This window comes from Brevundimonas sp. Soil_N_31 (genome assembly GCF_057655995.1).
Genome location: NZ_JBDGLE010000003.1, coordinates 1 through 110,948 on the forward strand (window position 1 = coordinate 1; position 110,948 = coordinate 110,948).

The window sequence follows — 110,948 nt, forward strand, 5'->3', positions numbered from 1 at the left end:
TTGCCAACCCAACCAATCTCTACCCAGATCAACCTCGGACTCTTGTTATGGCTGGATGAGAAACGGGGGGCACGTCACGTGGCGCGTCGCCGACATCAGCGTGGATAGGCGAGGACATCTGACCATAGGTCGACGAAAAGCCTTCCACTGGGGCAAGAATGACGAACCCTCTCAGGAGGGCTCATCAGTGCGACAGCCCGATGGGAAGATGGCTCTTGTCGTGACGGCCCACCCGCTCCACTAGAGTCTGTTCATCAGCGTTCATGCCAATGACCTCGACTTCGGCCCCCTGCTTCCGATAACGGAAAACGACCTTGTCGACAGCGGCGACGCCTGTCAGGTCCCACAGGTGGGCGTCGGTCATATCGATCTCCACGCGCCTGGGGCTGCCGTGGTGTTCGAAGGCTGCGGCGAAGACATCGGCCGAAGCGAAGAACAACTGCCCAGACACGCGGTAGCGCAGCACGCCGTCTTCCGGCGTTTCGATCTCTTCGACGACCACGGTCTTACCGACCTTGCGCATGAAGAAGACGGCCGAGAGGATCACGCCCAGGACGACGCCCTTGGACAGATCATGGGTGGCCACGACAGTCGCCGTCGTGGCGATCATGACGATGGACGACTGGAACGGCGTTGAGCGCAGCTTCAGGACTGAGCCCCAGTCGAAGGTTCCGATGGACACCATGATCATCACCGCCACCAGAGCCGCCATGGGTATCCGCGCCACCCAATCCTGAAGCACCAGGATCAGGAACAAGAGGAAGAGGCCAGCCCATAGCGTGGACAGGCGGCCTCGCGCGCCGGAGGTCACATTGATGATCGACTGGCCGATCATGGCGCAACCCGCCATGCCGCCGAACAGCGGCGACAGGATGTTGGCGATGCCCTGACCGCGCGTCTCGCGGTCCTTGTCTGAAGGGGTGTCAGTCAGGTCGTCGATCAGGTTCGCCGTTAGCAGGCTTTCCAGCAGGCCGACGAAGGCTAATGTAGCCGAGACTGGCGCGATAATGGCGAAGGTCTCCCAGGCCAGCGGGACGGCCGGCAGATGGAAGATCGGCAGGGACGAAGGCATCTGCCCCATGTCGCCGACCGTGCGGACATCCAGACCGGTCATGATCACGAAGCCGCTGATCAGGACGATGGCGACCAGGGGCGAAGGCACGGCCTTGGTCAGGCGAGGGAAGCCGTAGATGATGGCCAGGGCAGCGCCGACCAGAGCAAAGGTCTGCCAGTTGGCGCCGATCAGTTCCGGCATCTGAGCCAGGAAGATCAGGATGGCCAGAGAGTTGACGAAGCCGGTCATGACGCTGCGGCTGACGAAGCGGATGTAGCGGCCCAGTTTCAGCAGGCCGATGATGATCTGAAAGACGCCGCACAGGATCGATGCGGCGAACAGGTATTCCAGGCCATGATCACGGACGAGCGTAACCATGAGCAGGGCCATGGCGCCGGTCGCGGCCGAGATCATGGCGGGTCGCCCACCGACGAAGGCGATGGTCACGGCGATGACGAAGCTGGCGTAAAGGCCCACGGCGGGATCGACGCCGGCGATGATGGAGAAGGCGATGGCCTCCGGGATCAGGGCCAGCGCCACGACGGTGCCCGCCAGCAAATCGCGGCGAGGGTTGGCGAGCCATTGCTGGCGCGCGGATGCAATAATGGACATTCAGGATTTCATTTGGACGAGCCGCATGCGGCGGCTCAGTTTCCCGACGGATCGGCGGACGGGATAGCCACCCGGCAGCCCAGGGGCGCCGAGTCCAAGGTGAACGACGGCATGCATGCCGCTACGGGGCTTTGAATGCAAGATCCGTCACGTTCACTGCGCAAGAGGTTTGGACGAATCGACGGGGGGCGGCCGCCTGTTTCAGGCGCCCGCGACGGGTGCGGCTAGTGTCAAATCAATGCGACGGCGACCCCGCTTGCGGCGGTCAGGGCAACGACTATCCATGGTGGGCACTTCCACACCGTCAGCAGAACAAAGCCCGCCAGCGCCACGAAGAAGTCGATCGCACTCAGGATCGCGCCGGTTCCTACAGGGGTATAGAGGGCGAAAGCCAGAATGCCGACGACTGCCGCGTTCGCGCCGCGCATCGCCGCCTGGGCCGCCGGTCGGGCGCGCAGCAGACTCCAGAACGGCAGCACCCCTGTCACCAGCAGCAATCCCGGCGCGAAGATCGCCACTAGACAAAGGGCGGCCCCGGCCAATCCATTCGGAGAAGGCTCCATGGCGGCGCCCAGATAGGCGGCGAAGGTGAAAAGCGGCCCCGGTACGGCTTGGGCCGCGCCATAGCCCGCAAGAAAGCCATTGGAATCGATCCAGCCGGGCTGCACCACGCCTTCTTCGAGCAGGGGCAGAACGACGTGACCGCCTCCGAAAACGAAGGCACCGGCTCGATAGAAGACGTCCAGCAAGGCGACGCCGTGGAGTCCTGTCGCCATGGAGGCGAGCGGCAAGCCCGCCAGAAGCAGAAGGAACAGGACCAGAGCCCCTGCGCCAGCGCGCCGTGAAATCGGGAAGTTTGGAGTCGATGCTGATGTGGCGTTCGTCGTCCGGCAGAGGCGCAGCCCCGCCAGGCTGCCGATGACGATGGCGACGATCTGACCTGTCGCTCCGCCGAGCAACATCAGGATTACAACAGCGGCTAGGCCGATAGCCGCTCTTTGCCAGTCGGGGGTCAGGGTGCGGGCCATCCCCCAGACCGCCTGAGCGACCACAGCCACGGCCACCAGCTTCAGTCCATGCAGCAGGCCCATTCCAACCGGACCGTTGAGCGAGGCTGCGCCCATGGCGAACAAGACCAGGAGCGCGGCGGACGGCAGTGTGAAGGCGCACCATGCCGCAATGCCGCCCAATGGGCCGGCGCGCCACAAACCCAAGGCGTAGCCCGCTTGGCTGGAGGCTGGGCCGGGCAGGAATTGGCACATGGCGACCAAGTCGGCGTATCCGGCTTCATCGATCCAACGGCGTCGCGAGACCAACTCGTCCCGGAAATAGCCGAGGTGCGCCACGGGCCCGCCGAACGACGTGAGGCCGAGCTTGAGGAAGACCGCGAAGACCTCTGTCGGCGAACCGGCCAGTGGCGCGCTCGGGCGCCCGTGGACTGAGCTGGATTCGCCGCTGATTTCCGTGGCCATTCTCTAACAATCCAGCCTGAGGCTACGCAGACCTGGTCGCGATCGCGGACAGGTCGTTGGCCGCATCGATCGGCACGCCTGACGCCTTCCGCTCGGAATAGCGATCCACCAACTGGCCGGCATGGGCGCGGGTCAGGACGGTGAAGCGCACCAGTTCCTCCATCACGTCGACGATGCGATCATAGTAGCTGGACGACTTCATGCGGCCGTCGTCGTCGAACTCCATGAAGGCCTTGGCGACGCTGGACTGGTTGGGGATGGTGATCATCCGCATCCAGCGGCCGAGCAGGCGCAGGGTGTTGACGGCGTTGAAACTCTGCGAGCCGCCGGAGACCTGCATGACCGCCAGGGTGCGGCCCTGGGTCGGACGCATGCCGCCCATGCTGAGCGGCAGGTGATCGATCTGCAGCTTCATGATCCCGGAAATCTGGCCGTGGCGCTCCGGGCTGCTCCAGACCATGCCCTCCGACCACAGGGCGTGCTCGCGCAGTTCATGGACGGCGGGATGATCGTCGTAGGCGACCTGATCGGTCAGCGGCAGGTCGGACGGATCGAAGATGCGCGTCTCGCAGCCCATGAAGCGCAGAAGGCGGGCGGCCTCCTCGACGCACAGCCGGGAAAAGGACCGATCCCGCAGCGAGCCGTAGAGCAGCAGGATGCGCGGCGGATGGTCGTTCGGACCGAGGCCCAGCGCGGGGCAGCTGGACAGATAGGCCGGGTCGAGCGCGGGCAGGTGGTCGGGATCGGGCAGGTCGCGAAGGCGGGTCATTGGATACGCAGATCCTTGAACATGAAGGTCGCCGATGCCGGGCACAGGCCGCTGAACTGGCGAGAGGCGGCGATGGCGGGCGGCGCGGCTGACCGAAGGGCGACCGAGTAGCCGCGCCGCTGGAAGAAGGCGGCGGCCGAGGTCGTGAGCAGATAGAGGCTGGCAGCGCCTTGCTGGGCGGCTTCAGTTTCGAGCCAGGACAGGATCGCCCCGCCGTGACCGCCGCCGCGACGGCCGTCAGGGACGACGATGGAGCGGATCAGGACGTCGGGCCCGACCTGCTCCAGCCCGCCGTAGCCGACCAGCCCCTCGCCATTCTCAAAGCGGAAGAAGCGCCGGTCGGGTTCGTGGAGGTCATCCGTCGGCAGTCCGGCAGCCTCCAGCGCGGCGATCAGGTCGGCGGTGGGTTCGGGCAACGCCGAGACGTTGAAGGCCATCAGCAGGCGTCCTTCTTCGGGGCGGTCGCGGGGAAGTAGCGGCGGCCCAGCCACAGGGCGACCGACACCAGCAGGATCAGCACCGGGACCTCGACCAGCGGGCCGATGACCGCCGCGAAGGCGACCGGCGACGCCAGCCCGAAGGCGGCGATGGCGACGGCGATCGCCAGTTCAAAATTGTTGGAGGCGGCGGTGAAGGCCAAGGCCGTGGTGCGCGGATAGTCCGCCTCGATCAACCGTCCCATCAGGAAGCTGACCACGAACATGACGAAGAAGTAGATCGTCAGCGGAATGGCGATGCGCAGCGCATCCAGCGGCAGGGCGACCACCTCGCCGCCCTTGAGGCTGAACATGGCGACGATGGTGAAGAGAAGGGCGATCAGGGTGATCGGCGCGATGCGCGGCAGGAAGCGCGTCTCGTACCAGTCATTTCCCTTCCTCGCGACCAGCGCCCGCCGGGTCAGGAAACCGCCGAGGAAGGGCAGGCCCAGATAGACCAGGACGGCGCCGGCGATGGTCCAGACGGTGACGTCCACCACGCTGCTCTCCAGCCCGAACAGGGGCGGCAACACGGTCAGGAACAGCCAGGCGTAGAGGCTGAAGAAGGCGATCTGGAAGAGCGAATTGAAGGCGACCAGACCCGCCACATACTGGTTGTCGCCGCGCGCCAACTGGTTCCAGACCAGCACCATGGCGATGCAGCGGGCCAGACCGATCAGGATGACGCCGGTCATGTATTCCGGCTGGTCGCGCAGGAAGATGACCGCCAGCGCGAACATCAGCACCGGCCCCAGCACCCAGTTCTGGAACAGGGACAGGGCAAGCACGCGCCTGTCCGCGAAGACGCGCGGCAGTTCCTCGTACTTCACCCGCGCGAGCGGCGGATACATCATCAGGATCAGGCCGATGGCGATGGGGATGTTTGTCGTTCCGACCGACAGGTCGTCGATCCAAGCGGGAAGGCCCGGCACAACCGTGCCCAGCAGCACGCCGAACGCCATTGCCGCGAAAATCCACAATGTCAGCCAGCGGTCGAGGAAGGACAGGCGGCGCTTTGGCTGTTCAGTAATCATGGCGTCGACCATCAGCGAACCCTTCGGCCCTCAGTATCGATGACGACCTCGCCGTCCTCCTTGGTGAAGGGCTTAAGCCCCTCGGCCGGCAGAAGGTTGAGGACCGCCTCCGACGGTCGGCACAATCGCACCCCCAGCGGCGAGACGACGATCGGGCGGTTCAGCAGGATCGGATGGGCCTCGATGGCGTCCAGAAGCTGGTCATCCGTCAGGGCGGGATCGCCGAGGCCCAGTTCGGCGAAGGGCGTGCCCTTCTCGCGCAGAAGGCTGCGCAGCGGAACGCCCATGCGCCTGACCAGCTCCGTGATCATGGCGCGGCTGGGCGGCGTCTTCAGATACTCGATGACGTGGGGCTCGATCCCGGCGTGACGGATCAGGGCGAGGGCGTTGCGCGACGTTCCGCAGGCGGGGTTGTGATAGATGACGACGTCCATGAGGTCCTCAGGCGCGGCACGGCGCGAGTTCGGCCAGAAGCGGCTCGCACAGGTCGGCGCGGCCCTGGCAGCAGTCCTTGAGCAGGAACAGGACCAGCGCCTGAAGACGGCTCAGATCGGCGCGGTAGATGATCGAGCGGCTGCGACGCTCCGAGCTGATCAGGCCCGCGCGGGACAGAACCCCAAGGTGCGCCGACATGGTGTTGGCGGGCACTGCCAGTGCGTCCGCGATCTCTCCGGCAGGCAGGCCAGCGGGTTCATGCCGGACCAGCAGGCGGAAGGTCTCCAGCCGCGTGGGCTGGGCCAGGGCGGCGAGGGCGAGAATGGCGGCTTCTGATTCCATGATTCCAAGATAATGGAATCAATAACGGAGTCAAAGGCCAACTAGTGCTCATGAATGTCGGCTTTGCGCGCGGATAAGAAAGGCCGCTTCTGGCGCTTAGTGGAAGTCCCGCGATCCCGGCAAGATGCGCACGTCGCGCGGATGCCGATGTGACGGGTGTCGCGGGGGTTGCGAGTTAGCGACGATATCGGCGCGGGCCAGTTGGATGTTGGTTTCGTGGTCTTCGGATAGGCGGGACAGTTCGGCGCTGCGCTCGATGACGCGGCGGGCGACGACGTGGACGACGCCCTCGGGGCTTTTCTCGACCAGGCCTTCGATCTGCATCAGGCGGGCGCCCATGATCTCGCGTCGGTACTGGTCCAGCATCCGCGCCCACAGGACCACGTTGGTGATGCCGGTCTCGTCTTCCAGGGTGACGAAGACGGCGTTGCCCTTGCCCGGCCGCTGACGCACCAGCACCACGCCGGCGACCCGCACGATGGAGCCGCCGCGCCTGGCTTCGGTTTCGGCGCAGGTCAGGACCCGGTCAGCGGCGAAGACGGGGCGCAGGATGGCCATGGGGTGGGCCTTCAGCGACAGGCGCGCGGTCTGGTAGTCGGCGGCGACATGCTCTCCCAGCGGCATCAGGGGTAGATGGGCGTCGGGCTCCGCGCCCAGTTCGCGAGCGCCGCGTTCGCGCGCCTCGGCGGCGGCGAACAGGGGCAGGGGATCATCGCCGGGCAGGCGGCGCACCGCCCATAGAGCCTCGCGACGATCCTGTCCCAGGGAGCGGAAGGCGTCGGCGTCGGCCAGCTTGCGCATGCCGGCGGCGGGCAGTTCGGCGCGCCGGGCCAGGGTTTCGATATCGGCGAAAGGCGCCACGGCCCGCGCCGCGGACAGGGCGTTGGCCCAATCCTCCCTGAAGCCGTCGATCTGGCGCAGGCCCAGGCGCAGGGCGGGGGCGTCTGCGGGCCCTTCCAGACTGTTGTCCCAGTCGCTGTGCGAGACGTCGATGGGGCGCACCTCGACCCCGCCGACCTCCTGCGCTTCACGCACGATCTGAGCCGGGGCGTAGAAGCCCATGGGCTGGCTGTTCAGCAGGGCGCAGGCGAAGGCCGCCGGATGGCGGTGCTTGATCCAGGAAGAGACATAGACCAGCCGGGCGAAACTGGCGGCGTGGCTCTCGGGAAAGCCATAGGAGCCGAAGCCCTTGATCTGTTCGAAGCAGCGCCGCGCGAAGTCAGGATCATAGCCGCGCGCGATCATCCGCCCGACCATGCGGTCTTCATAGGTGTGCAGCGTCCCGTCGCCCCGGAACGTGCCCATGGCCTTGCGCAGGCCGTTGGCCTCGGCGTCCGTGAAGCGGGCGGCGACCATGGCGACCTTCATCGCCTGTTCCTGGAACAGGGGGACGCCCAGGGTCCGGTGCAGCACCTGCTTCAGCTCGTCCGGCGGACCGTAGAGGCGGCCGGGCGGGGGATAGTGAACTTCCTCCACGCCGTTGCGGCGGCGTAGGTAGGGGTGGACCATGTCCCCCTGGATCGGGCCGGGGCGCACGATGGCGACCTGGATCACCAGATCATAGAACTCTCGCGGCCTCAGCCGGGGCAGCATGTTGATCTGGGCGCGGCTCTCGACCTGGAAGACGCCGATGGACTGGCCCCGGCACAGCATGTCGTAGACCTCGGCCTCCTCCGGCGGGACGGAGGCGAGGTCGTGCTCGACGCCCGAATGGGCCTTCATCAGGTCGAAGGCCTTACGGATGCAGGTCAGCATGCCCAGAGCCAGGACGTCGACCTTCATCAAACCCAGGGCGTCGATGTCGTCCTTGTCCCATTCGATGAAGGTGCGATCCGGCATGGCGGCGTTGCCGATGGGGACGGTCTCGTCCAGTCGTCCCTGGGTCAGGACGAAGCCGCCGACGTGTTGGGACAGGTGGCGCGGAAAGCCCAGAAGGCGTGAGGCCATGATGACGGCGCGGCCGATCATCGGATTGGCGGGATCCAGACCGGCCTGTTCGATCTGGCGGCCGCTGATCTCCGATCCCCAACTGCCCCACTGGGTCGAGGCCAGACGGGCGGTGACGTCCTCAGTCAGGCCCAGGACCTTGCCGACCTCGCGGATGGCGCTGCGGGGACGATAGCGGATGACGGTGGCGGCGATGCCGGCGCGATGCCGCCCATAGCGGTTATAGACGTACTGGATGATCTCCTCGCGCCGCTCATGCTCGAAGTCGACGTCGATGTCAGGCGGCTCGTCGCGGTTGGAGGACAGGAACCGCTCGAACAACAGGTCGTGACAGGCTGGATCGACGCTGGTGATGCCCAGGACGTAGCAGACCGCCGAGTTGGCGGCTGATCCGCGCCCCTGGCACAGGATGCCCTTGTCCTCGGCCGTGCGGACGATGTCGTGGATGGTCAGGAAATAGGGGGCCAGGCTGCGATCGGCGATGAAGGCCAGCTCCTTCGCAAGCAGGGCCGTGACCTTGGGCGACGCGCCGTCCGGATAACGGAGGAGGGTGCGGCGACGCACCAGCTCTTCCAGCCAGCTCTGGGGCTCCCATCCCGGGGGTACGGGCTCCTCGGGGTATTCATACTTCAGGTCGCTCAGATCGAAGGTCGCGCGCGACAGGAAGGCGGTCGTCTCGGCCACCGCCTCGGGCGCGTCCTTGAACAGGCGGGCCATTTCTTCCACGGGCTTCAGCCAGCGTTCGGCGTTGGCTCCCAGCCGACGGCCGGCGGTTTCGATGGTCGCGCCTTCGCGGATGCAGGTCAGGACGTCCTGCAGGTCGCGGTCGTCGGGGGCGGCGTAGAGGACGTCGTTGAGCGCCAGCAGGGGAACCTCCACCCGCTCCGCCATGGCCTTGAGCCGGGCCAGCCGGCGCCGGTCGTCGCCGCGCCTGTGCATAGCGGCTCCCAGCCAGACCGCGCCCGGCACCGCCGCGTTCATGCGGGCCAGCACCTCTTCCAGCCCCGTCAGCCGGTCCGGCGGGACGAGGATCAGCAGCAGGTCTTCAGGATCGACCAGCAGGTCGCGCAGGCCGATCTCGCACGCGCCCTTCTTCGCCCGGCGATTGCCCAGGGTCAGCAGGCGCGTCAGCCGACCCCAGCCCGCTCGTGTCTCCGGATAGGCGATGACGTCTGGCGTCCCGTCGTTGAAGACCAGCCGCGTCCCGGTCAGCAGGCGAAAGTCCGCTGCGCGACGTTTCACCTCTTCGGACAGGGCCGGATCGTTCAGCGGGTCCTCGATGTAGGCGATCTCGCCGGGACTGCCGCCGTCGCGCATCCTGTCCGGCGGGGCCAGACCCTCGACGCGAATCTCCTTCAGCGCGCTCCAGGCCCGCACCACGCCCGCCACGGTGTTGCGATCGGCCAGCCCCAGTCCGGCATGACCGCGCATGATCGCCGTCAACACCAGGTCCTTGGGATGCGAGGCGCCGCGCAGGAAGGAGAAGTTGCTGGCCGCCGCCAGCTCGGCGTAGGCGCCGCAAGGGTCGAGCCTGCTCATGCGAACAGGCCGTGGATGAACCAGCGCGGCTCGGGCGTCTCGCCATAGAGGCCCTGGCGGAACAGCCAGAAGCGACGGCCGTCCCGGTCCTCGACCCGGTAGTAGTCGCGGGTGCGCTGGTTCGGGGCGCGCCACCATTCGCCGCTGATCCGCTCGGGCCCTTCGGCGCGGGTCACTTCGTGCAGGACGCGCCGCCAGCGGAACTTCAGAGGGTAGCCGTCGGGAACCTCGGCCAATGTTTCGACCGGCTGAGGCGGGTCGAACATCTGCAGCGGCCGCAAAGGGGGATCGTCGGGGTCGAGGTCGGGCCAGGTCTCGTCGCCATGACGGGCGGCGGCGGGGACCAGCCGCGCCGCGCGTTCGGGAATGTGCGAGGCGAAAGGCTCGAAGCGCAGCACCGCCTCCGGCCCCAGACGCGCGGTCAGCCGGTCAACCAGGCGGCTGAAGGCCTCCTCGCCGGGCGTCTCGCGTTCCAGCCCCTGCTGGGTGGGCGCCAAGGTTTGGGTCCAGGGCACGGACATCCGCATCTGGTCGAAGCCGAAACCGGGGTCCAGCGGGTTGGATAAGGCCGCCATCCGCTCGCGGAACAGCCGCAGGGTCGCGGGGGCGTCGCGGGTCGGACGGCCGGTGCGGACGACGATGCGGCGCGTCTCTCCGTCCACGCGATAGAAACCGGCCTCGAAGGCGCGGGCGCCCAGACCGGTCTGATCCAGCCGGTCCATGGTCTCGATCAGCAAATCGGACAGGACCCGCTCCACGTCCTCGGGCGCCGAGATCGGCTCGAAGAAGACGCGGTCGACGACCACGGGCGCGGGCGGACGATGCGGTGTGATGCGCATGTCCTCGTCGCCCAGAACCCGCGCCAGTCGGGTCGGGAAGTCGGGGCCGAAGCGGGCGGCCAGGGGCGCGCGAGGCCGGTCGTCCAGATCGGCGAGCCGCTTCAGGCCCAGGCGACGCAGGGCCTCGTCCTCCTTGTCCGAAAGCTCCAGGGCGGCGACCGGCAGGCGGCGCGCAGCGGCGCGGTCCTGGCCGGGCTCGAACCGACCGCCGGAGCCGAAGCGGGCCAGGGCGCGCGCGACCTGGGGCGTGCCGGCCAGGGCGCACCGGATTTTGAGTCCGGCGCGTTCGGCCCGCGCCTGGACCGTCCGCATCAAACCTGCTTCACCGCCGAACAGGTGGGCGCAGCCGGTCACGTCCAGCATCAGGCCGTGCGGCGGGTCTAGCGCGATCATGGGGGTGAAGCGGCCGAAATCCTCCAGCACCCGCGCCAGCAGAGCGTCGTCGAGGTCGGGACGATGGGCGACGACGCGCAGGGCGGGCGTCCGAGCCCGCGCATCGGCCAGGGCCAGACCTGGCGTCAGCCCAGCCCGCGCCGCCGCCGGATCGGCGGCGGCCAGCCGCAGCGCGCCCTTGACCTTTTCGGCCAGGATGACGGGCGGCGCATCAGGCGGCGTGTCTGGTTCCTGACGGCGCAGCCGGTCGCTGGGCAGCCAGGGGAACCAGACCGCCAGATAGCGGCGCGGGCGGGCGGAAGGTTCGCTGTTCACGATCCCACTCCATGATCCAGGTTCCGGTCGCCCCGCCGCCGCGCCGTCGCAGCAGGGTCGCCGAAAAAGACGGCCGACCCGGCGCCCCGCCTTCCAGAGGTTCCGAAGCGCAGGACGCCACCGACCAGCGGGTCTCGGCCGCGCTGGGGCAGGGCAGGGCGCCCGCCCGCGCCAGAAACAGGGTCGCGCCGCCCGTCTCGGCCGCCAGAGCCAGTCGGCGGCTGGCCGTCAGGCTGAAGGCCTTGGCCTCGCCCCAGGCGCTCAACAGCACGGCGCCCACGGCGGGACTGCGCAGGGCTTCTTCGCCGACGGCCAGCAGGGTCTGCACGTCGCGCGTCCGCACCAGCAACAGGTCGCGCGGCGACAGGCCCATCTCATGCAGGCCCGGACCGTGCGGCCGCCCCGCCTCCTGGGCCATCATCTCATGCAGGCCCCAGACGATGGGACGCCCCGCCGTCGCCCGCAGCGCCATGCCCAGCCCAAAGGCGTTGACCGCCACCGCGTCGGCAGGGGCGACTGCATAAAGATCATGCAAAACGCCTTTGGTCAGTGGCGCAAAGACGTCGTCGCTTCCCGTGCGCACGCCCACTCCAACGCGACGACCGCCGGCCCGATCCAGGGCCTCCAAGCGAGTTTTCAGCGCTGTCAAAGCGTCAGGCTGTGAACAAATGTTCCTCATTTGTTCTATATGCGCGCCAACCCCCTGGGGGAGTCAAGCGAAGCGGGAGGCAAGGCTCAATACGGTTATCGACAACGACCGATTCTGGCGTTTGGTTGGCCTCACTCCCCACTTCGACGTCGTGCAAACGCGGGCGTGTCTGAAGCCTCCAGCCGAACGCCTGCCCCAATCGTGTCGTCAGCGGGCAAAAAAACCACCCCCAAGTTTTGAAGCACTGTGACCAACAGGTTGGCGTTTGCGCGGTTGATCGGCGCGAAGTCGTTCGTCGCTTCGGCGCGCTTGATGGTGTTGACGGCCAGCCCTGTGCGCTCCGACAGGTCCAGGACCGACAGATTCAGAAGGCCTCGGGCGCCGCGCAGCTGGGCGCCTGTCGGATGATTGGGGGAGCGCGCTCGAGGTGTCTTCATAATTAAATTTGACTCTTTAGACTCATTTTGAATTTATGGACTCATTATCAACGTAGAGTCTTATCTGTCCATGAAGAACCAATTCGAATTGAATTGTCCCATTCACGGGGCGCAGTTGAAGCGCGCGAAATGTCGGTGCTGCAACGCCCTTTATATGAGCGCCTATATGCGCCAGCGGCGGCGTCGCGATCCTGTGGCGGCCTTGCTGGAGCGAGCGCGGGAAAGGGCGGCGCGCCTGGATTTGCCGTTCAACCTGCGCCGTCGTGACGTGGTGGTGCCGCCGGTTTGCCCTGTCCTCGGTATGCCGCTGGCGACAGGTTCTGAACGATCGAGCGGATCGCCTTCGCTGGACCGCATCAGGCCTGCCCTGGGCTATGTGCGCGGGAATGTTCGCGTTATCAGCGACCGGGCCAATCGCCTCAAGGGCGCCTGTACACAGGAGCAGGCCAGGGAGCGCGCTCAGTCGGCGCTCCCGCCGCGTCGACCTGACCTGGAAAAGATCGCGGCCTATATCGAACGGGAGGAACTTCTGGCGGAGGTGCGCCGGAAGGCCGCGCAAGGCGGTCGTGCAGGGGCCGAATGGGAGAAGGTGGCTATCTTTTTAGACAGGGCGTTTGTTTCTGCGGAGTGGTTGCAGAAAAAATAGAAGAGGTGCGGTCCAGATCAAGACCAATCAGCAGTGGATTAGCAGAGTGGATCTATATGTTGCCTCACCTGTAACCGTTCACCGACCAGTTAGAAGATCAAGCGGATCAACTTTCAAGACCTCTGCGATTCGCTCTATGACGCCCAGCGTTGGGTTCCTCTGTCCGCGCTCTAGCTGCCCCAGGTAGCTGTAGGCCAGCCCGACCTCATGAGCGAGCGTTTCCAGAGTCATTTCCCGCTCACGCCGGATACGCCTTACATTTTCGCCAAGAACCTGGGCCATTCGCATAGCCCCAAGCGCAAGGAAATCTTCACCTTCATCCAGTCATTATAGTGACCAAATTGGGAGGGCGTGATGGAAGCTGTGGTTGTTATGTGTCTGGCCGCCTTAGTGTGGTTCGGTCGATGGATATATTTGCGGCTTCGTGTGACCGAGGTGCGGGTCGATGAACTCCGCAGAGATTTAGATAGTCTGTCTGAACGACAAACGGCCAAATTCCCGGAATTTGGCCGACGCTTACAACGCCCTGATGTGTAAGAGATCGCGCGCTCGAAAATGGGACGGCTTCAAATATCGCAGCGCGCGTGGAGGCTCTAAGAACGTGATCTGCTGATATGCGCATGTCATTTCTTAACAAAAACAATAAGATAAGCGATTTTTCTTGTTGCGATCGGAACGCCGTTCGGTATATATGGGCGGCGACGACAAATGACGCCCGTCGGGGTGTCTGTCCCGGTATCCCGCCGGTCGCCTCTAGCGATTGTCGTCTTTGACGATCGAGTTCGCTGTTTTGTCCCATGTAGAGCGTTATCTTCACGACCGCAGGTCTGACGCCATCACGTCTTCGACCCCGCTTCGCCTGACTGTGGCGGCGCGTCTCGCCTTTCCTGACGGCTCCGTCTCGGTGCGCACCCTGCGGCTGGAGGCCAGCCGGGGGCGCCTAGTCATCGAGCGGATCGGCAACAAGGATTTCACCACTCTGGCCGCCATCGAAGCGATGAGGGAACTGTGCCGCGTCCCGCCCAACCCCCGCGCCTCTATCTGCGCGAACGAAAGGGCCGAGAGGCCCGCTATGTCATCCTCGACCGTGGACGTGAAATCGGCACGGGCTTTGGCGAGCCGGACCAGCGAGGCGCTGAAGAAGCGTTCGGCCGCTATCTAGCCGACAAGCACCGGCCTGATTTCGGCGATGGCCATCCGTCCAAGGTCGCCGTCGCAGACGCGCTGACCTACTATCTGGAATCTCTGCGGGACGATCATTCCGGTCCGGAGCCCTATCATGTCGACCGTCTGCTGGAGGGGTTGGGAGACCTGACTTGCGACGCGATCAACATCGATGCCTGCCGGAAGTACGTGAAGGCAAGAACCGGCGGCACCCATGGGCGCAGACCGGTGGTGGAGGCCACCGCCCGGCGTGAACTCGAGACCTTGGCGGCCGCGCTGAACCTGCTTCATCGGCATGGAAAACTGGATCGGCCCATCCCGATCACCAAGCCGGACGCGGGACAGCCCAATGAGCGCTGGCTTACGCGGATGGAAGCGGCGCGGCTTCTACGCGGGGCGTTGGGGTATGAGGCTGTCGGCGTTGACGACCAGGGCGGCGTCAAAGGGTGGCGCCGTGTCGCCGAGCCCAACTATCATGTGGCCCGTTTCATCCTGATCGCTCTTTATACGGCGACGCGCCATTCGGCCGTGTTGGCCTTGCGCTGGACGCGGAACCCGACGGCGGGTTCGGTCGATCTGGTCACGGAAACCATCCATCGTCGGGGTACGGCGGAGCGGGAAACGCGGAAGCGTCGGCCGCCCTGTCCGATTCCGCATCGGCTGATGCCGCACCTGCGGCGGTGGCGCAGACTGACGATCCATGGCCCCTGCGAATATGATGGGGAGATCATCCAGCGTCAGCGTAGCGGCTTTGAAAGCGCCAAGGAGCGGGCGGGTCTGGGAGCGGACGTGACGCCGCACACGCTGAAGCACACCTGCATCACCTGGCTGCTTCAGAAGGGGGTTCCTACCTGGCAGGTCGCGGGCTTCACCGGCACCAGCGAGGGGCTGATCACCAGGGTCTATGGGCACCACAGCCCAAACTACATGGAGGAGGCGCGCTCAGCGATTGGTCGGCGATGACCTGGGCGGGGAGCGTTTCATGGGCGTTTCCTGGGCGGCGCACTCTCCCGAAGGGGGAGCAGTTCCAAAAAACCTAGGAAAGAGAATGGTGGACGCGACAGGGATTGAACCTGTGACCCCTACGATGTCAACGTAGTGCTCTCCCGCTGAGCTACGCGTCCGCCTGTTCTGCGGCCCGTCCGACTGATGTGTCGGTGGGCGGGAAGGCGGCGTCTATAACCCGCAGTTTGCGGGGCCTGCAAGGGGCTTTGACGCCTTTCTTCGACTTTTCTTTCGGTTAGGCCGCGATCATGCGTTCGACCTCGTTCACCAGGTCGCGCAGGTGGACGGGCTTGGACAGAACCTTGGCCTGGGGCGAGGCCTGGGCGGCGCTGAGGGCGACGGCGGCGAAGCCGGTGATGAACATGATGCGCAGGCCCGGCTGGCGGGCGGCGGCGACGCGGGCGACCTCGATCCCGTCGGCGCCCGGCATGACGATGTCGGTCAGCAGCAGGTCGTAGGGGCCCTGGTCCAGGGCGTCGATGGCGTCGTCGCCGTTCTCGCAGGCCACGACCTCATGATCGGCCCGCTCCAGGGCGCGGGTCAGGAAGCCGCGAAGAGAGTTGTCGTCTTCGGCCAGAAGAATGCGCGCCATGATCGTATCGAAACCGTTGGGGAATTGGCGGCCAGCCTAGGCCCGGCCCGGTAAACCGGCGATGAAGACGAACGGGGAGAGCGGCATCGGGGCGCGCCTTCCGCTGCGAAGCAGGTTATGGCGAAGGCATGGATGCGCCTCAGCCGCCCTTCTGGATCGTTCCGGCGGACGCCGGGCGGGCGACGCCGCTGGTGTTCGCCTCGCCGCATTCGGGCGAGCTCTATCCCGATGACATGGGGGCGACGGCTTCGGCGCGGGCGGTCCGCAGCGCCGAAGACGCGGCCGTGGATCAACTGATCGACTGCGGGCCGGGGGAGGGGGCGAGCCTGATCGCCGCGCGTATCGGCCGGGCTTATGTCGATCTGAACAGGGCGCCGGACGAGTGGGATCCGGCCCTCATCGTCGATGCAGACGCGCCGCGCGCCAGCGCCAAGGCTCAGGCCGGCTATGGCGTGGTGGCGCGGCTGGCGGGGGACGGGACGCCGCTCTATGGGCGTCGGCTGACGCGAAGCGAGGCCGAGGCGCGGGTGGCGCGGGTGCACGCCCCCTATCATGCGGCCCTGGCGGAGATGATGCAGGCGGCGCGGGCCGAGTTCGGGCGGGCGGTGCTGATCGATTGGCACTCCATGCCCGCACGGGCGACGAACGGGGTCGTGGACGTGGTGCTGGGGGACCGGCATGGGACCAGTTGCGAGGCGCTGCTGACGCGGCGTCTGCGGCGGCTGTTCGAGGCGCAGGGGCTGACGGTCGGGCTGAACCGGCCCTATGCGGGCGGCTATGCGACCCAGATCTGGGGGCGGCCGGAGGACGGGTTTCAGGCGGTGCAGATCGAACTGAGCCGGGGCCTGTACTGGGACGAGGCGGCCTGGGCGCCGTCGCCGGGATGGAAGCGCTGCCGCTCGGCCCTGCGTCGGGTGATCGCCGAGCTTTGCGTCGACTGGCGCGCCTGACGGCTGCGCTCGAGGCAAAAAAAGAGCCGCGCCAAACGGCGCGGCTTTGAAAGTCTATAGGGAGGAAACGCCCAGGAAGGGCAAGACGCTCGAAAGCGTCGAAAACCAAGTTAGTTTGCAGCGCACAAAAATACAAGTCTCGATTCAATCTTATACAATCACGGGATGTTACCGAGTTTGCCGCTCAATCCCATGATCCTGAAATGCGGCGCGTGCCGTTGATTTCGCAGTTGCGAGATCGTCAGCCCCGTTCAAGCAGGCGGCGCGCCTGCCGGATGGCGCCGGCGGCGGGCGATGCGAGCTGACGCCAGGCCAGGAGGGCGAACACCGACACGGCCCCCAGCATCAGCCATAGCGGCCCGAACAGCCAGGCGGCGGCCGCCAGGGCGAAATAATAGCCGCGAACGCCCTGGTTGAAGCTGGTCAGGGCGGGGTTCAGCACGCGCGCCACGGCGCGTCCATAGGCGACGCGGTCGGCCTCCTCATGGATTTCGGGCGCGGCGCCGATCAGGGCGACGGTGTAGTTCAACTGGCGCAGCGCCCAGATGAAGTCGAGGAAGCCGCGCGCCAGGCACAGCAGCACCACGGCCAGCTTGGCTTCCATCAGGCGCGGGGCGACGGGTTCGGCGCCGACGGCGGCGAAACCGCGCATGGCCGCCTCGCCGCCGAACAGAACGCCCGCCACAGCGGCGATCAGCAGCAGATTGGTCGAGGCGAAGAAGGAGGCGGAGTTGATCGAATGACCCATCAGCTGGCTGTCGATCAGCCGCATCTCGCGATGGGTCATGGCGCGCATCCAGGCGTCGCGCACCGACAGCATGTCCATGTTGAGGGAGCCGCTGCGTCGCGCCACCAGGCGAATCAGCGGGCCGTAGCCCAACCAGGCGACGACAAAGACGAACAGGGCGATCCAATCGAACAGACTCATGCCTGATTGACGCCACGTCGGCCGTCGCAAGGCAAGCGTGATCGCCGCGACGCTTGCCGTAAAGCCGCGCAAAGCTTATCACGCGCGTCAATTCTCCCCGTTCGCACCTGCAACAAGAGCGCATCATGAATATCGACGCCATCCCGGTCGGCCCCAACGCGCCGTGGGACATCAACGTCATCATCGAGATCCCGCAGGGCGGCCTGCCGGTGAAGTATGAGATGGACAAGGAATCGGGCGCCCTGTTCGTCGACCGCTTCCTGCACACCGCCATGTACTATCCGGGCAACTACGGCTTTGTGCCGCACACCCTGTCGGACGACGGCGACCCCTGCGACGTCATCGTGCTGAACCCGACGCCGGTGGTGCCGGGCTGCGTCATCCGCTCGCGCCCGATCGGCGTGCTGAAGATGGTCGACGAGGCGGGCGGCGACGAAAAGATCCTGGCCGTGCCGGTCGACAAGCTGAACCCCTACTACACCGAGGTTTCCAGCTACCGTCAGCTGCCCGCCATCCTGATCGAGCAAATCGAGCACTTCTTCACCCGCTACAAGGATCTGGAGAAGGGCAAGTCGGTCACGGTCAACGGTTGGGGCGACGCCGGCGAAGCCGCCGAACTGATCGCCGCCGGCATGGCCGCCCACCAGGCCAAGCTGGCCGCCAAGGGCGAAGCCGCCGCCTGATTGGCGTCTGCATCTGAATATGAAGAGGCCCCGCTGGAAACGGCGGGGTCTTTTTTGTGGGCGAGGCGATCCTGACCTCGGTGCCTGAATGACCCGACCGCCCCCACCCGACTTGGCTGCTCCGCGCCGCCCTTCGGGTCGGCCTGACGGCCTCAGCCACCCTCCCCATGAAGGGGAGGGAGAGCCGTTTCTACTTCTTTCTGAACGCCGCGATCGCCTCGACGGTCTGGCGCACCTTGGCCTCGATGCCGGCCCAGTCTTTCGCCTGAATGGCGGCGTCGGTGATCAGTTTCGAGCCCATGCCGGTCGCCACGATGCCGGCGCCGAACCATTTGGCGATGGAGGCTTCGTCCGGGTCGACGCCCCCGGTCGGCATGATCTTGCTCCAGGGCATCGGCCCCAGCACCGCCTTGACGAAGTCCGGCCCGCCGACCGAGGCGCCGGGGAACAGTTTGACGATCTCGCAGCCCAGTTCCTGCGCTTCGGAGATGTCGCGCACCGAGCCGCAGCCAGGCGAATAGGCCACCTGGCGACGGTTGCAGACCTTGGCGACCTCTGGGACCAGGCAGGGGCTGATGACGAAGCGCGCGCCCGACGCCAGATAGAGGGCAGCCGTCGGCGCATCCAGAATCGAGCCGACGCCCATGATGATGTCGGGGTCGGTGCGCGCGAACTCCTTCGACAGGGCAGTGAAGGTCTCCCAGGCGAAGTCGCCGCGATTGGTGAACTCGATCGCCTTGGCGCCGCCGCGCGCGCAGGCCCGGATCACCTCGGCGCAGACCTCGAAATCGGGGTGATAGAAGACCGGCACTACGCCCTGGGTTTCAAGGGCGGTGAACACGCTGAGGCGGTCGTGGCGCATGGGAACTCCTTCACTCTGAGGGGCGAAGCCTATTCGGCGGTGGCCAGCTCCACCAACCGCTTCACCATGGCGCTGTCGGGATCGGCCAGCGAGTCCAGCACGGTGAAGTGGTCGGCCCCCTCGACGATCTCGACATGGGTGTCGGCGCCCTTGCCGCCCCAGGCGGCGGCCATCTCGCGGCTCTGGCGGACGAACTCATTGCTTTCGTTTCCGCCCACCCAGCAATCGAGCGCGGTGCCGCCGGGCGTCGCCCCGTTCGGCGCGGGCCAGTGGATCGGCGACAGGGCGCGCGCGACCGGCGCGTCCAGTCCAAGCGCCTCGTTCAGCGAGGTGTGGACCAGCGGCTCCAGGTCGAACACGCCCGAGATCGCCAGCGCCGCGCGCGCCCGGCCTTCGGACAGCATCCCCGCCGCCATATGCCCCCCGACCGAATGGCCGAACACCAGCGGCCGCTTGCCGGTGCGGGCGCGGACGAACTCCGTCGCCTCGCGCATCTGGCTGATGATCTTGCCGACCGGGACGCCCGGCGCCAGGTCATAGCCCGGCACGACGACGCTGATCCCATGCTCCAGCAGGGCGGGCGCCACCCAGGCGAACCAGCCGCGGTCCAGCGCCTGCCAGTAGCCGCCGTGCATGAAGACGGCGACGGGCGCGCCCGCGTCGAACCATTCCATCTTCTGCCGTTCGGACGGGCCGTATTCGATCGTCTCTGGCCGCCGGGCGTCGATCACCCGCAGCGATTCCTTGCGCCAGCGATCCAGAATGGCGGGGTGGCCCGGCACGCGGGCGCGGTTGTTATAGGCCGCCTCATAGGCCGCGGCCCGTTCTACTTGCGTCGCCTCGGGCGACAAAGCCTTACCCATGTCGTCTCCATCCGCTAGAGACCTCCGCTTGAACGGGAGGCTTGAAGGCCATGATGACCGCCATTTTCGTCTTCATCAAATGCGAGTTGGGCTACGCCGACGATGTTGCGGCCGATCTGGTCGATAATGTCGAGAATGTGAGCGAGGTCTATTCGACGTCGGGCCAGCATGACCTGCTGGCCAAGTTCCAGCTGCCCAAGGACGCCGACATCGGCACCTTCGTGACCAAGCAGGTGCAGACGCGGCCGCACATCCGCGACACCTTTACCGTCATCACCTTCTCGCCCTTCCTGCCGTCGAAGAAGTAAGACGCACTCTTTCTCCCTCCCCTTCATGGGGAGGGTGGTCGCGCAGCGACCGGGTGGGGTGGGCTTGGTGATCCTGCGCGCACTGTGATTCCCTCCGCCCCTCATCGGCCCCCGCGCCTGAACAGCCTCGCCGCCCCACCCGACTTCGGCCTGACGGCCTCAGCCACCCTCCCCATGAAGGGGAGGGAGAAACCCTGTTCCGTTTTCAAAAAGGACCGGCTAGCGTCTCTCTCAGGCAAGAACGCGAGGGAGGGCGCCCATGGCCGATCTGGAGACGTTCCGCGCTGAGACGCGCGACTGGCTGGAGGCGAACTGTCCGCCCGAATGCCGTGGCGCCGGGGCGGGCGAGGCCGACATGGTCTGGGGCGGGCGCAACGCCGTCTTCCCGACACCTGCGCACAAGCTCTGGCTGGACCGCATGGCTGAGCGTGGCTGGACCGCGCCGGAATGGCCGCGCGAATACGGCGGCGGCGGGCTGAACCGCGAAGAGGCCAAGGTGCTGGCCGCCGAAATGCGCCGCATCAAGGCGCGACCGCCCCTGTTCAGCTTCGGCGTCTGGATGCTGGGCCCGGCCCTGCTGGCCTTCGGCACGGAAGAACAGAAACAGCGCTTCCTGCCGCCCATCGTGCGCGGCGAAATCCGCTGGTGTCAGGGCTATTCCGAGCCGGGCGCCGGGTCCGACCTCGCCTCCGTCCAGACCCGCGCGGTGGATCAGGGGGACCACTGGATCGTCAACGGTCAGAAGATCTGGACCTCCTACGCCGACAAGGCCGACTGGATCTTCTGCCTGGTCCGCACTGACCCCGAGGCGCCCAAGCATCTGGGCATCAGCTTCGTCCTGTTCGACATGGCGACGCCGGGCGTGACGACGCGTCCAATCACGCTCATCAGCGGCAAGTCGCCCTTCTGCGAGACCTTCTTCGACGACGTGCGGGTCGAAAAGGAGAATCTGATCGGCACGCTGAACCGGGGCTGGGACGTGGCCAAGGCCCTGCTGGCGCATGAGCGGACCATGATCGGCGCCATGGGCGATACCGGCGTCGGCCGCCCGCTGGGGCAGGTCGCGGCCGATAATCTGGGGCTGGACGAGGCCGGGCGATTGGACGCGCCGCTGCTGCGCGCCCGCATCGCCGACTACGACATCGACGCCGCCGCCTTCCGTCTGGCGATGGAGCGGGCGGGCGATCAGATGAAGGCGAAACAGGCCCACCCGGCGATCGCCTCCATGTTGAAATACTACGGCTCCGAACTAAACAAGCGCCGCCACGAACTGGCCATGGCGGCGGGCGGATCGGACGCGCTGGAATGGGAAGGCGACCGCTCGAACGACGGTCAGGCCGCCCGCGACTGGCTGCGCACCAAGGCCAACTCCATCGAGGGCGGCACCAGCGAAGTCCAGCTGAACATCATCGCCAAACACCTGCTGCAACTGCCGGGAGCGTGACGCCCAACCCACCTCCATGGCCGCCGTCATCCTCGGGCTTGACCCGAGGATCGAGGGCCGCGCCGGACTGGACGCCGCCCGCTCGCCACCACGCCCGATGCCCGGATCAAGTCCAGGCATGACGAAGAGAAAGTAGGATTGATGCCCCTGATCCTGACCGAAGAGCAGACTATGCTTCGGGACGCCGCCGACGGCTTTCTGAGCGAAAACGCGCCCATCGCCCACCTGCGGAAACTGCGCGACAGCCGCGACCCGGACGGCGTCTCGCGCGACCTGTGGCGGGCGTTCGGCGAGATGGGCTTTTCCGGCGTCGTCATCCCGGAGGAAGACGACGGCTCGGGCCTCGGCGCCGTCGAGGCGGGCGTCATCGCCGAAAGTCTGGGCCGCACCCTGACGCCGTCGCCTTTCATGGGCTCGTCCGTGCTGGCGGCGACGGTGCTGAAGACGGCGGGTTCGGAGGCGCAGAAGGCCTGGCTGGGCAGGATCGCGGCGGGCGAGGCCATCCTCAGCCTCGCCATCGACGAAGGGCCCAAACACGCGCCCGCGAAGATCGCCACGCGCGCCGAACGGTCCGGCAACGGCTTCAAACTGAACGGCGCCAAGGGCTTCGTGCTGGACGGCCATGTCGCCGACGCCCTGATCGTCGCCGCGCAAACGGACGAGGGCCTGACCCTGTTCTTGATCGATCCGGCCACGCCGGGCGTCTCGGTCGAGCGCACCGTCATGGTCGACGCCCACAACGCCGCCCGCGTGACCTTGAACGAGGTTCAGATCGACGCCGACGCTGTCATCGGCGCTGTGGGCGAGGGGCAGGGCCCGCTGGACGCCGCCCTGACGCTGGGCCGCGCCTGCGCCGCTTCGTCGCTGGTCGGGGCGGGCGATCAGGCGTTCAGGACCACCCTCGACTATCTGAAAACCCGCAAGCAATTCGGCAAATTGATCGGCGAGTTTCAGGCTCTTCAGCACCGCGCCGCCCACCTGTTCACTGAGCTGGAACTGGCCAAGGCGGCCACGCTGGCCGCGCTTCAGGCCATCGACGCGGGCCGCCCTGACGCCGAACAGGCCGCCGGCATCGCCAAGGCCAAGGCCGGCCGCGTCGCCGAACTGGCGGTGCAGGAGGCGGTCCAGATGCACGGCGGCGTCGGCATGACCGACGAGTTTGACGTCGGCCTGTTCATGAAGCGCGTCCGCGTCTTGAACGAGCTGCTCGGCGACGCCCACTTCCACGCCGAACGCCTCGCCCGCGCGCAAGGCTTCTGAACCCCTTCTCTCCTTGAGGGAAAAGGATGATGCTGACACTCGTTTGATCCAGGGCAAAGCCGTGCGGCTCGGGGTGACGGTTGGGCGAGGATCGCTTACACCTCCCGGCAAGGGAGAAACGACATGACGCGATCCAACGCGCCCGCCTATCAGACAGGCTTCGCCAACCACTTCGCCACCGAGGCGGTGGACGGCGCCCTGCCGGTCGGCCGCAACTCGCCGCAGCGCCCGGCGCTGGGCCTCTATGCCGAACAGCTGTCGGGCGCGGCCTTCACCGCCCCGCGCGACCACAATCTGCGCAGCTGGCTCTATCGCCTGCGGCCCTCGGCCCAGCACGGGCCGTATCAGCCGCTCGCGCAAGGCCGCGTGCGTTCCGGCCCCTTTACCGAGACGCCGCCCAATCCCAACCGGATGCGCTGGGATCCGCTGACCATGCCGGACCAGCCGACCGACTGGGTCGAAGGGCTGACCACCTATGGCGGCAACGGCGACGCCGATTCCGGGACGGGGGTGGGCGTCCACCTCTATGTCGCCAACCGTTCGATGGTCGATCGCGTCTTCTATTCGGCCGACGGCGAGCTGCTGATCGTGCCGCAGCAGGGGGCGCAGCGCTTCGTCACCGAGATGGGCGTGATCGAGGCGGCGCCGGGCCACGTGGTCGTCATCCCGCGCGGCGTGCGCTTCCGCGTGGAGGTCGACGGTGAGGTGCGCGGCTATGTCTGCGAGAACTACGGCGCGCCCTTCCGCCTGCCGGATCTGGGCCCCATCGGCTCAAACGGCCTGGCCAATCCGCGCGATTTCGAGACGCCGGTCGCCGCCTTCGAGGACGTGGATCGCCCGACTGAGTGCGTTCAGAAATACGGCGGCAAGCTATGGGCCACCACCTTCGATCACAGTCCGCTGGACGTTGTGGCGTGGCACGGCAACTACGCCCCCTGCCGCTATGACACGGCGCGGTTCAATACCATCGGCACGGTCAGCTTCGACCACCCGGATCCGTCGATCTTCACCGTCCTGACCTCGCCCAGCGACACGCCGGGGACGGCCAACTGTGATTTCGTCATCTTCCCGCCGCGCTGGATGGTGGCCGAGAACACCTTCCGTCCGCCGTGGTTCCACCGCAACGTCATGAGCGAGTTCATGGGGCTGATCTTCGGCGAGTATGACGCCAAGGCGGGCGGCTTCGCCCCCGGCGGCGCCAGCCTGCACAACCGCATGAGCGGCCACGGCCCGGATCAGGCCAGCTGGGACGGGGCGACCAAGGCGGACCTCAAACCGCACAAGATCGAGAACACCCTGGCCTTCATGTTCGAGACGCGGATGCCGATCCGCACGACGGCCTGGGCGGAACAGACGCCGTTGATGCAGCTGGACTACGACGACTGCTGGACCGGCTTCGAAAAGGGCAAGGTCTGAAGCCTTCCCCTAATCCGATATGAAAGGGCCCCGCCGCGATCGCGACGGGGCCCTTGTTCGATGCGAGGTCCGCTTAGGACTTCGGCGGCGTGTTCGAGGTGGTCATGCCGCCATCGGCGTTGCCGGCCTCGGCCTTGATGGCGTCGGCTTTTTCATCGGCCTTCTTCTCCACCGCGTCCGCCTGAGCGTTCAGGGCGTCGGCCTGGGCTGCGGTCGGGGCGGCGTCGGCCTGGTTCTCAAGCTGGGTCGCCGTCACATCGGCCTGAGCCTCGACGGCGTCCGCGCGGGCGTCGGCCTCCTTCTCAGCCGGGTTCTGGCAGGCGGCCAAGCCGGTCAGGGCGGCGACGGAGACGGCGGCGAGAACGAGTTTGCGCATGATGGTGCTCCAGATGGTTGAGCCTAGGAAACTCGCTGGATCACATTCGGTTCACGCGCCTGTGATCACATTTTCAGCCCGCCTCGGCGAAGGCCACGCGCGCGGCGCCCAGAAGGGCGGCGTGTTTATGCAGGATCACCTTGGTCGGAATGGCGGCCATATAGTCCTGGAACCGACCCTTTCGCTCGAACCGTCGGCGGAAGGGGCTGGCCTGGATGAAGGGCAGGATGCGCGGTACGATCCCGCCGGCGATATAGACCCCGCCGCGCGCCCCGGTGGTCAGGGCGATGTCCCCGGCGACAGCGCCCAGCATGGCGCAGAAACGGGCCAGGGTGGCGCCGCAGGGGCTGTTCGGATCGTCCAGCGCCTGAGCCGTGATCTGGGCGGGATCGTCGATGTGGGTCTCGCGACCGTCGATCTCGGCCAGGGCGCGGTGCAGGTTCAGCAGGCCGGGCCCGCAGATCAGCCGTTCGATCGAGACGCGGTCGTAGCGGCGGCGCAGGATGCGCAGGACTTCGTCCTCGACTTCGTCGCCGGGGGCGAAACAGGCGTGGCCGCCCTCGCTGGGCAGGGCCATCTCGCGGCCGTGGGCGTCGCGCGCCAGGGCGGAGACGCCGAAACCCGTGCCCGGTCCGACCAGGGCGACGGCGGCGTGGGGATCGCCCTGGGCCGGGCCGCCCAGGGACGCCAGTTCGTCTTCGGGCACGACCGGCGCGCCCCAGGCCAGGGCCTCGAAATCGTTGATCAGCCGGATCGGGTTCAGCCCCAGGGTCTGAAGCTCGCCCTCCGATACGCGCCAGGGCGAGTTGGTCAGGTCGATGGCGCCGTCCGTCACCGGCCCCGCCACGGCGATGACGCCGCCGGTCGGCTTGACCGGACAGCCGTCGAGATAGGCCTTTACGCCGTCCAGAAAGGTCGGGTGGGTCTCGGCGGGGAAGCTCTCGAAACGCTCCAACCGGGGGCGACCGTCGACCCTGCGGGCCAGGGCGAAACGGGCGTTGGTGCCGCCGACGTCGCCGACCAGAAGCAGGGGATCGGTCATGCGGTTCTCCTTCAGGCGTCCACGGCGCGGTCGACCAGGTTGGGATCGGGCGGGCCGTCGTCGTGGCCGTTCGCGCCGATGGGGGCGGCGAAGCAGACGCTGGCGCCTTCCTCCGCCGTCGACACCGCCTGACGGAAGGCGCCGAACAGTTCGCGGCCATAGCCCCAGGACGAGCCCTCGGCATGGGCGCGCGAGCGCGTCGCCGCCGGGCGCGCTGCCATGTCGCCGATCCCCACGGTGGTCAGCACCCCCGCCTCCGGATCCAACCGGATCACGTCGCCGTCGCGCACGCGGGCCAGGGGGCCGCCCGCCAGGGCCTCGGGGCTGACGTGAATGGCGGCGGGCGTCTTGCCGCTGGCGCCCGACATGCGGCCGTCGGTGACGAAGGCGACCTTGAAACCCTTGTCCTGCAGCACGGATAGAGCCGGCGACAGGCTGTGCAGTTCGGGCATCCCATTGGCGCGCGGTCCTTGGAAGCGCAGCACTACCACGACATCGCGGTTCAGCTTGCCGTCCTTGAAGGCTTGAAGCGCATCTTCCTGCGTTTCGAACACGGCGGCGGGAGCCTCGACGATGCGGTTCTCAGGCTTCACCGCCGAGATTTTGATGACCGCCCGGCCCAGATCGCCCTGCACCAGCCGCAGGCCTCCCTCGCGGTCGAACGGATCCGAGGCGGGGCGCAGGATGCTCAGGTCCAGACTCTCCTTCACCGCGTCGCGCCAGACCAGTGCGCCGTCCTCCAGCCGGGGCTCCTTGAAATAAGGCTCGAGCCCTTGGCCCATGATGGTGGTCACGTCGGCGTGCAGGTTGCCTGCCTCGACCAGTTCGCGGGTGACGAAGGCGACCCCGCCCGCCGCCTGAAAGGCGTTCACATCGGCCGACCCGTTCGGATAGACTCGCGCCAGCAGCGGCGTGACCGAGGACAGCTGGTCCATGTCGGTCCAGTCGATCAGCACGCCCGCCGCCCGCGCCATGGCGACCAGATGGATGGCGTGATTGGTCGAGCCGCCGGTAGCCAGTAGGGCGACGATCATGTTGACGATGGTCTTCTCCGACACGACGTCGGCCATGCGCCCGCGCCCTTCGCGCGCCAGTTCGATCGCCCGCTGGGCCGCCGCCGCCGTCAGGGCGTCGCGCAGGCCGGTGTCGGGATGGACGAAGGCGGTCGAGGGCAGGTGCAGCCCGGCGATCTCCATCATCATCTGGTTCGAGTTGGCCGTGCCGTAGAAGGTGCAGGTGCCGGGCGAGTGATAGCTGGCGATCTCGCTTTTCAGCAGTTCGGCGCGGTCGATCAGGCCTTGGGCGTACTCGGCGCGGACGCGGGCCTTCTCGGCGTTGGGAAGACCGCTGGGCATCGGCCCGGCCGGGGCGAAGACGATGGGCAGGTGTCCGAACGCCAGCGCCCCCATGAACAGCCCCGGCACGATCTTGTCGCACACCCCCAGCATCAGGGCGGCGTCGAAGGCGTCGTGGGTCAGGGCCACCCCTGTGGACATGGCTATGACGTCGCGGCTGAACAGGCTCAGCTCCATGCCGGGGCGCCCTTGGGTGACGCCGTCGCACATGGCCGGGGTTCCTCCCGCCACCTGGGCCGTGGCGCCGACCTCGCGCGCGGCCTTGCGGATGATCTCCGGAAAGCGCTCGAACGGCTGATGCGCCGACAGCATGTCGTTATAGGCGGTGACGACGCCGAGGTTCGGCTGGGCGCCGGTCATGGCGGTCAGTTTGTCCGCCACCGTCTGCCCGGCGAAGGCGTGGGCCCAGTTGGCGCACGACAGCTTGGCCCGTCCGGACCCCGATCCCGTCGCTGCGTCCATGCGGCGCAGATAGTCGGCGCGGGTCTTGCGGCTGCGTGCGATTATGCGGGCGGTGACCTCGGCCATCACGGGATTGAGCGCCATCAGTCGGCCTCCGTCCAGATTACTTCAAGGGGGGCGTTCGCCGCGATCAGGGCGGCGATGGGGCTGACGGCCGGATCGCCCGCCGCCTCGCGCTCGAACACAGCGCGCTTCTTGGCCCCGGTCAGGGCCAGCACCACGCACCGCGCCGAGACCAGCCACGGCAGATTGAGCGTCAGCCGCTCCTGCGGCGGCGCCGCGCCGTCGCGCCCGGCGGGCACGCCGTAGACGGCGGGTTTCAGGCTGGGCGTCAGCAGGGTGGTCAGCGTCGGACTACCCGGAAACATGGAGCAGATATGCCCGTCCTCGCCCATGCCCAGCAGGACGGCGTCCAGCGGGCGGCCCTCGGCGTCCAGCGCCTGAGAGGCGAGGGCGGCGGCGCGATCCACCGTCACGGCGGGGCTGTAGAGGGGGATGAACCGCGCGGCGGCGGCCGGGCCGGTCAGCAGGGTGTGTTTCAGCAAGGCCGCGTTCGAGTCCGGCGACGTTTCGGGCACATAACGCTCATCCACCAAGGTCGCGGTGACCCTGGCCCAGTCGAGATCGGCCTGCGCCAACCGCGCATAGCTGGGCGATGGAGTCGACCCGCCCGATCCGGCGAACAGGGCGCGCCCGTCAACGGCCAGCGCATCCGCCAGCGCTCCGGCCAGCCGGTCGGCGGCGGCCTCGGCCCAGGCCTCGTGGGTGGGAAGGGGCTGGATCATGCCGACACGCACCTTCTCCCCTCGGGGGAGAAGGTGGCCTGCGGAGCAGGACGGATGAGGGGGACGCCGGATGCGGACACAACATCAAAGGTTGAGCGGTTAGACACAGCCCCCTCATCCGTCTCGCTCCGCGAGCCACCTTCTCCCCCGAGGGGAGAAGGAAGAGTGTTGGCGTTTCTCATCGCACGTTCCACTTCCGCCCCGTGCGCGACAGCAGCACGTCCGCCGCCTCCGGCCCCCAGCTGCCCGCCGCATAGTCCAGCGGCCGACACTCGCGACACGTCCAGGCGTCCGCCACCTCATCGACCCATTTCCAGGCCTGTTCCGCCTCGTCTCGCCGCACGAACAGGGTGGAGTCGCCGTTGAGGGCGTCCAGCAGTAGCCGCTCATAGGCGACGCGGCGGCGCGGCGGCGCGGCGTCCTTGCCGTCTTGCCCCCACGACAGGCTCATCCGGATCGGTTGAAGCTGCATGCGCTGCTCCAGCCCCGGCCTCTTGTTCATCACCGACAGGGAGATGTCCTCGTCCGGCTGAAGCTCGATCACCAGCCGGTTGTCATAGATGTCGCCGCGCTCTCCGTGGCCGAAGATGGAGTGGGGCACCGGCTTGAACTGGATGACGATCTCGGTGCGCTTTTCGGCCAGCCGCTTGCCGGTGCGCATGAAGAAGGGCACGCCCGCCCAGCGCCAGTTGTCGATGTCGGCGCGGATGGCGACGAAGGTCTCGGTATCCGACGGCTGGCCGCGTTCGGTTTCATAGCTTTCGACCGGGCGGCCCTCGACCTCCCCGGCCGTATACTGGCCGCGCACGGTCACGCGCTCGGCGTCCTCGGCCATGACGGGGCGAAGCGAGCGCAGCACCTTCACCTTCTCATTGCGCACCGAGTCCGGGTCCAGATCGCTGGGCGGCTCCATCGCCACCAGACACAACAGCTGCAGCATATGATTCTGCACCATGTCCCGCAGGGCGCCGTACTCGTCGTAATAGGGCCAGCGGTCGCCGACGCCGACCGTCTCTCCGACCGTGATCTGCACATGGTCGATGGTCAGATTGTTCCACAAAGGCTCGAAGATGGCGTTGCCGAAGCGCAGGGCGATCAGGTTCTGCACCGTCTCCTTGCCGAGGTAGTGGTCGATGCGGAACACCTGCCGCTCGTCAAAGGCGTCGGCCACGGCGTCGTCGATTTCGCGGAAGCTTTCCAGATCGCGCCCGACCGGCTTCTCCAGCACGATGCGGTCGTTCTTCTCGGCCAGGCCTGCCGCCTTCATGGCCGTGACGATGCGGCCGTAGAGGGACGGCGACACCGCCAGGAAGGCCGTGATCGCGCCCTCGCCGCAGCGCGCCTTCAACGGCTTCAGGCTTTCGGCGTCGGTGGCGTCGACGGCCATGTATTCCAGCCGTTCAGTCAGTCGGCGCCAGCCGGCCTCGCTCCAGGCGTCGTCGGCCTCGGCGCGGGGCTGCACCGCCTCGCGCATCCGGTCGAGATAGGCCCCGGTCGTCTCTTCGGTGCGGGCGGCGGCGATGATCTTCAGCCCGTCCGGCAGCAGGCCGTCGTGATCCAGAAAATACAGCGACGGCAACAGCATCCGCATGGCGAGGTCGCCCCCGCCTCCGAACAGTATCAGCGCCGCCATCCAGGTCTCCTTCGTCCGAGGCCGACCCGCACAGCGGGCCGTCAGCCTTGATCTGTAGCCGGTTCCGCCCTCCGGGCCAGAACGTCCAGCACGTCCTGGAACATCATGTCACGCGCGCGCAGAAGCACCAGCAGGTGATAGATCAAATCCGCCGCCTCGCTGGCGAGTTCCGCATTATCTCCCGCCGCCCCGGCCAGGGCCGTCTCGACGCCCTCTTCCCCGACCTTCTGGGCGGCGCGTTTGGGGCCCTGGGCGATCAGGCGGGCGGTCCAGCTGTCATCGGGATCAGCCTGGGCGCGAACGTGAATGGTGCGCTCCAACCGCCCGATGCGGCCCAGCCCCGGCGCGTCCTCCTCGCCGAAACAGCTGATGCGGTTCAGGTGGCAGGCGTTTCCGACCGGGCGCACCTTCACCATCACGGCGTCGCCGTCGCAGTCGGGCGTCACCGAGACGACGTTGAGGAAGTCGCCCGACGTCTCGCCCTTCCTCCACCGCCCGCCGCGCGAGCGCGAGAAGAAGGTGGCCTGCCCGCTATCCAGCGTCTCGCGCAGCGCCGCCTCGTCCATATAGGCCAGCGTCAGCACCTGAAGGGTGTCGGCGTCCTGCACCACGGCCGGGATCAGCCCGCCGCCCTTGGCGAAGTCGATGGAGGTGATGTCGAGGTTCATCTTCCTTCTCCCCTCGTGGGAGAAGGTGGGCGCCGGAGGCGCTCGGATGAGGGGGCGGTGTCCGCAGGCGCGAGGATCAAGGGTGAGGCAGGCCTCCCCCTCATCCGTCTCGCTCCGCGAGCCACCTTCTCCCACGAGGGGAGAAGGAAACCTATGGTCGTCATATCCTCACCTCCACGCCCTGCGCATCCAGATACCGCTTCAGCTCCGGCGCCGCGATCGCGCCCGAGTGAAACACGCTGGCCGCCAGCGCGCCTGAAACATCGGCCTCCACGAACACATCGCGGAAATGCTCCACCGCCCCCGCTCCGCCGGACGCCACCAGCGGAATGGTCAACCGCCGCCGAGCCTTAGCCAGCTGGCGCACGTCATAGCCGCGCCGCACCCCGTCCTGATCGATGCAGTTCAGCACGATCTCGCCGGCGCCCAGCCCTTGCGCCTCGACGATCCACTCCATCGTCAGCCGCCCGGCGCCGCGGCGCGCATTCGGATCGCCGGTGTATTGATGCACCCGCCATTCGCCGTCCTGAAAGGCGCTGTCGACGCCGACGACGACGCACTGGCGTCCCAGCCGCTGCGCCATCTCGCCGATCAGTTCGGGCCGCTCCAGCGCGGGGGAGTTGATCGACACCTTGTCCGCTCCGTGGTCGAGGCACCGCGCCGCCTGCTCCACCGTGCGGATGCCGCCCGCCACGCAGAAGGGAATGTCGAGCAGCCGGGCGATGTCCTGCACCCAGCCATAGTCCAGCGTCCGCCCCTCGGGGCTGGCTGTGATGTCATAGAAGACCAGTTCGTCCGCGCCCTGATCGCGATAGCGCGCGGCCAGTTCGGCGGCGTCGCCCATGTCGACGTGGCCCTCGAACCGCACGCCCTTGACCACGCGGCCGTCCTTCACGTCGAGGCAGGGGATGATGCGTCTAGCGGTCATTGGCCGAGACCGGAGCCATGTTCACGGCCTTGATGGCTTCGGCCACGGTGAAGCGGCCGGCGTAGAGGGCGCGGCCGGTAATGGCCCCGGCGCAGCCGATCGCCTTGGCGGCGATCAGGTCGTCCAGACTGGCCGCCCCGCCTGAGGCTTGAATCTCCAGGTCAGGCCGACGGCGAACGGCCTCGGACAGCAGCTCTTGGTTCAGGCCGGTCAGGGCGCCGTCGCGACCGACGTCGGTGATCAGGATGTGGCGCAGCATCCCGACCGGATAGCGGTCCAGCACGCTCCACAGATCCACGCCCGACGACTGGGTCCAGCCCTTCAGGGCGGGCACGGGCAGGCCGTCCTCGTAGCGGACGTCCAGGGCCAGGGCGATGACGTCGGGGCCGAACTGCTCCAGCCATTTCAGCACCTGATCCGTGTCGGTGACGGCCAGCGAGCCGATGACGACACGACTGATCCCGGCGCCCAGCAGGTGCTCGATATCCCTTGCCGAGCGGACGCCGCCGCCCGACTGGACCTTGATGTGCACGGCCCGGGCCATGTCGCCGATCAGTTCATATTGACGCGCCTCGCCTGCCTTGGCCCCATCCAGATCGATGACGTGAATCCACTCGGCGCCCTCGGCGGCAAAGGCCGCCAGCCGGTTGGCGGGGTGGGAATCATAGCGGGTCACGTGATTGAAATCGCCGTGCAACAGGCGAACCGCATGGCCCTCGATCAGGTCAATGGCGGGATAGATGATCACGCGGGCAACTCCAGGAAGTTCTTCAAGATACGCGCGCCGAGCGCGGCCGACCGTTCCGGGTGGAACTGGCAGCCCCAGCGGTTGGCGCTGTTGACCACGGCGGGCACGGGCGCGCCATAGTCGGCGGCGGCGAGGGTCGCCGGACCGTCGGGGCAGACGAAGCCGTGGACGAAATAGGCCCAGTCGCCGTCTTTCACCCCGTCCAGCAGCGGGTCGTCGCGACGGATCGTCAGGCGGCTCCACCCCATGTGGGGCGAGGGGCGCGACGGGGCGGGAAGGATGGCCTCGACCCGGCCGGGGATCAGCCCCAGCAGGTCGGCCCCGCCATCCTCTGCGCTGGCGTCGAACAGCAGCTGCTGGCCCAGGCAGACGCCCAGCAGCGGGCGCGGAAACCGGCGCAGCGGTTCGATCAGGCCCAACGCCTTCAGCCGCTGCATGGCGTAACCGGCCGCGCCGACGCCGGGCAGGATGACTCTTTCGGCTTCGGCCACATCGGCCGGATCGTCGGTGATCCGCACCCGCGCGCCTAGCCGCTCCAGCGCGAACCGCACCGAGGCGACATTGCCCGAGCCGTAACCGATCAGGGTGACGTTCATCGCCCTTCTCCCCTCGTGGGAGAAGGTGGCTCGCGGAGCGAGACGGATGAGGGGGCTGTGTCCGCGCACGAGATGGAGGAGGGCGAAGCCAGCACACCCCTCATCCGAGCGCCTCTGGCGCCCACCTTCTCCCACAGGGGGAGAAGGAAAGCCGTCGCCTTCATCACAGCACCCCCTTTGTGCTGGGCACCACATCGCCCTCGACCCGGATCGCCTGACGCAGCGCGCGGCCCAGCGCCTTGAACACGGCCTCGGTCTTGTGGTGGTCGTCGTCGCCGGTGACGCGGACATGGACCGCCGCGCCCAGATTCTCGGCCAGCGACCGCACGACGTGCGCCGTCAGATCGGTGCGGTAGTCGCCCAGCATCGGTGTGGCGAACGTCCCCTCGAACACCGGATAGGGCCGTCCCGACAGGTCGATCGACACCGCCGCCTCGGCCTCGTCCATCGGCAGGACGAAGCCGTAGCGGCCGATGCCGCGCCGCTCGCCCAGCGCCTGTTTCAGCGCCTGACCCAGCGCAATGGCGCAGTCCTCGATCGTGTGGTGCGGGTCGATGTGCAGGTCGCCTTCGCACGACAGGCGGATGGAGAATCCGCCGTGCGCTGCCACCTGTTCGATCATGTGGTCGAAGAAGCCGACGCCGGTTTCGATTTTCACCGGCCCGGCGCTGTCCAGATCGACGGCGCAGACGATGCGCGTCTCCTTGGTGTCGCGGATGGCCTGACCGGTGCGGTTGCGCCGCCCGCCGGGGGTGGCGGCGCCGAGCGCTGCCAGCAGGCGGTCGTTGACCTCGGGCTTCAGCGAGAGGGGCAGCCGCACCCGCTCGCCGGCCAGATCGGCGCGCAATCCGTAGCGGCGCAGGGCCTCGAGCGCGCCCTCCGGATCGGAGGGTCTGGCGACGATCACCGGCCCCACCCCGGCCTCCAGCGCCATGATGCGCGACAGGGCCTCCGCGACGCGGATGCGCTCGCGGCGCACGGCGCTGATGCGTTCGGCCGTCTCCATCATCCGCGACGAGTCCAGCGCCTGTATCGCCAGCCGCACCGAGACTTCGGGCAGGGCGTAGGGCTCCAGCGCCTCAGCCAGCCGCGCCAGCGTCTGTCCTTGCGCGACCGCCGCCCCGACCCGCGCCCCGGCCAGCCCATAGGCCAGCGACAGGCTGCGCAGCACGATCAGGTTGGCGTGGTCCTTCACCACGGCGGCGGCCGAGGGGGCGTCGGTGAACTCGACCAGTCCCTCGTCCACGACCAGCAGGGCCGGGGCGACGCGCTCGGCCATCTCGGCCACGGCCTCGGGCGAGCCGAGGGCGCGGATGACCACGGCGGCGGTCTCAGCGTCAGCAGCCGGGCGGGCGTAGAGGGCGGCCAGTTGCGTATAGGGCTCGGCGTCGGGCGCCTGCACCTTCAGCCCGTCGCGCGCGGCCAGGCGCCAGATCAGCTCCAGCCCATGCGTCAGCCCGCGCGTCGGCAGCACCTGATCGGCGTCGACGCCATAGAGCGCGGCCATACGGGCCGCCAGCGCAGCGGGCTCCGCCGGATAGCGCTCGAGGCCGTCGCCGCCAGAGACGAGCGGCGGATAGGGGGCGGGCAAGCTCATGACCCTTCTCCCCTCGTGGGAGAAGGCAGCCTGCACAGCGAGACGGATGAGGGGGCTGTGTCCGCGCACACGACGGAGGAGGGCGAAGCCAGCACACCCCTCATCCGAGCGCCTCCGGCGCCCACCTTCTCCCTCAAGGGGAGAAGGACGAGGTTGTTGGTCATCCGGCGCTCCTCAGATCGGCGGCTCTGGCGTGGGCCTCCAGCCCCTCCAGCCGGGCCAGGGCGGCGGCGACGGGGGCCAGTGCGGCGGCGCCCTGTTCGCTGACGGTCTGCACCGACATGGCCGTCATGAAGCTGGCGGTGGTCACCCCGCCCAGCGTCCGCGCCGCGCCGTCGGTCGGCAGGACGTGGCTGGGCCCCGCCGCATAGTCGCCCAACGTCTCGGCCGCCCAGCGTCCGACGAAGACCGCCCCCGCCGCGCTGATCCGCTCGACCAGCCGTTCGGCTTCTTGCGTCTGGATCGACAGGTGTTCGGGACCATAGAGGTTCGCCACCTCGCACGCCTCGGCCATGTCGCGCACGCGAATGGCGCGGGCCTCGGCCAGCGAGGCGCAGGCGATGGCGGCGCGCGGCAGGCTGTCGACCTGACGTTCGACCTCGGTGATGATCTCGCTCAGGGCCGTGCCGCTGTCGGACACGAGGATCACCTGGGCATCGGCGTCATGTTCGGCCTGGCTGAGCAGGTCCGCCGCGACGATCTCGAAATCAGCGTCGCGGTCGGCGATGACCAGCAGTTCCGACGGCCCCGCAGGCAGATCGCAGACCGGGCCGCCGGGCAGGCCCGAGGCGTAGCGCTTGGCCTCGGCCACATAGGCGTTGCCGGGGCCGAACAGCTTGTCGACCGGTTCGATGACGCCGTCTTCCAGTTCGGCGCCGAAGGTCAGGGCGGCGATGGCCTGCGCCCCGCCCAGCAGCCACAGCTCGTCCAGCCCCGCCTCTGCGGCGGCGGCGATCATGGCCGGGTGGACCGAGCCGTCCTTGGACGGCGGCGTCACGGCGACGCGCCGCCCGACCCCGGCCACGTCCGCCGGTATGGCCAGCATCAGCAGCGATGAAAACAGCGGCGCCGTTCCGCCCGGAACGTAGAGCCCCGCCGAGCCGATGGGCCGCCAGACCAGCTTCGACTTCACGCCGGGCGTCGTCTCGATGAAGGGCGTGTCCTCGGGCTTCGTCGCCTGATGGAAGACGCGAACATTGTCGGCGGCGACGCGCAGGGCGCGGGCGGCGGCGGGCGGCAGGTCGCGGCGGGCCTGGGCGGCGGCCTCGGTGACGGCGATGCGGCGCGGGGCGGCGCCGTCCAGTCGGGTCGCCCAGTCGGTCACGGCCTCGCCGCCGCGCGCCCGCACGTCGTCGAAAATCTCGCGCACCACGCTGGAGACGAAGCCCTCGGTGCGGCGCTGCGGGCGGGCCAGGGCGGCTTTGCGTCCGGCGGCGTCGAGTTGGTTCCAGTCGATACGCTTCATCACATCATCTTCTCGATGGGCAGGACCAGGATGGCCGAAGCCCCTTCCGCCTTCAGTTTCTCCAACGTCTCCCAGAAGACCGCCTCCTGACAGACGGCGTGGACGGCCACGGCGTCGTCGCGCCCCGACAGGGGCATGACGGTCGGCGACCCTGCGCCGGGCAGCAGGGCGGTGATCCGGTCCAGCGCCGCGCGCGGCGCGTTCAGCATTACGTATTTGGCCCCTTGCGAGGACACCACGCCCGCCATCCGCTCAACGATGGAGTCCAGCAGGTGCTGAAGCCCAGCCTCGGGCGGCGTCGGCGCCTTGATCAGCATGGCCTGACTGTCGAGCACCGTCTCGCGCGCGCTAAGGCCGTTCGCCTCCAGCGTCGCGCCGGTCGAGACCAGATCACAGATGGCGGCGGCCAGCTTCAGCCGCGGCGCCACCTCGACCGCGCCGCGCATGATGACGATGTCGGCCTGGACGCCCGCCTCATCCAGAAAGCGGCGTAGGATCCTGGGATAGGAGGTGGCGATCCTCAGGCCCTGCAACGACGACGGTCCGGCGTAGTCCAGCCCCGGCGGCGTCGCGATCTTCAGCGTGCAGCGGCCGAAGCCCAGCGGCATGACGACCTCTGCGTTCGGCCCGCCGTTCCTGACCTCTTCCAGCACATTCTCGCCGACGATACCCAGATCACAGACCCCGTCCGCCACGAAGGTCGGGATGTCGTCGTCGCGCACCCGCAGTAGGTCGATCGGATAGTTCTCGATCCGATACAGCAGGTCGTTGTTGCCCTTGATCACGCGCAGGCCCGCATCGCGGACCAGATCGAGGCTGCGTTCGGCCAGACGGCCGGATTTCTGGACGGCGATGCGCAGCCGCCCCTGAACCGTACTCATGATCTCAACTCAGGCTTTCAGTCTGTCCAGCACCAGCCGGTAGCCCTGGTGCGGCATGTCCTTCAGGGAGCGCGCGACACGCACCACGGTGGTCGGGCTGGCCGGAGCCTCGGCGGCGATCTCGCGATAGGTCTTGTCCCCGGCGTCCAGCATCCGCGCCACCTGCCACCGCTCGGCCATGGCGCGCAGCTCGGCCGGGGTGCACAGGTCGGCCAGGAAGGCGTCCGCCTCCGCTCGCGTCTTCAGCGAGAGCAGGGCGTCCAGCAGGGCGATTTTGGCGGCGTCGGTGCTCATGGCGCGTTCCATTATGCTGTAACAATGGAACGGTCAACCCGCTTTCCGATCTGTCGCGTGGGGAATGGGTGCAAAGGCGGTGGCGCTTCGCTTCCGGCGTCTCTATCTGCGCTGTCATGAGCAAGGTAGTGATCATCGGCGCGGGACACGCGGGGGGCTCGGCGGCGGCGCTGCTGAGGCAGTATGGGTATGAGGGCGAGATCGTCCTGGCGGGGCAGGAGAACGCGCCGCCCTATCAGCGGCCGCCTCTGTCGAAAGCCTGGCTGAAGGGGGAGGCGGGTCTGGAAGACCTGCTGCTGCGTCCCAAGAGTTTCTACGCCGAGCAGGACATCGTCCTGCGCACCGGCGTCACGGCGAGCGCCATCGACGCAGGCGCCAGAACCGTGGCCTTCGCCGATGGAACGGTCGAGACCTACGACGTGCTGATCCTGGCCACCGGCTCGACGGCCCGCAAACTGACCATCCCCGGCGCGGACCGGCCCGATCTGCTGGAGCTGCGCACCCTCGATGACGCCGAGCGGCTGAAGGCCGTGCTTGCGCCTGGCAAGCGGCTGGCGGTGGTCGGCGGCGGCTATGTCGGGCTGGAGGCGGCGGCCTCGGCCCGCGCCCTGGGCGCCGAGGCGGTGGTGATCGAGCGCATGGACAGGGTGCTGGCCCGCGTGGCGTCGCAGCCCCTGTCGGCCTTCTTCACCGACCTGCACAGGAAACACGGCGTCGAGATCCTGACCGGCGTCGAGGTCGCTGGGTTCGAGGATGCGGGCGTGCGCCTGGCGGACGGGACGCTGATCGCGGCGGACGCGGTGCTGGTCGGCGTCGGCGCCTTCGCCTGCGAGGCCCTGGCGCGCACGGCGGGGCTGGACTGCGCTGACGGCGTGGTGGTCGATGAGGCGGCCTGCACCAGTGATCCGAACATCTACGCCGTCGGCGATGTGACGCGGCGGCCGATCCCGGTCCACGGCGGCGTCATGCACCGGCTGGAGAGCGTGCCCAACGCGCTTGAACAGGCGAAGCAGGCGGCCTCGGCCATCGTCGGCCGCGCGGCCCCGGCGCCGGAAGTGCCGTGGTTCTGGTCCGATCAGTATGACGTCAAGCTGCAGATCGCGGGCGTGCCTTTCGACGCTGATCGCCAGCTGGTGCGCGGCGATCCGGCCGGCGGCGCCTTCTCCGTCTTCCATCTGAGTGGAGAACGCATCGTGGCGGTGGAAGCGGTCAACGCCCCCGCCGACTTCATGGGCGGGCGTCTGCTGATCGGAAAGGCGGCGCCGGTAGACGACGCCCTGCTGGCCGATCCGACGGTATCGATCAAGGCGGTCGCCAAGCCCCAGGTGTGACCTGCGTGTGACACCTGTTCCGCAAGTGCGATTTAGTCGCAAGAGTCAGATTGTCGCACCCTGAAATGGTGCTAATGCGAGCCGGTCTCATTCATTGACCGGTTCCTCCCCATGTCCGACACTCGCTCCGCCGCCCTCAAGGCGCTTCTGTTCGCGTCCAGCGCCGCCGGGATGCTGTGCGCCGCGCCCGCGATCGCGGCGGCTGACGAGGCCGCGCCCGCCGATGGGGTGATCAGTCAGGACGCCACAAACCTGGGCACGGTGGACGTGCACGGCCATCGCGTGAAGCGCGAGCCGAAGGATCCGCAGTTCGTCACGCCTCTGGTCGATACGCCGCGCACCGTGACGGTGATCCCGCAGCAGATCATCGAACAGACGGCCGCCACCTCGCTGCAGGACATCCTGCGCACTTCGCCGGGCATCACCTTCGGCGCTGGCGAGGGCGGCCAGCCCCTGGCCGACCGGCCCTTCATCCGCGGTCAGGCCTCGGGCAACAACATCTTCGTCGACGGCATCCGCGACACCGGCGGCCAGCAGCGCGAGGTCTTCAACCTGGAGCAGGTCGAGGTCATCAAGGGCGCCGATTCCGTTTACTCGGGCCGGGGTTCGGGCGGCGGCAGCATCAATCTGGGCTCCAAGTCGCCGCGTCTGACCAACTTCGTCCATGGCTCGGCCGGCGTCGGCACGGACGACTATCTGCGTGGCACGGTGGACGCCAACTGGCAGGTCGGGCCGACCGCCGCCATGCGCCTGAACGTCATGGCTTCGCAGGGCGATGTGCCGGGTCGCAACGGCGTCGATTTCGACAAGTGGGGCGTCGGGGCTGCGGTCGCCGTGGGTCTGGGCACGCCGACGACGCTGACGGCCAGCTACTACCATCTCGACAGCAATCAGACGCCCGACTACGGCGTCCCGCTCTACACCAAGCTGGGTGGGGCGAACGCGCCGCGTCCGGACGCCTCGGGCATCCTGGACGTGCCCTATGACAGCTTCTACGGCCTGAAGGCGCGCGACTATCTGAACAATACGGTCGACAGCCTGACGCTGGAGGTCGAGCATCGCTTCAGCGACACCCTGGCCCTGCGCAACGTCACCCGCTACTCGCAGACGCTGAACGACTATGTCGTCACCAACCCCGGCGACGGCGGCGCGGCCCAGCAGATCAACGGCGTCTGGTGGATGAAGCGGGGCCTGAAGTCGCGCTGGAACCCGGCCGAGACCCTGGCCAACGTCACCGACCTGCACGGCTCCTTCCTGACCGGTTCGATCAAGCACGACTTCGACGTCGGTCTGGAGCTGTCGCGCGAGAAGAACCGCAACGCCTCCTATACGGTCACGACCCTGACCGGCGCGGCCTGCCCGGCGCCGCTGACGGGGCTGGACTGCACCCAGGTCTATGCGCCGAACCCGAACGATCCGTGGACGGGTACGATCACGCGCGGTCTGGTCAGCACGACCGACACGGATTCCGTGGGAGTCTACGCCTTCGACGCCATTCACCTCAACGACAAGCTGATCGTGAACCTGGGCTTGCGCTGGGACGATTACTCGGTCGACGCGGTCAACGCCTCGGGCACGGTTTCGACGCCGGTCTACAAGCCGGTCAGCAGCGGCTGGGACTTCGTCAATTATCAGGTCGGCCTGGTTTACAAGCCGACGGCGAACAGCAGCATCTACGCCTCCTATTCCACGGCCTCGACGCCGCCGACCATTTCGGCCGGCGATCAGAACGGCGGCACGGGGACGGGATCGGGCGATCTGGCCAATGTCGTGCTGGATCCGGAAGAGACCGAAAACTTCGAGATCGGCGCCAAAGCCAATCTGTTCGGCGACCGCCTGGCGCTCAGCGGCGCCCTGTTCCACCTGACGCGCAAGAACGCGGCCATCCTGATCTCCGGCTCCGACTATGAGCAGGTCGGCGAAGCTAAGGTCCAGGGCCTGGAACTGGGCGTGTCGGGCAACGTCACCGAAAAGTGGCAGGTCTTCGGCGGCTACACCTGGATGGATTCCGAACTGGTCAACGGCGCGGTCAACAAGGGCGCGCAACTGGCCAATACGCCCGAGCACAGCGCCAGCCTGTTCACCACCTATCGCGTCCTGCCGAAGCTGAGCCTGGGCGGCGGCGTCTACTACGTCTCCAAGTCCTGGGGCGGGAACCAGGGCGGCGCCGGCGGCGGCGCCAACCGCGTCTATGCGCCGGAATACACCCGCGTCGACCTGTTCGCCTCCTACGACATCAGCGACCGCGCCTCGGTGCAGTTGAACGTCCAGAACGCCGCGGATGAGGAGTACATCATCCGCACCAACGGCGTGCACCACGCCGATGTGGCCCCGGCGCGCCAGGCCATCCTGACGCTGAACGTCCGCTACTAAGAGGCCGCGTTTCGCGTCATCATGTCGGCCCCGTCGTTCGTTCGAGCGGCGGGGCCGATGCGTTTCCAGACGGTGAGAGAGCCATGCTGCTGCATATCCCCGAAGTCTTCACCAAGGCCGAGGTGAAGGCCCTGCGCCAGACGCTGGACGCCGGACCCTGGGCCGACGGCAACATGACCTCGGGCCATCAGTCGGCGACGGCCAAGCGCAATCAGCAACTGCCCGAGGACAGCGCCCAGGCGCGCGAGGTGTCGGCGCTGGTCGTCCAGGCGCTGAACGCCAATCCGATGTTCGTCTCGGCCGCCTTGCCGCACACGATCTTTCCGCCCCTATTCAACCGCTATGAGGGCGGCGGGGAGTTCGGCACCCACGTCGACAACGCCATCCGCCAACGCAACGGCCATCGCATTCGCAGCGATCTGTCGGCCACCCTCTTCCTGTCGGAGCCTGAGGATTATGACGGCGGCGAACTGATCATCGAGGAGATGTACGGCGCCCAGTCGGTCAAGCTGCCGGCGGGCGATCTGGTTCTCTATCCGTCCAAGAGCCTGCACCGGGTGACGCCGGTCACGCGCGGGGCGCGCGTCTCCAGCTTCATGTGGCTGCAGAGTCTGATCCGCGACGACGCCGACCGCGAGAACCTGTTCCGCCTCGACGTGGCGATCCAGCGGGTGAATCTGGACAAGGGGCCGAAGGATGCGGCCGTGATCGAACTGACCGGCGTCTATCACAACCTTCTGCGGCGCTGGTCCGAGGTGTGACGCCTCGGCGCGCTCAGGCCGCCTGCGCCGCCTCGCTGCGCGACAGGACTAGGCGGACGGCGTTCAGCAGGGCCTCGGGCTGGATCGGTTTCTGGGCCACGCCGTCCATGCCCGCCGCCAGATAGTTCGCCTCGTCGCGCGGATCGGCGTTGGCGGTCAGGGCCAGAATGGGCAGGGTTGCGACCGGGCCGGGCAGGGCGCGGATCGCCCGCGTCGCCGCCACCCCGTCCATCACCGGCATCTTCACATCCATCAGGATCAGGTCGAACGGCGCAGCAGCTGCGCGCTCCACCGCCTGCCGGCCGTTCTCGGCGGTCTCGTGGGTGCAGCCGAACAGCTCCAGCACCTTGCCCGCCACGAAGCGGTTGGCGGCGTTGTCGTCCACCACCAGCACATGCAGGGTCGCGTGGGCGGTCGGGTCGGCGACGGCGCCGTCTTCGCGCCGTCCGTCGGCCTCGGCCAGCGGCAGACGCAGGTCGAAGCGGAAGCGGGCTCCGCCCTGGGGTGATCGTTCGACCGCCAGGCGCCCGTCCATGCGGTCGATGATCTGGCGGCAGATGGCCAGGCCCAGACCCGCGCCCGCGCCCTGGCGGCCCGCCTCGCCGGTATTGAACGGCTCGAAGATGGCGCGCGCGGCGTCTTCGCTGACGCCGGGGCCGCTGTCGTCGACCGTGGCCGACAGGCGCACCTGTCCGTCCTCCAGCGCGGTGGTCAGGCGCACCTCGACGGCGCCGCCTTCCGTGAACTTCAGGGCGTTGCCGATCAGATTGTTGAGCAGCTGCTTCAGCCGCATCTCGTCGCCGATGATCCAGCGCGCGGCGCGCAGATCGCCGTGGACGCGCAGGTCCAGCGCCTTCTCTTCGGCGCGGGGGCTCCACAGGGCCGACAGGTCCGCCGTCACCGTCTGCAGGTCCAGCGGGGCGGGCTCCAGCGTCAGCATCCCCGCTTCGGCGCGGGACATGTCCAGCGCATCGGTCAACAGGCGCAGCAGGCTGTTTCCGGAGTCCAGGATGGTGCGGACATGGGGGCGCAGATCCTCCTGCGTCAGTTGGCGCTCCATCAGGGCGGCCACCCCCAGCACCCCGTTCAGGGGCGTGCGGATCTCATGGCTCATCACGGCCAGGAATTCGGACTTGGCCCGGCTGGAGGCGCGGGCTTCGGCCTCGGCGCGAACCAGGTTCTGGGCCAGGTCGGCCATGGCCTCGGCGCGGCGCTTGTGAATCTCCACCCCGGCCTGAAGCACGTGCAGCCCGGCGCCGACACCGACATAGCGGCCGCGCGAGACGACGATGAACCCTTTCAGCAAGGCGCCCAGCCCCGCCGTGTCCATCGAGGCGAACAGGACGTCGGCGGAGGCGTCGGCCTCGACGATCATGGGCGCCGGGTCCATCAGCGCCGAGACCGGGCGCCGGGCGTAGAGGGCGCGGCCGAACTCGGCGGCCAGCTTCAGGGTGAAGGCGTTGCGCTCGATTAGGCCGACGGGCCGCCCGTCGGCGTCGGCCACGGCGATGACCAGGGTCTCGGGCTCGGCCTCGAAACGGGCCAGGGCGTTGGCCCCCGGCGCGTCCGGCGCCATGGGCGCCGAGGCGTCCATGAAGTCTCCGATCCTGGCCATTTCCAGCCGTCTCCTGCTTCTTGCGAGAGCAGGGTTAGGCCAGGGCGCTTAACAGGCGCTTTGCCGGAAGTGAATGTTTTGCAAGGCTAATCTGACAGGTGATCCGAGAGCGGATGATCAGAGGCGCGCCAGCAGTTCGGCCGCGAAGGTCGACAGGCTGTCGTCGCGCGCGCCCATCACCACGATCCGGTCGCCGGGCTGAGCGATCTCGATGATGCGGTCGCCGCAGTCGGCGCGGGTGGCCAGGGCCTGCGCCTGACGACCCGCCGCGCGCACGCCCGCCGCGATGTCCTCGCTGCCGACGCTGCGGTCGGTGGTGCCGCCGTAATAGACCGGCTCGGGCATCAGCAGCACGTCGTCACGGCGCATCAGACCGGCGAAGCCTTCGATGAACTCGCGCTGCATCAGCTTCAGCGGGCCGAAGCCGTGCGGCTGGAACAGGATCAGCAACCGCCCGTCGAAGGCGTGCAGGGTCTTCAGCGTGGCGGCGATCTTGTCCGGGTTGTGGGCGAAGTCGTCGATGACGATGACGCCGTTTCGCGCGCCCACCACTTCCAGCCGTCGCCGGATGCCGCTGAAGGTCTCCAGCGCCGCGACCGCCTGATCCATGCCGACGCCCAGCGCCTTGACCGCGCCCAGCGCCGCCAGGGCGTTGGCGACATTGTGCGCGCCCGGCACGTTCAGCCGCGCCGCCCGCGCCGCCTCGCCGCGCACGCGCAGTTCGAACGTCATGCCGGAGGGCAGCGGTTGCAGGTCGTGCGCCGACAGATCGGCCTCTTCCTCGCCCAGGGCGAATGTGATCGCCTTGCCCGTCTCCAGCGTTTGCGCCAGCGCCGCCGTCTCGGGGTTGTCGAGGTTCAGCACCGCCGTCGTCGCCCGGCCGACGAAGCCGCCGAACAGGTCGCGCAGCTCCTCCATCGACTTGTGGTCCAGCGAGATGTTGGAGACGACCGCCACCGTCGGGTCATAGCGGGCGATGGAGCCGTCGCTCTCGTCCACTTCAGCGACGAACAGATCGGGGCCGCCGATCAGGGCGCTGGCGAACGGATGGTCGGGCGAGGCGAAGTTCTTCATCACGGCGCCGTTGACCACGGTCGGCACGCGGCCCGTCTGATCGAGGATCCAGGCGACCATGCCGGTGATGGTCGACTTGCCGCTGGTGCCCGCCACGCCGACCGAGGTCGGGGCCGCATTGAACAGTTCGCTCAGCAGTTGGGGCCGGGTCTTGATGACGGCGCCGACGCGCCGGGCGGCGCCGATGTCGGGCACCGTGTCCTCGACCGCGCCGGTGGCGACGACGACCTGATCCTTGCTGACCACGCCCGACCCGTCCTGCGGGTGCAAGGTCACGCCGTGGGCGCGCAGCCAGTCGAACTTGTCCGGCGTGCGGCCCTGATCCAGGGCGCGATCCGAGCCCGCGATGCGGTTGCCTTGCGCCTGAACGATCATCGCCAGGGGCAGCATGCCGGAGCCGCCGACGCCGCAGAAGAAATAGTCTTTGTTCATCGGCTTGATTTCAGGGCTGGAAACCGGGGAATGTCCGGCGGCCTGACTAGCACGTGAGGCGCCCGAGGCCACCCCGTCCATGCAGACCAGACCGTTCCGAATCGGCGTCGTCAACGCCAGCTCCCGCCTGGACCCCGTGCGGGGCGAGGCGATCCGGGCCTGGGCGGCGGCCCAGTGGCCGGACGGCGCGGTCGAACTGGTGCTGCATCCGGCCCTGTTCGAGGCGCACGGCCATTTCGGCGGCGACGACGCCACCCGCGCCCGCGCCTTCGTAGAGACCGCCAACGACCCCGATATCGACGCCGTCTGGTTCGCGCGCGGCGGCTACGGCGCCTGCCGCATCGCCGAGGCGGTGATCCCCGAGTTGACCGCCCACGCCTACGTCAAGCGTTACCTCGGCTATTCCGACGCGGGCAGTTTGCTGGCGGCGCTGTATCGCGCGGGCTTCCCCCATGTCGCGCACGGGCCGATGGCCTCGGACGGATCGCGCCATGACGCCACCGGACGCCGGGCGGTGAACTGGCTGCGGAGCGGCGACGCGGCGTCGCTGGAGCCGTCCCTGCTGACCGATCCTCGGCCCGCCGTCGGCTTCAACCTGACCATCCTCAATGAACTGGTCGGCACGGCGATCGAGCCGGATCTGACCGGCCACGTCCTGATGCTGGAAGAGGTGTCCGAGGCCCTCTATCGCGTCGATCGGATGATGTTCCACCTGACCGGCCAGGCCTCGATCCGCCGCGTCGCGGGCATTCGTCTGGGCCGGGTGTCGGACGTGACGGCCAATGATCCCGACTTCGGTCTGACGGCCGAGGAGATCGTTCGCTACTGGTGCGTGCGCTCCGGCATTGCCTATCTGGGCGGGGCCGACATCGGCCATGACCGGGACAACAAGGTCGTGCCCTTCGGTCGGCGCGGCTGAGGCGCGTTCAGCCCCTCAGGATCAGGCCGTCGGGCCGCGCCTCGAAGGCCGACAGCCGGCCGAGGAAGCTCATGCCCAGCAGGGCCGCAGGCATGTCGCGATCGACGACCAGGGCCTCGACCGAGGTCATCTCGACCCCCGCCACCGACAGGGAGGTCAGCAGCACCCGCGCGGCGGGCACCTGGCCCGAGGCGGTGTTCAGCGTCTGGTTGAAGTCGTGCGGTTTCAGCCGCACGCCCAGCCGTTCGGCGTCGGCGCGGCTCAGCGTCACCACGCTGGCGCCGGTGTCGACCAGCATCCGCATCGGCCGCCCTTCGACCGTCGCGTCGGCCCAATAGTGGCCGTCGGCCGCGCGCGTCACCGACGGCGCCTCCTTCAGAGCGACGGCGGCGTAGGCCTGGGCTGGGCCTTCCCACCACATCAGGGCGCCGGCGCACGCCGACGCCGACGCCAGGGCGGCGGCGAAAACGACAGCGGAGCGCGGGTCAAAGCGGATCATGAAACGGACTATGCCGCCTTGATCTTCCCATGCGGTGAAGCGACGTGGCGAACGAAAGGTTGACGATCCAGGGTCTTCATTCGCCCAGCAGGCGGGGATCGATCCGACCCTTGCGGCCCGGCAGGTCGGTCATGACGGCGGCGCGGGCCTCGTCCGTCATCCGGCTCCAGGTGGCGATCTCCTGAAGGGTGCGCAGACAGCCCAGGCACAGGCCCGAGGCGCCGTCGACGGTGCAGACCATGACGCATGGGCTGGCGACGGGGCGGGGCGGGGAAGAGGCGGGCGTGTCGGACATGGTTCGTGACGGTATCGCAACAATGAGTCCGAGGACGGACTATAATTCTTGACTTTTTCCACAGCTTCGCTATCTTCATCGTCGACGCGAAACGACTGACAGGGTGAGAGTCCCAATAAGCACGACGTGTCTTCTTTCATCGTTCAGCGAAAGGAGACGCCAAAAATGAACGAAAACAAAGAGCGCAATCTCCAGCACGCCATGCTGTCCTTCGCCCTATTCGGCGGGATGCTGGTGAACACGAAGCAGATGAACGGCGCCGGCGACCGCGTGGTCAGCCATCCGTCCAACTTCGTGCCCATAACGATCAAACGGCCGCGCGCGTAGTCGCGAGACTGGATGATCCAGCCAGAAGCCCCGGTCAGAACGACCGGGGTTTTTCAATTCCGCCCTTGCCATCGCGCCGCGCCCTGGCCGACACCCACAGCTTCATTGGAGAAGAGGAGGCGCGGCATGGGTCTGATCGTCGAAAAGCGCAGAGGCGCGGTCATGGTCTGGACCCTGGATCGGCCCGACCGGCTGAACGCCCTGCCGGATCTGGAGGACGGCGAGGCCTTCGCCGCCGCCTGCGACGCGGTCAACGCCGACCCCTCGATCCGCTGCGTGGTGATGACGGGGGCCGGGCGCGCCTTTTCGGCGGGCGGCGACCTGAAGGCGATGAAGGACCGCCGCGACCTGTTCGAGGGCTCCGGCGCCGCCATCCGCGAACGCTATCGCCGCGTCGTCCACCGCATCGTGCGCGCCCTCTACGGCCTGGAGGTTCCGCTGGTCAGCGCCGTCAACGGCCCGGCCATGGGGCTGGGCTGCGACATCGCCGGGCTGGGCGACATCCGCATCGCCTCGGACCGCGCCAGCTTCGGCGTGCCCTTCATGAAGCTGGGCATCATTCCCGGCGACGGCGGCTCGTGGCTGCTGCCGCGGAACATCGGCTACAACCGCGCCGCCGAACTGTTGTTCACCGCCCGCTCGATCGACGCCGCCACGGCCGAGCAATGGGGTCTGGTCAATCGCGTGGTCCCACATGAGACCCTGATGGACGAGGCGATGGAGACGGCCAGCCAGATCGCCGCCCAGCCGCCCCAGGCCCTGCGCATGGCCAAGACCCTGTTGCGCCAGGGCCGTGACATGAATTTCGACCAGATGCTGGAGCTGTCGGCCGCCATGCAGGCCCTGGCTCACCTGACCGACGACCACATCGAAGGCGTGACGGCGGTGCTGGAGAAGCGGGCAGGGGAATTTACGGGGAGCTGAGTTCCTCTCTTCCGCTCATCCCGGCGGACGCCGGGATGAGCGGAGAGGAGGGCGAGAAGCTAACAAAAAAGGGGCCTCGTATGAGGCCCCTTTCCGTTCTTATCCCGATCCGCCCTTACGCCCGGGCGGGGGCCTTCATGGCGCGGGCAGCGGGCACGCCGGTCGAGGCGGTCTCGCGTTTGGCGCCGGCCGTTTCGCCCGGCTTCATGAACTTCACCAGGACGCGCTGACCGATCAGCAGCGGGGCTTCATCGACGGCGACCACCACCTCGACCACGCGCTCGTCGGTGCGTTGCGAGGGATCGTCCGAGGCCAGCTTGCGGGCGCCGAAGACGGCGGCGCGGCGCAGCACCTTGCCGACATAGACCTTGGACGGGTCGCCTTCGGGGGTGATCTCGACGGCCTGATCGACGGCGACGTTGGGGATGTCGGCCTCGACGATCTCGGCGCGGGCGATGCGCGGGGCGGCCGGCTCCAGATCGAACATGTTCGACACGTTCAGGGTCGAGGCGCCGGCGCCGGGGTTGGCGTAGCGGCGCACGATGCGGCCGTCGGCGGGGGCGCGGATGACCGTCATCTCGACGTTGTAGGCGGCTTCATCGCGACGGGCGCGGGCGCTCTGCACCGCCGACTGCTGCGAGCCGAGGCGGGCCTGGGCCTGGGCGATGGCGTCGCGGGCCTGGTCCAGACGCTGGGCGGCGACGAAGTTGGTGGCGACCAGCTTCTGCAGGCGATCATACTCGCGCTGGGCCGTGGCGATGTCGACGTTGATCAGGCGCAGCTGGCTTTCGGCTTCGCCCAGGGTGGCAGAGGCGGTCTGCAGCGCCAGGCGCGGCTCGTCGTCTTCCTGGCGGGCCAGGATCTGACCGGTCTTCACCAGGTCGCCTTCCTGCACCAGAACCTCGCGCACCACGCCGCCGCGGCGGGCTGCGATCTGGATGATGCCGCCCTCGATGTCGATCTTGCCGTTGGCGATGGCGGAGTAGGGGCTTTCGACCTTCTTCTCGGCGGCCTGCGCCAGCTCGGCCTTCTTCGCGGCGCCGGCCTTCTGCATCATGCTGAAGCCGACGATCAGCACGATCAGCAGCGCCAGGCCGATCCAGAGCCATTTGTTTTTCAGAAATGCGGGCATGTGAGTCCTCAGAGGATCGGGGTCAGTGCGAGGCCAGGACGGCTTCGGGATTGGGGGTGCGGCGCTGATCGTCGATGATCACGCCGTCTTCGATGTGGATGACCCGGTCGGCCCAGGCTTCCAGGCGCGGGTCGTGGGTCACGCAGATGACGGCGGCGCCGTGCTCGGTCGCCGCGCGCCGCAGCAGGCGGATCACGATCTGGCCGTTCTCGCCGTCCAGAGCCGAGGTCGGTTCGTCGGCGAACAGGATCTGCGGATCCTTGGCCAGGGCGCGGGCGATGGCGACGCGCTGCTTCTCGCCGCCGGACAGGGCCGCCGGGCGCTGATGCAGGCGATGGCCCAGGCCGACCTCCTCCAGCGCCAGGGTCGCGCGCTTCCTGGCCTTATCCGGCGACAGGCCCTGATATTTGAGCACCGTCGTCACCTGCTGCAGGGCGGTCAGCGCCGGAAACAGGTTGAAGCCCTGGAAGATGAAGCCGCAGTGATCCAGGCGGAATTTGTCGATCCGACCGGCCGACAGCTTCCACAGGTCGTCCACGTCCAGGGCGTCGACGCGCCCTTCCTCGGGCCGCAGCAGGCCGGACAGGGCGGCGATCAGCGTCGACTTGCCCGAGCCCGACGGCCCCATGACCATGGTCAGGTCGCCGTGGCGGGCGTCGAAATTCACGCCCTTCAGCACCTCGACGAAGGAACGGCCGGACTTGAACCGCTTGGTCAGTCCCTTGGCCTCCAGGGCGAACTCGCCGTGCTTGCCGTGGACCTTGGTGTGTCCGAGTGACAGGTCGTTCATCGCAGCAGGTCCGCAGGTTGGCTCTTCTTGAGGATGCCCATCGACAGGAACCCTGACAGCATGGAGATGCCGATCAGGCCGCCGCCGACCACGAGCAGCAGGCTTGGGGGCATGGAGATGATGACGGCGTTGGACAGGGCGAACAGCGACAGCAGCCAGGTCAGCAGGATGGCCGCGCCGACCCCGACCATGCCGACCCAGAAACTCAGCTCCATGACGATACGGCGCAGGGAGCCCATGCCGACGCCCAGGGCGCGCAGGGAGGCGAACTCCTTGATGTTGGCCATGATGGCGCCGCGCAGGGTCTGCCAGGTGATGGCCACGCCGATGATGATGCCCAGCACCACGCAGCCGCCGATGATGATGACCAGTATGCCTTCCTCGAACATGGCGCCGGCGTTGGCGTCGGCCAGTTGCTGACGGGTCCAGGCCTTCCACTGGCCGTTGCCCATGGCGTTCAGCTGGGCCACCACATGCTCGGCGCGGGCCGGATCCTTGATCTTGATCATCAGCGGCCCGACACGCGGGCCTTCGAATGCCTGACCCAGCATGCGCAGGCTGTCGCGCGACATGACGATGGTCGGCTGCATCATGTTGGGATAGCCGCGCAGCACTCCGACCACGGTCACGGTCTGGCCGTTGAACAGGGCTTTGTCGCCCAGCTTGACGCCCAGCGGCGTCAGCGCGGTCTCGTCCACCGCCACGGTGAAGGGCTGACGCAGGGCCTCGACCAGTTCCTCGGAATAGTCGCGCGGAATGGTGACCGAGCCGGGCGCCGTGTCGATGATGTTGACCAGGACGCTCTTCTGCTTCGGCGCCCCCTGCTTGGCGCGGTCCGCCGCCGACATCGTCGGGTCGACATCCTTGATGTTCTGGAAATTGCCGCCCGACATGTCGAGCGTCTTCACCTCGACCACCTCGGGGTGGTTATAGGCCAGGGGCACGAAGCGGCGCGGCATCCCCATCGGGCCGCTGAACAGTGCCTTGGCGCCCGGCTGCATGATGAAGATGTCGGCGCTCGAGCGTTCGATGGCGGCGGTGAAGCCCTTGCCGATGCCGATGAAAACCCCGGTCATGGCCAGCACGAGCAGACCCGAAAGGGCCAGCGCCATGACGGCGGCCATATAGCGGCGCCACTCGAAGAGCAGCGTGGATAGCGCGAGCGACATGACGCGTTCTTATTCCCCTGACTTGCGCTGTTATCTGACCGCGCGCTGGTCCGGGGCCAAGTTAAATCGGGGTAAGGCTTCGGCTTCCCCCGGACGGCTTGCGGGATTAAGGGGGCTTGAGGCGCGTCCTTCGACGGCGCTAGTTATAAGATAACAATTGCGGGGCGTTGGGCCCTGCGCTCCGGGAGAGCCTGAATGTCGCTTCGCCGCACCGTTTCCTTCACCGCCTCGCTGGCCGCGCTTGGCGTGGCCGCCGTGGTGGTCAACGCTCCCGCGTCGGCCGCCCGCGCTGACGAGGGCATGTGGACCTTTGACAACTTCCCCATCCAGACGGTGAACGACAAATACGGCACGCGCATCGACCAGTCGTGGCTGGATCGCGTGCGCAATGCGGCTGTGCGCCTGCAGGGCTGCTCGGCCTCGTTCGTGTCGGGCGAAGGCCTGATCCTGACCAACCACCACTGTGTCATCTCCTGCGTCCAGGATCTGTCCACGGCCCAGAACGACTACGTCAAGAACGGCTGGATGCCGGCCACGCGCGAGGAAGAGAAGACCTGCCCCGGCCAGACGGCGGAAGTCCTGACCGACATCACTGACGTCACCGAGCGCGTCCTGGGCGCCGGCTCGGGCCTGGAAGGCGCGGCCTTCGTCGCCGCCCGCTCGGCCGAGATCGACGCGATCCAGAAGGAAGCCTGCGGCGACGACCGCAAGCTGACCTGCCAGGTCATCAGCTTCTATCGCGGCGGCAAATACGCCCTCTATCAGTTCCGCAAGTATGAGGACGTGCGTCTGGCTTTCGCGCCGGAGTTCCAGGCGGCCTTCTTCGGCGGCGACCCGGACAACTTCAACTTCCCGCGCTACGCCCTCGATGCCGCCTTCCTGCGCGCCTATGAGGACGGCAAGCCGGTCGCCAGCCCCAACCACCTGAAGTGGAACCCCAACGCCCCGGTCGACGGCGAAGTCACCTTCGTGGCGGGCAACCCCGGTTCGACCTCGCGCCTGCTGACCATCAGCCAGTTGGAGCGCCTGCGCGACCAGCAGATCCCGATCACCCTGATCCAGAGCGCTGAACTGCGCGGCCGTCTGGTCGAATATTCGACGACCGGCGAGGAAGAGAAGCGCGTCGCGCTGGACCCCATCTTCGGCCTGGAGAACAGCTTCAAGGTCTATTACGGCCAGCAGGGCGCCCTGACGGACCCGACCTTCATGGGCAAGAAGCGCCAGGAAGAGGCTGAACTGCGTCAGCGCGTCGCCGCCGACCCGGCCGTGGCCGAACGCATCGGCGACCCGTGGGGCGATCTGGAGAGGGTGCAGGTCACGGCTCGCGACCTCTATCTGCCCTATCGCCAGCTTGAGGCGAACGCCGGCGGCGGCTCGACCCTTTATTCCTACGCCCGCGCCATCGTCCGCGCGTCGAAGGAACGCGCCAAGCCTGTCGCCGAACGCCGCGCCGGATACGCCGACAGCGATATCGCCGCCCTGGGCCGCCGTCTGGCCTCGGAGGCGCCGATCCCGGTCGGCGTCGAGGAGATCCAGCTGTCGCACTGGATGCTGAAGACCCGCGAATATCTGACGGTCGACAGCGCCGACGTGAAGGCCATGCTGGGCGCTGAAAGCCCCGAGACGATCGCCGCCCGCCTGGTGCAGAGCCGCCTGATCGACCCGGCCTATCGCGCGCAGGCCCTGGCCATGACGCCGGAGCAGCTGGCCGCCTCGGGCGACCCGATGATCGCCTTCGTTCTGGCCAACGACAATGCGGCGCAAGCGATCCGCACCCAGTGGGACGCCGGCGTCAACGCCCCGACCGCCCGCGCCGCCGAAAAGGTCGCCCAGGCCCGCTTCGCCGTCTATGGCGACAACCTCTACCCCGACGCGACCTTCTCCTTGCGCCTGTCCTATGGTCAGGTGAAGGGCTGGACCTATCGCGGCGTGACCGTGCCGTCCTTCACCCACATGGGCGGCCTGTACGAGCGCGCCACCGGCGCCGAGCCGTTCAACGCGTCCGAGCGTTTCCTGGCGGCCAAGGACCGGATCAACAAGGACGTGGTCTACGACTTCGTTTCGACCAACGACATCATCGGCGGCAACTCCGGCTCGCCGGTGATCAACGCCAAGGGCGAAGTGATCGGCGCCGCCTTCGACGGCAACATCCACTCCCTGGGCGGCTCGTTCGGCTACGACGGCGAACTGAACCGCACGGTGTCGGTCTCGACCGCCGCCGTCACCGAGGCCCTGCGCACCGTCTACAACCAGCCGCGCCTGCTACGCGAACTGGGCGTGCGTCGCTAAGCCTGTCGGATTCAGATCCGGGATTTGAGGGGCGTCTTCGGGCGCCCCTTTTTCTTGACCTGCTTAGGACTACTGCGGCTTGCCCCGGCTTTTCTCGACGAGCACCGCCTGCTGCCAGCGACTGGGCGCCTTGTCGGTGCGGTGGATGCATCCCGCCCAGCAGCAGGGCCGCCGCTTGCCTTCGCGCAGTTCCTCGACCGCGCGCTCGATCCGCTTCTGGCGGGTGGCGTCCTGTTTGGCGTCTTCGACCCAGCAGATGAACTCATTGCGGCCCAGCGGGGTCAGGCCTCGCCACAGGGCCAGGATGTCGGCGTCGGAGGACAGCCGCGCCTGCATGTCTTTTCCGGCGACGTGCACCACGCCTTGGGGGAAGTCGTCAGACATGGCGTCAATCCCGTCCCGTTTCGTTATTCGCCGAATCTAGACCCGCGAACGCGCGCTGTGAATGCGCTCGTCAGGGGTTGCGGTTTCACTCCAGGTTCTGTTCAGACTGACCGCAAGACGGCTCTGGTTTCCAGAAGCTGCAACCTGGGCCTCGACGAGGGTCGAGGCGGCGACGCCGAGGATATTTCATGCGCCCTGCTCACACCCGTTCGCTTTTCGCCTCGGCCGCTGTCCTGGCCTTCGCCGCCGCGTCTTCGGCCAAGGCGGAGGAGGGCATGTGGACTTATGACAACTTCCCCATCGCCCGCGCCAACCAGACGCTGGGCACGAGCATCGACCAGGCCTGGCTGGACCGCGTCCGCCAGTCGTCGGTGAAGTTCGGCGGTTGCTCGGCGGGCGTCATCTCGGCCGAGGGGCTGGTGATGACCAACAACCATTGCGTCGCCACCTGCGTCGCCAACCTGTCCACGCCGCAACTGCAATACGCCGAGACCGGCTTCACGCCCAAGAGCCGCGAGGAGGAGCTGAAATGCCCCGGCGGCTCGGCCGAGATCCTGACCGACATCACCGACGTGACCGCGCGTGTCCAGAAGGCCGGCGAGGGCCTGGACGGCCAGGCCTATACCCAGGCGCGCGAGGCCGAGGCCGGCCGCATCGAGACCGAGGCTTGCGGGAACGATCCCAAGATCCGCTGCCAGGTCGTCAGCCTGTATCGCGGCGGTCAGTTCAAGCTCTACAAGTTCCGCAAATACTCCGACGTGCGCCTGGCCTGGGCGCCGGAAGACCGCGCCGCGACCTTCGGCGGCGACCTGGACAACTTCTCCTTCCCGCGCTTCGCCATCGATGCGGCCTTCATCCGCCTGTACGAAGACGGCAAGTCCGCCGCGACGCCGACCCATTTCACCTGGAACCCGAACAAGCCGACCGAGGGCGAACCCGTCTTCGTCACCGGCAACCCCGGCTCGACCCAGCGCCTGCTGACCCAGGCCCAGCTGATGACCATTCGCGACGTGGTGCTGCCGCTGGATCAGCTGATCGCGTCGGAGCTGCGCGGCCGTCTGATCCGTTATTCGAAAGAGGGCGAGGAACAGGCCTTCATCGCCATGGATCCCATCGTCGGCGTCGAGAACACCTACAAGCGCGGACGCGGGCGCATGGCCGCCCTGATCGATCCGGCCTTCATGGACCAGTTGGCCGGTCAGGAGACCGTCTTCCATCGCCGCGTCGCCGAGAATGAAGCCCTGTCGGCTGAGGTCGGCGATCCCTGGGCCGTTTTGGCGCAGGTCCAGCCGATCGCGCGCGAGCTCTATGCCCCGATGGCCTTGCTGGAAGGCGGCACGGGCATGGGCACGACCTCGGTCGCGGGCGGCTCGCCGCTGTTCAGCTGGGCGCGGGCCATCGTGCGCGGGGCGCAGGAGCGCGCCAAGCCGTCGGATCAGCGTCTGCCCGAGTTCGCCGACAGCCGCCTGTCCGGCGTGCAGTCCAGCCTGTTCGCCGAGCGCCCGACCTATCCGGAACTGGAGCAGATCCGTCTGGAGTGGTGGCTGTCAAAGACCCGCGAATGGCTGACCGTCGACAGCCCCTACGCCCGCACCCTGCTGGGCAAGGAAAGCCCCGAAGTTCTGTCGGCGCGCCTGATCGAAGGCACCAGGCTGGCCGACCCTGCCGTGCGCCGCGCCCTGTGGGAAGGCGGCCTGCCCGCCGTTCAGGCCTCGACCGATCCGCTGATCCAGTATGTCCTGGCCATCGATGCCGACGCCCGCGCCGTCCGCACTGAGTGGGACAACAAGGTCAAGGCGCCGACCGACCGCGCCTCCGCGCAACTGGCCGCCGCCCGCTTCGCCGTCTTCGGCGACGCGGTTTATCCGGACGCCACCGGCACCCTGCGCCTGACCTACGGCCGGGTCGAGGGCACGGACGTTCCGGGCCAGCGCATCGGCGCCTTCACCACCTTCGCCGGCCTGTGGGACCGCGCGACGGGCGCCGAGCCTTTCAACGTCGCGCCCAAGCTGCTGGCCGCCAAGGACCGCATCGACCCCGACGCGGTGATGAATATGGCCGTCTCGTCCGACACCATCGGCGGCTCGTCGGGTTCGCCTGCGGTGAATGCGAAGGGCGAGATCATCGGCGCCAACTTCGACTCTACCGTCCTGACCCAGCGCAACGCCTATGGCTATGATCGCAACGTCAACCGCAGCGTCATCGTCACCACCCAGGCCGTGACCACGGCCCTGCGCGACGTCTACGGCATGGATCACCTGATCCGGGAGCTGGGCGTCCAGTGAGCGAAGCGACCTTCCGTCCCGCCGCGCCGGACGATGTTCCGACGCTGCACCGCCTGATCGAAAGCGCCTATCGGGGCGACAGCGCCAAGGCCGGCTGGACGCACGAGGCCGACCTGCTGGGCGGCCAGCGCACGGATGAGGCGGAGCTGCGCGATATCCTGACCGATGCGTCGCGGATGATTCTGCTGGCCGAGGTCGACGGCGTTCTGACCGGCTGCGTCCAGGTGGCGGATCAGGGGCAGGGGCTGTCCTATCTGGGTCTGCTGACCGTCGATCCGGCGCGTCAGGCAGGCGGTCTGGGCCGCTTGCTGATCGACGCCGCCGAGGCCGAAGCCGCCGCCCGCTTCGCCGCCACGCGCATGGAGATGACGGTCATCCGTCAGCGTGCCGAGCTGATCGCCTGGTACGAGCGGCGCGGCTATCGCCTGACCGGTGAGACGCGGCCCTTCCCGATGGATGACGAGCGTTTCGGCCTGCCGCGCACACGCGAGCTGGAGTTCGTGGTGCTCGAAAAGACGCTCTGACGTCCTTCTCCCCTTGTGGGAGAAGGTGGGCGCCGAAGGCGTTCGGATGAGGGGTGCGAGCGCGACGGCATGAAAAAAGGGCGCAGGCTGCGGAGGCTGAACGTCAACCCGCGCCGCCGACACCCCTCATCCGTCAGGCTCCGCCTGCCACCTTCTCCCTCAAGGGGAGAAGGGCTTATAAATCCCGCATCTGTTTCTGGGCGGCGCTGAAATACTGCCAGCCGGTCCACAGCGTCACCAGGGCGGCCAGCCAGATCAGGGCGTCCGAGAACAGCTGGAAGGCTGGCAGATAGTCGAACGGCAGACCCCAGCCGTCCCAGTTGCGAGCGAACAGCTGGCAGCCTAGCGCCACCATCTGCAACGTCGTCTTCCACTTGGCGGCCAGGGTGACGGGCAGGTTGATGCGCCCCGCCATGGTCTCGCGCAGGGCCGAGACCGCGAACTCGCGGAACAGGATCAGGCCGCAGGGAATGATGATCTGCTGCACCGAGCCGCTCGTCAGCACGCCCAATACGGCGCCTGTCACAAGAATCTTGTCAGCGATCGGGTCCAGGATGGCGCCCCAGCGCGTCGTGGCGTTCCAGCGACGGGCCAGATAGCCGTCGATCCAGTCCGTCGAGGCGGCGATGACGAAGATCCAGAAGCCCGTCCGGTACATGGCGAACTGGTCGTCGGGGCTCAGCCAGGCCGAGACGAAGGGAAAGCCGCTGGTCGCGCCCGCCAGCAGCAGGAACATGACGATCCCGGCCGCCAGGCGCAGGCTGGTCAGGATGTTGGGGATGGCTTTGTAGGCAGGGGCCATGACGTCTTCCGTTGCAACACGCCGGGTGTGCCACGGTTCGCGGCCAGAGGCGAGGGCGCCGTGCCGGACCGAACGCCTCAGTCCAGCCGCTCGAACCGCTTCGCGCTCGTCAGCTTGGTCAGGATGCCGGCGGCGATGCCGAAGTGCAGGCCGCTGAGGCGCAGTTCGCCCGCCGCTTCCTTTTCGGCGATCCAGGGGAAGGTGCGTAGGTTGTCCAGGGACAGGCGCACCACGGCCTCCTCGGCCACGGTCTCCCGCTCGTCGGCGGGAACGCCTTCCAGGGCGGCGCTGACGGCGGGCACGCCCTGAGCGACCCAGGGAGCGACGAAGTCCTGGCAGTTGGAAGGGGCGCCGTTCATCATGGCGTTCACCCCGCCGCACGAGGCGTGGCCCATGACGACGACGTGTTTGACCTTCAGCACATTGACGCCGAACTCCAGCGCCGCCGAGACGCCGTGCAGCTTGCCGTCGGGCTGATAGGGCGGGACCAGATTGGCGACGTTGCGCACCACGAACAGCTCGCCCGGCGCCGTGTCGAAGATCAGGGCCGGGTCGGCGCGGCTGTCGGAACAGGCCACGACCAGGGTGTGCGGCTTCTGACCGTTGGCGGCCAGGGCTTCGTATTCGGCGCGTTCGGACGGCCACCGATTCTGGCGGAAGCGGTGATAGCCCTTGGTCAATTCGTTGGTCATGAAGCGCTTCCTAGACCCGCGACGGTTGGTCGCTCAACCCGAAATCGGCGTCCCTCACGACTTGTGAAAGAAGCCGTGGATGCGTTCGGCCAGCGCCTGGCTGACGCCGTCCACCTTGACCAGATCGGCGACCGAGGCGCGGCTGACCCCCTTGGCCGAGCCGAAGGCGTGCAGCAGGGCCTTCTTGCGCCCCGGCCCGACGCCTTCGATCTCGTCCAGCGGGTTCTTCTTGATGTCCATCGAGCGGCGCTTGGCGTGGGCGCCGTTGGCGAAGCGGTGCGCCTCGTCCCGCAGACGCTGGATGTAGTAGAGGGCCGGGCTCTTCAAGGGCAGCATGAAGGGCGGCTTGCCGGGCATGATGAAATGCTCCTTGCCCGCGTCGCGGTCCGGCCCCTTGGCCACGCCGACCACGGCGATGTCGTCGACGCCCAGATCGGCCATGACGGCCAGCACCTCGGCCAGTTGGCCTGCCCCGCCGTCGACCAGCAGCAGGTCGGGGCGCTCGACCGCTTCTCCGGCCTCTTCGTCCTTGACCATCTTGCCGAAGCGGCGGCGCATGACCTCGCGCATCATGCCGTAGTCGTCGCCGGGCGTCAGGTCTTCGCCCCGGATGTTGAACTTGCGGTACTGGTTCTTGCGGAAGCCCTCGGGCCCCGCGACGATCATGCCGCCGACCGCGTTGGTCCCCTGAATGTGGGCGTTGTCATAGACCTCGATCCGCTCGGGCCGGGCGTCCAGGCCGAAGGCCTCGCACACCTCGTCCAGAATCTTCGACTGGGCCGAGTTTTCGGCCAGCTTGCGGCCCAGCGCCTCGCGGGCGTTGGTCAGGGCGTGGTCGACCAGACTGGCCTTGCCGCCGCGCTGGGGACGGGCGATCTCGACCCGGTGTTCGGCCTTCATGCTGAAGGCCTCCTCCAGCAGCTCCAGCTCATGCGGGCGGACGTTGGACAGGATCAGGCGCGGGACCGGCTTGTCCTCATAGAACTGGCCGAGGAAGGCGGCGAGGATTTCCGGGTCGCTGTCGCTCTTGTCCACGCGCGGGAAATAGGCGCGGCCGCCCCAGTTCTGGCCCGCACGATAGAAGAAGACCTGAACGCAGGCCTGACCGCCCTCGGCATGCAGGGCGAAGACGTCGGCCTCGGCCACGCCCTCGGCGTTGACGCTGTTCTCCATGGCGATGGCCGACAGGGCGCGGATGCGGTCGCGCACCCGGGCGGCGGTTTCGAAGTCGAGGTCGTCGGAGGCCGCCTGCATCTCCTGCGACAGGCGGCCGATGACGGCGCGCGACTTGCCGCGCAGGAACTGCTCCGCCTCCGTGACCAGATCGCCGTAGTCTTCCAGCGAGATCAGACCTGTGCAGGGCGCCGAGCAGCGCTTGATCTGATGCAGCATGCAGGGGCGGGTGCGCGTCTCATAAACGCTGTCCGAACAGGACCGCAGCAGGAAGGCTTTCTGAAGCGTGTTCAGCGTGTGGTTGACCGCCCAGGTCGAGGCGAAGGGACCGAAGTAGTCGCCGGGAATCGTATGGGCGCCGCGATGCTTGCGGACCTGGGGCGCGCGGTGGTCGCGGCGGATCATCAGCTCGGCGAAGGACTTGTCGTCGCGCAGCAGGACGTTGAAGCGCGGCTTCAGCTTCTTGATGAAGTTCGATTCGAGCAGCAGGGCCTCGGTTTCTGAGGCGGTGACGACCAGCTCCATCGAACGGGTCAGCGACACCATCAGGCCGATGCGCTGGGTGTGGAAACGCCCTTGCGCGTACTGGACCACCCGCTTCTTCAGCGACTTGGCCTTGCCGACATAGAGGCAGGCGCCGTCCTCGCCGTACATCCGATAGACGCCGGGTTTGTCGGGCGCGCGCCGGGCTTCGTCCGCGATCAGTTCGGCGGCCTGAAGCGGAAGGGCGTTCGCCTGCGAGTCGGGTGTTTCCGGAATGTCGGGCGTCGGGTCGGTCATCAGCCGGGATATAGGCTCAGCCGCGCCGGACCAGAAGCACCCCGCCGATCACCAGCAGCACCCCGGCGATGCGGGTCAGGCTGATCGGCTGCTGCGGCACGCCCATGACGCCGAAGTGGTCGAGGATCAGGCTCAACGCCAACTGGCCCGCCACCATCAGGGTGATGGTCAGCGCCACGCCGATCTTGGGCACGCCCCAGGCGGCGGCCACTACGAAGACGCAGCCGTACAGGCCGCCCAGCCAGGCCCAGGCGGGCAGGGCCTTCATCGCCTGCACGTCCGGCCGGGCCTGCAACGCCATCGCCAGCACGCCCAGCGCCACCGTCCCGACGAAAAAGGAGACGAAGGCCGCATTGACCGGCGAGCCCACCGCGCTGGCCAGCCGCGCATTGGTCGGCCCCTGCAGGGCGGTGGCGGCGCCGCCGATGATCATGGCCAACAGGGCGAGGACGGGAAGCTGCATCGATGGTCTCACCAGTTCGGATCAGGCGCGGCGCCGCCGAAGATCTCGGCCAGGCGATCGCGGGTGGCGCGGGTCGTGTCCTCGGGCAGGGCGTCGGGGTGAAACCAGCCGATCTCGGCGATCTCGCCGTGGCTGGTCCGCTCGGTCAGGTCGAAGGCGTCGATGCGGAAAACCAGCACATGATCCCCCGGAAAGAAGCGTTCGTTGGAGTGCACCGACAAGAGGCGCGGCTCGCCTCGGACGATCAGTCCGGCCTCCTCGCGCAGTTCGCGGATGACGGCGGCTCGGGTCGTCTCGCCCTTGTCCACCCCGCCGCCGGGCAGCCACCACCCTTCCAGATAGGTGTGCTTGACCAGCAGCACCCGCCCCTCGCTGTCGACCGCCGCGCCGCGCACGCCCAGCGTCATGCCTCGGCTCATCCGCGACCAGGTGAAGAACAGCGGCCGGGTGAAAGGTTCGATGCGGGTGCGCCAGTTTGCCATGCGGGAACGATAGGCTGTCGCCGGGCGGCTTGAACAGGGGCGCGCTTGCCCCTATTCGGGGGCGGAATAGGAGACCCATCATGCTGGCCATCGCCACCATCTTCGCCTTCATCGCCGTCGTCGCCGCCTTCAACTACTTCGAGTTCGGCCGGGTTGACTGAGCCCAGGTCGGCTGACGCCCCTTCGAGGGGCGTGGCGCTGGTCACGGCCGCCTCGCGCCGGATCGGGGCGGTGTTGGCGAAGGCGGCGGCCCAGGCGGGCCATGACGTCGTCGTCCACTATCGCTCGGACGCGCAAGGCGCGCAGGCCGTGGTCCAGGGCATCGAGGCCATGGGACGGCGCGCCGTCGCCGTCCAGGCCGAGCTGACGGACGCCGGGGCGCGCGCCGCCCTGATGGATCAGGCCGCCGCCTTCGGGCCGTTGCGGGCGCTGGTCAACAACGCCTCCCTGTTTGTCTATGACCAGTTGGAGACCTTCCAGGAGGCGGACCTGCGCCTTCATCACGAGGTCAACGTCCTGGCGCCCCTGGCCCTGATCCGCGACTTCGCCGCGCGCCTGCCTGACGGGGATGAGGGCGTGGTGGTCAATATGCTGGACTATAAGGTCACGGCGCCGAACCCCGACTTCTTCTCCTATACCGTCAGCCGCGTGGGCATCGCCCATATGACCGGGGCCCTGGCCCTGGCCCTGGCGCCGCGCATCCGGGTCTGCGGCATCGCGCCGGGTCTGACCCTGCCTTCCGCCGGATGGCCTGAAGCCGACTATCAGGCGGGGGCTGAGGCCACGCCGTTGAAGCGGCCGGTGGCGATCGAGGATCTGGCGGCCGCACTGACCTTCATCCTGACGGCGCGCAGCCTGACGGGGCAGAACCTAGTGGTGGACGCCGGCGCCGGCCTGACCCGCCGCGATCGCGATCTGGAGTTCGCCTGAGGCGGTTCGCCCAAGGGCGTTCGTCGTCACATGACCTTTATTTGCCGATAGGTTGATGCTTTAGCTGCCGCCATTCATCCTGAGACCTTCATGCCCGCTGTCCGTTTCACTCGCCGCTTCTCGATGGCGCACCGGCTGATCGCCGATGCGGGGTCGAAATGCGCCGTGCCGCATGGGCATAATGAGTTCGTGACGGTGACGCTGGAGCCGACGGCCGAGATCGCCTTCGGCGGCTCCAACCACGCGGCCTCGTTCGAGCGGTTGAAGGCGCGCTGGCACGGTTTCGTCGACCGCAGCCTGGACCACGCCTTCCAGCTGAACCGCGCCGACCCCCTGCTGGCCTGGTTCCAGCAGCATGAGCCGCATCGCCTGAACCAGGTGCTGACTGTTGACGGCGATCCGACGACCGAGGCCCTGGTCATCGCCCTGTGGCGCAAGCTGGAAGCCATCCTGTCGGCCGAGGGCCTGCCGTTCCGCCTGGCCGAACTGGCCATCGAGGAGACGCCGACCAACACCGTTCTGACGCGCGGCCTGACCGAGGCGGAGCGGGCCTGGGATCTGGGCGCCTGGTGCGACCGGGCCGATTTCAGCATCAATGATCTTCTGCCGCCGGAGACCTGGTCTTGAGCGCCGTCGTCACTCCCCTGCCGTCCGTCGAGCCGCGCCGCGTGGGCCTGAAGGTCATGGTGCGCGCCCTGAAGGTCGAGGCCTCGATCGGCTTCTATGATCATGAGCATGGGCGGTTGCAGCCCCTGGTGGTGGACGTCGAGCTGGACCTGGGCGCCGCCCCGGTCGAGCGGCTGGCCGATACGCTGGACTATGACGGCGTGGCCCGCATCGTGCGCGAGCTGGCGGCGGGGCCGCACATCGCCCTGATCGAGACCTTCGCCGAGCGCGCCGCCGTCGCCTGCCTGGCCGATCCCCGCGTGCTGAGCGTCGTCGTGCGGGTCGAGAAGCCCGGCGCCATTCCCGATGCGGCGGCCGCCGCCTGCGAAGTCGCCTATTCGCGCTGAGGCCGGTTGCGCGGGATCGTCCGTCCCGCCATCATCCCGGCCTGACAAGAGGTTCCGATGGTTCAGTCCGGCGATTACAGCAGCAACAGCGGCGGCGAGGTCTCGGCCGATCTGACGGGTCTCTATGCGGGTTACGCCCTGATCCTGCTGGCGGCGCCGACCTTCGGCGCGGCGGCGGCGATCGGCCTGCTGCGCGTATGGCGTCGGCCCGCGCCCGTCGATCCGATGCTGCGCAGCCACTTTGTCTTCCAGCAGCGGACCCTGCTGGCGGCGGTGGTCGCCATCATCGCCGGGGCGGTGCTGATTCTGGTCAACGTCGGGGTTTTCGTCCTGTTCGTCATGGCGGTGTGGACCATCGTGCGCGGCGCCCTGGGCCTGAAGGATCTGCTGACGGGACGGCCCATCGCCGAGCCGCGTCGTCTCTTCTACTGAAAGGCCCGCCGTCATGAGCGATCAGAACCGCGCCGCGCCCGTCGCGGGCCGAGACGGCGCCGTGGTGGCGTGGATTCTCTATGTTCTGTCGATCCCCAGCGCGAACCTGCTGGTGCTGGTCGGGCTGGTGCTGGCCTATGTGAACCGGGGCTCGGCGACCGGGCTGGCGGCCCAGCACGTCGAGGCGCAGATCAGGCTGTTCTGGTCGGTGTTCTGGATCAGCGCCGTCCTGTGGGTGCTGGTGGCGGTCAGCGCCGTGGCCTCGGCCTTCCTGATCGGGATTCCGTTCCTTCTGTTGTTCGGCCTTCTTTTGCTGCTGGTGTCGATCTGGTTCACGGTGAAAAGCGTTCTGGGTCTGATGGCCCTGCTGACCGACCGGCCGGCCTGAGCTGAACCGTTCCCGGGAGGAGCCGCCGTGCCCGACTTCAAAGACCACGCCGCCGACCGCCGCTTCCAGCAGATGTTCGCCGACGCGGACGGGGCCGAGCATCCCGTCTGGGCAGAGTATGCGGTGCGCGGCCACGCCCGCGTCATCCTGCATGTCGAGGCCCACCCGGCCCTGCGCGGCGCGGGGGCGGCGGGCCGCTTCATGCAGGCCCTGGCCGAGCACGCCCGCGCCGAGGGGCTGACCCTGATCCCGCATTGCAGCTACGCGCTCGCCTGGCTGAAACGCCATCCCGAGTACGAGGATGTGGTGGGGTCGTAGCGGCGCGCGGTCAGAAGGATCCGCCTTCTGGCTGTTCCGCGCCGCCCTTCGGGTCGACCCGACGCGGTTTGCGCTTCGCGCGCTCAAGCAGCGAGCCGCCGCGCGGCGAGCGGTAGCGCCCTTAAATCAAGGATGACTCTTCGCCACGATGGCCTTCATGGTCTCGGCCTTGGCGGGCAGATCCTGGACCAGCCGGGCGGCCAGTTCGCGGGCGCCGACGGGATAGGCGTCGCCGCCGTCGGCGATCTCCTTGGCCATGTCGGCGGCCTTGCACAGGGCGACCTCGAGGGCCTCGACCTGTTCGAGCGCCAAGGCGCGGGCTTCGGCCTGCAGGCGCTTGACCCGTTCGGCGGTGGTTTCGGGCGCGCGCATCAGGTCATAGACCTCGGCTTCCGGCGAGGAGACCACGCGCAGGGCGGCGCGGGCGTCGGATTCATTGCTGGACTTGGTCATCGGCGTCTCTCCTTAACGCACCATGCCGCATTTTCGCCGCAAGGTCGCATCCCATTTTGCGGCCAAGCTCAAGGGCGCGCCGCCATGTTGCCCGCAAGCCTCATGAACCGGGCCTCATGAATCGGGGATGAAGGGCGGCCGAAGGCGAGAACTCTTACCGCCCCTTCCTGAACGCCTCCGCCTTCTCGGCCGCCGCCTCTTTCCGCCAGCGTTTGGGGGCGGACTTGTCGACCTCTTCCCCCGCGCCCGTCAGGGCTTCGTTGGCGAATTCGAGGTCGAGGAGCTTCATCTTCTTGATCTCGTCGCGCAGGCGGGCGGCTTCCTCGAACTCGAGGTTGGCGGCGGCTTCGCGCATGCGGCCTTCCAGATCCTTGAGGGCGGCCTGGAAGTTGGAGCCGACGAAGGGCCTGGCTTCCTCGGCGACGCCGGGGCGGGTCAGGCGGTCCAGGTCGCGGGACTCATAGGGGCTCTCGAGGATCTCCTTGATGTCGCGCTTGACCGTCTCGGGCGTGATGCCGTGTTCGAGGTTGTAGGCCTGCTGCTTCTCGCGGCGGCGGTCGGTCTCGGCGATGGCGCGCTCCATCGAGCCGGTCATGCGGTCGGCGTAGAGGATGACGCGGCCGTCGACGTTGCGCGCCGCGCGGCCGATGGTCTGGATCAGGGAGGTCTCGGAACGCAGGAAGCCCTCCTTGTCCGCGTCGAGGATGGCGACCAGGCCGCACTCGGGAATGTCGAGGCCCTCGCGCAGCAGGTTGATGCCGATCAGCACGTCGAACGACCCGAGGCGCAGGTCGCGCAGAATCTCGATCCGCTCCAGCGTATCAACGTCGGAGTGCATGTAGCGGACGCGCACCCCTTGCTCGTGCATGTATTCGGTCAGGTCTTCGGCCATCTTCTTGGTCAGGGTGGTGACCAGGGAGCGGTAGCCGGCGCGGGCGGTGGCCTTCACCTCGTCGATGACGTCGTCGACCTGGTTGCGGGTGGCGCCGGAGACGGGGCGGATCTCGACCGGGGGGTCGATCAGGCCGGTGGGGCGGATGACCTGTTCGGTGAAGACGCCGCCGGTCTTGTCCAGCTCCCAGGCGCCGGGAGTGGCCGAGACGAAGACGGTCTGGGGCCGCATGGCGTCCCATTCCTCGAACTTCAGCGGGCGGTTGTCGATGGCCGACGGCAGGCGGAAGCCGTACTCGGCCAGGGTCGACTTGCGGCGGTAGTCGCCGCGGAACATGGCGCCGATCTGGCCGACGGTGACGTGGCTCTCATCCACGAACAGCAGGGCGTTGTCGGGGATGTATTCGAAGAAGGTGGGCGGCGGCTCGCCCGGCGCTCGGCCGGTCAGCCAGCGGCTGTAGTTCTCGATGCCGGCGCAGGAGCCGGTGGCCTCCATCATCTCCAGATCGAAGCGGGTGCGTTGTTCGAGGCGCTGGGCCTCCAGCAGCTTGCCGTTCTCGACCATCCAGTCGAGCGTCTCCTTCAGCTCGGCCTTGATGCCGTTGACGGCCTGATTGAGCGTCGGGCGCGGGGTGACGTAGTGGCTGGCGGCGTAGACGGTGACCTCGTCCAGCGCATTGGTCTTCTTGCCGGTCAGGGGGTCGAATTCGTCGATGGCCTCGATCTCGTCGCCGAACAGGCTGATGCGCCAGGCGCGGTCCTCGAGGTGGACGGGGAAGATCTCCAGCGTGTCGCCGCGCTTGCGGAACATGCCGCGCTCGAAATGCAGGTCATTGCGCTTGTACTGCAGGGCGATCAGGTCGGCGCGCAGCTTGGCCTCGTCGATCTGGTCGCCGACCTTCAGGTTGAAGGTCATGGCGGTGTAGGTCTCGACCGAGCCGATGCCGTAGATGCAACTGACCGAGGCGACGACGATGACGTCGTCCCGCTCCAGGATCGCGCGGGTGGCGGCGTGGCGCATCCGGTCGATCTGCTCGTTAATCGACGAGTCCTTCTCGATGTAGGTGTCGGTGCGCGGGACGTAGGCCTCGGGCTGGTAGTAGTCGTAGTAGCTGACGAAATACTCGACCGCATTGTCGGGGAAGAAGGCCTTGAACTCGGAATAGAGCTGGGCGGCCAGCGTCTTGTTATGGGCCAGGATCAGGGCCGGGCGCTGGGTCTGTTCGATGACCTTGGCCATGGTGAAGGTCTTGCCCGAGCCGGTGACGCCCAGCAGCACCTGTTCGCGATCGCCCTCGTCGGCCTGGGACACAAGCTCGGCGATGGCCGAGGGCTGGTCGCCGGCGGGCTGGTATTTCGTCTCCAGCCGGAAGGGGATGCGCTTCTTGTTGGTCGGTCGATCGGGGCGGTGAGGAACCCAGTCGGCGGGAGCGGCGGGGGCTTCTTCAGGCGTCAGGCGCGGGCCGTTCACCGGCGCGAACATCGGCGCGCGGCCGTGGTCGAAGGCGACCGGCGCCTCGCTGAGACCGGGATTGGGCGTGTGGACGGGCTTGGTCGGTTTCGCGGGAGAACGGGCCATGAACATCAAGGTAATGCGCGCGCGCGCAAGGCGCTAGGGTCGAGCGAGCGGAGATCGAGGTCGGTGCGGCCGTCACGGCTTCGACGAAGCGTCGCCATAATCAGGCGATGAGGCTGCCGCATTTGAGGCGGTAATGGCTCAATGGGGACATATTTCGGAGAAAAATGTCTAAATTGGACAATATATCGGTATGAACTCGGCATTCTAGCGTCGAAATTGCCTCACAAATCTGCCTAACAACGATTTTTTGAAAGATTTTGGTTGATGGTATGTCGTTGCATCCATACCGCAAGGATGTTGGACCGGGTACGGCCCTGGTCAACCTGGCCGTGACGCAATACACGGAAATGTCGAGCAAGCTGTTCGCTGACGATCCGCTGATTGACTACAAGGGCATGTTGAACACGCCTGAGTTCACTGGAACGGCGGACGTATCCTATGCTTGGGATCAATGGCGCGTTCGCTATGGCGTCGAGTGGATCCAGGGCATGGACAGCTACGACTACTATCGCCAGAATCCGTCGACTAGCCAGTACGACCTGGAGGTCGATGACTACTTCCAGCACAATGTCTCCGTGCAATATACGAGCGAAGGCTGGACGGTTACGGCCGGCGTACGCAACTTGCTGAATGAAGACCCGCCGACGATTTCGTCGGGCTATTACAACCGGGTCGGCAACGCCCCGCTGTACTCGGGTTACGACTACCTGGGCCGGACGGCCTTCGTGAACCTCACGAAGTCCTTCTAAGCCTGACCTGATTTCAGGTTGAGGAGAGGGCGGCGGACTTCGGTCCGTCGCCCTTTCTGCTTTTGAAACGGCAGTTTCCGGGTTGTGCGAAGCGGGGCGGGTCGCCAAGCTCCGCGCCATGAGTGAGCTTCGCGACGTCTTCATCACCGGGACCGGCGCCGTCCTGCCCGGCGAGCGGATCGGCAACGATCGGATGGAGGACTTCATCGGCCGCATCGGCGGGCGGGCGTCCGCCGTCGGGCGGCGCGCCCTGCGCTGGAACGGGATCGAGGGGCGGCATTACGCCTTGAACGCCGATGGGGCGCCGCTGCACTCCAACGCCTCCATGTGCGCCGAGGCGGTGCGGGCGGCGCTGGATGAGGCGGGATTGAGCCTCGGCGATCTGCAGCATCTGGGCGCGGCGGCGACGCAGGGCGACTATCTGGTGCCCGGCCACGCCAGCGCGGTTCAGGCCGAACTGGGCGCCGGGCCGCTGGAGGCGTTCAGCTATCAATCGGTCTGCGCCAGCGCGCTGATGGCGGCCAAGGGGGCGTGGCTGAGCGTGCGGGCGGGGGAAGCGGAGGTCGCCGCCGCCTGTGCGGGCGAGTTTTCGTCGCGCTGGTTCCGGCCCGCCTTCTATGAGGGCACGGCGCTGGTGGACGAGAAGGGCCGGGCGCGGATCGAGGCGGACTTCCTGCGCTTCACCTTGTCGGACGGAGCGGGCGCCGTGGTGATGGAGCCGAGGCCCAAGCCTGAGGGCCTGAGCCTGAAGGTCGAGTGGATCGACATGACCTCGCTGGCCGGACGCTTTGATCCCTGCATGTGGGCCGGTTCGACGCCTGAGGCGCGCGCCGACATGACCAGCGCCTGGAGCCACGCAGGCCCTGTGGCCGCCCATGCGGCGGGGGCGGTGGCCCTGTTGCAGGATTTCGAACTGCTGAAGATCGTCATCCGCGCCTGGATCGGCGTCTGGCTGGAGAAGGTGGACGCCGGGCGGATCGTGCCCGATCAGGTCGATCATCTGCTGTGCCATTACTCCGCGCGGTCGCTGCGCGAGGAGATCGTCGGCCTGCTGGAAAGCACGGCCGCCATGATCCCCGAAGAGAAGTGGTTCACGACCCTGGCCGACAGCGGCAATGTCGGCTCGGCGTCGATCTGGGTCATGCTGGACGCCTTCCTGAAGTCGGGACGCGGAAAGCGCAAAGACAAGGTGCTGTGCATCGTGCCCGAGAGCGGGCGGGCGATGATCGGCTTCATGATGCTGGAGATTGTGTGATGGCGGAACGCGAAGCCGAGGCGGCGGTGGCCGACACTCTGAGGAAGCTGGCGGTCGTTTTCGCCGATTTCGAGCAGCGGCTAGAGGCGACGCCGCTGATCCGCAAGCTGACGCGCGGGCGGTTCGAGATCGCCGATTACCACGCCTTCCTGATCAACCTGCGCCAGCAGGTGAAGGACGGGGCGCTGTGGATGAGCCGGGCGGCGTCCAACATCGGCGAGAACCATCTGGAGCTGCGCTCGACCCTGATGCGCCATGCGGTGACGGAGCATCGCGACTTCCGCCTGCTGGAGGCCGACTTCGTGGCGGCGGGCGGGGCGCTGGACGACATTCAGTCGGCGCCGAAGAATGTGGGGTCCGAGGCCCTGTCGGCCTGGATGTTCCATGAGGCGTCGAAGCCCGATCCCTTCGGCCTGCTGGGGGCCATGTTCATCATCGAGGGGCTGGGTTCGATCAAGGCGCGGCCCTGGGGCCTGAAGGTGCAGGAGCGGCTGGCCCTGCCCGACGAGGCGGTGCGCTTCCTGCTGTATCACGGCGACAACGACGCCGAGCACATGAAGGAGTTCGAGGAGATGCTGGGCATGGTCCTGCCCGATCCCTTCATCGCCGAACGCATCGTCACGACGGCCAGGGTGACGGCCCGCCTCTACGCCCTGCAGATCGAGGAGATCGCGGCGTGAGATACTTCAAGCCGGGGGAGGATCCGTTCGACCCCGCGCGGTTCGATCCCAAGGATCCCGATCCGTGGATGGCGCTGTATCTGGATCACAGCCTGCCGATCGACGACGGGGCCAAGCGCGACCTGTTGCTGGGGGCGCGGTCGCGGTCGCGGCGCTGGCTGTTCCCGGTGGCGCGGCCGCTGGTGTTCCTGTTCTTCTGTCTGGTGAAGGTGCTGCGGGTCATTTCGCCCAAGTACCCGAACCTGAACGGCCTGCTGCACAAGACCATCCACTGGGGCCTGCGGACCTTTGTGACGCCCGAGGGCAATCGGGTGATCCTGCGCCACTTCCACGTCGGATCCGAGCTGACCGCCTTCGTGCGCGAGAACGCGGGGGTGGGCGACAAGGTGACGAAATGGCCCCTGACGCCGACGCGGCTGAAGGATATCGAACCGGACCTGTTCCTTCAGCACGACCTGAACATCTTCAACTTCGTCATCGAGATGAACGCCGTCCTGCGCGCCGAGGGGCGGGAGCTGATGCCGCCCGAGCGGATCGACTTCTCCATGATCTCGGACGAATTTCCGCCGTTCGAGGAGTTTCCGCGCAAGTGGCACAACTTCGTCGACGTGCAGACGGCGGTGGAGTTCTACACCCCCATCTATGCGCTGATGCTGCCGCGCGACGACTTCGTGCGGGCGTCCAGTTCGCTGCAGCTGGACGAGGTGATGGCCATCTATATCGCCCGCATTCTGGGCACGAGCTACCACATGGCCTTCGTCAAGAACGGTCATCCGCTGGTGGCGCTGTCGACGCTACAGGCGGGCTATCGGCTGATGATGCACGGGCTGGATTCGGAGGCCATGCACGGCTGGCTGCGGGTGATGAAGGCGCGTCAGGCGGCGGGCCTGCCGCTGGACCCGGCCAACTCGGGCGCGCCGAAGTAGGGCGCTGCGGTCCAACACCGTCACCCTCGGGCTTGTCCCGAGGGCACACGGCGGCTGCAAGCTCAAGGGCGCGTCGTTTTCATACCTGCCCTCCACATCCCGCGCCAAGCCAAGAGGAACGCTGGGCCCTCGGGACAAGCCCGAGGGTGACGAGGGAAGAGGGTTGATTTCCGCTGGCGCGCGGCGCGGCGGCTGCTAGCGTGGCCGTCATGAAATCGGCGCGTTCTTTTCTGACCTCTCTTAGCACGATGGTGCTGCTGTCGCTTGTGCTGGGCCTGCTGGCCGGGGCGGCGGCGCAGACTTGGGGTCTGCCGGGCGGCCATGTCACGGCGGACTTCATCCAGGCGCTGGGGCAGCTGTGGCTGAATGCGCTGCGGATGACGATCATCCCCCTGGTGTTCAGCCTGCTGGTGACGGGCATCGCCTCCATCGCCGATGCGGCGCGGACCGGGCGGCTGGCGCTGAAGGCGGTGTCGTGGTTCGGAGGGCTGATCGTCTTTGCGACCATCTATGCGGTGGCGGCCGCCTATGGGCTGCACGCCCTGTGGCCGATCGACCCGGAAGGCGCGCGCCTGTTGCTGGCGATCAAGCCGGAAGGCGCCGAGGGCCTGGGCGCCGGCGCGCCGTTCAGCGAGTTCCTGAAGACCATCGCCCCGGCCAATCCGATCCGCGCGGCGGCCGAGGACGCCATTCTGGGCATGGTGGTGTTCGCGGTCTTCTTCGGCTTTGCGGCGTCGGGCTTGCCGGAGCGGCTGCGAGTTCCGCTGATCACCTTCTTCGAGGCGGTGGGCGAGACGATGATCGTCATCGTCCGCTGGGTGCTGAAGGCGGCGCCGCTGGGCGTCTTCGCCCTGTCGATCGGGGTGGGGCTGACGGCGGGGGCCAGCGCGGCGGGGGTTCTGCTGCACTATGTGGCGCTGATCTCGCTCGCCTGCATCGGCATCGGCCTGATCTTCTATCCGCTGGCGGTCCTCTTCGGCCGGGTGTCGCTGGGTCGGTTCGCGCGGGCGGCGGCCCCAGCGCAGGTGGTGGCCTTCTCCACCCAGTCGTCGCTGGCCAGCCTGCCGGTCATGGTCGAGCGGGCGGTCGACGAACTGGGCGTCAGGCGGGCCACGGCGGGCCTGGTCCTGCCGCTGGCGGTGGCGGTGTTCCGCATCACCAGCCCGGTCGCCAATCTGGGGGTGGCCATCTATTGCGCCCATCTGTTCGGGCTGGAGCCTTCGGCGGGACAACTGCTGGCCGCCATGCTGACGGCGGTGCTGATCTCGATCGGCACGGTGGGGTTGCCGGGTCAGGCCAGCTTCTTCGCCTCCATCGCCCCGATCTGCATCGCCATGGGGGTGCCGCTGGAGCTGCTGCCCCTGCTGCTGGCGGTCGAGGTCGTGCCCGACATCTTCCGCACCCTGGGCAACGTCACGGCCGACCTGGCCGTGGTCCGCATCGTCCAGGGCGGAGAGGTCGAAACTTCAGACTGAACGTCGGTTGACGAGGCAGGCGCGCTGAGGCCAAGCTTCCCCACGGGGCGTAAGGGAAGCGACCATGAGCAAGACGATTCTGCGTGCGGCCGCCGTGATGGCGACGGTCGCGGCCATGACCTGCGGCGCAGCGGCGCCCGCCCAGGCCCAGCAGGCCGCGACGGTCGAGGCGCGTTCGGCGCCCGGCGGCGTGGCCGTGACCTGGCGCCTGGCCGAGCCGACGACGCGCGCGGCGTTCCTGACCACGGCGGTCATTCGCGACACCTGGACGATGACGACGCCGGGCCTGACGCTGGCCGACGGCGCGGTTGAAGGCGCGGCGCCCTTCCAGGCCTTCGAGATCCTGATCACGCCCGACAAGGCCGAGGTGGACCGCATCTACATGAGCCTGTCGAAGGCGGGGGAAGGCCACGTCCTCTACGGCCCGGCCCTGACCTTGAAGGGCATGGACGCCGAACTGACGGCGCAGTTGGCGGCGGGCGAGGTCGCCGTGCCGACGGCCGAGGCGGTGAAGGGCTACCTCTATCTGGGGCCTGAGGCGGCGCTGATGCGTCGCGAGGGCGCGGCGGTGGTGACCAGCCCCTCGGCGCCGCCCGCCTTGACGACGCTGTTGCGGGACGGCTTCTTCGCCGCCCAGAAATTCTATGGGGCGCGGTTGGGCCATGTCCTGCCGAACGAGCCGACGCTGATCATTTCGACCGACAGCCCCGGTCCCACGGGGTTTCGCGGCGATGTGACCGATACAGGGCTGATCTCCCTGCGTTTCCACGGCGATATGTGGGCGTCGCCGCCGCCCGATGTGGCGGTGCCGCTGGGCACATTCGTCTGGCACGAGGCTTTCCACCTGTGGAACGGCAATGGGGTGAAGATGAAGGACAGCGGCTCGGCGCCTTGGCTGCACGAAGGCATGGCCGAGTACGCCGCCCTGACCGCCGCCGTTTCCAGCGGCGTAATCGACGAGGCGCAGGCGCGTACGGCGCTGAACGCGCGGATGCGGGACTGCCGTTCCATGCTGGGCGACGACGACTATGATCCTGAGCGCCTTCGCAAGGGACAGGCCATCTACGATTGCGGCGTAGTGGTGCAGTGGCTGGCCGACCTGGAGGAGCGTCGGGCTTCGGACGGCCGGCGCGACGTCTTCGATCTGTGGAAGGAGATGCTGGACGCCGGCCGCGGCGGAGACGGCTATGGCGTGACTGAATTCCGCGCCCGGCTGCGCCCCGACACCGCGGTCGCCGTGCTGATGGACGGGCCAGGGGCGGAGCGGTGGGCTGAACTCGAAGCGAGGTTGACGGCTCTCGGCGTGACGTTCGAGGACAAGCCTGGCGCTGGGGATTATCGCCGCACCGCCCTGTGGCACGTGGCGCGCCAGCACTGCACCGGATCGCTGGGTTTCTTCGAAAATCAGGACGGATTGCAGCTGGATACGGGGAAGCGGTGTGGCGTCCTCTCGGGTGATCCCAAGATCGCCGCGGTCGAAGATCATGATCCGATGACCGGGGCGGAGGCCATGTTCCGCGCTGTTCAGGCGCGCTGCGCGGCGGCTCAACCCGTGCGCTATCGCACCTTTGAGGGGACGATTATCGAGGCCGAGTGCAACGTCGAAATGGTCATGCCGAAGGTGGCGGCGATAGGCGACGCCCCGCCGCTGGCGACGCGGGCGCAGTGATCGCCGGGAAATCGTAGCGGATGGCGCTGCGCTGGACGGCGGGCCAGGGCAGGAAGGCGTGATGGCGGCGCTCTGTCCGGGTCTGGATGATCAGGCCGCCGTCAGGGCCGACGGACAGGACGCCGAGGGCGCGGGTCTCGGTCATGGTCTCATACTGGGTGCGGACGGCGCTGAGACCGATCCACAGTCGTCCGTTTGCACAACCGGCGACGCGGGAGCCATGGGCCGACCAGTCGGGGTCGAGGGGGGCGGGCGCTCCGTCAGCGGCCAACCGAACCTCGCCGTGGGCGTCGGACACGAGCCAGGCGTCGTCGCCTGCGGCGCGGGCGATGGTCACGGTCGCGGCCGGTTCGGCGTTCACGGCCAGCAGCCGCGTAAGGCCCAGTTCGCGACCGAGCACGGACTGAAGAGTCGCCGTTTTCGTCTCGTCGCCCTGGGCTTGGCCGGTCGAGTCATAGGCGCCGTCGAGCGCCGGACAGTCGCCAGGCGGGGCGGTCACGACCGGCGGCCCGTCGGCGCGCCACTGCACGGGCAGGCCGCCCACGCTGGAGGCGCAGCCGCTGAGCAGGACGGCGCTCGCCAACAGGGCGGGCCAGGCGGCGCGGCTCATTCCTCCATCGCCTCGAACATGGCTTCGGCCTCGTCGAACGTGTCGTAGTCGAGCCGTTCGGGCGGGCGCAGGATGACGAAGCGGCTGAGGACGGGCGCGTCCGGCTTGGGGCGCCGGTCCCACTGCCAGAAGCTGCGGTCGATCCGGCTTTGCAGCAGGGTCCAGTCGCCGTCATCGGCGGGCGGTTGCGGCGTCTGGACGGTCATGCGTGGTCAACTCCCCTGCGGGTGAAGGCAGCAAAGCCTGTGCGGGGGCGGGTGTCAAAGCCCGCCTGCTGTTCCTTCTCCCCTTGTGGGAGAAGGTGGCCGAACGGAGTGAGGTCGGATGAGGGGTTGCGAGACCTCAGCCTCGGCCTCTCGTCAAACCTCAAACAGACCCCTCATCCGTCTGGCTTCTCCCACAAGGGGAGAAGGGATGTCAGTCGCCCTTCGTCCCCGACGTATGCGCCGGGCCGCGGAAGACGGCGTTGAGGAACAAAGGCTTCAGCCCTTCCAGGAAGGCGCGCATGGTCACGTCCTGGGTGAAGGCGACGACCTGGCCGCGACCGATTTCGGAGGCCATGGCGACGGGCTTGTAGGCCAGTTGGCGGCGGTTCTCGGCCCACAGCTGGCCGGAGGCCAGCACGTGATCCGGCCCGGCCAGGCGCACGACGTTGGTCCCTTGGTCGCGGCTCAGGGGCGTATAGATGTCCGAGCCGCGCACCATGACGCTGAGGGTCGGGGCGACGCCCGCGCCGAGCCAGTGCTCGTTGTCGACCACCGCGCTGGCCAGGACGCCGGCGACCGGATCGGGCGCGCCGCCGTGGTGGCCGGTCAGGGCCAGGTATTCGGCGTCGGTGGCGATTTCGCTGCCGCCGTCCTTCTTGTCTTTGTCGCCGTCGCCGGAGGCGGCGCTTTCGCGGCGGCTCTCCAGCAGCTTGGAGTCGGGGTCGGTCAGCAGGCGGCTGGCCGAGCCGACGCCGATCAGGACGCCGCCCGCCTGGACCCAGGCGCGCAGATTGGCGACGCCGCTCTCGCCCAGGGTCTGCTCATAGTTTCCGCCCGAGGGCAGGATCAGCACCTGGTAGCGGGACAGGTCGGCGTTCGCCAGGCGGCGGGTGCGGACGGCCGTGACGGGCCAGCCGTATTCGCGCTCCAGCACATGGCGGATGGAGCCGGCGGATTCCGGCTCGGTCGGGTCGTCCCAGGCCATGGCGACGCGCGGGGCGGCGATGACGGTGGCCTTGTCCGAGCCGATGCTGGGGCCGCTGGAGACCCAGGAGGTGGCCAGGGGAGTCACCTGGGCGCCGCTGCCGGCGGCCAGGCGGCGGACGCGCTCGTCCAGGTCGGCGGGCGAACCGGCGCGCGGCACGATGAAGGTTCCGCCCGGATAGGCGCGGCCGTCTAGGGTGAAGGGCTCCTCGACCGAGCGGACCGGCAGCTTGTCGGTCAGGGCGGCGGTCAGGAAGCGCATCCCCGCCGTGCCCGGATGGATGGCGTAGCCGTAGGCCGCGTCGCCTTGGGCCACGGCGGCCGGGCGGATCAGTTCGGGGCCGACGGCGGCCGTCTGGACCGACGGGGCGCCGGTGCAGCGCTGGCTCGGCACATTGAACAGCAGGGGCAGGGACCAGCCGGTCAGATCATAGATCTCGTCGCCCAGACCGCGCGCGCGGCGGGCTTCCTGTTCGGCGAGGAATTTGGGGTCCAGCGGCACGTCCTTGGCCAGCAGGGTCTCGGCCATGCGGCGCTGGGGCTGGGCCAGGTTCACCACGTAGTCGCCCGCCTGATAGCTCTGGCCGCAGGCGGAGAAGGCGGCGGTGGCGCGTCCGACCTCCAGACCCGAACGCACCAGCAGGCCCGCCAGCTTGTCGGCGGCGGCCGGGTCGGCGGCGGCGGAGCGCGACAGGACATAGGCGCCGCGTCCGCCCGCGATCCCGTCGCGGTGGAAGGCGTAGAAGTCGCTGAGCAGCTTCTCGCGATCGCGGGCGGCGGTCTCGATGGTCGACAGGGTGGCGGTCAGATGGCTCTTGACCGTGTCGGCGTAGGTCAGCATTTCGCCCGACGAGCGGCGCGCCAGCAGACCGCGCGACGAGCCCTGCTCATAGGTCATGGAGACGGCCCCGAAATAGGCGGGCCAGCCGTCGCCGTAGCCGGGATAGAAGGCGTCGAAGGTCTCGCGCGTGAAATAGTCCAGCCCGGCCTGATCGAACCGGGCGGCGTTGTTGCGGCCGAACCGCTCGCGCGCCTCAAGAATGGCCGGATAGATCCAGGGGTTCAGCGGCTGGGCCTCGGGCGGGAAGAAGAAGCTGGAGTCGGTGCCCATCTCGTGGGAATCGACCACCACCTGCGGGCGCCATTCGCGGATCAGGGCCGAGTGGCCTTGAGTCTCCGGCTGGGACTGGATGAACCAGTCGCGGTTCAGGTCGAACAGATTGTGGTTGAAGCGGCCGGACGGCCACGGCTCGGCCCGCTCGGCGGACAGGGGATCGCCGTTGGGCTGGGCGCCCAGGCCCGCCTCGAAGCTGTTGATGAAGCGCTCACGCCCGTCGGGGTTCTGGGTCGGGACGAAGACGACCACGACGTTTTCCAGCCAGCCCTGCGCCTCGGCGTCGAGGCCGTCGGTCAGGCGGCGCGCGGCGGCCAGGGCGGCGTCGGCGGGGCTGATCTCATTGCCGTGGACCGAATAGGCCATCCAGACGATGGCCGGGGTGTCGTTGATCAGGGCGCGGGCTTGTTCGGGCGAGGTCTTGCGCGGATCGGCCAGGGCGTTGGTCGCGGCCTTGACGGCGTCCAGCCGGGCAATGTTGCGCGGCGATCCGACGGCGGCCCAGAACAGGGGGCGGCCTTCCCACGACTGGGCGTAGTCGCCCATGACCATGCGGTCGGGATTGGCGGTCCGCAGCGCCTCGAAATAGCGGCGCACGTCGGCGGAGCGGGTGATGCGCTCGCCGCTGTCGTGGCCGACGACGGCCAGAAGTTCGGGCGGATTCTGTTGCGCCAGGGCGGGGGCGGCGCCCAGGGCCAGGCTGAGCGCCAGCAGAGAACAGGCGGCGCGGCGACGATACGACATGAGAATACTCCCCCTACGGAGCGCCGACCTTAACCGTGGAGCCGAGGCGAAGGGAAGCGGCGCCGCGCCGTCATTTCTTCCGCTTTTAAGCCAGAACTCAGCGGTAAGCGCAGGCGCGGCGCCATCGCCGAGCGGCCGTCTCACCGCCGATAAAGGGTGCGCCCTTATGGCGAATGGGTCGATGCCGTGATCCGGCCTATGGGCGTGTTCTCCGGTCGCAAGCGTGTGTTTCCTCCATGATTTCCCTGCAGAACCTCGAAGGCTCCGTGGTCGTCGTTTCCGGCGCGGGCAGAGGCTTGGGCGCAGCCCTGGCCATCAGTTTGGCCGAAGCGGGGTGCCGGCCGATCTTGTGCGGCCGCCGTCGCGAGGCGCTCGAGGGCGTCGCCTCGACCATTCTGGAGCGCACGGGCGTGCAGGCGAAGGTCGTTGAACTCGATCTCGGCGACGCCGCCAGCGTGGCGCGGGCCGTGGCGCAACTGAAGGCGGAGCATGAGGTCGTCGACATCCTGATCAACAACGGGGCGATGTGGCTCGAAGGGAGCGCGGAGGACCATCGTGCCGAAGAGGTTCTCGGGGTGGTGAACGCCGCCGTCTCAGGAACCTTCCTTCTGACACAGGGGCTGATGCCCCTGCTGCGCGGATCGAGACGCCCGGACATCGTGACCGTCGGATCGATCAGCGGCCTGCCCGGCGCCGCGATCCAGACCACGTCCGTGCCCTTCTACGCCGCCAAGCGCGCCCAGGCCGCCCTTGCTGAAGGCTTCGCCCAGATGTTGGCCGGGACGCCGGTGCGATCCCTCGTCGTTCACCCGCCCTATCTCGATGACGTCGAGCCGGGCGCAGAGGCGTGGGAGACTGCGTCCGAGCGCCGCAAGGGCGAGCGCGCCACCAATCGGGACATCGTGGAGGCGGTGCTGTTCGCCGTGACGCGGCCCCGGCACGTCTCCCTGTCGATCACCGTCGACGCCGACGAGGGCGGGCGCTTTTCACATCTCTAGGCGTCGATGACCGCTTCTGCGGGCGGTCATGCGCTGATGTCAGATAGCGAAGATCGTTGACAGTCTCATACAGTATGTCGCATACACTGTGCGTCACACACTATGTGGCGGCAGGTGAGGCGGCGCTGTGGACCGTGAACTGTTCGAGACGATGCGGCTGGAGCTGCGGCGCGGGACGCTGGTCCTGGCGGTGCTCGCCTGCCTGCGGACCGAACGCTACGGCTACACCCTGCGGCAGGCGCTGGCGGCGGATGGGCTGGAGATGGAGGAATCCACCCTCTACCCCCTGCTGCGGCGGCTGGAGGGGCAGGGGCTGCTGACCAGCGAGTGGCGCGAGGAGGAGAAGCGCAAGAAGCGTTTCTACGTCCTGTCGTCGGGGGGCGAGGCCATGCTGGCCGCCCTGACCGAGGAATGGCGCGGCATCAACGCCTCGCTGGAACGGATTCTCTAAAAGGGATGGGAGAGGGCGCGATGGACATCATCGAACGCTATCTGGAGGCCGTGGCGGCGCAACTGCCGACCGAGGACCGCGAGGACATCGTCGCCGAGCTGCGCGACCTGATCCTGAGCCGCGTCGAGGCGCGCGAGGAGGAGCTGGGCCGGGCCCTGACGGATGATGAGAAGGAGGCGATCCTGCACGAGATCGGCCATCCGCTGATCGTCGCCGCCCGCTATCGCAAGGGGCCGGACAGCCTGATCGGGCCGGAGCTGTTCCCCTATTGGCTGTTCGGGGCCAAGGCCGGGCTGATCGTCATTGCGGCGGTGCAGGCGCTGGGGCTGCTGATCAGCGTGCTGGGCGCGCCGGCCGATTTCGGGCGGGCGATCAGCCAGGCCTTCCACGGCTTCTTCTCCGGGGCGTTGACCCTGCTGGGGGCGCTGACGCTGGCCGGGGCGATCATGGAGCATTACGACATCAAGCCGAAGTGGCTGACGAACTGGCGGGTGCGCGACCTGTCAGCCTTCGGCCTGGCCGATCCGGCGAAGTGGGGCGCGTCCCTGTCGGGGTCCGAGAAGGCCAAGTCCGAGTGGTTGCCGAAGGGCGCGCGCGTCTGGGGCGTTCGCGCTGAAACGCGGGGCGCGGCCGACGCCCTGTGGTCCCTCATCTTCAGCGGGATCTTCCTGTTGTGGTGGATGGGCGTGATCCGTTTCGACGCGCTGAGCCAGTTCACGCTGCGCAGCGGCGAGGTGGCGGTGGCGGCTGCGCCGATCTGGTCGACGCTTTACGGCGTCATCCTGGCCTTGGCGGCGGCGGGGATGGTCGTGGACGTCGTGACCATAGCGCGAGGTGGCGCGGACCGCATGATCTGGGTGCTGAGGATTCCTCTGGCGGCGGCGGCGATCTGGCTGGCCTGGCGTCTGTTCGATGCGGGCTGGTGGTTCACGCTGACGCAGGGCGAACAGGTCGCCAAGGTGGTGGGCGGGCCCGCCAACCGGATCGGCACGGAGCTGCTGCAGGCGCTGCGTCTCGAAGGGCGCGGGTTGGAAGAGACCGCCGTGACGCTGGGCGCGGTGCTCAGCTGGGTGCTGGTGATCGCCATGGTCGGCTATGGCGTCAGCATTGTGCAGAACCTGTGGCGGATCGCGACGGTGCGCGACCGCTGACTGGTCTGGCGCCGTCATGTCCGAAAACCGCGAGACAGGGCGGCGCGGCGGGCGCATGTTGCGGGCATGGATAACGCCCGCGACATGCTGGATCAGGAGGCCTGCTATCGGGCGGTCCTGACGCGCGACCCGCGCTTCGACGGGCGCTTCTTCACCTGCGTGAAGACCACCGGGATCTATTGCCGTCCGGTCTGTCCGGCCAGAACGCCCAAGCGCGAGAACATGCGCTTCGTCGCCAGCGCGGCGGCGGCCGAAGAGGGCGGTTTCCGCGCCTGTCTGCGCTGTCGGCCGGAAACCGCGCCCGACATGGGGGCGTGGCGTGGGACGTCCAACACCGTCAGCCGGGCGCTGAACCTGATCGAGGCGGGGGCTCTGGATGAAGGCGACGTCGACGCCCTGGCCGCGCGGCTGGGGGTGGGGGAGCGGCACCTGCGCCGCCTGTTTCGACAGCATCTGGGCGCCGCCCCGGTCAGCGTGGCCCAGACGCGCCGCGTCCTGCTGGCCAAGGCCCTGATCCACCAGACCGATCTGCCGATGGCCGAGGTGGCGATGGCGTCCGGCTTCGGCAGCGTGCGGCGCTTCAATGAGACGTTTCAGGCCCTGTACGGACGGCCGCCGTCGGCGTTGCGGGCGCGGGCCGAGCGCCCTTGGGATGGAGGCGTGCGGCTGAGCCTGCCCTATCGTCCGCCCTATGAGGTCGAGGCCATGCTGACCGCCCTGAAGGCGAGCGGCGAGACGGTCGACGGCGGGGTCTGGCGCCGCGTCCTGACGCCCGCGACCGACGGGGCGACGGGCGAGGTCACGGCCCGGTTCGAGGCGGGCGACCGGCTGGCGGTGACGGCGGCGTTGGACGATCTGAAGGCACTGCCGGGGGTGCTGGCGCGGGTGCGGCGGCTGTTCGACCTGTCGGCCGACCCCGAGGCGATCCGGCGCGATCTGTCGGCGGACCCTGTGCTGGCCCCGCTGGTCGAGGCGCGGCCGGGGCTGCGTCTGCCGGGCGTATGGAGCGACGAGGCGTCCGACATGGCCAGCGACCGGCTGGAAGACGAGCGGCTGGCGGGGCGGGCCGAGCAATGGCGGCCCTGGCGGGCCTATGGCGTGCTGCACCTGCGCGAGGCGGGGATCGACGGCATGACGATCATGGAGAATGACGATGAAAAAGACGCAGCCTGAAGCCTTCGCCCTGGACCGCATCGCTACGCCGGTCGGCGAGGTGCTGCTGGTCACGGACGCGGACGGCGCCGTGCGCGCCTTCGACTTCACCGACTATGAGGCGCGGATGATGAAGCTGCTGGCCCGCCACTACGGCGAGGCGCGGCTGACGCCGGGGCGGGCGCCCGAAGCGGTGCGGAGCGCCGTGGTCGCCTATTTCGACGGCGATCTGACGGCGTTGGACGGCCTCGCCGTGAAGACGGGCGGCACGGAGTTCCAACGCGCGGTCTGGGCGGCGCTGCGGACCATTCCGGCGGGCCGGACCTGGAGCTACGGCCAACTGGCCCAGGCCATCGGCAAGCCCGCCGCCGTGCGCGCCGTGGGCCTGGCCAACGGGGCCAATCCGATCGGCGTCATCGTGCCTTGCCACCGGGTCGTCGGCGCTGATGGAACCCTGACCGGCTACGCGGGCGGGTTGGAGCGCAAGCGGTGGCTGCTGGCGCACGAAGCGTCGCAGGAGGGAACGGTGCAAGGGGCGTTTGCGCTAGACTGACAGCGCCCTCCCTTTCGGCGCTCATTTCTGGAGTCTGATGATGAACCTGCCCAACGGGGCCCTGGTCGCCGTCGCCGACGGCGAGAAGCTGAGCCTGTTCCGCAACACCGGCCACAACCTCGACATCCAGCTCAAGCCGATGGCGACGCCCGAGATCCCCGAACGCCTGTCCGGCGCGCCGGGCCGCCGTTCCAGCGACGCCAACCCCGACAACGACACCCAGGCCGAGGACGGCTTCGCCATGGGCGTGGCCGAGGCGCTGAACCACATGGCGCTCACCAACAAGATCGAAGCCCTGGCCGTGATCGCCGCGCCCAAGACTTTGGGCCAACTGCGCAAGCATTGGCACAAGACGCTGGAAGAGCGTCTGGTCGGCGAGATCCCCAAGGCCCTGGCCGGCCGTCCGGCCGAGGAAATCGCCGAGGCGATCAGCAGGGCGTGAAGCCGGCGCTGCGGCGTTGACATCGGCCCGCCGGGCTTTTCTGGTTCAGGTCATGACGACGCCGCGGCGCAAGGCCCTGATCGATTCCCTCTGGTATGTGATCCCGCTGGCGATCGCGGTCGTTCTGAACGCGGTGGTGCGCCCGGTCATGGCCGAGCGTCTAGGCGGCGAAATGATCCGCAGGGGCTCCGGCGTCAGGGGCTCGGATACATGGTGGACGTTCGACGCCGCCACCCGCGCCGCCCATCCATGGCAGACCGGCTTTCTGGAGATGTCGCACGGGACGGTGGCCTTTGCGACGATGGGGGTGATCGCGGTGCTGTTCGTCTGGCGCTGCGTCGCCCGGCCGAGGGGTTAGGACGCGCCGTCCAGGAACAGGCGACAGGCCGGGTTGTCCGTTTCGTCGACGTAGGGGTAGCCCAGTTCGTCCAGCGCCGCGTTGAGGGCCGCCTGCTGGTCCGGGGGGACGCTGACGCCCGCCAGCACCCGGCCCGCGTCGTCGCCGTGGTTGCGGTAGTGGAACAGGGTCAGGGCCCAGGCGGGCTGAAGGCTGTTGAGGAAGCGCAGGAAGGCGCCCGGCCGTTCGGGGAACTCAAAGCGCAGCAGACGCTCGTGCGGCAGGCCGATGGTGCGCCCGCCGACCATGTGGCGGACATGCAGCTTGGCCGTCTCGTTGTCGCTCATGTCGACGACGGAATAGCCGTCGGCGGTCAGATGTCTGAGCAGGCTTTCACGCTCGGCGACGCCGTCGCGCAGGGCCACGCCGACGAAGATCTGGGCCGTGCCGTCGCCGGACCAGCGGTAGTTGAATTCCGTGATCGAGCGGCCGTCGAGACTGCGCAGGAAGCGGTGATAGTCGTCGCGCCGGTCGGGCATGGAGACGGCGAACAGGGCCTCGGCGCCCTCGCCGATCTCGGCCCGTTCGGCGACGTGGCGCAGGCGGTCGAAGTTGACGTTGGCGCCCGAGTTGATCGCGACCAGCGCGCCTGATCCGGGATTGCGCGCGGCCCACGCCTTGAGGCCCGCCAGCGCCACGGCGCCCGACGGCTCGGCCACCGCGCGCACGTCGTCGAAGATGTCCTTGACCGCCGCGCAGATGGCGTCGGTGTCGACCAGAACGATCTCGTCCAGCAGGTCGCGGCACAGGCGGAAGGTCTCAGCTCCTGCGCGGCGCACGGCCACCCCGTCGGCGAACAGGCCGACCTGATCCAGATCGACGACGCGCCCGGCCTCGATGGCGCTCTTCATCGTCGGGGCCTCGGCGGGTTCGACGCCGATCAGGCGGGTTTCAGGCCGCAGGAAACGGACGATGGCCGCCACCCCCGCCGCCAGACCGCCGCCGCCGATGGGGATGAAGACGGCGTCGATGGGGTCTGGGTGCTGGCGCAGGATCTCCAGCCCGACCGTGCCCTGGCCCGCGATGACGTCGGGGTCGTCGAAGGGATGGACGAAGGTCGCGCCGGTCTGTTTCTCCAGCGCGCGGGCGTGGGCGTAGGCGTCGTCGAAGCTTTCGCCGTGCAGCACGACCTGGCCGCCCAGCCCCTGAACCGCCGCCACCTTGATGCCGGGCGTGGTGGTCGGCATGACGATGGTCGCCGCCGCCTCGCGTCTGGCCGCCGCCAGCGCCACCCCCTGCGCGTGATTGCCCGCCGAGGCGCAGATGACGCCGCGCGCCAGTTCGGCCTCGCTCAGGGCCGCGATCCGGTTGTAGGCACCGCGGATCTTGAACGAGAAGACCGGCTGCAGATCCTCGCGCTTCAGCAGGGCCGGGCGGCCGATGCGGGCCGACAGCCGCTTCAGCGGATCGAGCGGAGTCTCCTCGGCCACGTCATAGACGCGGGCGGTCAGGATGCGGCGGACGGTGTCTTGCACGATGATCTCGGTCAGGCGGCGCAGGGGAGGATGAAGCGTGTCCCGGTCTAGGCGATGCTGCGGCGCATGAGAACGAAAATTGCGTTCTAGCCTTCTCCCCTTGCGGGAGAAGGTGGGCGCCGGAGGCGCTCGGATGAGGGGTGTCGGCGCGAGGCTGGGTCATTTTCGCTCCGACACGATGCAGAATCGGACGCCGGGGCGCGCACACCCCTCATACGTCTCGCTGCGCGAGCCACCTTCTCCCGCAAGGGGAGAAGGAAGGTTTAGGCTTGCGCCGGGTACGGAAGAGCCTACATTGCATCTGCTTATGCTAAGTTTGAGCATAAGTCGGGGCCGCGCAGACGGTCGTTGAGGGAGTAGGGACGATGGCGGACGGCGCTTTCGGTCTGACGAAGGAACTGGCGGAAGAAACCGCCCCGGTGTGGGAGAAGGTCAAGGACCATGTCACCCCGCTGGAATGGCCCGAACAGGCGCGGCTGATCAGCGAGATCAACCGGCTGAAGCGCGAGCGCGACGCGGTCATCCTGGCCCACAACTATATGACGCCCGAGATCTTTCACGGCGTGGGCGACTATGTCGGCGACAGCCTGGGGCTGGCCAAGGAGGCGGCGCGGTCCAGCGCCAAGGTGATCGTTCAGGCGGGCGTTCACTTCATGGCCGAGACGTCCAAGATCCTGTCGCCGGACAAGACGGTGCTGATCCCGGACCTGCGCGCGGGCTGTTCGTTGGCGTCCTCGATCACGGGGGCGGACGTGCGGCTGATCAAGGAGCGGCATCCGGGCCTGCCGGTCGTCACCTATGTGAACACCACGGCCGATGTGAAGGCCGAGACGGACATCTGCTGCACCAGCGCCAACGCCGTTCAGGTCGTCGAATGGGCGGCCAAGGAATGGGGCGTCGACAAGGTCATCCTGATCCCCGACGAATATCTGGCGCGCAACGTGGCGGCCCAGACGACGGTGGGCATCATCGCCTGGGCGGGCCACTGCGAGGTGCACAAGCGCTTCACGACCCAGGACATCGCCGACATGCGCGACGCCTGGCCGGACGCCGAGGTTCTGGCCCACCCCGAATGCCCTGAAGAGATCCTGCGCGCCGCCGACTTCGCCGGTTCGACCGCCGCCATGACCGAATATGTCGAGAAGCGTCGGCCCAAGCGGGTGGTGCTGATCACCGAATGCTCCATGGCCTCGAACATCAAGGGCGACGTGCCTGAGGTGGAGTTCGTCGGCCCGTGCAACCTGTGCCCGCACATGAAGCGCATCACCCTGGAGAACATCCGCGACTGCCTGCTGCACATGCAGTTCGAGGTGACGGTTCCCGAAGACATGCTGGAGAAGGCGCGCCTGGCGGTGCAGCGGATGATTGACCTGCCGCCGCCGTCGAAGCCCGCGCGCTATGACCTGGTCAAGGCGCGGCATCATGTCGATGTGGAGCTGATCTGATGGCTGGCGCTGCTATCCTTCTCCCCTCGTGGGAGAAGGTGGCCGGCGGAGCCGGACGGATGAGGGGGAGGTTCGCCAAGCCCGCGACGTTGAGCCTGTGTCCGGCCACCCCCTCATCCGAGGCGCTGCGCGCCCCACCTTCTCCCACAAGGGGAGAAGGATGAGCGTTCAGGGGCCTTGGGGGTCTCGCGACGGGTCGAAGTCTGCGCCTGCGCCCGCGCGCGAGGCGCCCCGCTACAGCGCGCGCCATGAGGAGCCGCAGGAGGACAAGGGGCAGCACCCGGTCTGGGCGGTGGTCTCGACCCTGCTGATGGCGGGTTTCCTGTGGTTCCTGACCGGTAGCTGGGTCGTGGCGGGGGCGGTGCTGTTCGGCCTGTTCGTGCATGAATACGGCCATGTGCTGGCGATGAACCGGGTCGGCATGGGTCCGGCGCGCATCTACATCATCCCATTCCTGGGCGGGCTGGCGAAGGGCCAGCGCGAGCCGAAGAGCGAGTGGCACGGCGTGTTGGTGTCGCTGGCGGGACCGGCGTTCGGCCTGCTGGCCATGATCCCCTTCGTGGCCGTGGGCTTGGCGATGAAGTCGCCGGAATGGCTGATGGGCGCCTTCTTCATCGCCATGATCAATCTGCTGAACCTGCTGCCTGCCCCGCCGCTGGACGGGTCCAAGGCGCTGGGGCCGGTGCTGACGCGGGTGCATCCGCGGCTGGAGCAGGTGGTGCTGCTGCTCATCGGCGGCCTGGCCGTGTGGTGGGGCGTGTCGACGGGGCGGTTCATCCTGGCGGTCTTTCTGGGGTTGGCGGTGTTCGGCCATCTGAAGCGCGGCGTCTGGCGCGCGGCGTGGGGACGGCTGAGCTGGCCCGAGGCGGGGCGCAGTCTGGCCCTCTATCTGCTGACAGCCGTGGTGTGCGCAGCGGCGGCGATCGGCGCCCTGCTGCCGCTGACGGGCGGGGCGGTTGAACCGGCGTTCGAGATGGGCCTGCGGTTCTTCGGGCTGGGAGGCCGCTAGGCGAATGGCGCGCATCCGGCATGACGGGCCTCTGATCATCGGCGGCGGGCTGGCGGGCCTGTCGGCGGCGCTGGAGGCCGAAGCGGCGGGCGCGGAGGTTCTGGTGGTGACGCCTGAGCCGCTGTTGAGCGCCTGTTCCTCGGCGTGGGCGCAGGGCGGGATGGCGGCGGCCCTGTCGCCGCAGGACAGCGCGGCCCTGCACGCGAAAGACACAGAGGGTGCGGGCGCCGGTCTGGTCGAGGCCGAGGCGGCGCGCGCCCTGACGGAGCGGGGGCGTGAGACGGTCGAGTGGCTGGCGGCGCTGGGCGCGCCGTTCGACCGCGACGCCGACGGCGGCTTCTCCGTCAGCCTGGAGGCGGCGCACAGCCTGCCGCGCGTGGCGCGGGTGGGCGGCGACGGCGCGGGGCGGGCGATCCTGTCGGCCGTGGTCGCCGCCGCGCGGGCGGCGAAGGCCATTGAAATCTGGGAGGACGGACGGCTGCGCGGCCTGATCCGCGACGTTGACGGTCGGGTACGCGGCGCGGTGATCGAGCGGCGCGGCGGCCGGTTGGACGAGGTGTTCGCGCCCGCCGTGGTGCTGGCCACCGGCGGGATCGGCGGCCTGTTCGAGGCGACCACCAACCCGTCGGCCCTGCGCGGCGAGGGGCTGGCGCTGGCCTATCAGGCCGGGGCCGAGATTCTGGACCCCGAGTTCGTGCAGTTCCACCCGACGGCCATCGACGTGGGGCTGGACCCGGCGCCGCTGGCGACCGAGGCCCTGCGCGGCGAGGGGGCGCGGCTGGTTGATGGGCATGGCGCCTTCCTGCTGGGCGACCATCCCGACGCCGATCTGGCGCCGAGGGATATAGTGGCGCGCGCGGTTCACGCGGCGCGGGTCGAGGGGCGCGGCGCCTTCCTCGATGCGACCAGGGCGGTGGGCGAGGCCTTTCCGCATGAGTTTCCGGCCGTCTTCGCCGCCTGCATGAGGGCCGGGCTGGACCCGCGCGTCAGCCCGATTCCGGTGGCGGCGGCGGCCCACTATCACATGGGCGGGATCGTTGCGGATGATGAGGGGCGCACCTCGGTCCCCGGCCTGTTCGCCATCGGCGAGTGCGCGGCGACGGGGGTGCATGGGGCCAACCGGCTGGCGTCCAACTCCCTGCTGGAGGCGGGCGCCTTCGGGCGGCGCGCGGGTCGGGCGGCGGCGGGCGAGGTCCAGCCCGAGCGGCGGCCGCCGGCGGCTGTGCAGGCGATGACGGATCTGCCGCCCGAGGCGCTGGCGACCTTGCGTGCGGCCATGACGCGCCATGCGGGCGTGGTGCGGGACGAGGCGGGGTTGACGGCGCTGCTGGCCCTGATCGACGACCTGGCGAAGGCGCATCCGACGGCGGCGTGCCTGACGGCGGCGCGGCTGGTCGCCGAGGGGGCGCTGAACCGGCGCGAGAGCCGGGGCGGCCACTATCGCCGCGACTTTCCCGACAGCCTGCCCGAGGCGGAGCACACGCGGATGCGCGCAGTGACGACGCTGGCCGCCCTGGCGGCCGTGATCTGAATGACGAAGGACGTTTCCGTGACCCGAACCCTGCCGGACCTGCTGATCGAGCCCGTGGTGCGTATGGCGCTGGCCGAGGATCTAGGGCGAACGGGCGATGTGACGGCGCAGGCCTGCATCCCCGAGAACGCCCGCTTCAGCGCTGTGTTTTCAGCGCGACAGGCCGGGGTGATGGCGGGCGGGGCGGTGGTGCGGATCGCCGTCCACGCGCTGGACCCGCAGGCGACGGTGGCGGGGAAGGTCGCCGACGGCGAGGCGTTCGAGGCTGGAACCGCGCTGATCGCGGTCGAGGCGAACGCGCGCGCCCTGCTGGCGGCCGAGCGGACAGCGCTGAACCTGCTGGGCCGGATGTGCGGCATCGCCACCCTGACGCGGACCTATGTGCAGGCGGTCGCGGGGACGAAGGCGCGCATCGCCGATACCCGCAAGACGACGCCGGGCCTGCGGGCGCTGGAGAAGCACGCGGTCGCCTGCGGCGGCGGGCTGAACCACCGCTTCGGTCTGGATGACGCCATCCTGATCAAGGACAACCACGTCGCCGTCTGCGGCGGGGCGGGCGAGGCGGTGCGCCGCGCCAGGGCCTTCGCCCCCCACCTGATGAAGGTCGAGGTGGAAGTCGATAGCCTGGGTCAGCTGGACGAGGTGCTGCCCGAGCGGCCGGACGTCGTCATGCTGGACAACTTCAGCCTGGACGACATGGCCGAGGCGGTGCGTCGGGTGCGGGACAGCGCCTTCGGGCCGGTGGTGCTGGAGGCGTCGGGCGGGGTGAACCTGACCACCGTCGCAGGCATCGCTGCGACCGGCGTCGACGTGATCTCCGTGGGCGCCCTGACCCACTCGGTCATGCAACTCGACATCGGCCTGGACGCCGGCTGAGCGGACGCGAACCGGGGTTTTCGGGGAACGGGCCCGACGGAGGCCCGTTTTCATGGGCGGGAGGGCGCGACCTCGAAGGAGAGACCCCATGACCAGGGCCCCACAGCCGCCCAAGGAGCAACGCAGCTTCGCCGACCGCGGCGCGCAGTTGATGGACGCGGCTGCGGCGACGGCCGCCGACCGGCGCGATTGGGCGCACGGCGTGCAGTCCGGCCAACCGGGCGACGCGGACGTCAACCTGAGCCAGCAAGGGCGCTACGGCAATCTGCAGCAGAATCTGACGACCCACCGCAAGACGCACCCTTAAGGCGCGCGATCAGGCTTCGGCGTTGAGCGTGGCGGTTGCGGCGGGCTTGGCGGAGGCCGGGGTCACGGCGACCGGGGCGGCGGGCGCAGCGGCGGCGCGCGGCGCGGCGGCCGGACGCTCTTCCGTCTTGGCCGGCGTCAGGGCTTCGCGGGCCAGGACGGCGGTGTAGGCCACGGCGCCCGAAGCGTTGCGGGCGGTTTCGACCGGATCGAGGCTGGCCTGGATCAGGCGCGGAGCCTGCTCGACCGGACCCGACGGACGCGGGTTATAGGCGAAGGCCTGATTGGCGCCCGAACGACCGCCGAAGCGGTAGAACAGGTGGTCGCCGACCTGGTTCACGCGCACCAGGCTGTTACGCCACGACGGCGAGACGGCGGTGGTGTGGAAGTGGGTGGCGTTGCCGACGGCGGCGAACACCTGGCCCGACAGGGCCTTGGTCGCCACGTCGCGGGCGCGATCCCAGGCGGCGCGGTTGACCCGGCCGCGCATGGCGCCGTTGCAGGTGAAGCTGAACTGGCAGCCCGTGCCGCGGTTGGCGCCCTGATAGACGACGGCGCAGACGGTGTTGGGGAAGGCGGGGTGGCGGGCGCGGTTCAGCACCACCTGGGCCACGGCCTTCATGCCGTCGCGGCCTTCGCCGCGCGCTTCATAATAGGCGGCCTGGGTCAGGCAATCGAGGTCGCGCGACTGGTCCAGGGCGCCGTCGAGGCGGAAGGGACGGGCGGCGGAAACCTTGGTCGCGCCGTTTCCCTGCAGGCTGGCGCGGCGCAGGCCGTCCTGGCCCTGAAGCTGCTCCAGGCGGGCGGTCAGCAGTTCGGCCTGGCGATCACGCTGGGCCGAGCCGGCGACGGAATAGGGGTCATGGCGATGGGCGATGGTCAGGGCGCTGGCGTCCAGGCCGCCGGCCGCTTCGGCCAGGGCTTCCTGGGTATAGCCGCCGGCGCCGGCGCCCTGCAGGCGCTCGGCCTGGGCGCGCACGGTCGAGGCCTGGGCGGCCAGGCCGCCCAGATAGGCCCCTCCGACTGCGAGGCCGACGACGCCGCCGAACGCCGCCGCAGCCGTCGTGGGGCGCAGGCGGAATGAGCGGGCGGCGTGCATCAGCGCACGCGTCTGCGAGGAGAGAAACAAAGGCGTAGTCCTGTACAACAGGGCGAGGATGCCGCCCCCGTAGATCCCGAACCCCGGCGACAAGGACGCGTCGCGCTTAAGCAGGTCAGGCGAACGCCGACTGAACGCCGGCCCTCGAAGGCGGGCCTTTATCCACCCGATCATGGCCTCAATGTGACTGATTCGCTAGAATTGTAATTTCCTCAGCATAGTGGGATGTGGTGTTTAGTCGTTGTTTTGTTTTTTTTTAATCGTGACGAAAATGCGCCTTAGCATTTCTTGCGAGAACTGTATTTGTATGCTGGCGGAAGATTGTCTCTGATGTTTGTGGTGTGCGAATAAGCTATTGGGCGGGGTGTGACATCTTGTTCGTCAGAGTCGCGCCATAGATGGGAACTCGCCTGCGACTCTTGCGTTGCAAGCTGTGCTATTTCAAGGAGTTGACCCATGACCCGCATCGCTTCCCGACTGACCGTCCTGGCGCTGGCCGGCGCCGGAGCCCTGGCCCTGTCGGCCTGCGGCCACAGCATTGAACAGAAGGCGGCCACCGGCGCGGTCGCCGGGGCGGTGGTGGCTGGCCCGGTCGGGGCGGCGGTCGGCGGCGCCGCCGGGGCGGCCGTCGGCCACGCCGAGAAGCCGCACTGATCCGCCGACATGGATGCGGCCGCGTCGTGCGGCCGCATCCTGCGTCTTGGCGGCCCCATTGCCGCTAAATCCCATGAAAACGGGCCGTAGAGCTTGATTTCGGCGCGAAATTCGGCTTTGGCCTCGCGCCGGGTCGAGCGCGTCGAGACGCGTCTTCCGACCTGATCTATGGCCGTCGCTCTGGCGATCGGCCTTTTTCGCCGTCTCCATTCCCTATCAAGGACACCCGCCTCTCAGCATGCGCGACCTCAAGAACACCGGCTTCAACGACCGCCTGTCCGCCCAGAAAGACGCCAAACAAGCCCTGCTGGCCCGGTTCAAGCCGAAGCCGACGGTTCAGGATCCCGAGTTCGAGAAACTGGCCGAAAAGCGCGCCGCCGAGAAGGAGGCGATCCGCCAGCAGCACGAACTGGCCAAGGCCGAGATTCGTCGCGAGAAGGCCGAGAAGGACGCCGCTCGTCTGGCCGCCGAAATGGCCGCTCAGGACGAGGTCGACGCCGCCAAGCGCGCCGCCCGCAAGGAGCGCAAGCAACTGACCAAGGAAGAGCAGAAGGCGGCCCGCGACGCGCGCTACGCCGCCCGCAAAGCGCGCCAGCGCTAAGCATGGGTCATGCGCCCCTTCCTTGACCGGGAGGGGCAACGCTCATGCGGCTTCAGCGTTACAGGAGCGAAGATTCCTGCGACGCGTCGCCGCCCGCCCCTTGGATCGTGCGTTCGACGACCTAACTGCAAGGCTGATCTTCACCCAGCACTGCCAACGGGAGCCGTCATGAACGCCATCGACACCGGTCTCAAGCCCAAGGAACGCGCCGACGTCGCGCGCGAACTGTCCAAGGCTCTGGCCGACAGCTACGCCCTCTATCTGAAGACGCACGGCTATCACTGGAACGTGCGCGGGCCGGAGTTCTTCAGCCTGCACAACCTGCTCGAAGAGCAGTACCGCGAGATCTGGGCCGCGCTGGACGATATCGCCGAGCGCATCCGCGCCCTGGGCGAACTAGCCCCGCAGAGCGGCTCGGCCTTCGCCAATCTGACCTCGATCAAGGACGGCGATCCCGAGAAGGATTCGGCCGAGATGCTCAAGGAGCTGATCAAGGATCACGGCGTGGTCATCTCCACCGCCCGCGCGGCCCTGGACGCCGCCGACGAGGTCGGGGACGAGGCCTCGGTCGATCTGATGACGCAACGCCTGGCCGCCCACGAAAAGGCCGCCTGGATGCTGCGCTCCAGCCTGGGCGATCGTTAAGGCGAAGGGGATGGCCGTTCCCGCCTCACGGAACGGTAATCTTCTCGTCTGAAAAGCGCCGGATTGGGCGGTCATGCAGATCGCTGATTTCCGGCGCCGCCAGACGCCGCTATACGGACATCGCATGAAACTCGGCCGCCTCACGCCGCTGAAGACGACCGGACGCCGGGCAGCCGCTGCGGCGCCCGCCGTCATGGCCGTCACCGTGGCGGTTATGGGCGTGGCCATGTCGGCCAGTTCGACCCCCCGTCCCGACATCGACCGCACCGCCGAGGCGGTGGCGCGCGCCACCGGCGGCGACCTGGGCCCGAACGGCCTGGCGGCAGTGACGACGCGAATGGATGCGGGGCAATTGGCGATCGCCCGGCGGCACGACCCGGCCCTGGGCCTGCCCGAGCTTTACGGCCTGACGCCCGGTTGGGAGAGCCTGACCCTGGGCGGCAAGCCCTCTCTGGATCAGGGCGTGGCCGGCGTCGCGGCGCAGCAGTTGAACGCCGCCATGCCCAACGCCTTCGGCGCGTTGCAGCCCGCGCGGCCCTTCGTCTTCCGCCCGGTGGACGAGGCGTCGCGCCGGCGCGCCCTGCGCTGCCTGACCCAGGCCGTCTATTACGAGGCGGCGCTGGAGCCGACCGAGGGGCAGGAGGGCGTGGCCCAGGTCGTGTTGAACCGGGTGCGCGATCCCAACTATCCCTCCAGCGTCTGCGGCGTCGTCTATCAGGGCGCCGAGCGGACCACGGGCTGCCAGTTCAGCTTCACCTGCGACGGCTCCCTGGCGCGCGGGCCGGTGCGCTGGGCCTGGGACCGGGCCGAGCGGGTCGCGGCGCGCGCCCTGAGCGGCCATGTGTCCGAGCGCGTGGGCACGGCGACCCACTACCACGCGGACTACGTCCACCCCTGGTGGTCGCCGAGCCTGGCCAAGATCACCCAGGTCGGGGCGCACATCTTCTATCGCTGGAAGGGCGCGGCCGGAGAGACGGCCGCCTTCGTCACCGCCTATTCCGGCCGCGAGCCGTCGATCGACGAGGCCCGCTTCGCCCAGTCCCGCGTCCTGCTGGCCACGGCCGCCGACAGCGTCGAAGCGGCGCTGGACGGCGCCAAGTCGGGCGAACTGCGCACGGTCGAGATCGACGGCCAGACCCGCGTCGTCGGCGTCGCCAGCCTGGGCGGCCGCCGCCAGGCCGGCAAGGACGAGATCGCCGCCATCAACGAACGGCTCAAGGCCTTCGAGAGCGGCGCCGTCCCCAGCGTGACCGTGACCGCCCCGCCGCCCGCCGGCGTCACCCCCATGGCCGTCGAAGAGGTCGGCAAACCGCAGGGGTGAGAGCGGGAGGGCGTTCAGCCTGTTCTGAGGGTTGCGTCGGGTTCAGCTTCAGGGGGCTCGACCGCCTATCTGGTCAACGCCGTGGACGGGCCGAAGCTGGTGGTAGGCGACGCGGTCAGCACCCGCCTGGGCTGGGAGCAGCGGATGCCGCAGCCGGTTGCGCCCGCCGCTCGCGCCGCCGCTGAAACCTCTGCCGAACGGCTACGCAGCTTTGCGGCCGCGCATCCTGGTGTGACGGTCTTCCTGGGCCATCAGTCCCGAACAGGGCAGGCGGAGGCGCGCTGAGGCGCCTCCTGTCTTCCCTCACCAGGCGCCGATCTTCTCGGCTTCCTTGTGGCTGATGGGGTGTTGGGCGGCCTTGTGGTCTTCCTCGGCGAGGAAGCGGGCGGCTTCGAGGGCGGCCATGCAGCCCATGCCCGCCGCCGTCACGGCCTGGCGATAGACGTCGTCGGTGACGTCGCCGGCGGCCCAGACGCCCTCGATGGCGGTCGCGGCCGTACCCGGCTTGACCCGCAGATAGCCGCCGGAGTTGGTTTCCAGCTGGCCCTTGAACAGTTCGGACGAGGGGGCGTGGCCGATGGCGATGAAGACGCCGTCGGCGGGGATTTCGCTGATGTCGTGGGTCTTGACGTTCTTCAGGCGCACGCCCGTGACGTTGCGGGCCACGCCGTCGACGACGCCGACCACTTCCTCGACGGCCACGTCCCAGATCACCTTGATCTTGGGATGGGCGAACAGGCGGTCCTGCAGGATCTTCTCGGCGCGGAACTCGTCGCGGCGGTGAACCACGGTGACGGTCTCGGCGAAGTTGGTCAGGAACAGGGCTTCCTCGACGGCGGTGTTGCCGCCGCCGACCACCACCACCTGCTTGCCGCGATAGAAGAAGCCGTCGCAGGTGGCGCAGGCCGAGACGCCGAAGCCCTGATACTCAGCCTCGGAGTCCAGCCCCAGCCATTTGGCCTGGGCGCCGGTGGAGATGATGACCGTCTCGGCCAGGATCTCGGCGCCCGAGTCCAGCGTCAGGCGGAAGGGGCGCTGGGACAGGTCGGCCTGGGTGACGATGTCGTGGATGACCTCCGTGCCGACATGCTCGGCCTGGGCCTGCATCTGCTGCATCAGCCAAGGGCCCTGGATGGTCTCGGCGAAGCCGGGATAGTTCTCGACGTCGGTGGTGATGGTCAGTTGGCCGCCGGGCTGCAAACCGGCGATGATCACCGGGTTCAGCGAGGCGCGGGCGGCGTAGATGGCGGCGGTCCAGCCGGCGGGGCCGGAACCGATGATGGCGACGCGGACGGTACGGGCTGGGACTTTGGCTTGGGTCATGACCCCTATTTAGGCGCTGATTCCCGATTTCGCGACGCCTGTCGTTCCGTCACGCTTCATGGAGGGATATGAAACGGGCATGACCGCCGAAACGCCCGCCGCCGCCCAGACCCGAAACCTGCTGCGCCGCCTGCTGGTCAGCGCCCGGCGCGGCGTGGATCACGCCGAGGCCGCCCAGGCCGTCTATGAGAACGGCGGGCTGAGCGGCCGCTATCTGATGATGACGGTGATCTCGGCCGCCATCGCCGCCCTGGGTCTGATGCTGTCGTCGCCGGCGGTGGTGATCGGGGCCATGCTGGTGTCGCCGATGATGGGGCCGATCGTGGCCCTGGGCTTCTCCCTGGCCCTGCTGGACTGGAACGAGCTGAAGCAGTCGCTGACGGCGCTGGGCGTCGGGGTGGGGCTGGCCCTGTTCGTGGCGATCCTGCTGACCCTGCTGTCGCCGCTGAAGGAGCCGACGGCCGAGATTCTGGCCCGCACCCGGCCCAACTTCTTCGACCTGCTGATCGCGGTCTTTTCGGGGGTGGCGGGCGCCTACGCCGTGATCCGCCAGCGCGGCGAGACCATCATCGGCGTGGCCATCGCCACCGCCCTGATGCCGCCGGTTGCGACGGTGGGCTTCGGCCTGGGGACCGGCGACCTGTCGATCGCGGCGGGCGCCTTCTTCCTGTTCATGACCAACCTGGTGGCCATCGCCCTGGCGGCGACGGTGACGGCGGGCTTCTACGGCTTCCGGCCGCGCCTGCTGGAGCGGCCCAAGCCGTGGCGCGGCGTGGCGGTCATGGTGGTCTTCGTCCTGCTGGCCGTGCCGCTGGCCCTGTCGCTGCGCAGCATCGCCCTGGAGAGCCGGGCGACGGCCGAGACGCGGCTGGCGGTCGAGGACATCTTCGCCGGCGGCGAATCCCGTATCACCCTGCTGGACGCGCGCAGCGAAGGGAAGGGCGTGACCGTCTCGACCCTGGTCAGCACGCGCAAGCTGGTGGCTGACGCCCAGGCGCGGCTGCAGGAGCGGCTGACGGCGGCCCTGCATGTGCCGGTGTCGGCGACCCTGGATCAGATCGTCGTGGCCGATCCGCAGGCGGCGGCGCGCGCCGTCCAGACCAGTCAGGCGAGCGCGCCCGATCCGGCGGCCGCCCTGCGCAACCGTCTGGCCGACGCCGTGCCCTTCGCCACCGATGCGGTGATGACCGACGCCGAGGGGCGGCGGGCCATCGTCCTGCTGCGGCCCGACGCGGGGTTGGATCTAGACAGCGCCTATGCGCTGGAAGCGGCCCTGCGGACGCGGTTCGACGGGGTGGACGTGTGGGTGACGCCGCCGGTGCAGGAGCCGAAGGCGGTCGATCTGGGCGACGCCGAGGCGCGCGCCCGCATGGTCTGGGCGCTGGCGCGCTGGCGGGCGGCGCCGGCGGTGAGCCTGTGCCGACCGGCGCCGGGCGCGCCCGCGGCCGAGGGACGCGAGGCCCAGCCGGACGCCGGACAGGTCTTCCTGTCTGAACTGGCGGCGGCGGGGGTGTCGATCCGCGCCGAGAACGGGCCGGCCTGTCAGCGCGGCGATCAGAATCTGGCCCGGCTGTCGCTGGGCTAGGTCGGGACTTCAACGAGGGGAGACGAGATGAAGCAGGTGAACAAGGCGGTCTGGATGCCGGTCGGCATCGGCGCGGGCATCGCGATCGGCGCCGGGATCGGCGCGGCGACCGACAATCTGTCGATGTGGTTGGCGCTGGGCGTGGCGATCGGTTCGGGTCTGGGCGTGGCCCTGATGGGGTTGAGCGGCGTCAAGCGAGCGGACAAGAAGACCGAAGAGGCTGCGCCGCTGACGGACGGCGTTCCCAGCGTGAACAGCCACCACAGCGACGGTGGAGGCGGAGGCACCGGCGGCGACGACTAGGCTCGACGTATCGCCGCCAGCACGGCGCGGGCCGCGCGTTCGGTCTCGTTCAGCGGTTCATAGGTCCACGGCGTCAGGGCGCCGTCGAAGGGGCGGGCGGCGCCGCGCGCCTGAAGATCGGCGTGCAGGCGGGCGAACTTGCCCGGCGCCTTCTTCGCGACCATCGGCAGGATGTGGACGGGTTTGCCGGTCGAGGCGGCCTCGGCGGCCATGTTGGCGCTGTCCTCGGTGACGAGGATGTGGTCGGCGCCGTCCAGCATGGCGAACAGGGGATTGTCGCCCTCGCCGTCCCAGATCCAGCCGGGCAGGGCCGACAGGCGTTCGGTCATCGCCGCCTTGGCCGCCTGCGGCGTGCGGCGCGAATAGGTCAGCAGCAGGGCGCCGTTCGCGGCGGTCACGGCCTCGGCGATCCGCTCGGCCAGGACGGCGGCGTGGGCGGGCGGCAGGTCGAAGGCGGCGGACGCTCCGCCCACCATCACCGCCACGCGCGGATGGGGCAGGGGGGCGATGCGCGCGGCGAAGGCGGGCGCAGCCTCGGCCAGTTTTTCACGGGTGATGCGGTGGGGGCTGCCGGTGATCGACAGGACGTTGGGGCCGTTGAGGCTGTCATGGGCTGGGGCGACGATCAGGTCGTAACGGTCGTTGCGCCAGCGCGGATCCTGGGTCTGGACGACGAAGGTCTTGCCGCCGCTCCAGTCGCGCACGCGCGCCGACAGCGGCAGGCTGGCGCGGCCCGTGGCGATCCACAGGTCGGGCCATTGCGTCACGGCGCGCGGATCGAACGACCCCGGCGCCAGCATGGCGGGGGTCTTCAGCGCCGACGGCCAGCGGTCGAAGGCGGGGCGCCAGCGGACGGTCTGGATCTTGATTTCGGCCGGGGTCAGGCGGGCGACGGCCTCGGCCAGCCCCAGGGCCTGGTTCTGGATGCCGCTGCGGCCGTCGGACACGACCCAGATGGAAAGAGGGCGCGCGGCTGTGCCGCGCGCCCTGCCTTCAGCCTCGATGTCGGCGGAGGTTACTTCCACTCGACCTTGAGGATCTCATAGGCCTTCACGCCGCCGGGCGTGTTGACCTCGACCACGTCGCCGACCTCTTTCGAGATCAGGGCGCGGGCGATCGGCGAGGCGATGGAGATCTTGCCCAGCTTCACGTCGGCTTCGTGTTCGCCGACGATCTGATAGACGCCCTCTTCCTCGGTGTCCTCGTCCACGAAGGTGACGGTGGCGCCGAACTTGACCTGGTTGCCCGACAGCTTGGACACGTCGATCACCTGGGCGCGCGACAGCTTGTCCTCGATCTCGGCGATCGAGCCTTCGATCCAGCCCTGGCGTTCCTTGGCCGCGTGGTACTCGGCGTTTTCAGACAGATCGCCATGTTCGCGGGCTTCCGCGATGGCGGCGATCACGCTGGGTCGTTCCACCGATTTCAATTGCTTGAGTTGATCGTCGAGGGAGCGATATCCCTCGGCCGTCATCGGCACTTTTTCCATTGTGTCGTGAGTTTCTTGCTACGCCCGAAGACAGGTGAGAGACGTTCCGGTACCGCTGCGGCCACGGGGGCGTTGCGTGACCGGCCAAGGAAGGTAGGGCGCCCGACGCCCAAACTCAAGATGGCGAAACGGCGCCGCCCGGCGCGGCGCAAGCGCGCAGCCGTGTTTCAGCGTTTTCTTACGGCCCGGAGGGCGGTGCGGGCGGGGACGACGGCCCGCGATCCTTGCTGAACGCGCGTCGCAGGGCCGTCCAGGCGATGAAGCCCAGGGCGGCGACGGCCAGAAGCATGAAGACGCCCGATACGACCGCGACCCCCGCGGCGATGAAGGCGATGACGAGACAGACGGCCGCGAACAGGGCGGCGATGACCTGGATAACGGACAGACGCATGAGAGGTTAACGCGGACGGCCGATCGAGGTTTCCTCTGCCTGATACAGTGCGGTCAGCGGCGCCGTCCGCTCCAGCGCTGACGCCGGTGCGGCGCGCGGGCGGCCCCGCCGCCCGGCGGCGCGCCCTGGATCGGCGCGCGGCGGCTCTTCCACAGCCGCCAGGCCAGGGTCGCCAGGGCGATCTTGCCCGCGTGGCGGGCGGCCAGACTGCGTCCTCGGCGTGACAGCAGCAGGCCGCCCAGCAGGGTGGAAAGGCGAGACAGGGGCATGGGCGGCGTTTCCTCTGGAAGCGGGTTCCTTAGAGGAACGGCCGGGACGCCGCCGGGTTCAGCGCCCTTGCCTGGCGTTTGGGCATCAGGGCTTCCGCGGCCCGGACCGGGCCTTCGACGCCTAGGGTCACGGCGGGCTCGGGCGTTATGACGCGCATGCACACTCTCTGCCGTCATCCTCGGGTCAAGCCCGAGGATGACGGCGACTATATGGGGATGGCGGCGCCTAGGCGGGGCCACGAAAAAGCCCCCGGCGATTGCTCGCCGGGGGCCGTTGTTCAGCACGGGGCCTGATCTCAGTTGTAGCTCTGGATCGGGCGCACATCCATTTCGCCGTGGCGGACGGCGGCGATGCCTTGCGCGGCGGCCAGGGAGCCGGACGCCGTGGTGTAATAGGGGATCTTCATCATCAGCGCCGTGCGGCGGATCGAGAAGCTGTCGGCCAGGGCCTGCTTGCCGTCCGTGGTGTTGAAGACCAGCTGGACCTCGCCGTTCTTCATGGCGTCGACGATGTTGGGACGGCCTTCCAGCACCTTCTTGACCAGACCGACCTCAAGGCCCTGTTCTGTCAGATAGGTGTGGGTGCCGCCGGTGGCGATGACCGAGAAGCCCTGCGCCAGCAGGGTCTTCACCGCCTCGACGATGAAGGGCTTGTCGGCGTCGCGCACCGAGACGAAGGCCGTGCCCTCGGTCGGCAGGATGGTGCCGCCGCCGGTCTGGGACTTGGCGAAGGCGCGGGCGAAGGCGGGGGCCAGATCGGCCTCGCCCTCACGCTTCCAGTCCAGGCCCATGACCTCGCCGGTCGAGCGCATTTCCGGGCCCAGGATGGTGTCGACTCCGGCGAAGCGGGCGAAGGGGAAGACGGCTTCCTTGACCGCGATGTGGTCCAGTTCCTTGTCGACCAGACCGAAGGACGACAGCGGAACCCCGGCCATGACCTTGGCGGCGATGGCGGCGACCGGCTGGCCGATGGTCTTGGCGACGAAGGGCGCCGTGCGGCTGGCGCGCGGGTTCACTTCGAGGACGAAGATTCTAGGCGAAGCGCCGTGCGGCTCCTCGATAGCGAACTGCACGTTCATCAGGCCGCGCACCTTCAGGGCCTTGGCCATGGCGGTGGTCTGACGCTTCAGCTCGGCCACGGTTTCGGGGCGCAGGGAGAAAGGCGGCATGGAACAGGCGCTGTCGCCCGAGTGGACGCCGGCTTCCTCGATATGCTCCAGAACCCCGGCGACGAAGACGGTCTCGTCGTCGCACAGGGCGTCCACGTCCACCTCGGTGGCGCGGTTCAGATAGTGGTCGATCAGGACGGGGTCGTCGCCCGAGACGCGCATGGCCTCGCCGACGTAGCGGTCCAGACCCTCGCGGTCGTGGACGATCATCATGCCGCGGCCGCCCAGGACGTAGGACGGGCGCAGGACGACCGGATAGCCGACTTCCTCGGCCTTGACGGCGGCTTCCTCGGCCGAGCGGGCCAGGGCGTTGGGCGGCTGTTGCAGGCCGATGGCCTGAAGCATCTGCTGGAAGCGCTCGCGGTCCTCGGCCAGGTCGATGCTGTCGACGCTGGTGCCCAGGATCGGCACGCCGTCTTCCTGCAGCGCATGGGCCAGCTTCAGCGGGGTCTGGCCGCCGAACTGGACGACGACGCCCAGCAGCTCGCCCTTGGAGCGTTCGACGTCGATCAGCTCCAGCACGTCTTCGGCCGTCAGCGGCTCGAAATACAGGCGGTCGGAGGTGTCGTAGTCGGTCGAGACCGTCTCGGGGTTGCAGTTGACCATGATGCTCTCGACGCCGATGTCGTCGAAGGCGAAGGCCGCGTGACAGCAGCAGTAGTCGAACTCGATGCCCTGACCGATGCGGTTCGGACCGCCGCCGAGAATGACGGCCTTCTTGCGATCCGACACCTCGGCCTCGCAGGCCGGGATCTGACCCAGGGCGCCGGTCTCATAGGTCGAATACATATAGGCGGTGGCCGAGGCGAACTCGGCGGCGCAGGTGTCGATGCGTTTGAACACCGGGCGCACGTCCAGCGCGCGGCGGGCCTTGCGGACCTCGCCCTCGGTCTTGCTGGTCAGGGCGCCCAGACGGGCGTCGGAGAAGCCCTTGGCCTTCAGCTTGCGGAAGTCGGTGGCGTCCGTGGGCAGGCCCTGAACGCGGACGTGGCCTTCGGTGCGGATCAGGTCGGCGATCTGGCGCAGGAACCACGGCTCATAGGCGCAGGCGGCCTGCACTTCCTCGACCGTCAGGCCGTGGCGGAAGGCCTGGGCGATGACGCGGATGCGGTCCGGCGTCGGCAGGCCCAGGGCGCGGATGACGGCGGCCTTGATCGCGGCGTCGTCCTCGGCTCCGGCCACGCCGTCGATTTCGATGTCGTCGAAGCCGTTCAGACCCGTCTCCAGCCCGCGCAGGGCCTTCTGCATGGATTCCTGGAAGGTGCGGCCGATGGCCATGACCTCGCCGACCGACTTCATCGCCGTGGTCAGCGACGGTTCGGAGCCCGGATATTTCTCGAAGGCGAAGCGCGGGATCTTGGTGACGACATAGTCGATGGCCGGCTCGAAGCTGGCCGGGGTCACCATGGTGATGTCGTTCTTCAGCTCGTCCAGCGTATAGCCGACGGCCAGCTTGGCGGCGATCTTGGCGATCGGGAAGCCGGTGGCCTTGGACGCCAGCGCCGAGGAGCGCGACACGCGCGGGTTCATCTCGATGACGACCAGACGGCCGTCCTTGGGGTTGACCGCGAACTGGACGTTCGAGCCGCCCGTCTCCACCCCGATCTCGCGCAGCACGGCGATCGAGGCCGCGCGCATCATCTGATATTCCTTGTCCGTCAGCGTCATGGCCGGGGCGACGGTGATGCTGTCGCCGGTGTGGACGCCCATCGGGTCGATGTTCTCGATCGAGCAGATGATGATGCAGTTGTCCGCATGATCGCGGACGACCTCCATCTCATATTCCTTCCAGCCCAGCACCGACTCTTCGATCAGGACTTCGGTGGTCGGCGACAGGTCGAGGCCCCGCTCCACGATCTCGTGGAATTCCTCGACATTGTAGGCGATGCCGCCGCCGGTGCCCGCGAGGGTGAAGGACGGGCGGATGATGGCCGGCAGGCCGACGAAGGCCAGGGCGTCGTCGGCTTCTTCAATGTGGTGGATGGCGCGCGAGCGGGGCGATTCCAGACCCAGCTTGTCCATCGCGTCGCGGAACTTCTGACGGTCCTCGGCCTTGTCGATGACCTCGGCCTTGGCGCCGATCATCTCGACCCCGTGACGGGCCAGAGCGCCCGAGGCGTTCAGCGCCAGGGCGGTGTTCAGCGCCGTCTGGCCGCCCATGGTGGGCAGCAGGGCGTCCGGCTTCTCCTTGGCGATGATCTTCTCGACCATCTCGGGGGTGATCGGCTCGATATAGGTGGCGTCGGCCACCTCGGGGTCCGTCATGATGGTGGCGGGGTTCGAGTTGACCAGGATGACCCGGTAGCCCTCGGCCTTCAGCGCCTTACAGGCCTGAACGCCGGAATAGTCGAACTCGCACGCCTGGCCGATGACGATCGGACCGGCGCCGATGATCAGGATGGACTGGATGTCTGTGCGCTTGGGCATCGGCGTTCGTCTCAGTTCGTCACGACCGCGCACTCCCAGCCGTCGTAGTCGAGCTGGAAGGCCGCGGCCCAGGTTTGCATCATGGCCGACACAGGCGAAAACGACGCCTCGTCGACCGGCATGGTGGTCTCCAGGACGGTCATGTCGCCCTGGCCCCGCGTCAGGAAGCCCGCACGGCGGGCCACCTCGCACAGGTCGCCGTGCGCCTCTTCCTCGCCGTAGAAGTAGAACAGCGTATGGCGCGGGGTGATCCCGCTGTCGCCCTGCTCTGCGAGCGCGGCGCGCACCATGGCGTCCTTTTCTTCGTGGCTGGCCATTTCTTCTTGGCAGGTCAGGGCGGCGGTCTCCACGCGCGCAGACGGACGGGCGCGAGCGCGCTCGCGGCCGATCCGTTCGGGTTGTCGGTTAAGCGGCCCGTTTAGAGAGGGAGGGGCCGGGGGGCAAGACCCTATTGTCAGCATGCGCGCGATAGACGGATCCCGAACCTGGCGAGCTTGCGCGAAGAGGGGGGCTTGCCCCTTCGCGCAAGAAAAACGGGGCGGCCCGTAAGGACCGCCCCGCAGATTTTCGAACCTTGTCCGTTCTTAGAAGGGACGGAAGTTCAGGCCGACGAAGAAGCGACGGCCGTAGGGGTCGTAGTTCGAGTAGATGGTGGTGCCCAGGATGTCGCGCTGTTCCGCGTCAAACAGGTTCACCACGCCGGCGCGCAACGTCAGGTCGTCACGGACATTGTAGCGAACCGTGATGTCGTGGCGCGTGAAGGCGCCGGTTTCCATCTGGTCACCCAGACGAGAGTCGGCGTTGTTGATGAAGTTGCGGGCGCGAACGATGTTCGCGCTCGACTGCCAGTCGGCCGTCCAGTTGACATTCCAGATGTCGTTCGGACGCCAGGACAGCGACGACGCCAGGCGGACACGCGGATAGGCGTTGGTGCCGCTCAGGGTGATGCTGCCGGCCAGTTCATCATAATCCGACGGATCGGACTCGTTCAGGAACTGCTTCTGCTCGATCAGCCACGAACCGTTCAGACGCCAGTCGAAGGCGCCCCAGTTCTTGCCCCAATCCGCGGTGTCCCACGAATAGTTGGCGCCGAAGTCGAGACCACGGGTTTCCAGAGCGGCGTAGTTGAACGAACGCTCGATGAAGCCGCCGATCGGATCGCCGTTCGGCGCGCCGACGCCGAACGGAATGTTCGGGTTGTTGCGGAAGACCGAGTTACAGGCGTCCATGTTGAGTTCGGCGCCGCTGACGCAGTTGGCGGCGATGCCGGCGGCCGACACCGAGGCGATGACCTTGTCGATGCTGATCTCATAGTAGTCCAGCGACACGGTCAGGCCCGGCGCGAAGCGGGGCTGGAAGACGGTCGAGAAGGTGAACGATTCCGACTCTTCCGGTTGCAGGTCCGGGTTGCCGCCCGAGACGCCCGTCAGGCCCGAAGTGTAGTTCGGACGGAAGTCGTCGGTGTTGGTGGCCGTGGCGCCGGCGAAGTCGAACGACAGGCCTTGTTGAGCGGCCAGGGTCGTGCAGTTCTTCACGCGGTTGGCCTTGGTCTCCTGGTCGTCAAGACCAGCGATCGTGGCGGTGGCGCAGGGGTCGACAAAGTTGTTGGCGAACGTTTCGCCGTACGGCGAGAAGTTCTCACCCAGGTTCGGCACGCGAACCGAGGAGTTGAAGCTGGTCTTGAAGGTGATGTCGCGGATCGGACGGTAGACCAGGTTCACGCCATAGACATCGACGTTGCCGACGGTCGAATAGTCGGCCCAGCGGTACGAGCCGCTGAGTTCGGCGTACTCGCCCAGCTTGGAGTCGCGGAACAGCGGCACCGAGACTTCGGTGAACAGTTCCTTGGACTCGTAGCTGACTTCCGGGAAGTCCGCGCCGCCGTTCAGGAACAGCAGACGGTCGCCGGCGGTGGTGCTGCGGCCAACGGCCGAAGTGCTTTCCTTGCGCCATTCGCCGCCGAAGGCGAAGCCGAGGTTGCCCGCGCCCCAGAAGTCCCACAGTTCGGTCGAGATCGAGCCGATGGCCTGGTGCTGTTCGTTCATCTCCTCGACGCGAACGAAGGCGTCGACGTATTCCAGAGCTTCAGCCGACTGGTTGCCCGCGCCGAAGATGTTCAGCGGCGTGCACTGAGCGATGGCGTTGCGGCCGTACTCGGTGTCGCGCAGGTCGCCGCCACGGTGACGGTCGGCGATGACGGCGTCGCCGCGAGCGTTCATCAACGACGAACGGCAGACGATGGCGCCCGGGGTGCCCATGATGCCGGCCGTATCGACAACGGCGTCAGCGGCCAGGGCCATGCGCTGGCTGTCGACGGCGCGTTCGATGTTCTCGATCTCGGCCTTGCCGTAGGTGTAGCCCAGATCCCAGGACAGCGACTTGGCGAAGCCCACGGGGCCGTGGTTGCCGTCGAAGCCGACGACATAGCGTTGGATGTCGCGGGTGTTGGCTTGCGTGCGTTGCGGACCGAAGAAGGTGTGACGCGCGATCGGCAGGCTTTCGGTGCCGATCAGTTCGCCGGCGTTCGCGGCGGTCGGCGGCGCATAGATGTCGATGCGGTTGTTGGCGATGGCGTCCTTCACCGTCTGCGGCAGGAAGGCGTTGTCATCCCAGCGCAGGTCGAAAGCGGACGAACCCCAGATGGAGTTGGTTTGACCAGCGTCGTAGGAGTCGTTGTCCAGATCGACGTCGAAGAACGTCCGCTGGCCGCGCATGAAGGTTTCTTCGGTGACGTACTTGGCCGACGCGTGGAAGTTGATCGAGTCGGTGATCTTGAAGTTGGTCCCGACCTGATAACGCTGCGACTCCGAAGCCGGAACGCGGCTGAAGCCTGCGACTTCGCCCAGCGGCATGCCGTCGCCGCCGATGTTGTACGGGCGGTTGATGCCGACGTTGCCGACGCGTTGGCCGAAGTTGGCCGGGCGGGCGCCGCCGTTTTCATACCAGAAGGTCTTGCCCGGCATGATGCCGAAGCAGTTGGCGGCGTAGGAGAAGTTGCCGCCGGGGAGGCAGTTCTCGTAAGGCACGTTCGGGTTGGTCAGGTCGCTGGGACGCTGCAGGTTGGCCAGGGTGGTCTGGCCCCACGGCACGATGTCCAGGCGGTTAACGCCGTAGAAGACGCCGGCGTCCAGCAGGCCGTCGTACGGACGGTTGGTCGGGTCGGCGTCGATGGCCAGACGGATCGGGCCGCGACGGATCCAGTCGATGTCCATCGAATCGACGTTGTCGATCTTCTCGTACTCGGCGTGAGCATAGACGTTCAGGCGATCGTCCATGAAGTTCTTGCCGATCAGACCCGAGATGCGGCGGGTGGCTTCGCCGTTGTCGTTGATCTGACCGTAGTTGGCGTCGATCTCCAGGCCTTCGAAATCCTTCTTGAGGATGAAGTTCAGCACGCCCGAGACGGCGTCTGCGCCGTAAACCGACGAGGCGCCGCCGGTGATGATTTCGACGTTCTGGATCAGCAGGCGCGGGATGGTGTCGACGTCAACCGACAGGTCGCCGCCCGATGAGCCGACGTGACGGCGTCCATCGACCAGGGTCAGGGTGCGGTTGGAGCCGAGCGAACGCAGGTTGGCCAGCGACAGGCCGCCGGCGTTCAGGCTGGAGCCCGTGGTGTCGGACGGCACCGTCGAGTTCTGCAGGGCCGGGATGGTGGACAGGTAATCGATCAGGCTGGTCTGGCCCGTCGACAGGATTTCCTCCTGCGTGACCTGGATCAGCGGCGTCGGCGCATTGGCGGCGCTACGACGGATACGCGAACCAGTGACGACAATTTCACCGACTTCGGTGGCTTGGGCGTCTGAGGTGGGTTGTTCGACGACCTGGGCGGAAACGGCGCCGGCGGCGACGAGGGCGCTGATCAGGACAGTGCTGCCCAGAAGGCGGGAGCGGGTGAATCGCATACAGTTAAGCCTCACATAACGACACGGTATGAACCATGATCCGCCACAGGATTGCCTCATCCGTGTCGGGTCAAGTTGGATCATGCGCGATGTGGAGCAAGTGCGACGGTAATGTTGCCGTGTTGCAAATTTGGGACGAATTTTGTCCAATAAAGACGGAATTGTGTCTCGTTATTGCGCCAATTGGGGCAATTTGCGTTCGAAATTGGGCGAAGAAATCGTGTTACTGGTTGAGCGTGCGCAGCCAGTCCGGAACCTCGTCGAAACGGCTCAGGCTGACGTAGCGAGGGTGGCCTTCGGGCGCGTCGGCGAGCTCATGGGCCCAGGTAATATGGTACGGAATATGGATTCCCCAGGCGCCCGCAGCGATTGCCGGGAGAACATCCGACTTCATGGAATTTCCCACCATAGCTGCGTCGTCTGGTGCAACGCCATGGCGCGAAAAAATCGATTCATAGGTCAAACGATCCTTTTCGGACACAATCTCGACGCCAGAGAAGTAGTCGCCGAGTCTGGAGGCGGCGAGCTTGCGTTCCTGATCCATCAGATCGCCCTTCGTGATCAGAATGAGGCGGTATCTCGTCGATAGATCGGCGACGGCTTCCGCGACGCCGGGCAGGGTCTCGACCGGGTGGACCAGCATCTCGCGGCCGGCGGCCAGGATCTCGCGCACGATGTGGGGCGGGGCGGAGCCGTCGCACAGCTCCATCGCCGTCTCCAGCATCGACAGAGTGAAGCCCTTCACGCCGTAGCCGTAGAGCCGCAGGTTGCGGCGCTCGACCTGGGCCAGGCGGTCCATCATCACCGGCTCTTCGGCGTGGTCGGCCAGAAGTTCGGCGAACCGCTTCTGGCTCAGGCGGAAGATGGTCTCATTGTGCCAGAGGGTGTCGTCGGCATCGAGGCCGACCGTGGTGACGGGCATGGGGGAGGCTCCAGAACTTCTGGCCGGGGCATTAGCATGGTTCCCTGTCCCGCTCATCCTGAAGGGAAGGCGGGAAAATCTTCATGGCGACGGCTGCGACATTTCGGTCTATGCGGCGAGCATGAGCCAAGTCGACATCCTGCCTGAACCCTCGCACCGCATCGGCTGGGGCCTGGCCGCCCTGGTGGTGGCGGGGAACATGATCGGATCGGGCGTCTATCTGTTGCCCGCCACCCTGGCGCCGACCGGCAGCAGCAGCATCATCGGCTGGATCGTCTGCGGGATCGGCGCGGTGACGCTGGCGCTGGTGTTCGGCGGTCTGGGGCGGATGCAGCCGGAGGCCGACGGCCTGTCGGACTTCGCCCGGCGCGGTCTGGGGCGGTTCCTGGGCTATCAGACGGGGCTGGCCTATTGGGCCGCCTGCCTGACCGGCAACGTCGCCGTGGCGGTGGCGGGAACCGGCTATCTGGCCTTCTTCTTTCCGGCGCTGAAGGAGCCGATGTGGGGCGCGGTCAGCAATCTGGCGCTGATCTGGCTGACGACGGCGGCCTATGCGGCGGGGTCGAAGACGGCGGCGCGGTTCGGGGCGATCACCCTGGTGCTGGGGCTGATCCCGATCGGCCTGGCCATCATCGCCGGCGTCATCGCCTTCAGCGGCGACACCTTCGTCGCCTCGTGGAGCCCGGCGGGCGAGCCGCTTATGAAGACGGTTCCGGCCTCGCTGGCCGTGATCTTCTGGGCCTTCCTGGGCGTCGAGAGCGCGGCGGCCCTGTCCAGCCAGGTGAAGAATCCGGCGACCGACGTGGGCCGCGCCTCGCTGGGCGGGGTGCTGTTGGCCTTCGTCGTCTATGTGGCGGCCAGCGTGGCGGTGTTCGGCGTCATCCCTGCCGATGTCTTGGCCCATTCGACCAGCCCTTACGCCGATCTGGTGGCGCGGGTCATGGGGGCCTCGGTGGCCGGGCTGGTTGCGGCCTGCGCCGTCATCAAGGCGACCGGCACCATTGCGGGCTGGACCATGATGGGCGGCGAGACGGCGCGCGCCTCGGCCGAGGCGGGCTGGCTGCCGCGCTGGTTCGGCGGAGCGCAGAAGGGCAAGACCCCCTTGTCCAACCCCCTGATCAACGGCGTCATCATGAGCGCCATGGTGATCGCCAGCGCCCAGCCGACGCTGGGCCAGCAGTTCGGCGTACTGATCGGCGTGACCTCGGTGCTGACGCTGTGCCTCTACGCCCTGTGCTCGGTGACGCTGTGGAAGCTGACGACCAAGCCGGGCTGGCGTCTGCTGGCCGTCGGCGGGGCGGTGTTCTCGGCCTTTGCGGTCGCGGCGGCGGCGGGCGGCTACATCTGGCCCAGCGTCGGCTTCTTCGCCGTGACCAGCCTGGCCTGGCTGTGGGTTCGCAAGCGACAGGGACGCTTCCAGGCGGCATAATCAGAGGCCGTGTTGACACGGCCTCTTCATCTCTTTAGCGACGCCGCCGTTTGTCCGCCCGTATTCACTGCTAGGAGCCCTGCGCCATGACGACTCAAATCCTGTCCGGCGCCACCGGCGTCCTCGTGCTCGCAGATGGAACGGTCCTGTCGGGGATCGGCGTCGGGGCGACCGGCTCGGCCCTCGGCGAGGTGGTCTTCAACACCTCGATGACGGGCTATCAGGAAATCCTGACCGACCCTTCGTACATGAGCCAGATCCTGGCCTTCACCTTCCCGCACATCGGCAATGTCGGCGTGAACCTGGAAGACGTCGAGCAGGTCGGCGAGGCGCCCGAGCGCGCGGCGCGCGGCGTCATCCTGCGCGACGTGCCGACTGATCCGGCCAACTGGCGCGCCACGGGCGGGCTGGACGCCTGGATGAAGTCGCGCGGCGTCATCGGCCTGGCGGGCGTCGACACCCGCGCCCTGACCCAGCTGATCCGCGAGAAGGGCGCCCCGCACGCCGTCATCGCCCATGATCCCGAAGGCAAGTTCGACCTGGAGGCCCTGACGGCCCAGGCGCGCGACTGGAAGGGCCTGGTCGGTCTGGACCTGGCCAAGGACGCTTCGACCACTCAGGCCTTCGAATGGACCGAGGGCGCCTGGGAATGGCCGACCGGCTACGCCCAGCCCCAGGCCGGCGACAAGTCGGTGGTGGTCGTCGACTACGGCGTGAAGCGCAACATCCTGCGCGCCCTGGCCTCGACCGGGGTGAAGATCACCGTGGTCCCCGCCTCGACCACGGCCGAGGACATCCTGGCCCGCAACCCCGATGGCGTGGTTCTGTCGAACGGTCCGGGCGATCCGGCCGCGACCGGCGAGTACGCCGTGCCCGAGATCAGGAAGCTGCTGGACAGCGGCAAGCCGCTGATGGGCATCTGCCTGGGCCACCAGATGCTGGCCATCGCCCTGGGCGCCAAGACGCTGAAGATGGAGCAGGGCCACCACGGCGCCAACCACCCGGTCAAGGATCTGACCACGGGCAAGGTCGAGATCGTGTCGATGAACCACGAGTTCTCGGTCGACCGCGACAGCCTGCCCGAGGCCGTGGTTGAAACCCATGTGTCGCTTTTCGATGATACGAATTGCGGGATTGCGCTGAAGGATAAACCCGTGTTCAGCGTACAGCATCACCCGGAGGCCTCGTCGGGTCCGACCGACAGCCTCTATCTGTTCAAGCGTTTCGTGGATTCCATGAGGGCGTAAATGGGGGCTCCCGCAGCGAAGTCCGCTTATCTCGGTTGGGTTTCTGCTGCGATCGCAGGGGAGAGGGGGGCCTCTCTCGCTGCTGCGGCGGCCGAGCATGATCTGATCCTGGGCTACGCCACAGGGTATGAGGCCGCCGACGTGGCGGTCTTCGTGCGCTCATTGCGCGCGGTCTACGCCGGCCCGGTGGTGCTGGTGACGGATCAGGAGCCTGAGCTGCTGGCCTTCCTGGCTGAGCATGACGTTGAGTCCGTACCGCCCGCGTGCCTGTGCAACAGCGCCTGGCGCCCGCATCCGGTGATGCAGCGGTTCGCCGCCTTCGACATGCTGATGAGCGAACGGCCCTGGGCGCGCAGCGTCCTGCTGACCGATGTGCGCGATGTGGTCTTCCAGGCGCCGCCGTTTGATCCGCCGCCCGCCAGGCCGGAATTCTTCGTCGAGTACGACGGGGGCCTGAAGGGGCACGCCTTCAACATGAAATACCTGCGCGGCGTCGGCGGCGAGGACGTGGCGCGCGCCCTGGCGGACAAGCCGTGCGTCTGCGTCGGCACCGTCATGGGGCCGCGCGAGTGCATGATCCGCTTCTGCCGCACACTGTTGATGCTGGCGGCCATTCCTCGATCCGAGATCGGCGGCGCCTTCGGGGCCGATCAGGCGGCCTGCAACATCGCCCTGCATCTGGGACTGGTCGAGGGCGAGGCGGCGGCCAACTACGGTCGAATCGCCACGATCGGCCTGACGTCGAGCGCGGACCTGTCCCTGGCGGACGGTCGGATCGTGAACCCGGACGGCGGGACCAGCGCGATCGTGCACCAGTACGACCGCCACCCGATCCTGATGGCCGCCATGCACGAACGCTGGGGCCAGGGCTTTGAGGTGCGCGAACGGCGCCGGGGCAAGAGCCTGTCCGAGCGCGGTCGCAAGCTGAAGGAATCCCTGGCGCGGCGCCTGCCCGAACTGCGTTGAGCTTCTAGGGCAGGGACGCAGGTTCGGCGCGACGCAAGGCGGCCGCCTTGCCGATGGCGATGACGGCGGCGTGCAGCCAGTAGTCGGCGTCCTCGCTGCGATCCTCCTGCCGACGCAGCCAGCCGCGTTGACGTCGCAGGGCGGCGTTGGCCAGTAGGCGGGCATGCAGGGCGCGAGGCTTGAGCAGGGGAACAGCGGGAGAGCCGGGGACGGCGACGGCGT

At 68.0% G+C, this 110,948-nt stretch carries 109 protein-coding genes, 1 tRNA gene and 1 other annotated feature (1 of these 111 running past the window's edge); of the genes, 51 read left to right on the top strand and 59 right to left on the bottom strand.

Features of this window, described 5'->3' with window-relative positions:
* Positions 1–184 precede the first annotated feature (184 nt).
* The 10 genes from AC3A3G_RS05350 to AC3A3G_RS05395 form a co-directional block, all read right to left on the bottom strand.
* Positions 185–1,666, bottom strand: a complete 1,482-nt coding sequence (locus AC3A3G_RS05350; protein WP_487487701.1) for a SulP family inorganic anion transporter — start codon at positions 1,664–1,666, stop codon at positions 185–187.
* A 37-nt stretch (positions 1,667–1,703) separates the two neighbouring features.
* Positions 1,704–1,765, bottom strand: a sequence feature (sul1 is cis-regulatory element that is thought to sense ions involved in sulfur or methionine metabolism; They are found in Alphaproteobacteria).
* 131 nt (positions 1,766–1,896) lie between these two features.
* Positions 1,897–3,138: a chromate efflux transporter gene (gene chrA / locus AC3A3G_RS05355; protein ID WP_487487702.1), complete on the bottom strand. Its 1,242-nt coding sequence runs from the start codon at positions 3,136–3,138 to the stop codon at positions 1,897–1,899.
* A 22-nt stretch (positions 3,139–3,160) separates the two neighbouring features.
* Complete coding sequence (gene arsH, locus AC3A3G_RS05360) at positions 3,161–3,907, bottom strand: arsenical resistance protein ArsH (RefSeq protein ID WP_440230396.1); 747 nt, start codon at positions 3,905–3,907, stop codon at positions 3,161–3,163.
* Positions 3,904–4,344 carry an arsenic resistance N-acetyltransferase ArsN2 gene (gene arsN2 / locus AC3A3G_RS05365; protein WP_440230397.1) on the bottom strand — a complete coding sequence of 147 codons (441 nt, stop codon included), beginning with the start codon at positions 4,342–4,344 and terminating at the stop codon, positions 3,904–3,906. The genes arsH and arsN2 overlap by 4 nt, the downstream gene beginning before the upstream one ends.
* On the bottom strand, positions 4,344–5,429 hold the full coding sequence (gene arsB, locus AC3A3G_RS05370) for an ACR3 family arsenite efflux transporter (RefSeq protein WP_487487703.1): 1,086 nt from the start codon (positions 5,427–5,429) through the stop codon (positions 4,344–4,346). The genes arsN2 and arsB overlap by 1 nt, the downstream gene beginning before the upstream one ends.
* The gene (gene arsC / locus AC3A3G_RS05375; RefSeq protein WP_025977280.1) at positions 5,429–5,851 is read right to left on the bottom strand and encodes an arsenate reductase (glutaredoxin); all 423 of its coding nucleotides are present in this window, start codon (positions 5,849–5,851) and stop codon (positions 5,429–5,431) included. The genes arsB and arsC overlap by 1 nt, the downstream gene beginning before the upstream one ends.
* 7 nt (positions 5,852–5,858) lie before the next feature.
* Positions 5,859–6,194, bottom strand: a complete 336-nt coding sequence (locus tag AC3A3G_RS05380; RefSeq protein WP_025977279.1) for an ArsR/SmtB family transcription factor — start codon at positions 6,192–6,194, stop codon at positions 5,859–5,861.
* Positions 6,195–6,290: 96 nt separating this feature from the next.
* Positions 6,291–9,680 (bottom strand): error-prone DNA polymerase, encoded by a 3,390-nt coding sequence (locus tag AC3A3G_RS05385; RefSeq protein WP_487487704.1) that lies wholly within the window; start codon positions 9,678–9,680, stop codon positions 6,291–6,293.
* Entirely contained in the window at positions 9,677–11,227 is a 1,551-nt protein-coding gene (locus tag AC3A3G_RS05390) for a Y-family DNA polymerase (protein WP_487487705.1), read from the bottom strand. Before AC3A3G_RS05390 ends, AC3A3G_RS05385 begins: the two co-directional genes overlap by 4 nt.
* Complete coding sequence (locus AC3A3G_RS05395; RefSeq protein ID WP_487487706.1) at positions 11,124–11,810, bottom strand: ImuA family protein; 687 nt, start codon at positions 11,808–11,810, stop codon at positions 11,124–11,126. The genes AC3A3G_RS05390 and AC3A3G_RS05395 overlap by 104 nt, the downstream gene beginning before the upstream one ends.
* Before the next feature lie 573 nt (positions 11,811–12,383).
* Between AC3A3G_RS05395 and AC3A3G_RS05400 the strand changes: the two genes are divergently transcribed.
* Positions 12,384–12,959, top strand: coding sequence for a hypothetical protein (locus AC3A3G_RS05400; protein ID WP_487487707.1), 576 nt, complete (start codon positions 12,384–12,386; stop codon positions 12,957–12,959).
* A 78-nt stretch (positions 12,960–13,037) separates the two neighbouring features.
* Here the strand turns inward: AC3A3G_RS05400 and AC3A3G_RS05405 are convergent, their stop codons facing one another.
* The gene (locus AC3A3G_RS05405) at positions 13,038–13,247 is read right to left on the bottom strand and encodes a helix-turn-helix domain-containing protein (protein ID WP_346522419.1); all 210 of its coding nucleotides are present in this window, start codon (positions 13,245–13,247) and stop codon (positions 13,038–13,040) included.
* Positions 13,248–13,967: 720 nt separating this feature from the next.
* On the opposite strand from AC3A3G_RS05405, the gene AC3A3G_RS05410 reads away from it, so the two are divergent.
* Positions 13,968–15,086: a tyrosine-type recombinase/integrase gene (locus AC3A3G_RS05410; RefSeq protein WP_487487708.1), complete on the top strand. Its 1,119-nt coding sequence runs from the start codon at positions 13,968–13,970 to the stop codon at positions 15,084–15,086.
* Between the two features lie 86 nt (positions 15,087–15,172).
* On the opposite strand, the gene AC3A3G_RS05415 is transcribed toward AC3A3G_RS05410, so the two are convergent.
* Together AC3A3G_RS05415 and cpdR are read right to left on the bottom strand one after the other, a co-directional pair.
* Positions 15,173–15,247: transfer RNA gene (locus tag AC3A3G_RS05415), tRNA-Val, on the bottom strand.
* A gap of 116 nt (positions 15,248–15,363) precedes the next feature.
* Positions 15,364–15,720 (bottom strand): cell cycle two-component system response regulator CpdR, encoded by a 357-nt coding sequence (gene cpdR, locus AC3A3G_RS05420; protein WP_003166166.1) that lies wholly within the window; start codon positions 15,718–15,720, stop codon positions 15,364–15,366.
* Between the two features lie 128 nt (positions 15,721–15,848).
* Here cpdR and AC3A3G_RS05425 point away from each other — a divergent pair, with 128 nt between their 5' ends.
* The gene (locus AC3A3G_RS05425; protein ID WP_487487709.1) at positions 15,849–16,670 is read left to right on the top strand and encodes an N-formylglutamate amidohydrolase; all 822 of its coding nucleotides are present in this window, start codon (positions 15,849–15,851) and stop codon (positions 16,668–16,670) included.
* Positions 16,671–16,911: 241 nt separating this feature from the next.
* Here AC3A3G_RS05425 and AC3A3G_RS05430 read toward each other — a convergent pair whose 3' ends face one another.
* Entirely contained in the window at positions 16,912–17,598 is a 687-nt protein-coding gene (locus AC3A3G_RS05430; protein WP_125902162.1) for a DUF599 domain-containing protein, read from the bottom strand.
* A 125-nt stretch (positions 17,599–17,723) separates the two neighbouring features.
* On the opposite strand from AC3A3G_RS05430, the gene ppa reads away from it, so the two are divergent.
* A complete protein-coding gene (ppa, locus tag AC3A3G_RS05435) occupies positions 17,724–18,281 on the top strand; it encodes an inorganic diphosphatase (RefSeq protein WP_125902163.1) in 558 nt (185 codons plus the stop codon).
* Positions 18,282–18,471: 190 nt separating this feature from the next.
* Here the strand turns inward: ppa and AC3A3G_RS05440 are convergent, their stop codons facing one another.
* On the bottom strand, positions 18,472–19,143 hold the full coding sequence (locus AC3A3G_RS05440; protein ID WP_487487710.1) for a bifunctional 4-hydroxy-2-oxoglutarate aldolase/2-dehydro-3-deoxy-phosphogluconate aldolase: 672 nt from the start codon (positions 19,141–19,143) through the stop codon (positions 18,472–18,474).
* A 29-nt stretch (positions 19,144–19,172) separates the two neighbouring features.
* Positions 19,173–20,006, bottom strand: a complete 834-nt coding sequence (locus tag AC3A3G_RS05445; protein ID WP_200168821.1) for an alpha/beta hydrolase — start codon at positions 20,004–20,006, stop codon at positions 19,173–19,175.
* Between the two features lie 50 nt (positions 20,007–20,056).
* Between AC3A3G_RS05445 and AC3A3G_RS05450 the strand changes: the two genes are divergently transcribed.
* The 4 genes from AC3A3G_RS05450 to hmgA all read left to right on the top strand — a co-directional run bounded on the left by AC3A3G_RS05450 (position 20,057) and on the right by hmgA (position 24,434).
* On the top strand, positions 20,057–20,314 hold the full coding sequence (locus tag AC3A3G_RS05450) for an Lrp/AsnC ligand binding domain-containing protein (protein WP_487487711.1): 258 nt from the start codon (positions 20,057–20,059) through the stop codon (positions 20,312–20,314).
* Between the two features lie 259 nt (positions 20,315–20,573).
* Positions 20,574–21,758: an acyl-CoA dehydrogenase family protein gene (locus AC3A3G_RS05455; protein ID WP_487487712.1), complete on the top strand. Its 1,185-nt coding sequence runs from the start codon at positions 20,574–20,576 to the stop codon at positions 21,756–21,758.
* A gap of 141 nt (positions 21,759–21,899) precedes the next feature.
* Positions 21,900–23,018 carry an acyl-CoA dehydrogenase family protein gene (locus AC3A3G_RS05460; RefSeq protein ID WP_487487713.1) on the top strand — a complete coding sequence of 373 codons (1,119 nt, stop codon included), beginning with the start codon at positions 21,900–21,902 and terminating at the stop codon, positions 23,016–23,018.
* Between the two features lie 123 nt (positions 23,019–23,141).
* Positions 23,142–24,434, top strand: a complete 1,293-nt coding sequence (hmgA, locus tag AC3A3G_RS05465) for a homogentisate 1,2-dioxygenase (RefSeq protein ID WP_487487714.1) — start codon at positions 23,142–23,144, stop codon at positions 24,432–24,434.
* Positions 24,435–24,507: 73 nt separating this feature from the next.
* Here hmgA and AC3A3G_RS05470 read toward each other — a convergent pair whose 3' ends face one another.
* The 13 genes from AC3A3G_RS05470 to AC3A3G_RS05530 form a co-directional block, all read right to left on the bottom strand.
* Positions 24,508–24,810: a hypothetical protein gene (locus tag AC3A3G_RS05470; protein ID WP_200168439.1), complete on the bottom strand. Its 303-nt coding sequence runs from the start codon at positions 24,808–24,810 to the stop codon at positions 24,508–24,510.
* Positions 24,811–24,883: 73 nt separating this feature from the next.
* Positions 24,884–25,852: a glucokinase gene (gene glk, locus AC3A3G_RS05475; protein WP_487487715.1), complete on the bottom strand. Its 969-nt coding sequence runs from the start codon at positions 25,850–25,852 to the stop codon at positions 24,884–24,886.
* Between the two features lie 11 nt (positions 25,853–25,863).
* Positions 25,864–27,753: a phosphogluconate dehydratase gene (edd, locus tag AC3A3G_RS05480; protein ID WP_487487716.1), complete on the bottom strand. Its 1,890-nt coding sequence runs from the start codon at positions 27,751–27,753 to the stop codon at positions 25,864–25,866.
* Positions 27,753–28,454: a 6-phosphogluconolactonase gene (gene pgl, locus AC3A3G_RS05485; RefSeq protein WP_487487717.1), complete on the bottom strand. Its 702-nt coding sequence runs from the start codon at positions 28,452–28,454 to the stop codon at positions 27,753–27,755. The genes edd and pgl overlap by 1 nt, the downstream gene beginning before the upstream one ends.
* A 178-nt stretch (positions 28,455–28,632) precedes the next feature.
* Positions 28,633–30,087 (bottom strand): glucose-6-phosphate dehydrogenase, encoded by a 1,455-nt coding sequence (gene zwf, locus AC3A3G_RS05490; protein ID WP_487487718.1) that lies wholly within the window; start codon positions 30,085–30,087, stop codon positions 28,633–28,635.
* 41 nt (positions 30,088–30,128) lie between these two features.
* Positions 30,129–30,755 carry a bifunctional phosphoribosyl-AMP cyclohydrolase/phosphoribosyl-ATP diphosphatase HisIE gene (hisIE, locus tag AC3A3G_RS05495; protein ID WP_487487719.1) on the bottom strand — a complete coding sequence of 209 codons (627 nt, stop codon included), beginning with the start codon at positions 30,753–30,755 and terminating at the stop codon, positions 30,129–30,131.
* Between the two features lie 160 nt (positions 30,756–30,915).
* Positions 30,916–31,683, bottom strand: coding sequence for an imidazole glycerol phosphate synthase subunit HisF (gene hisF, locus AC3A3G_RS05500; protein ID WP_315027206.1), 768 nt, complete (start codon positions 31,681–31,683; stop codon positions 30,916–30,918).
* On the bottom strand, positions 31,673–32,431 hold the full coding sequence (gene hisA, locus AC3A3G_RS05505) for a 1-(5-phosphoribosyl)-5-[(5-phosphoribosylamino)methylideneamino]imidazole-4-carboxamide isomerase (protein WP_315027204.1): 759 nt from the start codon (positions 32,429–32,431) through the stop codon (positions 31,673–31,675). Before hisA ends, hisF begins: the two co-directional genes overlap by 11 nt.
* Positions 32,428–33,027, bottom strand: coding sequence for an imidazole glycerol phosphate synthase subunit HisH (gene hisH, locus AC3A3G_RS05510; protein WP_200168431.1), 600 nt, complete (start codon positions 33,025–33,027; stop codon positions 32,428–32,430). The genes hisA and hisH overlap by 4 nt, the downstream gene beginning before the upstream one ends.
* Positions 33,028–33,190: 163 nt before the next feature.
* Positions 33,191–34,624, bottom strand: a complete 1,434-nt coding sequence (hisB, locus tag AC3A3G_RS05515; protein WP_315027201.1) for an imidazoleglycerol-phosphate dehydratase HisB — start codon at positions 34,622–34,624, stop codon at positions 33,191–33,193.
* Positions 34,625–34,784: 160 nt separating this feature from the next.
* On the bottom strand, positions 34,785–36,089 hold the full coding sequence (hisD, locus tag AC3A3G_RS05520; RefSeq protein WP_487487720.1) for a histidinol dehydrogenase: 1,305 nt from the start codon (positions 36,087–36,089) through the stop codon (positions 34,785–34,787).
* Complete coding sequence (gene hisG, locus AC3A3G_RS05525; protein WP_487487721.1) at positions 36,089–36,970, bottom strand: ATP phosphoribosyltransferase; 882 nt, start codon at positions 36,968–36,970, stop codon at positions 36,089–36,091. The genes hisD and hisG overlap by 1 nt, the downstream gene beginning before the upstream one ends.
* A 9-nt stretch (positions 36,971–36,979) precedes the next feature.
* Positions 36,980–37,276 (bottom strand): YerC/YecD family TrpR-related protein, encoded by a 297-nt coding sequence (locus AC3A3G_RS05530; protein WP_411914340.1) that lies wholly within the window; start codon positions 37,274–37,276, stop codon positions 36,980–36,982.
* 104 nt (positions 37,277–37,380) lie between these two features.
* Between AC3A3G_RS05530 and AC3A3G_RS05535 the strand changes: the two genes are divergently transcribed.
* The 3 genes from AC3A3G_RS05535 to AC3A3G_RS05545 all read left to right on the top strand — a co-directional run bounded on the left by AC3A3G_RS05535 (position 37,381) and on the right by AC3A3G_RS05545 (position 41,729).
* Complete coding sequence (locus AC3A3G_RS05535) at positions 37,381–38,595, top strand: NAD(P)/FAD-dependent oxidoreductase (RefSeq protein ID WP_487487722.1); 1,215 nt, start codon at positions 37,381–37,383, stop codon at positions 38,593–38,595.
* 111 nt (positions 38,596–38,706) lie between these two features.
* Positions 38,707–40,968 (top strand): TonB-dependent receptor, encoded by a 2,262-nt coding sequence (locus AC3A3G_RS05540; protein ID WP_200168425.1) that lies wholly within the window; start codon positions 38,707–38,709, stop codon positions 40,966–40,968.
* 83 nt (positions 40,969–41,051) lie between these two features.
* Complete coding sequence (locus tag AC3A3G_RS05545; protein ID WP_487487723.1) at positions 41,052–41,729, top strand: Fe2+-dependent dioxygenase; 678 nt, start codon at positions 41,052–41,054, stop codon at positions 41,727–41,729.
* A gap of 13 nt (positions 41,730–41,742) precedes the next feature.
* Here AC3A3G_RS05545 and AC3A3G_RS05550 read toward each other — a convergent pair whose 3' ends face one another.
* Together AC3A3G_RS05550 and AC3A3G_RS05555 are read right to left on the bottom strand one after the other, a co-directional pair.
* Positions 41,743–43,344: an ATP-binding protein gene (locus AC3A3G_RS05550; RefSeq protein WP_487487724.1), complete on the bottom strand. Its 1,602-nt coding sequence runs from the start codon at positions 43,342–43,344 to the stop codon at positions 41,743–41,745.
* 117 nt (positions 43,345–43,461) lie between these two features.
* The gene (locus AC3A3G_RS05555; RefSeq protein ID WP_487487725.1) at positions 43,462–44,850 is read right to left on the bottom strand and encodes a UDP-N-acetylmuramate--L-alanine ligase; all 1,389 of its coding nucleotides are present in this window, start codon (positions 44,848–44,850) and stop codon (positions 43,462–43,464) included.
* 79 nt (positions 44,851–44,929) lie between these two features.
* On the opposite strand from AC3A3G_RS05555, the gene AC3A3G_RS05560 reads away from it, so the two are divergent.
* Positions 44,930–45,769 (top strand): LD-carboxypeptidase, encoded by an 840-nt coding sequence (locus tag AC3A3G_RS05560; protein ID WP_368923773.1) that lies wholly within the window; start codon positions 44,930–44,932, stop codon positions 45,767–45,769.
* Positions 45,770–45,776: 7 nt separating this feature from the next.
* Here the strand turns inward: AC3A3G_RS05560 and AC3A3G_RS05565 are convergent, their stop codons facing one another.
* Positions 45,777–46,268, bottom strand: coding sequence for a retropepsin-like aspartic protease family protein (locus AC3A3G_RS05565; RefSeq protein WP_487487726.1), 492 nt, complete (start codon positions 46,266–46,268; stop codon positions 45,777–45,779).
* Positions 46,269–46,344: 76 nt separating this feature from the next.
* Positions 46,345–46,563 (bottom strand): DUF1289 domain-containing protein, encoded by a 219-nt coding sequence (locus tag AC3A3G_RS05570; protein ID WP_487487727.1) that lies wholly within the window; start codon positions 46,561–46,563, stop codon positions 46,345–46,347.
* A gap of 165 nt (positions 46,564–46,728) precedes the next feature.
* On the opposite strand from AC3A3G_RS05570, the gene AC3A3G_RS05575 reads away from it, so the two are divergent.
* Both AC3A3G_RS05575 and AC3A3G_RS05580 read left to right on the top strand, forming a co-directional pair.
* Positions 46,729–46,890, top strand: coding sequence for a hypothetical protein (locus AC3A3G_RS05575; protein WP_162938831.1), 162 nt, complete (start codon positions 46,729–46,731; stop codon positions 46,888–46,890).
* Positions 46,891–47,016: 126 nt separating this feature from the next.
* Positions 47,017–47,814, top strand: a complete 798-nt coding sequence (locus AC3A3G_RS05580; RefSeq protein ID WP_487487728.1) for a crotonase/enoyl-CoA hydratase family protein — start codon at positions 47,017–47,019, stop codon at positions 47,812–47,814.
* Between the two features lie 115 nt (positions 47,815–47,929).
* Here the strand turns inward: AC3A3G_RS05580 and AC3A3G_RS05585 are convergent, their stop codons facing one another.
* The 3 genes from AC3A3G_RS05585 to AC3A3G_RS05595 are packed head-to-tail and all read right to left on the bottom strand — an operon-like array spanning position 47,930 to position 50,905.
* Complete coding sequence (locus tag AC3A3G_RS05585) at positions 47,930–48,946, bottom strand: HlyD family secretion protein (protein ID WP_487487729.1); 1,017 nt, start codon at positions 48,944–48,946, stop codon at positions 47,930–47,932.
* Between the two features lie 22 nt (positions 48,947–48,968).
* On the bottom strand, positions 48,969–49,736 hold the full coding sequence (locus AC3A3G_RS05590; protein ID WP_200168418.1) for an ABC transporter ATP-binding protein: 768 nt from the start codon (positions 49,734–49,736) through the stop codon (positions 48,969–48,971).
* Complete coding sequence (locus AC3A3G_RS05595; RefSeq protein WP_200168417.1) at positions 49,733–50,905, bottom strand: ABC transporter permease; 1,173 nt, start codon at positions 50,903–50,905, stop codon at positions 49,733–49,735. Before AC3A3G_RS05595 ends, AC3A3G_RS05590 begins: the two co-directional genes overlap by 4 nt.
* 195 nt (positions 50,906–51,100) lie before the next feature.
* On the opposite strand from AC3A3G_RS05595, the gene AC3A3G_RS05600 reads away from it, so the two are divergent.
* Positions 51,101–53,194 (top strand): S46 family peptidase, encoded by a 2,094-nt coding sequence (locus AC3A3G_RS05600; protein ID WP_487487730.1) that lies wholly within the window; start codon positions 51,101–51,103, stop codon positions 53,192–53,194.
* Positions 53,195–53,263: 69 nt separating this feature from the next.
* Here AC3A3G_RS05600 and AC3A3G_RS05605 read toward each other — a convergent pair whose 3' ends face one another.
* A complete protein-coding gene (locus tag AC3A3G_RS05605; RefSeq protein ID WP_125900508.1) occupies positions 53,264–53,578 on the bottom strand; it encodes a YdeI/OmpD-associated family protein in 315 nt (104 codons plus the stop codon).
* 188 nt (positions 53,579–53,766) lie between these two features.
* Here AC3A3G_RS05605 and AC3A3G_RS05610 point away from each other — a divergent pair, with 188 nt between their 5' ends.
* Complete coding sequence (locus AC3A3G_RS05610; RefSeq protein WP_487487731.1) at positions 53,767–55,863, top strand: S46 family peptidase; 2,097 nt, start codon at positions 53,767–53,769, stop codon at positions 55,861–55,863.
* Positions 55,860–56,387: a GNAT family N-acetyltransferase gene (locus tag AC3A3G_RS05615; protein ID WP_200168414.1), complete on the top strand. Its 528-nt coding sequence runs from the start codon at positions 55,860–55,862 to the stop codon at positions 56,385–56,387. Before AC3A3G_RS05610 ends, AC3A3G_RS05615 begins: the two co-directional genes overlap by 4 nt.
* A 175-nt stretch (positions 56,388–56,562) precedes the next feature.
* Here AC3A3G_RS05615 and pgsA read toward each other — a convergent pair whose 3' ends face one another.
* The 5 genes from pgsA to AC3A3G_RS05640 all read right to left on the bottom strand — a co-directional run bounded on the left by pgsA (position 56,563) and on the right by AC3A3G_RS05640 (position 60,779).
* Positions 56,563–57,189 carry a CDP-diacylglycerol--glycerol-3-phosphate 3-phosphatidyltransferase gene (pgsA, locus tag AC3A3G_RS05620; RefSeq protein ID WP_292060225.1) on the bottom strand — a complete coding sequence of 209 codons (627 nt, stop codon included), beginning with the start codon at positions 57,187–57,189 and terminating at the stop codon, positions 56,563–56,565.
* A gap of 77 nt (positions 57,190–57,266) precedes the next feature.
* Positions 57,267–57,881, bottom strand: a complete 615-nt coding sequence (locus AC3A3G_RS05625) for a carbonic anhydrase (protein WP_368923757.1) — start codon at positions 57,879–57,881, stop codon at positions 57,267–57,269.
* Positions 57,882–57,935: 54 nt separating this feature from the next.
* Entirely contained in the window at positions 57,936–59,834 is a 1,899-nt protein-coding gene (uvrC, locus tag AC3A3G_RS05630; RefSeq protein ID WP_487487732.1) for an excinuclease ABC subunit UvrC, read from the bottom strand.
* Between the two features lie 16 nt (positions 59,835–59,850).
* Positions 59,851–60,297, bottom strand: coding sequence for a DMT family transporter (locus tag AC3A3G_RS05635; RefSeq protein WP_487487733.1), 447 nt, complete (start codon positions 60,295–60,297; stop codon positions 59,851–59,853).
* Between the two features lie 8 nt (positions 60,298–60,305).
* Entirely contained in the window at positions 60,306–60,779 is a 474-nt protein-coding gene (locus AC3A3G_RS05640) for an NUDIX domain-containing protein (RefSeq protein WP_487487734.1), read from the bottom strand.
* Between the two features lie 29 nt (positions 60,780–60,808).
* Here AC3A3G_RS05640 and AC3A3G_RS05645 point away from each other — a divergent pair, with 29 nt between their 5' ends.
* From AC3A3G_RS05645 to AC3A3G_RS05675, 7 genes are all read left to right on the top strand, one after another.
* Positions 60,809–60,940, top strand: coding sequence for a hypothetical protein (locus AC3A3G_RS05645; RefSeq protein WP_003166112.1), 132 nt, complete (start codon positions 60,809–60,811; stop codon positions 60,938–60,940).
* Between the two features lie 31 nt (positions 60,941–60,971).
* Positions 60,972–61,709: an SDR family oxidoreductase gene (locus AC3A3G_RS05650; RefSeq protein ID WP_289648292.1), complete on the top strand. Its 738-nt coding sequence runs from the start codon at positions 60,972–60,974 to the stop codon at positions 61,707–61,709.
* Positions 61,710–61,799: 90 nt separating this feature from the next.
* Positions 61,800–62,336 (top strand): 6-pyruvoyl trahydropterin synthase family protein, encoded by a 537-nt coding sequence (locus AC3A3G_RS05655; protein ID WP_368923750.1) that lies wholly within the window; start codon positions 61,800–61,802, stop codon positions 62,334–62,336.
* Complete coding sequence (folB, locus tag AC3A3G_RS05660; protein WP_368923748.1) at positions 62,333–62,722, top strand: dihydroneopterin aldolase; 390 nt, start codon at positions 62,333–62,335, stop codon at positions 62,720–62,722. Before AC3A3G_RS05655 ends, folB begins: the two co-directional genes overlap by 4 nt.
* Positions 62,723–62,779: 57 nt before the next feature.
* Positions 62,780–63,154, top strand: coding sequence for a serine/threonine protein kinase (locus AC3A3G_RS05665; protein ID WP_125900516.1), 375 nt, complete (start codon positions 62,780–62,782; stop codon positions 63,152–63,154).
* 13 nt (positions 63,155–63,167) lie between these two features.
* Positions 63,168–63,542: a hypothetical protein gene (locus AC3A3G_RS05670; RefSeq protein ID WP_487487735.1), complete on the top strand. Its 375-nt coding sequence runs from the start codon at positions 63,168–63,170 to the stop codon at positions 63,540–63,542.
* A 27-nt stretch (positions 63,543–63,569) separates the two neighbouring features.
* Positions 63,570–63,860: a GNAT family N-acetyltransferase gene (locus AC3A3G_RS05675; RefSeq protein ID WP_487487736.1), complete on the top strand. Its 291-nt coding sequence runs from the start codon at positions 63,570–63,572 to the stop codon at positions 63,858–63,860.
* 126 nt (positions 63,861–63,986) lie between these two features.
* Here AC3A3G_RS05675 and AC3A3G_RS05680 read toward each other — a convergent pair whose 3' ends face one another.
* Both AC3A3G_RS05680 and uvrB read right to left on the bottom strand, forming a co-directional pair.
* Positions 63,987–64,313, bottom strand: a complete 327-nt coding sequence (locus tag AC3A3G_RS05680) for a hypothetical protein (protein ID WP_087138999.1) — start codon at positions 64,311–64,313, stop codon at positions 63,987–63,989.
* 154 nt (positions 64,314–64,467) lie between these two features.
* Positions 64,468–66,783: an excinuclease ABC subunit UvrB gene (uvrB, locus tag AC3A3G_RS05685; protein ID WP_487487737.1), complete on the bottom strand. Its 2,316-nt coding sequence runs from the start codon at positions 66,781–66,783 to the stop codon at positions 64,468–64,470.
* 269 nt (positions 66,784–67,052) lie between these two features.
* Here uvrB and AC3A3G_RS05690 point away from each other — a divergent pair, with 269 nt between their 5' ends.
* The 6 genes from AC3A3G_RS05690 (at position 67,053) to AC3A3G_RS05715 (ending at position 73,537) form a co-directional block, all read left to right on the top strand.
* Positions 67,053–67,532 carry a hypothetical protein gene (locus tag AC3A3G_RS05690; RefSeq protein ID WP_487487738.1) on the top strand — a complete coding sequence of 160 codons (480 nt, stop codon included), beginning with the start codon at positions 67,053–67,055 and terminating at the stop codon, positions 67,530–67,532.
* A gap of 118 nt (positions 67,533–67,650) precedes the next feature.
* Positions 67,651–68,787, top strand: a complete 1,137-nt coding sequence (locus tag AC3A3G_RS05695) for a beta-ketoacyl-ACP synthase III (RefSeq protein WP_487487739.1) — start codon at positions 67,651–67,653, stop codon at positions 68,785–68,787.
* Complete coding sequence (locus AC3A3G_RS05700) at positions 68,727–69,467, top strand: iron-containing redox enzyme family protein (protein ID WP_487487740.1); 741 nt, start codon at positions 68,727–68,729, stop codon at positions 69,465–69,467. Before AC3A3G_RS05695 ends, AC3A3G_RS05700 begins: the two co-directional genes overlap by 61 nt.
* Positions 69,464–70,393, top strand: a complete 930-nt coding sequence (locus AC3A3G_RS05705) for a DUF6999 family protein (RefSeq protein WP_200215597.1) — start codon at positions 69,464–69,466, stop codon at positions 70,391–70,393. The genes AC3A3G_RS05700 and AC3A3G_RS05705 overlap by 4 nt, the downstream gene beginning before the upstream one ends.
* Before the next feature lie 209 nt (positions 70,394–70,602).
* Positions 70,603–71,868, top strand: coding sequence for a dicarboxylate/amino acid:cation symporter (locus AC3A3G_RS05710; RefSeq protein ID WP_487487881.1), 1,266 nt, complete (start codon positions 70,603–70,605; stop codon positions 71,866–71,868).
* 64 nt (positions 71,869–71,932) lie between these two features.
* Positions 71,933–73,537 (top strand): hypothetical protein, encoded by a 1,605-nt coding sequence (locus tag AC3A3G_RS05715; RefSeq protein ID WP_487487741.1) that lies wholly within the window; start codon positions 71,933–71,935, stop codon positions 73,535–73,537.
* On the opposite strand, the gene AC3A3G_RS05720 is transcribed toward AC3A3G_RS05715, so the two are convergent.
* From AC3A3G_RS05720 to AC3A3G_RS05730, 3 genes are all read right to left on the bottom strand, one after another.
* Complete coding sequence (locus tag AC3A3G_RS05720) at positions 73,479–74,147, bottom strand: hypothetical protein (protein ID WP_487487742.1); 669 nt, start codon at positions 74,145–74,147, stop codon at positions 73,479–73,481. The two genes, AC3A3G_RS05715 and AC3A3G_RS05720, sit on opposite strands and share 59 nt — an antisense overlap.
* Entirely contained in the window at positions 74,144–74,353 is a 210-nt protein-coding gene (locus AC3A3G_RS05725) for a hypothetical protein (protein ID WP_487487743.1), read from the bottom strand. Before AC3A3G_RS05725 ends, AC3A3G_RS05720 begins: the two co-directional genes overlap by 4 nt.
* A 211-nt stretch (positions 74,354–74,564) precedes the next feature.
* Complete coding sequence (locus tag AC3A3G_RS05730; protein WP_487487744.1) at positions 74,565–77,195, bottom strand: M14 family metallopeptidase; 2,631 nt, start codon at positions 77,193–77,195, stop codon at positions 74,565–74,567.
* A 236-nt stretch (positions 77,196–77,431) separates the two neighbouring features.
* On the opposite strand from AC3A3G_RS05730, the gene AC3A3G_RS05735 reads away from it, so the two are divergent.
* The 7 genes from AC3A3G_RS05735 (at position 77,432) to AC3A3G_RS05765 (ending at position 82,300) form a co-directional block, all read left to right on the top strand.
* Positions 77,432–78,193, top strand: coding sequence for an SDR family oxidoreductase (locus AC3A3G_RS05735; RefSeq protein WP_200215603.1), 762 nt, complete (start codon positions 77,432–77,434; stop codon positions 78,191–78,193).
* Positions 78,194–78,320: 127 nt separating this feature from the next.
* Positions 78,321–78,644, top strand: a complete 324-nt coding sequence (locus tag AC3A3G_RS05740) for a PadR family transcriptional regulator (RefSeq protein WP_418903803.1) — start codon at positions 78,321–78,323, stop codon at positions 78,642–78,644.
* Positions 78,645–78,664: 20 nt separating this feature from the next.
* Complete coding sequence (locus tag AC3A3G_RS05745) at positions 78,665–79,795, top strand: hypothetical protein (RefSeq protein WP_487487745.1); 1,131 nt, start codon at positions 78,665–78,667, stop codon at positions 79,793–79,795.
* A gap of 66 nt (positions 79,796–79,861) precedes the next feature.
* Positions 79,862–80,968, top strand: a complete 1,107-nt coding sequence (locus tag AC3A3G_RS05750; protein WP_487487746.1) for a bifunctional transcriptional activator/DNA repair enzyme AdaA — start codon at positions 79,862–79,864, stop codon at positions 80,966–80,968.
* A complete protein-coding gene (locus tag AC3A3G_RS05755; protein ID WP_289648464.1) occupies positions 80,949–81,500 on the top strand; it encodes a methylated-DNA--[protein]-cysteine S-methyltransferase in 552 nt (183 codons plus the stop codon). The genes AC3A3G_RS05750 and AC3A3G_RS05755 overlap by 20 nt, the downstream gene beginning before the upstream one ends.
* Before the next feature lie 40 nt (positions 81,501–81,540).
* Positions 81,541–81,942: a host attachment family protein gene (locus AC3A3G_RS05760; protein WP_487487747.1), complete on the top strand. Its 402-nt coding sequence runs from the start codon at positions 81,541–81,543 to the stop codon at positions 81,940–81,942.
* Positions 81,943–81,994: 52 nt separating this feature from the next.
* The gene (locus tag AC3A3G_RS05765) at positions 81,995–82,300 is read left to right on the top strand and encodes a hypothetical protein (protein ID WP_487487748.1); all 306 of its coding nucleotides are present in this window, start codon (positions 81,995–81,997) and stop codon (positions 82,298–82,300) included.
* Here AC3A3G_RS05765 and ilvA read toward each other — a convergent pair.
* Positions 82,297–83,814: a threonine ammonia-lyase, biosynthetic gene (gene ilvA, locus AC3A3G_RS05770; RefSeq protein WP_289648470.1), complete on the bottom strand. Its 1,518-nt coding sequence runs from the start codon at positions 83,812–83,814 to the stop codon at positions 82,297–82,299. The two genes, AC3A3G_RS05765 and ilvA, sit on opposite strands and share 4 nt — an antisense overlap.
* Before the next feature lie 365 nt (positions 83,815–84,179).
* Here ilvA and nadA point away from each other — a divergent pair, with 365 nt between their 5' ends.
* The 5 genes from nadA to AC3A3G_RS05795 all read left to right on the top strand — a co-directional run bounded on the left by nadA (position 84,180) and on the right by AC3A3G_RS05795 (position 88,982).
* Positions 84,180–85,259, top strand: a complete 1,080-nt coding sequence (gene nadA, locus AC3A3G_RS05775) for a quinolinate synthase NadA (RefSeq protein ID WP_487487749.1) — start codon at positions 84,180–84,182, stop codon at positions 85,257–85,259.
* Positions 85,260–85,419: 160 nt separating this feature from the next.
* Entirely contained in the window at positions 85,420–86,268 is an 849-nt protein-coding gene (locus AC3A3G_RS05780) for a metalloprotease (protein ID WP_487487750.1), read from the top strand.
* Positions 86,269–86,272: 4 nt separating this feature from the next.
* On the top strand, positions 86,273–87,799 hold the full coding sequence (locus tag AC3A3G_RS05785) for an L-aspartate oxidase (RefSeq protein ID WP_200215605.1): 1,527 nt from the start codon (positions 86,273–86,275) through the stop codon (positions 87,797–87,799).
* Positions 87,800–88,675: a carboxylating nicotinate-nucleotide diphosphorylase gene (gene nadC / locus AC3A3G_RS05790; protein WP_200167011.1), complete on the top strand. Its 876-nt coding sequence runs from the start codon at positions 87,800–87,802 to the stop codon at positions 88,673–88,675.
* An 88-nt stretch (positions 88,676–88,763) separates the two neighbouring features.
* Positions 88,764–88,982 (top strand): hypothetical protein, encoded by a 219-nt coding sequence (locus AC3A3G_RS05795; protein WP_200167013.1) that lies wholly within the window; start codon positions 88,764–88,766, stop codon positions 88,980–88,982.
* A gap of 9 nt (positions 88,983–88,991) precedes the next feature.
* Here the strand turns inward: AC3A3G_RS05795 and AC3A3G_RS05800 are convergent, their stop codons facing one another.
* Positions 88,992–90,080 (bottom strand): cell wall hydrolase, encoded by a 1,089-nt coding sequence (locus AC3A3G_RS05800; protein ID WP_200167169.1) that lies wholly within the window; start codon positions 90,078–90,080, stop codon positions 88,992–88,994.
* A gap of 456 nt (positions 90,081–90,536) precedes the next feature.
* Between AC3A3G_RS05800 and AC3A3G_RS05805 the strand changes: the two genes are divergently transcribed.
* The 4 genes from AC3A3G_RS05805 to AC3A3G_RS05820 all read left to right on the top strand — a co-directional run bounded on the left by AC3A3G_RS05805 (position 90,537) and on the right by AC3A3G_RS05820 (position 93,301).
* Complete coding sequence (locus AC3A3G_RS05805) at positions 90,537–90,734, top strand: hypothetical protein (protein ID WP_200167015.1); 198 nt, start codon at positions 90,537–90,539, stop codon at positions 90,732–90,734.
* Between the two features lie 238 nt (positions 90,735–90,972).
* Positions 90,973–91,335 (top strand): DUF6481 family protein, encoded by a 363-nt coding sequence (locus AC3A3G_RS05810; protein ID WP_200167017.1) that lies wholly within the window; start codon positions 90,973–90,975, stop codon positions 91,333–91,335.
* Positions 91,336–91,503: 168 nt separating this feature from the next.
* Positions 91,504–91,980: a Dps family protein gene (locus AC3A3G_RS05815; protein ID WP_200167019.1), complete on the top strand. Its 477-nt coding sequence runs from the start codon at positions 91,504–91,506 to the stop codon at positions 91,978–91,980.
* 124 nt (positions 91,981–92,104) lie between these two features.
* A complete protein-coding gene (locus AC3A3G_RS05820; protein WP_200167021.1) occupies positions 92,105–93,301 on the top strand; it encodes a cell wall hydrolase in 1,197 nt (398 codons plus the stop codon).
* A 303-nt stretch (positions 93,302–93,604) separates the two neighbouring features.
* Here AC3A3G_RS05820 and trxB read toward each other — a convergent pair whose 3' ends face one another.
* Entirely contained in the window at positions 93,605–94,624 is a 1,020-nt protein-coding gene (trxB, locus tag AC3A3G_RS05825; RefSeq protein WP_487487751.1) for a thioredoxin-disulfide reductase, read from the bottom strand.
* A 79-nt stretch (positions 94,625–94,703) separates the two neighbouring features.
* Here trxB and AC3A3G_RS05830 point away from each other — a divergent pair, with 79 nt between their 5' ends.
* Together AC3A3G_RS05830 and AC3A3G_RS05835 are read left to right on the top strand one after the other, a co-directional pair.
* Complete coding sequence (locus tag AC3A3G_RS05830) at positions 94,704–96,209, top strand: TIGR00341 family protein (RefSeq protein ID WP_487487752.1); 1,506 nt, start codon at positions 94,704–94,706, stop codon at positions 96,207–96,209.
* 27 nt (positions 96,210–96,236) lie between these two features.
* Positions 96,237–96,512, top strand: a complete 276-nt coding sequence (locus AC3A3G_RS05835; RefSeq protein ID WP_368923696.1) for a glycine zipper domain-containing protein — start codon at positions 96,237–96,239, stop codon at positions 96,510–96,512.
* On the opposite strand, the gene AC3A3G_RS05840 is transcribed toward AC3A3G_RS05835, so the two are convergent.
* From AC3A3G_RS05840 to AC3A3G_RS05875, 8 genes are all read right to left on the bottom strand, one after another.
* Positions 96,509–97,537, bottom strand: coding sequence for a mitochondrial fission ELM1 family protein (locus AC3A3G_RS05840; protein WP_487487753.1), 1,029 nt, complete (start codon positions 97,535–97,537; stop codon positions 96,509–96,511). The two genes, AC3A3G_RS05835 and AC3A3G_RS05840, sit on opposite strands and share 4 nt — an antisense overlap.
* Positions 97,528–98,001: a transcription elongation factor GreA gene (gene greA, locus AC3A3G_RS05845; RefSeq protein ID WP_087139933.1), complete on the bottom strand. Its 474-nt coding sequence runs from the start codon at positions 97,999–98,001 to the stop codon at positions 97,528–97,530. Before greA ends, AC3A3G_RS05840 begins: the two co-directional genes overlap by 10 nt.
* 178 nt (positions 98,002–98,179) lie before the next feature.
* On the bottom strand, positions 98,180–98,392 hold the full coding sequence (locus AC3A3G_RS05850) for a hypothetical protein (protein WP_200167031.1): 213 nt from the start codon (positions 98,390–98,392) through the stop codon (positions 98,180–98,182).
* A gap of 53 nt (positions 98,393–98,445) precedes the next feature.
* Positions 98,446–98,661 carry a cysteine protease gene (locus tag AC3A3G_RS05855; RefSeq protein WP_412876224.1) on the bottom strand — a complete coding sequence of 72 codons (216 nt, stop codon included), beginning with the start codon at positions 98,659–98,661 and terminating at the stop codon, positions 98,446–98,448.
* A gap of 296 nt (positions 98,662–98,957) precedes the next feature.
* Complete coding sequence (carB, locus tag AC3A3G_RS05860; protein ID WP_487487754.1) at positions 98,958–102,257, bottom strand: carbamoyl-phosphate synthase large subunit; 3,300 nt, start codon at positions 102,255–102,257, stop codon at positions 98,958–98,960.
* 11 nt (positions 102,258–102,268) lie between these two features.
* Positions 102,269–102,574, bottom strand: coding sequence for a ribonuclease E inhibitor RraB (locus tag AC3A3G_RS05865; RefSeq protein ID WP_412876221.1), 306 nt, complete (start codon positions 102,572–102,574; stop codon positions 102,269–102,271).
* A 267-nt stretch (positions 102,575–102,841) separates the two neighbouring features.
* Positions 102,842–106,162 (bottom strand): TonB-dependent receptor domain-containing protein, encoded by a 3,321-nt coding sequence (locus AC3A3G_RS05870; protein ID WP_487487755.1) that lies wholly within the window; start codon positions 106,160–106,162, stop codon positions 102,842–102,844.
* Between the two features lie 223 nt (positions 106,163–106,385).
* Positions 106,386–107,084 carry an HAD family hydrolase gene (locus tag AC3A3G_RS05875; protein ID WP_487487756.1) on the bottom strand — a complete coding sequence of 233 codons (699 nt, stop codon included), beginning with the start codon at positions 107,082–107,084 and terminating at the stop codon, positions 106,386–106,388.
* Between the two features lie 121 nt (positions 107,085–107,205).
* Here AC3A3G_RS05875 and AC3A3G_RS05880 point away from each other — a divergent pair, with 121 nt between their 5' ends.
* The 3 genes from AC3A3G_RS05880 to AC3A3G_RS05890 all read left to right on the top strand — a co-directional run bounded on the left by AC3A3G_RS05880 (position 107,206) and on the right by AC3A3G_RS05890 (position 110,726).
* Positions 107,206–108,513 (top strand): amino acid permease, encoded by a 1,308-nt coding sequence (locus AC3A3G_RS05880; RefSeq protein WP_487487757.1) that lies wholly within the window; start codon positions 107,206–107,208, stop codon positions 108,511–108,513.
* An 86-nt stretch (positions 108,514–108,599) separates the two neighbouring features.
* On the top strand, positions 108,600–109,760 hold the full coding sequence (carA, locus tag AC3A3G_RS05885; protein WP_200167041.1) for a glutamine-hydrolyzing carbamoyl-phosphate synthase small subunit: 1,161 nt from the start codon (positions 108,600–108,602) through the stop codon (positions 109,758–109,760).
* Positions 109,761–110,726, top strand: a complete 966-nt coding sequence (locus tag AC3A3G_RS05890; RefSeq protein WP_487487758.1) for a hypothetical protein — start codon at positions 109,761–109,763, stop codon at positions 110,724–110,726.
* Between the two features lie 4 nt (positions 110,727–110,730).
* Here the strand turns inward: AC3A3G_RS05890 and AC3A3G_RS05895 are convergent, their stop codons facing one another.
* Positions 110,731–110,948, bottom strand: the 3' portion of a protein-coding gene (locus tag AC3A3G_RS05895; protein WP_368923681.1) for a hypothetical protein. 58 nt of this gene lie beyond the right edge of the window; only the last 218 of its 276 coding nucleotides appear in the window; its start codon lies off the right edge, out of view; the stop codon is at positions 110,731–110,733.

Bases quoted from the DNA above. Each gene is read 5' to 3' on its own strand.
- AC3A3G_RS05785 (WP_200215605.1), top strand. From the start codon at position 86,273: ATGGCGCGCATCCGGCATGACGGGCCTCTGATCATCGGCGGCGGGCTG.
- uvrB (WP_487487737.1), bottom strand. From the start codon at position 66,783: ATGGCCCGTTCTCCCGCGAAACCGACCAAGCCCGTCCACACGCCCAAT.
- AC3A3G_RS05765 (WP_487487748.1), top strand. From the start codon at position 81,995: ATGACGACGCCGCGGCGCAAGGCCCTGATCGATTCCCTCTGGTATGTG.
- AC3A3G_RS05880 (WP_487487757.1), top strand. From the start codon at position 107,206: ATGAGCCAAGTCGACATCCTGCCTGAACCCTCGCACCGCATCGGCTGG.
- AC3A3G_RS05460 (WP_487487713.1), top strand. From the start codon at position 21,900: ATGCCCCTGATCCTGACCGAAGAGCAGACTATGCTTCGGGACGCCGCC.
- ppa (WP_125902163.1), top strand. From the start codon at position 17,724: ATGAATATCGACGCCATCCCGGTCGGCCCCAACGCGCCGTGGGACATC.
- AC3A3G_RS05710 (WP_487487881.1), top strand. From the start codon at position 70,603: ATGAAATCGGCGCGTTCTTTTCTGACCTCTCTTAGCACGATGGTGCTG.
- AC3A3G_RS05625 (WP_368923757.1), bottom strand. From the start codon at position 57,881: ATGACCAACGAATTGACCAAGGGCTATCACCGCTTCCGCCAGAATCGG.
- AC3A3G_RS05540 (WP_200168425.1), top strand. From the start codon at position 38,707: ATGTCCGACACTCGCTCCGCCGCCCTCAAGGCGCTTCTGTTCGCGTCC.
- AC3A3G_RS05400 (WP_487487707.1), top strand. From the start codon at position 12,384: ATGAAGAACCAATTCGAATTGAATTGTCCCATTCACGGGGCGCAGTTG.
- AC3A3G_RS05760 (WP_487487747.1), top strand. From the start codon at position 81,541: ATGAACCTGCCCAACGGGGCCCTGGTCGCCGTCGCCGACGGCGAGAAG.
- hisF (WP_315027206.1), bottom strand. From the start codon at position 31,683: ATGACCGCTAGACGCATCATCCCCTGCCTCGACGTGAAGGACGGCCGC.
- AC3A3G_RS05445 (WP_200168821.1), bottom strand. From the start codon at position 20,006: ATGGGTAAGGCTTTGTCGCCCGAGGCGACGCAAGTAGAACGGGCCGCG.
- AC3A3G_RS05800 (WP_200167169.1), bottom strand. From the start codon at position 90,080: ATGCACGCCGCCCGCTCATTCCGCCTGCGCCCCACGACGGCTGCGGCG.
- AC3A3G_RS05830 (WP_487487752.1), top strand. From the start codon at position 94,704: ATGACCGCCGAAACGCCCGCCGCCGCCCAGACCCGAAACCTGCTGCGC.
- zwf (WP_487487718.1), bottom strand. From the start codon at position 30,087: ATGGCGGCGCTGATACTGTTCGGAGGCGGGGGCGACCTCGCCATGCGG.
- pgsA (WP_292060225.1), bottom strand. From the start codon at position 57,189: ATGGCCCCTGCCTACAAAGCCATCCCCAACATCCTGACCAGCCTGCGC.
- arsH (WP_440230396.1), bottom strand. From the start codon at position 3,907: ATGACCCGCCTTCGCGACCTGCCCGATCCCGACCACCTGCCCGCGCTC.
- AC3A3G_RS05450 (WP_487487711.1), top strand. From the start codon at position 20,057: ATGATGACCGCCATTTTCGTCTTCATCAAATGCGAGTTGGGCTACGCC.
- chrA (WP_487487702.1), bottom strand. From the start codon at position 3,138: ATGGCCACGGAAATCAGCGGCGAATCCAGCTCAGTCCACGGGCGCCCG.
- AC3A3G_RS05535 (WP_487487722.1), top strand. From the start codon at position 37,381: ATGAGCAAGGTAGTGATCATCGGCGCGGGACACGCGGGGGGCTCGGCG.
- AC3A3G_RS05745 (WP_487487745.1), top strand. From the start codon at position 78,665: ATGGACATCATCGAACGCTATCTGGAGGCCGTGGCGGCGCAACTGCCG.
- AC3A3G_RS05550 (WP_487487724.1), bottom strand. From the start codon at position 43,344: ATGGCCAGGATCGGAGACTTCATGGACGCCTCGGCGCCCATGGCGCCG.
- pgl (WP_487487717.1), bottom strand. From the start codon at position 28,454: ATGATCCAGCCCCTTCCCACCCACGAGGCCTGGGCCGAGGCCGCCGCC.
- carA (WP_200167041.1), top strand. From the start codon at position 108,600: ATGACGACTCAAATCCTGTCCGGCGCCACCGGCGTCCTCGTGCTCGCA.
- AC3A3G_RS05605 (WP_125900508.1), bottom strand. From the start codon at position 53,578: ATGTCTGACGACTTCCCCCAAGGCGTGGTGCACGTCGCCGGAAAAGAC.
- trxB (WP_487487751.1), bottom strand. From the start codon at position 94,624: ATGACCCAAGCCAAAGTCCCAGCCCGTACCGTCCGCGTCGCCATCATC.
- AC3A3G_RS05735 (WP_200215603.1), top strand. From the start codon at position 77,432: ATGATTTCCCTGCAGAACCTCGAAGGCTCCGTGGTCGTCGTTTCCGGC.
- AC3A3G_RS05835 (WP_368923696.1), top strand. From the start codon at position 96,237: ATGAAGCAGGTGAACAAGGCGGTCTGGATGCCGGTCGGCATCGGCGCG.
- AC3A3G_RS05850 (WP_200167031.1), bottom strand. From the start codon at position 98,392: ATGCGTCTGTCCGTTATCCAGGTCATCGCCGCCCTGTTCGCGGCCGTC.
- nadC (WP_200167011.1), top strand. From the start codon at position 87,800: ATGACGAAGGACGTTTCCGTGACCCGAACCCTGCCGGACCTGCTGATC.
- AC3A3G_RS05560 (WP_368923773.1), top strand. From the start codon at position 44,930: ATGCAGACCAGACCGTTCCGAATCGGCGTCGTCAACGCCAGCTCCCGC.
- AC3A3G_RS05640 (WP_487487734.1), bottom strand. From the start codon at position 60,779: ATGGCAAACTGGCGCACCCGCATCGAACCTTTCACCCGGCCGCTGTTC.
- AC3A3G_RS05855 (WP_412876224.1), bottom strand. From the start codon at position 98,661: ATGCCCCTGTCTCGCCTTTCCACCCTGCTGGGCGGCCTGCTGCTGTCA.
- hisIE (WP_487487719.1), bottom strand. From the start codon at position 30,755: ATGAACCTCGACATCACCTCCATCGACTTCGCCAAGGGCGGCGGGCTG.
- AC3A3G_RS05780 (WP_487487750.1), top strand. From the start codon at position 85,420: ATGAGCGTTCAGGGGCCTTGGGGGTCTCGCGACGGGTCGAAGTCTGCG.
- AC3A3G_RS05575 (WP_162938831.1), top strand. From the start codon at position 46,729: ATGAACGAAAACAAAGAGCGCAATCTCCAGCACGCCATGCTGTCCTTC.
- AC3A3G_RS05715 (WP_487487741.1), top strand. From the start codon at position 71,933: ATGAGCAAGACGATTCTGCGTGCGGCCGCCGTGATGGCGACGGTCGCG.
- AC3A3G_RS05820 (WP_200167021.1), top strand. From the start codon at position 92,105: ATGAAACTCGGCCGCCTCACGCCGCTGAAGACGACCGGACGCCGGGCA.
- AC3A3G_RS05865 (WP_412876221.1), bottom strand. From the start codon at position 102,574: ATGGCCAGCCACGAAGAAAAGGACGCCATGGTGCGCGCCGCGCTCGCA.
- hmgA (WP_487487714.1), top strand. From the start codon at position 23,142: ATGACGCGATCCAACGCGCCCGCCTATCAGACAGGCTTCGCCAACCAC.
- AC3A3G_RS05720 (WP_487487742.1), bottom strand. From the start codon at position 74,147: ATGAGCCGCGCCGCCTGGCCCGCCCTGTTGGCGAGCGCCGTCCTGCTC.
- carB (WP_487487754.1), bottom strand. From the start codon at position 102,257: ATGCCCAAGCGCACAGACATCCAGTCCATCCTGATCATCGGCGCCGGT.
- AC3A3G_RS05680 (WP_087138999.1), bottom strand. From the start codon at position 64,313: ATGACCAAGTCCAGCAATGAATCCGACGCCCGCGCCGCCCTGCGCGTG.
- AC3A3G_RS05635 (WP_487487733.1), bottom strand. From the start codon at position 60,297: ATGCAGCTTCCCGTCCTCGCCCTGTTGGCCATGATCATCGGCGGCGCC.
- AC3A3G_RS05610 (WP_487487731.1), top strand. From the start codon at position 53,767: ATGCGCCCTGCTCACACCCGTTCGCTTTTCGCCTCGGCCGCTGTCCTG.
- hisD (WP_487487720.1), bottom strand. From the start codon at position 36,089: ATGAAGCGTATCGACTGGAACCAACTCGACGCCGCCGGACGCAAAGCC.
- AC3A3G_RS05655 (WP_368923750.1), top strand. From the start codon at position 61,800: ATGCCCGCTGTCCGTTTCACTCGCCGCTTCTCGATGGCGCACCGGCTG.
- AC3A3G_RS05695 (WP_487487739.1), top strand. From the start codon at position 67,651: ATGAGTGAGCTTCGCGACGTCTTCATCACCGGGACCGGCGCCGTCCTG.
- hisH (WP_200168431.1), bottom strand. From the start codon at position 33,027: ATGAACGTCACCCTGATCGGTTACGGCTCGGGCAATGTCGCCTCGGTG.
- AC3A3G_RS05455 (WP_487487712.1), top strand. From the start codon at position 20,574: ATGGCCGATCTGGAGACGTTCCGCGCTGAGACGCGCGACTGGCTGGAG.
- AC3A3G_RS05600 (WP_487487730.1), top strand. From the start codon at position 51,101: ATGTCGCTTCGCCGCACCGTTTCCTTCACCGCCTCGCTGGCCGCGCTT.
- AC3A3G_RS05810 (WP_200167017.1), top strand. From the start codon at position 90,973: ATGCGCGACCTCAAGAACACCGGCTTCAACGACCGCCTGTCCGCCCAG.
- cpdR (WP_003166166.1), bottom strand. From the start codon at position 15,720: ATGGCGCGCATTCTTCTGGCCGAAGACGACAACTCTCTTCGCGGCTTC.
- AC3A3G_RS05875 (WP_487487756.1), bottom strand. From the start codon at position 107,084: ATGCCCGTCACCACGGTCGGCCTCGATGCCGACGACACCCTCTGGCAC.
- hisB (WP_315027201.1), bottom strand. From the start codon at position 34,624: ATGAGCTTGCCCGCCCCCTATCCGCCGCTCGTCTCTGGCGGCGACGGC.
- AC3A3G_RS05750 (WP_487487746.1), top strand. From the start codon at position 79,862: ATGGATAACGCCCGCGACATGCTGGATCAGGAGGCCTGCTATCGGGCG.
- AC3A3G_RS05350 (WP_487487701.1), bottom strand. From the start codon at position 1,666: ATGTCCATTATTGCATCCGCGCGCCAGCAATGGCTCGCCAACCCTCGC.
- AC3A3G_RS05470 (WP_200168439.1), bottom strand. From the start codon at position 24,810: ATGCGCAAACTCGTTCTCGCCGCCGTCTCCGTCGCCGCCCTGACCGGC.
- AC3A3G_RS05670 (WP_487487735.1), top strand. From the start codon at position 63,168: ATGAGCGATCAGAACCGCGCCGCGCCCGTCGCGGGCCGAGACGGCGCC.
- AC3A3G_RS05795 (WP_200167013.1), top strand. From the start codon at position 88,764: ATGACCAGGGCCCCACAGCCGCCCAAGGAGCAACGCAGCTTCGCCGAC.
- AC3A3G_RS05545 (WP_487487723.1), top strand. From the start codon at position 41,052: ATGCTGCTGCATATCCCCGAAGTCTTCACCAAGGCCGAGGTGAAGGCC.
- AC3A3G_RS05805 (WP_200167015.1), top strand. From the start codon at position 90,537: ATGACCCGCATCGCTTCCCGACTGACCGTCCTGGCGCTGGCCGGCGCC.
- AC3A3G_RS05570 (WP_487487727.1), bottom strand. From the start codon at position 46,563: ATGTCCGACACGCCCGCCTCTTCCCCGCCCCGCCCCGTCGCCAGCCCA.
- arsN2 (WP_440230397.1), bottom strand. From the start codon at position 4,344: ATGGCCTTCAACGTCTCGGCGTTGCCCGAACCCACCGCCGACCTGATC.
- AC3A3G_RS05555 (WP_487487725.1), bottom strand. From the start codon at position 44,850: ATGAACAAAGACTATTTCTTCTGCGGCGTCGGCGGCTCCGGCATGCTG.
- AC3A3G_RS05665 (WP_125900516.1), top strand. From the start codon at position 62,780: ATGGTTCAGTCCGGCGATTACAGCAGCAACAGCGGCGGCGAGGTCTCG.
- AC3A3G_RS05530 (WP_411914340.1), bottom strand. From the start codon at position 37,276: ATGGAACGCGCCATGAGCACCGACGCCGCCAAAATCGCCCTGCTGGAC.
- arsC (WP_025977280.1), bottom strand. From the start codon at position 5,851: ATGGACGTCGTCATCTATCACAACCCCGCCTGCGGAACGTCGCGCAAC.
- AC3A3G_RS05565 (WP_487487726.1), bottom strand. From the start codon at position 46,268: ATGATCCGCTTTGACCCGCGCTCCGCTGTCGTTTTCGCCGCCGCCCTG.
- AC3A3G_RS05385 (WP_487487704.1), bottom strand. From the start codon at position 9,680: ATGAGCAGGCTCGACCCTTGCGGCGCCTACGCCGAGCTGGCGGCGGCC.
- AC3A3G_RS05380 (WP_025977279.1), bottom strand. From the start codon at position 6,194: ATGGAATCAGAAGCCGCCATTCTCGCCCTCGCCGCCCTGGCCCAGCCC.
- AC3A3G_RS05890 (WP_487487758.1), top strand. From the start codon at position 109,761: ATGGGGGCTCCCGCAGCGAAGTCCGCTTATCTCGGTTGGGTTTCTGCT.
- AC3A3G_RS05815 (WP_200167019.1), top strand. From the start codon at position 91,504: ATGAACGCCATCGACACCGGTCTCAAGCCCAAGGAACGCGCCGACGTC.
- AC3A3G_RS05730 (WP_487487744.1), bottom strand. From the start codon at position 77,195: ATGTCGTATCGTCGCCGCGCCGCCTGTTCTCTGCTGGCGCTCAGCCTG.
- AC3A3G_RS05870 (WP_487487755.1), bottom strand. From the start codon at position 106,162: ATGCGATTCACCCGCTCCCGCCTTCTGGGCAGCACTGTCCTGATCAGC.
- AC3A3G_RS05405 (WP_346522419.1), bottom strand. From the start codon at position 13,247: ATGCGAATGGCCCAGGTTCTTGGCGAAAATGTAAGGCGTATCCGGCGT.
- arsB (WP_487487703.1), bottom strand. From the start codon at position 5,429: ATGGTCGACGCCATGATTACTGAACAGCCAAAGCGCCGCCTGTCCTTC.
- AC3A3G_RS05690 (WP_487487738.1), top strand. From the start codon at position 67,053: ATGTCGTTGCATCCATACCGCAAGGATGTTGGACCGGGTACGGCCCTG.
- edd (WP_487487716.1), bottom strand. From the start codon at position 27,753: ATGGCGCTCAATCCCGTGATGGCCGAGGTCACCGCCCGCATAATCGCA.
- AC3A3G_RS05755 (WP_289648464.1), top strand. From the start codon at position 80,949: ATGAAAAAGACGCAGCCTGAAGCCTTCGCCCTGGACCGCATCGCTACG.
- AC3A3G_RS05425 (WP_487487709.1), top strand. From the start codon at position 15,849: ATGGATGCGCCTCAGCCGCCCTTCTGGATCGTTCCGGCGGACGCCGGG.
- hisG (WP_487487721.1), bottom strand. From the start codon at position 36,970: ATGAGTACGGTTCAGGGGCGGCTGCGCATCGCCGTCCAGAAATCCGGC.
- uvrC (WP_487487732.1), bottom strand. From the start codon at position 59,834: ATGACCGACCCGACGCCCGACATTCCGGAAACACCCGACTCGCAGGCG.
- AC3A3G_RS05590 (WP_200168418.1), bottom strand. From the start codon at position 49,736: ATGAACGACCTGTCACTCGGACACACCAAGGTCCACGGCAAGCACGGC.
- nadA (WP_487487749.1), top strand. From the start codon at position 84,180: ATGGCGGACGGCGCTTTCGGTCTGACGAAGGAACTGGCGGAAGAAACC.
- AC3A3G_RS05595 (WP_200168417.1), bottom strand. From the start codon at position 50,905: ATGTCGCTCGCGCTATCCACGCTGCTCTTCGAGTGGCGCCGCTATATG.
- greA (WP_087139933.1), bottom strand. From the start codon at position 98,001: ATGGAAAAAGTGCCGATGACGGCCGAGGGATATCGCTCCCTCGACGAT.
- AC3A3G_RS05430 (WP_125902162.1), bottom strand. From the start codon at position 17,598: ATGAGTCTGTTCGATTGGATCGCCCTGTTCGTCTTTGTCGTCGCCTGG.
- glk (WP_487487715.1), bottom strand. From the start codon at position 25,852: ATGACCGATCCCCTGCTTCTGGTCGGCGACGTCGGCGGCACCAACGCC.
- AC3A3G_RS05440 (WP_487487710.1), bottom strand. From the start codon at position 19,143: ATGCGCCACGACCGCCTCAGCGTGTTCACCGCCCTTGAAACCCAGGGC.
- AC3A3G_RS05585 (WP_487487729.1), bottom strand. From the start codon at position 48,946: ATGCCCGCATTTCTGAAAAACAAATGGCTCTGGATCGGCCTGGCGCTG.
- AC3A3G_RS05580 (WP_487487728.1), top strand. From the start codon at position 47,017: ATGGGTCTGATCGTCGAAAAGCGCAGAGGCGCGGTCATGGTCTGGACC.
- AC3A3G_RS05725 (WP_487487743.1), bottom strand. From the start codon at position 74,353: ATGACCGTCCAGACGCCGCAACCGCCCGCCGATGACGGCGACTGGACC.